The following is a 115,343-nucleotide window of genomic DNA, read 5'->3' as shown; positions in this document are numbered from 1 at the left end:
CGTCGCTGAAAGTGGGAGATCGTGCAAGTGTTGCCTGGTTCTTCCGTGGATGCGGCAATTGTGAATATTGTAATACCGGTAACGAAACACTGTGTCGTAGCGTAACGAATGCGGGATATACCGCTGACGGCGGTATGGCTGAAGAGTGTATTGTGGTTGCCGATTACGCAGTAAAAGTCCCTGACGGCCTCGAATCCGCCGCAGCCAGTAGCGTCACCTGCGCGGGCGTCACCACTTACAAAGCGGTGAAAGTTTCCCATATTCAACCTGGTCAGTGGATTGCGATTTACGGCCTGGGTGGCCTTGGCAACCTCGCGCTGCAATATGCGAAGAACGTCTTTAATGCCAAAGTTATCGCAATCGACGTCAACGATGCACAACTGGATTTCGCGAAAGAGTGTGGAGCAGATTTAGTCATCAACTCGCGCAACGAAGATGCGGCCAAAGTTATTCAGGAGAAAGTAGGTGGTGCTCATGCGGCGGTCGTCACGGCTGTGGCAAAAGCGGCATTCAACTCGGCGGTCGATGCGGTTCGTGCTGGTGCACGTATCGTTGCGGTCGGCCTGCCTTCAGAGTCTATGAGTCTAAACATTCCGCGACTGGTGCTTGATGGTATCGAAGTCGTCGGTTCTCTGGTGGGAACCCGCATGGATTTGACTGAAGCCTTCCAGTTTGCCGCCGAAGGTAAAGTTGTGCCAAAAGTGACGATGCGTCCGCTTGAAGATATCAATGCTATTTTCAAGGAAATGGAAGAGGGCAAAATCAAAGGCCGTATGGTTATTGATTTTAAAACTAAGAAATAAGCGTTGTCCAGGTTGGCCGGGATTTCCCCGGCCATTTGATTTTAAAGCGACTGAATTACCCGCTTAAGCAGACGAATTCTCGGCTCAATGCTGTCTATCTCCAGGTATTCTGACGCGCTGTGGAACCCCGCGCCAATCGGGCCGAAACCGTCCAGTGAAGGGATGCCCAGCGCTGCTGTGTGGTTAGCATCAGAACCGCCGCCAACAGATTTCCAACGTACGTCGATCCCTTCGGCAACACCCGCTTGCTCGACAATTCGCATCAACTCTTCGGTATCAGCCGTCGGTGCCATCGCAGGTTTGTGCGCTTGTTGGTGAACGCTCGTTTTCACATCACGCTCAAATTCACGCTGGCCATAAGCCTGGATTGCAGCGTGGACTCGCGCATATTCATCGTTGTCCTGGAAGCGGACATCAACAATCATCTCCGCATGCTCCGGCACGATGTTTGCCCCCACACCACCTGAAATCACACCGGGATTGATGGTCGTGCCTTTAGCCATATCTGCCAGATCGCTGATTTCCAGCACCGCGCGTGCCAGCGCTTTGATAGCGGAGCGACCCGCTTCCGGGTCGTTACCCGCATGCGCCGCCACACCTTTAAACGTTAACTTATAACCCGCAATGCCTTTACGCGCTTTAACCAGCGAACCGTCTGCCCTTGCGGCTTCGCACACCAACACGCAGCGGCTGCGCTTTGCCAGCTCGCCAATCCAGTGATGCGAATGTGCCGAACCTGTTTCTTCATCCGGGTTCATTGCCACGCCAATAGACAAACGCTGAAGCGTCGTTTTATCCATCTCACGTAATGCCCAGAGAATGTTCAGCAGGCCGCTTTTCATATCTGAAACGCCTGGGCCGTAAGCGCGATTGCCTTCGATGCTGAACGGCCGCTCAGCCACGGTTCCAACCGGGAAGACGGTGTCCATATGCCCGACCAGCAGCACATCATAATGGTCAGCGTCTGGTTTGTTGGTGGCAAATAAACCCGGGCCAACTTTTTCGCCGAGAGCGATTCGGTCGCAATGCCAGCTTTCGTTTTGATACCACTGTTGAATGATGCGGCTGACTTCCTCAACGCCATCAATCGTTGCCGTGCCACAGTCGATATTGACCAGTTTTTTGAGTTCTTGAAGGTACTGTTTCAAATCCATGTCTTACTCCAGAATCATCAGTCGCATAATTAACATGGCACCAAATGCGTTCAGCACCGAAATTGCGATCATTAAGGGGATACGTTTCGCCGGAATACCGACCACGCCAAGGATGCGGCCAGCATATTGCACTTGAGAGCCCATCAGATAAATGGCAGGGGCGAGGATGGCAAGATGCGCACCGGTGAGAATGCCTTTTTCAAACAATGTGATAGCAACACCGATTGCGCCGCCCATCGACATCCAGCCACCGATGAGAACCGCAGCTGCTTCACCGGGCAGGCCAAAAACTTTCATCAACGGGCCAAATATCCAGGCCAGGCCGTTCAGTGCGCCAGTGATTTGTAGAGCATAAATAATAATGAATGCCATCAGCACGTTAGGAAGGGTGCTGGTGGTCGCGATATTCCAGCCTTTGCGGGCACCCGCGACGAACACATCGGTGATCATCGGTTTAGCGGTATCAGCCATGTTGCACCTCCACACTGTGCTTACGTTCTGTGACATTAAGAATCAGGCGCATCACATTCGCCCCGACGATTTTCATGATGAACATCACCGCGACGCACAGGCCGATGGATGCTGGAACAGCACTCGTTCCGTCAATGGCAATCAGCGTAAACAGCACGGCACCGGAGGAGAAAAAGTTGGTTATCATGGCGCCCGCAGAAAACTGGAACATCGTGAAGATCGTTTTTTCTTTGTCGGTTATCTGCCCTTCATCGGCTAACACGCGAGTGAGAGAGGCGCCTACATCGGTACTTTGCAGACTGCCAATCAGCGCAAGTCCGGTGGAGCCTGGAATACCGAGAAGTGGGCGTAATAGAGGTGTCAGCAGTTTACGGGCCGCATTCAGTGCACCGTAATGCTCAAGTACGTTTATCATCCCCAGCGCAAACATCACCGCTGGGATCAGGCCAAAGGCGAACAGGAAACCGTCCATTGCGCCATGCCCACCCTTACCGCGAAAAGCACTTTTGGCCGCGTCGACGGCATCGCCCGAAAGATTGACATCAGTGACGACTTTGCCAAACGCACCGTTTAATGTGGTGAAGTCGAAGACTCCATACCACTCCTTGCCACCCAACAGCCCAGAAAAGAACACCATTGCGAACAGCAACGCAATATAGGCGCCAGGCCCCACACGTTGGTCACCTGAATGAACCGAACTTTCCATATATCATTTCCTTATGTCATTGATGGGGTCAATACGCAGGCGATGCTAAGTGTGTTGCGGGCAGCGGAATATGACAGGGATCAAGCCGTCAGGCATAGAGAGAAGAGAAGGGTAATTGTTGTGATGATAAGCACAATAACCTTATTACTTGAGTGGCTATTGGGTCGGCTTAGGGACTTATTTCAGAACAAATGCCACAGCAGCCGCGTTGCGCATGACCTCAACCGTGACTTCTGCGATAATTACTCTTTACACTTATTTCTGAGAAGACTATGCAGTATCCGATTAACGAGATGTTCCAGACCCTGCAAGGGGAGGGCTATTTTACTGGTGTGCCCGCCATTTTTATTCGCCTGCAAGGCTGCCCGGTGGGCTGCGCGTGGTGCGATACCAAACACACCTGGGATAAACTCGCGGATCGTGAAGTCTCTCTGTTCAGCATTTTGGCTAAAACCAAAGAAACCGATAAATGGGGCAGCGCAACTGCGGAAGATCTGTTGGCTATTTTCCAGCGTCAGGATTACACCGCTCGTCACGTGGTGATTACCGGTGGCGAACCGTGCATTCACGATCTCACGCCGCTGACCTCACTGTTTGAACACCATGGTTATAGTTGCCAGATAGAAACCAGCGGCACGCACGAAGTACGTTGTACTGCGGGAACCTGGGTTACGGTCTCTCCGAAAGTGAATATGCGTGGCGGTTACGATGTGCTTTCTCAGGCGCTAGAACGCGCGGACGAAATCAAGCATCCGGTTGGGCGCATGCGCGATATTGAAGCGCTGGATGAATTGCTGGCAACGCTGGTGGATGACAAAAAACGCGTGATTGCGCTCCAGCCTATCAGCCAGAAAGAAGACGCCACGCGTCTGTGCATTGAAACATGTATCGCCCGCAATTGGCGGCTTTCAATGCAGACGCACAAATATTTGAATATTGCGTAGAAATTGGTGGATGACGCTTGCGCTTATCCACCCTACAAATACTAAAAAGGCACCCTTCGGTGCCTTTCTTTTTAACCTTTATACACGCACCCGGCGGTACAGGTTTCTTTCACCATCACCGCGCTTAACAGCGGCACGATTGGCTTCATCTCATCCCAAATCCATTTTGCCAGCACTTCACTGGTCGGATTCTCAAGACCTGGAATATCATTCAGATAGTAATGATCCAGACGATCATAAGTCGGTTTGAACGCCGCTTTCAGTTCTGAAAAATCCATAATCCAGCCGGTGTAAGGATCAACCTCGCCGGTGATTTCCAGACGCACCATAAAAGAATGGCCATGCAGGCGACCGCATTTGTGGCCTTCCGGCACATGCGGCAGGTGGTGAGCGGCTTCGAAGGTAAAATCTTTAAACAGGGTGGTGGTCATTATTACTTTCTCTGTAGGGCGAAAAACCGCCGCATAGTACCGGAATCCACTATTTTGCGCATTAACTTAAATCATGCCCCAGGCGTAAATCCCTGTACCCTTGCTTCTTTTCTATTTTATCTTTTGTTTTTCATAGGCTTAGGTAACCACTTTTAACGTTATGAATTACCCATAAAAGCGGTTAGTCATTTTGGTTATTTGTTATTTCTATCCCTTCTTTAATTGTTACTATCGCTCTGGTTAACCTTACCTTATTGCCGTTTATTCTTGAAAACGGACCTTTGCTACTGGAACCCAATACGCATGACGACTCAGGCCCCACCGACCGCTTTGCTGCCGCTGACACCGGAGCAACTGGCACGCCTCCAGGCGGCGACAACTGATTTCTCGCAGACTCAACTGGCCTGGTTATCGGGCTATTTCTGGGGGATGATTAATCAACAACCGGGTGCTGTTACCACAGCTCAGGCACCTGCGGCAGAAGTTCCGGTGATTACGTTGATTTCTGCATCCCAAACCGGTAACGCACGTCGCGTGAGCGAACAATTACGCGACGATTTGCTGGCAGCAAAACTGAACGTCAATCTGGTTAACGCGGGCGACTACAAATTCAAACAAATTGCCCAGGAAAAACTTCTGATTGTTGTGACCTCAACCCAGGGTGAAGGTGAGCCGCCTGAAGAAGCGGTGGCGTTGCATAAATTCCTGTTCTCGAAAAAAGCACCAAAACTCCCGGATACGGCATTTGCCGTCTTTAGTCTGGGTGACACCTCTTACGAATTCTTCTGCCAGTCCGGTAAAGACTTTGATACCAAACTGGCGGAATTGGGCGGCGAACGCCTGCTTGATCGTGTCGATACCGATGTCGAATTCCAGCCAGCAGCCGAGCAGTGGCGGGCAAAAATTGTTGAAGTGCTGAAATCCCGAGTCCCGGCGGAAACTCCGGCACAAGCAGCAGTGACAGCAACGGGCGTGGTCAACGAAGTTTTCTCAAGCCCTTACACTAAAGAAGCGCCACTGGCTGCATCGCTTGCGGTTAACCAGAAAATCACCGGCCGCGATTCTGAAAAAGACGTGCGCCATTTCGAGATTGATTTGGGTGATTCCGGTCTGCGTTACCAGCCGGGCGATGCGCTGGGTGTCTGGTATCAAAACGATCCAGCCCTGGTGAAAGAGCTGGTCGAACTGTTATGGCTCAAAGGTGATGAAAGCGTCACCGTCAATGGCAAAACGCTGCCGCTGAGTGAAGCGCTGGAATGGCATTTCGAGTTGACGATTAACACCGTCAATATCGTTGAGAAATACGCGCAGGTGACTCGCAATGCCGCATTGCTGGATTTGGTTGGCGATAAAACCAAGCTGCAACACTTTGCGCAGAACACGCCAATCGTGGATATGGTGCGTTACGCCCCGGCTGAATTAACCGCCGAACAACTGATTGATTTATTGCGCCCGCTGACACCGCGTCTGTACTCCATTGCTTCTTCTCAGGCTGAAGCGGAAAGCGAAGTGCACATTACGGTCGGCGTGGTGCGTTATGACATCGAAGGCCGCGCGCGCACTGGCGGTGCATCTGGCTTCCTGGCTGACCGACTGGAAGAAGACGGCGAAGTGCGTGTGTTCATCGAACATAACGACAACTTCCGCCTGCCAGCCAACCCGGAAACCCCGGTGATTATGATTGGCCCAGGCACAGGTATCGCGCCTTTCCGCGCCTTCATGCAACAGCGTGAAAACGACGGGGCAAGCGGTAAGAACTGGCTGTTCTTCGGCAACCCGCACTTTACTGATGATTTCCTTTATCAGGTTGAATGGCAGCGCTACGTCAAAGACGGCCTGCTAACCAATATCAGTCTCGCCTGGTCACGCGACCAGGAACATAAAATATACGTACAAGACAAACTGCGCGAAAAAGGCGAGGAACTGTGGAGCTGGATTAACGAAGGCGCCCACATTTACGTCTGCGGCGATGCAAATCGCATGGCAAAAGACGTAGAGCTTGCATTACTGGAAGTGGTAGCCGAGTTCGGTGGCATGGACCTCGAAACGGCAGATGAATTTTTAAGTGAGCTGCGCGTTGAGCGCCGTTATCAGCGAGATGTCTACTAATGAGCGAAAAACACCCAGGACCATTAGTGGTCGAAGGCAAATTGAGTGATGCCGAGCGCCTGAAACGTGAAAGCAATTATCTGCGCGGTACCATCAAAGAAGATTTGCAGGACGGGCTGACCGGCGGCTTCAGAGGCGACAACTTCCTGCTCATTCGTTTCCACGGTATGTATCAGCAAGATGACCGCGATATTCGTGCAGAACGTGCGGAGCAAAAGCTTGAGCCACGCCACGCCATGATGCTGCGCTGCCGTCTGCCGGGCGGGATTATTACCACCGAACAGTGGCGTGCGATTGATAAATTTGCCGAAGATAAAACCATTTACGGCAGCATTCGTCTGACCAACCGTCAGACTTTCCAGTTTCACGGCATTCTGAAAAAGAACGTGAAACCGGCTCACGAAATGCTGCATGAAGTCGGGCTGGACGCGCTGGCAACCGCCAACGACGTCAACCGTAACGTGCTTTGTACGTCTAACCCGGTGGAGTCTGAACTGCATCAGGAAGCGTACGAATGGGCGAAAAAACTCTCTGAGCATTTGCTGCCACGCACTCGTGCTTACGCTGAGATCTGGTGGGATCAAGAGAAAGTCGCGACCACCGACGAAGAGCCGATCCTCGGTGAAACGTATCTGCCGCGTAAGTTTAAAACCACGGTCGTTGTGCCGCCGCAGAACGATGTCGATCTTCATGCCAACGACATGAACTTCATCGCGATCGCTAAAGACGGTAAATTGGTGGGCTTCAACCTGCTGGTGGGCGGCGGCTTGTCTATAGAACACGGTAATAAAGCGACTTACGCACGTACCGCGAGCGAGTTTGGTTACATTCCGCTTGAGCACACGCTGGCCGTAGCCGAAGCAGTTGTCACCACGCAACGCGACTGGGGCAACCGTACCGACCGTAAAAATGCCAAAACCAAATACACCCTTGAACGCGTCGGCGTTGACGTGTTTAAAGCCGAAGTTGAACGTCGCGCAGGCATTACGTTCGAGCCGATTCGCCCGTATGAATTTACCGGGCGTGGCGATCGTATTGGCTGGGTAAAAGGCATCGACGACAAATGGCACCTGACGCTGTTTATCGAAAATGGCCGCATCCTGGATTATCCGGGTCGCCCACTGAAAACTGGCCTGATGGAGATCGCAAAGATCCACAAAGGCGATTTCCGCCTGACCGCCAACCAGAACCTGATCGTGGCGGGCGTTCCGGCAAGCGAGAAAGCGGTAATCGAGAAAATTGCCAAAGAAAGTGGCCTGATGAACGCGGTGAAACCACAGCGTGAAAACTCGATGGCCTGTGTTGCCTTCCCGACTTGCCCGCTGGCGATGGCAGAAGCTGAACGCTTCCTGCCGCAGTTTGTGACTAAAGTTGAAGAAGTGCTGGAGAAACACAACGTGCCGGACGAACACATCGTCACGCGTGTTACCGGCTGCCCGAACGGCTGTGGCCGCGCGTTGCTGGCTGAAATTGGCCTGGTGGGCAAAGCGCCAGGGCGTTACAACCTGCACATCGGCGGCAACCGTATCGGCACGCGTATCCCGCGCATGTACCGCGAAAATATCACCGAACCGGAAATTCTGGCCTCTATTGATGAACTGGTGGGACGCTGGTCGAAAGAGCGTGAAGCTGACGAAGGCTTTGGCGATTTCACCATCCGTGCGGGGATCATTCGCCCGGTATTGGACCCGGCTCGGGACTTGTGGGACTAACACTATTCTTCTCCTTCTCCTGGGGGAGAAGGCCGGGATGAGGGCGTCTGGGCGCTTACTACGTGCGTCAGCATTCGACATGGGTCGCCCTCTCCCCTGGGAGAGGGAATACTATTTAGCGAGGTATCTATGCCTGTACTCGATTTAAAAGCGCTGAATGAATTGCCAAAAGTTGAGCGTGTGATGGCGCTGGCCGAGGTCAACAGCCAGCTCGAAAAACTCACGGCGCAGCAGCGTGTCACCTGGTCGCTGGAGAATCTGCCGGGCGAGTTTGTGCTCTCCTCTAGTTTTGGTATTCAGGCGGCGGTGAGTTTGCATCTGGTCACTCAGCAGTTTCCGGATATTCCGGTTATCCTCACCGATACCGGCTATCTGTTCCCGGAAACTTACCAGTTTATTGATGAGCTGACCGACAAGCTGAAGCTGAACCTGAAAGTCTACAGCGCGAAGGAAAGTGCGGCGTGGCAAGAAGCGCGTTACGGCAAATTGTGGGAGCAGGGCGTTGAAGGCATTGAGAAATACAATGACATCAACAAAGTGGAGCCGATGAATCGTGCTCTGCGTGAGCTAAACGGGCAAACCTGGTTTGCTGGCCTGCGCCGCGAGCAATCGGGCAGCCGTGCAAACTTGCCGGTGCTGGCGATTCAACGCGAAGTATTTAAAATTCTGCCGATTATCGACTGGGACAACCGCCAGGTTTACCAGTACCTCACCGCCAACGGTTTGAAATATCACCCGTTGTGGGATCAAGGCTATCTTTCAGTAGGCGACACTCACACTACGCGGAAATGGGAAGAAGGTATGGCAGAAGAGGAAACTCGCTTCTTCGGTCTGAAACGTGAGTGCGGTTTGCACGAGTAATAATTATACCATTCAGTTCGATCTTCTATCCTAAATGGGAGAGGGTCGAGCTGTTCCATTTTTGTGAGCGCTATTTATCCAGCTTTCTGTAATTTTCCTGTCTTGATAATTATGCTGTTATTAATCAATAACTGAATAATTAATTTTATGTAATGCTTTATTAGGCATGACAATTTTTAATCCTGTAATTACCATTTGGGATGGCTTTAGTAATATTAGGAAATGTATTATCGTGTCTCAAATGATAAAATTTTAGCCTTGCTTCATACTCGACTTATGTTTATCTTGTATAGACTAGTATTTAACAATATGAAAAAATAATAATTCGAGTGAGCAATTTGCTCACTCGGTCACTCTCAAATAGACTTATTGCAAGTTAAAAATGATTGAGTCAAATGAATACGTCTCACGTAACCCATTATCCTCCATATAAGCTCTTGCACCACTCATTAGTATTTGGCCCTTCTCATCTCGTGAGCCGGTCCAGTAATCAGAAAAAACGTAATCCCAATGTCCTGAAGGCCGCAAAGCTATTGAAAAACCAACCATGCATGGGTATCTGTTTGAACCAGAGAAAGTATATTGCCCCTGGATATCATATGTCATTTCTCCTAGCGGAGAATCTTTTGTGTAAAACGTCCCTTTATAGATACCCGTATGATAATCACATTCTGATATTTTCAGAATGAAATCTTTTTCTTCACTTATATAAGTGCCTACAATTTCTTTTGTGTTTGTTCCACTCATATTGTTTCTCCAGTTTTAAATATTAATTTGAGAGGGAACAATATTAGAAGGTCAGTTTATAAAGTTCTCAAAAAGTGCCTATTTTCATATAGACAGTTACTAAGTATGAAAACAGACCATAGCTTATCGCGATTTTTTAGAATAGCTGTTAGGACTGTAACATTATACTTGCATATCCGTATTCCTGATTAGAACGGATGTCGTGGGCCTAAGCATTAGAAATGGGGAGACGATGAATGATGTCTCCCCATTTCCGCAAGAAGCGGGGATAAATATTGAACTTGCAGAAAGAAACTCTAAATTCAATTTTTCTTTTATTTCCCTGCTTTCGCCAGCTCTTTTACCAGCGGCAACATCACGCGTACCACATCATGACTGCGTTTTTCGATACGATGCGGGAGCCATTTATCCAGATACTGTTGGTTATCAATCAAAGCGTTATGCCAACTGGTTCCATCGGGGAAGGCTTTGCTCTTCGCGCGCTGCTGATATCCATCTTTTTTGCCCAGCGACCAGTTTGTTGCTTCAACATAAAGCACCGGAATTCCAGCCTCGTCAAAGACGTTGGTATCGCTGCAACAGCCAGTGCCTTTTGGATAGGCAGCATTCAGTCCTGGATTTGTGGTGGCCTGAACGCCAAACTTATGTGCCAGTTTTAACGCCCGATCGCGCGTTAATTTACTGACCGCAGTCGGCGTTGCTTTCCCGCTATTGAAGTAGAGTTTGTCGCCGACAATTAAGTTATCGAGATTGATCACCAGCAGCGTGTTTTTCTTCTCACGAGCCGTCATGCGTTTGAGTATATCTTCCGCGCCCAGCGTGCCAATTTCTTCACCACTGGTAGCGATAAAACGAATGCCATAACGTGTTGGGATCTCTTGCATGCGCGCAGCAAGTTCGAGCATCACGCCCAAACCAGACGCGTTGTCATCCACACCTTGCAGTGTTAATCCGCCAAGATTGTTATTCACATCGTTATCACTGAGCGGAGAATAGGTATCGAGATGCGCCATGATGATAATTTGCTGCGGATCAATGCCCTCGCGGGCAGCAATGACCGAACTGGCGCTCACATTATGCCAATTCTGATGACCGTCTTTGGTGGTGTAAAGATAGCGGGTATTAAAGCGGCGAATATCGCTTTGGTAGCCAAGCTGGCTAAATTGTTGCTTGAGGTAATCCGCCGCTAACATTTCCGAAGGGCTGCCCGTCATGCGCCCTGGGAATACCGTCGCAATGTGGCGAGTTTGTTGACTGGCTATTTCGCCAATTGGCGAGTGACTTGCTAATGCTGGCAAAGTACAGCAAATGCTTAGCGCCAGGCTGGTCAGCGTGTGGCGCAATGCGGAAAACATAGTGGGTCCCTTTCAAAGAGGAAAAATTTTTGCCCGGATAGTATGAAACTGTGATGGGCGTTACACAATTTCAATTGCTCTGAAAGCCGCATTATCTCGTGGGTAAAGCACATTTTGTGATTTGCATTTCCACGGCGTTATTCCTTTGTGGAACTACTCATTCCAATTCGTAATTTCATAACAAATAAACCTCAGCCGTATAGTCCCCTAATGAATTTTAAACGGTGGGCTAAGAACCTCCGTACTAAACCTCGGTTAAGGGAAGGTTATGGACCAGAAACGACTTACTCACTTACGGCAACTGGAGGCAGAAAGCATCCATATCATCCGTGAGGTCGCAGCCGAATTTGCTAATCCGGTGATGATGTATTCCATTGGCAAAGACTCCTCGGTGATGTTGCATTTGGCCCGTAAAGCCTTCTACCCAGGCACGCTTCCTTTCCCACTGCTGCATGTTGATACCGGCTGGAAATTCCGCGAGATGTACGATTTCCGTGACCGCACCGCGAAGAACTACGGTTTTGAGCTGCTGGTGCATAAAAACCCGGAAGGCGTGGCGATGGGAATTAACCCGTTCGTGCACGGTAGCGCCAAACATACCGACATCATGAAAACCGAAGGGCTGAAACAGGCGCTGAGTAAGTACGGGTTTGATGCCGCTTTTGGTGGCGCGCGGCGTGATGAAGAAAAATCTCGTGCGAAAGAACGTATCTATTCTTTCCGTGACCGTTTCCACCGTTGGGATCCTAAAAACCAGCGCCCGGAGCTGTGGCACAACTACAACGGCCAGATTAACAAAGGCGAGAGCATTCGCGTGTTCCCACTTTCTAACTGGACCGAGCTGGATATCTGGCAGTACATCTTCCTGGAAAATATCGAAATCGTGCCGTTGTATTTGGCCGCACCACGCCCTGTGCTGGAGCGTGATGGCATGCTGTTGATGGTCGATGATGACCGCATCGATTTACAACCTGGCGAAGTGATTGAGCAGAAAATGGTGCGCTTCCGTACCCTGGGCTGCTGGCCGCTGACCGGTGCCGTTGAGTCCGAAGCGCAGACGCTGCCGGAAATCATCGAAGAGATGCTGGTTTCGACCACCAGTGAACGTCAAGGGCGGGCAATTGACCGCGACCAGGCAGGCTCCATGGAGCTTAAAAAACGCCAGGGTTATTTCTAAGGAGCCGCCAGATGAACACCACTATTGCACAACAAATTGCGGATGAAGGCGGCGTTGAAGCCTATCTGCACGCGCAGCAACATAAAAGCCTGCTGCGTTTCCTGACCTGCGGCAGTGTCGATGACGGCAAAAGTACCCTGATTGGTCGCCTGCTGCATGACACTCGCCAGATTTATGAAGATCAGCTTTCTTCCCTGCATACCGATAGCAAACGCCACGGTACGCAGGGTGAAAAACTGGATCTGGCCTTGCTGGTGGATGGTCTGCAAGCCGAGCGCGAGCAAGGCATTACTATCGACGTGGCGTACCGTTATTTCTCGACGGAAAAACGTAAGTTTATTATTGCCGACACGCCGGGGCATGAGCAGTACACCCGTAATATGGCGACCGGTGCGTCCACCTGCGAGCTTGCGATCCTGTTGATCGATGCGCGCAAAAGCGTGCTGGATCAAACGCGTCGCCACAGTTTTATCTCCACGCTGCTGGGGATCAAACATCTGGTGGTCGCGGTCAACAAAATGGATCTGGTGGATTACAGCGAAGAAAGATTTGAGCAGATCAAACAGGATTACCTGACTTTTGCTGAGCAGCTTCCGGCGGATCTGGATATTCGATTTGTGCCACTTTCGGCCCTCGAAGGCGACAACGTGGCGACCCAAAGTGCCAGCATGCCGTGGTATAGCGGTCCTACTCTGCTTGAGCTACTCGAAACGGTAGAGGTGAAACGCACCGTTGAGCAACAGCCGATGCGTTTCCCTGTTCAGTATGTGAACCGCCCGAATCTCGATTTCCGTGGTTATGCCGGGACGCTGGCTTCAGGCATTGTGAACGTCGGGCAGCGGGTAAAAGTTCTGCCATCGGGCGTTGAGTCAACCATTGCGCGAATCGTCACTTTTGATGGAGATTTGCAACAAGCCGCTGCGGGCGAAGCGATTACGCTGGTGCTGAAAGATGAAATCGACATCAGCCGCGGAGATTTGCTGGTGGATGCTGCCGACGCACAGCCTGCGGTACAGACAGCGAAAGTCGATGTGGTGTGGATGGCGGAGCAACCGCTGGTGCCGGGCCAAAGCTACGACATCAAAGTGGCAGGCAAGAAAACCCGTGCGCGCGTGGATAACATTCATTATCAGGTTGAAATTAACAGCCTGACCCAGCGCGTGGTGGAAACCCTGCCGCTCAACGGTATCGGTCTGGTGGATTTGACCTTTGACGAACCGTTGGTGCTGGATAAATACCAGGAAAACCCGGTGACTGGCGGGCTGATTTTCATCGACCGACTGACCAACGTGACGGTGGGTGCCGGAATGGTGCGTGAGCCGCAAGAAGAGGTGTATCAGGAACCTTCTGCGTTTAGCGCGTTTGAGCTGGAACTGAATGCGCTGGTGCGCAGACACTTCCCACACTGGGGCGCACGTGATTTGCTGGGAGGAAAATAATGGCTGATCACGACGAAAACGTCGTCTGGCATGCGCATCCAGTAACGGTTGAGCAGCGTGAGAAACTTCATCAGCACCGGGGTGCGGTGCTGTGGTTTACCGGGCTTTCCGGTTCCGGTAAATCGACCATTGCAGGTGCGCTGGAAGAGGCGTTACACAAACTTGGCGTCAGCACTTATTTGCTGGATGGCGATAATGTGCGCCACGGTTTGTGCAGCGATCTTGGCTTTAGTGATGCAGATCGTAAAGAAAACATCCGCCGCGTCGGTGAAGTTGCCAGGCTAATGGCCGATGCGGGGCTGGTGGTGCTGACCGCATTTATTTCTCCTCATCGAGCAGAACGCCAGATGGTGCGCGAGCTTGTCGGGGAAGGGCGGTTTATTGAAGTGTTTGTTGATACACCACTTTCTATCTGCGAAGCGCGTGATCCGAAAGGTTTGTACAAAAAAGCCCGTGCCGGTGAGTTGCGTAATTTCACTGGAATTGACTCGGTTTACGAGGCTCCAGAGAACCCGGAAATACACTTAGGCGGCGAACAATTAGTAACAAATTTGATTGCGCAATTATTAGACCTGTTGCGGCGTGACGTTATTATCAAAACCTAAGACATTGCCAGGATTGTTTCGTGCCTGGCTTGCAGGGTTTATGGATTCGTTATGCGCAATAGTACCAATATCGCTATTACATCGGCTGAAGCAAGCCCTGGCACCGAAGAGACGACCTGGTCATTGGCCGGGGCGTTTATCGGTTTTTTGTCGTGGCTATTGGCACTGGGCATTCCGTTCCTGGTTTACGGCCCTAACACCCTGTTTTTCTTCCTCTATACCTGGCCATTCTTCCTTGCGCTCCTCCCTGTTGCGGTGGTGGTAGGGATTGCCTTGCACTCTTTGTTGCGCGGACGCGTGGTATATAGCTGCGCGGCGACGGTGCTGGCCGTGGCACTCATGTTCGGCATTCTATTCTTGTGGCTGATGGGTTAGCCGTAAATATTTACCAAACCGTAACAGACTATTTATGACCGCAAGTTCGCTAACTCGCCTCCAAACGCGCATGTTGCCGCTATCTGTGATAAATTCTGCCGCAAATACGAGGGGCCATTTTGGGCCCAGAGCGAAGCTCGATAAAATTTTGTGCGATGATTGTGCCGTTTTTCAGGGGGCAGGATGGGTAAACTAACGTTGCTGTTACTGGCTTTGTTGGTCTGGTTGCAGTATTCGCTGTGGTTTGGAAAAAACGGCGTACATGATTACACGCGTGTGAACGACGATGTTACCGCTCAGCAGGCGACGAACGCCAAGCTCAAGGCGCGTAACGATCAGCTGTTCGCTGAAATTGACGATCTTAATGGCGGCCAGGAAGCCATTGAAGAGCGTGCGCGTAACGAACTCAGCATGACCAAACCGGGTGAAACTTTCTACCGCCTGGTACCCGATAGCTCTAAGCGCTTAGGCAACACTGCCGGGCAGAACAATCGATAATCAAGCGTAAGTGAATCTACATGGCAGACTCCTCCCCGGACGTAATTGCCGTGGTGCCGGCAGCAGGTATCGGCAGCCGCATGCAAACGGAATGTCCTAAGCAATATCTAAAAATCGGCAATAAAACTATTCTTGAACACGCGGTGGCAAGCCTGATGGCCCATCCACGCGTGGCTCATGTCATTATCGCCATTAGCCCAACCGATAACTGGTTTGCCTCTTTGCCTCTTGCTTCACACCCAGATGTGACGGTCATTGAGGGTGGAGCGCAACGTGCTGATTCCGTGCTTGCCGGGCTAAATGTGGTGCAAGGCGCTCAATGGGTACTGGTACATGATGCAGCGCGCCCATGCTTGCATCAGGATGATTTAGCGCGTTTATTAGCGATAACTGAAACCAGCAAAATTGGCGGCATTCTGGCTGCACCCGTGCGCGACACCATGAAACGTGGCGAGCCGGGAAAAAACCTGATAGCCCACACCGTCGATCGCGAAGACCTCTGGCATGCTTTAACGCCACAACTGTTCCCGCTGGAATTGCTGCGAACCTGCTTGCAGCGCGCACTCGATGAACACGCCTCGATTACAGATGAAGCCTCAGCGCTTGAGTATTGTGGCTTCCATCCCGAATTAATTAGCGCCCGCGCCGATAATATAAAAGTGACTCGTCCTGAAGACCTGGCGTTGGCGGAGTTTTACCTCACGCGGTTAACCCAAACGGAGACTGAATAATGCGTATTGGACATGGTTTTGATGTACACGCCTTTGGTGGAGAAGGCCCGATTATCATTGGTGGCGTACGTGTACCGTTCGAAAAGGGGCTGCTCGCTCACTCTGATGGTGATGTCGCGCTGCACGCATTAACAGATGCTTTGTTGGGGGCGGCGGCTTTAGGGGATATCGGTAAATTATTCCCGGATACTGACCCGGCGTTTAAAGGCGCTGATAGCCGCGAGTTGCTGCGTGAAGCGTGGCGTCGCATTCAGGCTAAAGGTTTCACCCTGGGTAACGTCGATGTGACTATTATTGCGCAGGCGCCAAAAATGGCACCGCACATCCCGCAGATGCGCGTGTTTATTGCCGAAGATCTTGGCTGCCATATGGATGATGTTAACGTGAAAGCCACCACCACCGAAAAGCTCGGCTTTACCGGTCGTGGCGAAGGTATTGCGTGTGAAGCGGTCGCTCTGCTGCATAAGGCGCGTAAATAATGGATATGCAGAATCTGACCTGGCTGCACGGCAAGCCACAAGGCACCGGGTTAATCAAAGCCAGTCCAGAGGACTTCGTGGTTATCGAAGACCTGGGTTTTGGGCCTGATGGCGACGGCGAACAACTCCTGTTACGCATCCTGAAAAATGGCTGCAACACACGCTTTGTTGCTGATGCGCTGGCGAAATATCTGAAGGTTCCCGCCCGTGAAGTGAGCTTTGCCGGGCAGAAAGACAAGCATGCAGTAACCGAGCAGTGGTTCTGCGTACGTCTGCCGGGCAAAGAAATGCCGAGTATGAGCGCTTTTCAACTCGAAGGGTGCCAGGTGCTGGAATATGCCCGTCACCGCCGTAAACTGCGCCTCGGTGCTTTGAAAGGTAACAACTTCACGCTGGTGCTGCGCGACGTGAGTGACCGCGCAGAGCTTGAACAGCGCCTGAATAAAATTCTGCACCAAGGCGTGCCGAACTACTTTGGCAGCCAGCGTTTTGGTATTGCAGGTAATAACCTGCATCAGGCGGTGCGTTGGGCGCAAAGCAATGCGCCAATCCGTGACCGCAATAAACGCAGTTTTTATCTGTCAGCTGCTCGTAGCGCCATGTTTAACCAGATTGTCAGCGAAAGGCTGAAAAAGCCGGACTTTAACCAGGTTATCGATGGCGACGCTTTGCAGCTCGCCGGGCGCGGGAGCTGGTTTGTCGCAACGCCTGAAGAGATGCCCGAGCTGCAAAACCGTGTTGATGCGGGTGAATTGCTGATTACCGCGCCATTGCCAGGTGATGGAGCCTGGGGTTCGCAAAACGCAGCACTTGCGTTTGAGCAAGAGTGTGTGGCGCAGGAAACTGATTTACAGTCACTGTTGGTACGTGAGCGTGTAGAAGCGGCGCGTCGCGCCATGTTGGTCATGCCGAAAGAGTTAAGCTGGGCCTGGTGGGATGATATCACCGTTGAGCTGAAATTCTGGCTGCCAGCCGGGAGTTTCGCGACAAGCGTAGTGCGTGAACTAATGAACGCGCCGGGCGGTTATGCTGATATTGCCGAATAGTAATCCTGGACAGTTCTTGGTTGTGAATGTTACAAAAACAGCAACAATTTCATGACGGCTGCACTAAAATCAGCTAACTGGGATAAAACAATAAGAAGCTTTGTAAATTCAATATGAGAATACTTTTGAGTAACGATGACGGGGTCAACGCGCCGGGCATTCAAGTTCTGGCTGCCCGACTAAGGGAATTTGCTCAAGTGCAGGTTGTTGCCCCTGACCGTAATCGCAGTGGGGCTTCAAACTCACTGACGCTCGAATCTTCATTACGAACTTTCACGCTGGCAAACGGCGATATTTCTGTGCAAATGGGCACGCCGACGGACTGTGTCTATCTCGGCGTGAATGCTTTGATGCGTCCCGCCCCTGAAGTGGTGGTTTCCGGTATCAACGCGGGGCCAAACCTGGGCGATGACGTCATCTATTCCGGTACCGTTGCGGCGGCGATGGAAGGACGGCATTTGGGCATTCCGGCGCTGGCTGTTTCGCTTAATGGTCATGAGCACTATGAAACGGCCGCTGCCGTGACATGCACAATTTTGCGTGCGCTAATGCGTGAGCCGCTGCGTACCGGGCGCATTTTAAATATTAATGTGCCGGACTTGCCGCTTGATCAAATCAAGGGCATCCGGGTGACTCGCTGTGGCAGCCGTCACCCATCAGATAAAGTCATTCCGCAAGAAGATCCTCGTGGAAATACACTGTATTGGATTGGGCCTCCGGGCGATAAATTCGATGCAGGTCCGGATACCGATTTTGCCGCCGTTGATGAAGGCTATGTTTCGGTAACGCCATTGCATGTTGACCTGACTGCCCACAGCGCTCGCGAGGTCGTCAGCCACTGGTTGAACAAATCAGGAGTGGATGAGCAATGGTAAGCAAACGCGTACAAGCCCTTCTCACACAGTTGCGTAATCAAGGCATAACGGACGAAAAAGTTCTGAATGCGATTGCGTCGGTGCCGCGAGAAAAATTTGTCGATGAAGCGTTTGAACACAAAGCCTGGGAGAATACGGCATTACCGATTGGCTCAGGCCAAACCATCTCACAACCCTACATGGTTGCAAGAATGACCGAATTGCTGGAGTTAACGCCTGAGTCACGTGTGCTGGAAATCGGCACCGGCTCCGGGTATCAAACGGCTATTTTGGCGCATCTGGTGCATCATGTTTGTTCAGTTGAACGCATCAAAGGCCTGCAATGGCACGCAAGGCGACGTTTAAAGCAGCTCGATCTGCACAATATCTCGACCCGTCATGGTGATGGCTGGCAGGGCTGGCATGCGCGAAGCCCATTTGACGCTATTATTGTTACGGCTGCACCGCCAGAGATCCCCGCCGAGCTATTGTCTCAGCTGGACGAAGGTGGTGTTTTAGTTCTCCCGGTTGGCGAAGAAAGACAGTATCTGAAGCGCGTTCGCCGACTTGGTGGGGAATTTGTCATTGATACGGTAGAAGCCGTTCGTTTTGTACCCTTAGTGAAGGGTGAACTGGCATAACCCGGAAATATCTTGCTTTTTTTCTAAGGTTTTTGGCGTAACGTTACGCGCAGCGAGATTTTGATAACTGGCCGTAAGCGCCGGTTCTGCCGTATTTTCATACATAAGCATATGATTGTTTTTGGGGGATTAATGAGCGCGGGAAGCCCAACTTTTACTATACGCCGTATTGCAGCGTTATCGCTGGTGAGCCTGTGGTTAGCTGGATGTACCAGCAATAACAGCCAGGCGCCTATCAGTTCTGTAGGCGGCAACAGCAATGCCAGCAGCAGTTCTTCCGGTGGCATGCTGGTAACCCAGCCACCGAAAATGTCCACCCAAAGCCAGACTCCACAAATTCAGCCGGTGCAGCAGCAACCGACGATCCAGCCTATGCAAACGCAGCCGGTGGTTTCAACGCCAGTGCAAACTCAAAACGGCCACATCGTTTATAACCGCAAATATGGCGATATCCCTAAAGGTAGCTATACCGGCGGCAGCACTTATACCGTTAAACGTGGCGACACACTTTTCTATATCGCGTGGATTACCGGGAACGATTTCCGTGATTTAGCCCAGCGCAACAGTATACCGGCACCGTATGGCCTGAACGTGGGTCAAACGCTACAAATCGGTAATGCTTCGGGTACGCCAATCACCGGTGGTAATGCCGTGACTACCGCAGATGCCAGCGCACAAGGCGTTGCGCCTACGCCTGTGCAAAATAGCACCACGGTGGTTGCTTCTAAACCTGTAATTACGTATTCTGAGGATTCAGGTGAACAGAGTGCTAACAAAATGTTGCCGAATAATAAAGGGACTGCGACAACTGTCACAGCACCGGTTACGGCACCTGTGGTTAGCTCTACGACTACTGTACCAACTGCCAGCAGCACGTCCGATAGCGCGCCAATTTCGACCTGGCGTTGGCCGACTGAAGGCAAGGTTATTGAGAACTTCTCTGCTACCGAAGGTGGCAATAAAGGGATCGATATCGCAGGCAGCAAAGGCCAGGCTGTTGTTGCTACCGCCTCCGGGCGTGTGGTTTATGCCGGTAACGCGCTGCGTGGTTACGGTAACCTAATCATCATTAAACATAACGATGATTACCTGAGTGCCTACGCCCATAACGATACAATGCTGGTCCGGGAACAACAAGAAATCACGGCGGGGCAGAAGATAGCTACCATGGGTAGCACCGGAACCAGTTCAACACGTTTACATTTTGAAATTCGTTACAAGGGGAAATCCGTCAACCCGCTGCGTTACTTGCCGCAGCGATAAGCCGGCGAAGTACTTAACTGCAGATCTGTATTTATGCACATAAGTATTTTGCCCAGGGATCACGGGTAGGAGCCACCTTATGAGTCAGAATACGCTGAAAGTTAACGAGTTAAATGAAGACGCGGAATATGATGAGAATGGAGTTGAGGTCTTTGACGAAAAAGCCCTCGTAGAAGAGGAACCCAGTGATAACGACATAGCCGAAGAGGAGTTGTTGTCACAGGGGGCCACTCAGCGTGTGCTTGACGCGACTCAGCTTTATCTTGGGGAGATTGGTTATTCCCCATTATTGACAGCCGAAGAAGAGGTGTATTTTGCCCGCCGCGCTCTGCGTGGTGATATCGCTTCCCGCCGTCGCATGATTGAAAGTAACTTGCGTCTGGTGGTTAAGATTGCCCGTCGTTATAGCAATCGCGGTCTGGCTCTGCTGGACTTGATTGAAGAGGGTAATCTGGGGCTGATTCGTGCCGTTGAGAAATTTGACCCAGAACGTGGGTTCCGTTTTTCAACGTATGCAACATGGTGGATTCGTCAGACCATCGAACGGGCAATCATGAACCAAACCCGTACGATTCGCTTGCCGATTCATATCGTGAAAGAGCTGAACGTTTATCTGCGTACCGCTCGCGAACTCTCTCACAAGCTTGACCATGAGCCGAGTGCAGAAGAGATTGCCGAGCAACTGGATAAACCGGTTGATGATGTTAGCCGTATGCTGCGTCTCAACGAGCGCATTACTTCAGTAGACACCCCGTTGGGTGGCGATTCTGAAAAAGCGCTGCTGGATATTCTGGCTGACGAAAAAGACAACGGCCCGGAAGACACCACGCAAGACGACGATATGAAACAAAGTATCGTTAAGTGGTTGTTTGAACTGAACGCCAAACAGCGTGAAGTGCTCGCTCGTCGTTTTGGACTGCTAGGCTATGAAGCTGCAACACTGGAAGATGTGGGTCGTGAAATCGGCCTGACTCGTGAACGTGTTCGTCAGATTCAGGTTGAAGGTCTGCGTCGTCTGCGTGAAATTTTGCAGACGCAAGGTCTGAATATCGAAGCATTGTTCCGCGAGTAAATGTTCCGCGAATAATCGACTGTTCAAATAAAAAAGCGGTGACTCAGGTCACCGCTTTTTTTATGTTTTTTGTAGGCCGGATAAGCGCAGCGCCATCCGGTGTTTTCTACACCAGACTTTTCAGGCGATAAATCCACTCCAGCGCCTGACGGGGTGACAGCGAGTCCGGATCTAACGCTTCCAGCGCCTCAACCGCAGGCGAGGTTTCCTCCGCCACTGACAACAGCGACATCTGTGTACCATCTACTTGCGTGGCTGCCGTGTTGTTAGAAAGCGTTTCCAGCTCGCGCAGTTTTTGACGCGCACGTTTAATCACTTCTTTTGGCACGCCCGCCAGCGCGGCAACGGCCAGGCCATAACTTTTGCTCGCTGCACCGTCTTGCACGCTGTGCATAAACGCAATGGTATCGCCATGTTCAATCGCATCAAGGTGAACGTTCGCTACACCTTCCATTTTTTCAGGCAGCGTTGTCAGCTCAAAATAGTGCGTGGCGAACAGCGTCATGGCTTTGATGCGATTTGCCAGGCTTTCGGCACACGCCCAGGCGAGCGACAAACCATCATACGTGGACGTTCCACGGCCAATTTCATCCATCAACACCAGGCTGTGTTCGGTAGCGTTATGCAGAATATTGGCGGTTTCGGTCATCTCCACCATAAAGGTTGAGCGCCCGGATGCCAGGTCATCTGCGGCACCGACACGGGTGAAGATACGGTCAATTGGGCCGATTTCCGCCTGTTGTGCGGGAACAAAACTGCCGATATAGGCAAGCAAGACAATCAGCGCAGACTGGCGCATATAGGTACTTTTACCGCCCATGTTCGGGCCAGTAATAATCAGCATTCGGCGTTGCGGAGCCAGGCTCAGCGGGTTGGCGATAAACGGCTCGCTAAGCACTTGTTCAACTACCGGATGGCGGCCTCCAATCACTTTTATACCTGGCTTATCGCTTAATTGCGGACAGGTGTAATTTAGGCTGTAAGCACGCTCCGCGAGGTTCACCAGCACATCGAGTTCCGCGAGAGCGGTCGCACTTTGTTGCAACGCTTCAAGGTGCGGTAACAACGCGTCGAACAGCTGATCGTAGAGCTGTTTTTCCAGCGCCAGCGCTTTGCCTTTCGAGGTGAGCACTTTGTCTTCGTACTCTTTCAGTTCAGGAATGATATAGCGTTCAGCATTTTTCAGCGTCTGGCGGCGGACGTAGTGAATTGGAGCGTGGTGACTCTGGCTGCGGCTGATCTGAATGTAATACCCGTGCACGCCGTTGAAACCGACCTTCAACGTATCCAGACCGAGTTTTTCACGCTCGCGGATTTCCAGTTTATCGAGATAATCTGTCGCGCCATCTGCCAGCGCGCGCCATTCGTCTAACTCTTCGTTATAGCCCGGCGCAATCACACCGCCATCGCGCACCAGCACGGGCGGCGCTTCAACCACAGCGTGCTCGAGCAATTCACGCAGTTCGGTGAATTCGCCCATGTTCTCACGCAGTGTTTGCACATAGTCAGTCGGGACGTCGGCCAGTAACTCACGCAGTTCTGGCAACTGTTGGAATGCGTGGCGCATACGCGCTAAATCACGCGGGCGCGCGGTGCGTAAGGCCAGACGCGCCAGAATACGTTCGAGATCGCCGACCTGACGCAATACCGGCTGAATTTCAGCGCTACGATCCTGCAGAGCGGCAATGGTCTGCTGGCGTTTTTGCAGAATATCAACATTACGAATCGGCATATGTAGCCAGCGTTTGAGCATACGGCTACCCATCGGCGTGACGGTGCAATCCAGCACTGACGCGAGCGTGTTTTCAAAGCCGCCAGACAGGTTCTGGGTAATCTCCAGATTACGGCGCGTTGCGGCGTCCATAATAATGCTGTCTTGCTGGCGATCCATGGTGACTGAACGGATGTGCGGCAGTGAAGTACGCTGCGTGTCTTTAACGTATTGCAACAGGCAACCAGCAGCACATAACGCGTGATGGGCATTTTCGACGCCAAAACCGGTGAGGTCGCGAGTGCCGAATTGCATATTCATCTGCTGGCGCGCGGTGGAGATTTCAAATTCCCACAGCGGGCGGCGACGTAAACCACGGCGGCCTTCAATTAAACGCGTCTCGGCAAAATCCTCTGCGTACAGCAGTTCAGCAGGATTTGTGCGCTGAAGTTCGGCAGCCATAGTTTCGATATCTTCCGGCTCGGACAGGCGAAAACGCCCGGAGCTGATATCGAGCGTGGCATATCCAAAGCCTTTGCCGTCTTGCCAGATGGCGGCCAGCAGGTTGTCCTGGCGCTCTTGCAGCAGGGCTTCATCACTGATGGTGCCTGGCGTAACGATGCGCACGACTTTGCGCTCGACAGGCCCTTTGCTGGTAGCCGGATCGCCAATTTGTTCGCAAATGGCGGCAGATTCACCCAGATTCACGAGCTTGGCTAAATAGTTTTCGATAGCGTGATGCGGCACGCCAGCCATGGGAATGGGCTCGCCAGCGGATGCGCCGCGTTTAGTCAGGGAAATATCGAGCAGCTGCGACGCACGTTTTGCATCGTCATAAAACAACTCGTAAAAGTCACCCATGCGATAGAACAACAAGATGTCGCGATGTTCTGCTTTGAGGCGCAGATACTGCTGCATCATTGGGGTATGGGCGTCGAAATTTTCCGTTGTACTCATAATGTTTTTCTTTTTAATCCATTGAATTAAAAGTTAATTGCGATTTTTTATTATTGTTAGTGGTCACATTATCGCATGAAGCTGATTCACCGTGAAAAGCTTCGCTATTACACCATAGAACCACTCGATGACATATCGCCAAACAGCAGGAAAACTTCGCGTCGGCTCGCAGAGTCTGTTACTCCCGCTGTGATTTTGATTTACCATAAGGAATACACATTCGTCGTTAGTCATATGGATATCTCAACACATGCGTTACTCCGTCGCGTTACTTCCGCTTATTGTTTTGCTGGCCGCATGTAGCAGCAAACCGAAAACTGAAACTCCGCAGCAGCAAGCCGGCACGCCTTCGGGTGGTTTCCTGTTGCAGCCGCAGCATGATGTCTTTATGCAGACGGGGGATTTTGCCAATAATCCTGAAGCCGAGAAGTTCATCAATAAAATGGTGAGCGAACACGGCTTTGACCGCCAGCAATTGCATGAAGTGCTTTCTCAGGCGAAAAGATTAGATTACGTGCTGCGTTTGATGGATCAACAAGCGCCAACCACCGCGCCACCTCCGGGTCCAAATGGCGCATGGTTACGTTATCGCGCTAAGTTCATTACGCCAGATAACGTGCAAAATGGCGTTGTGTTCTGGAATCAATATGATGACGCGCTGAAACGTGCTTTCCAGGTTTACGGCGTACCACCGGAAATTATCGTCGGGATTATCGGGGTGGAAACCCGCTGGGGCCGCGTGATGGGTAAAACGCGCATCATTGATGCACTGGCGACGTTGTCATTTGCTTATCCGCGTCGTGCGCAATACTTCTCGGGCGAACTGGAAACCTTCCTGTTGATGGCGCGAAATGAAGGCGATGATCCGCTGGCATTGAAAGGTTCGTTTGCCGGGGCGATGGGCTACGGCCAGTTTATGCCATCTTCCTTTAAAGAATACGCTGTTGATTTCAACGGTGACGGCCATGTGAATCTATGGGATCCGGAAGACGCCATTGGTAGCGTCGCGAATTACTTTAAGGGTCACGGTTGGGTGAAGGGTGATTTGGTCGCGGTTCCGGCCAACGGCCAGGTCCCTGGGCTGGCGAACGGTTTCAAAACCAAATATTCGGTTTCTGCGTTGCAGCAGTCCGGACTTACCCCACAAAGTTCCCTGGGGAATCATCAGGAAGCCAGTTTGTTGCGTCTGGATATGGGTGACAGATACCAGTACTGGTACGGCATGCCGAACTTCTACACCATCACGCGCTACAACCACAGCACGCATTATGCGATGGCGGTCTGGCAGCTAGGTCAGGCGGTTGCGCTGGCTCGCGTTCAGTAACAGCATGCTCGCCCCTCACGGGGCGGGCATCGTAATTTTAAAGAATTCCCGCTTGATGGAAATCGTGCAGGTTGATTGCACCCACTAATTTGCCGCCTCCATCCACTACGGGCGCGGCACTGATGCGTTTTTTCATCAGTATCTCCTTGGCATCAATAGCGCGAGCATCAGCATTGAGTACGATGCCGGAACGGGTCATTGCAGTATTAATGGATGCTTCAAGTTTTCCACCGCCAACCAGCCAACGGCGAAGGTCTCCATCGGTAAATACACCTGTTACCAGGTTGTCTTGACTGCACACCGCGACCAGGCCAAGACCGGTGCGGCTTAACTCCAGCATGGCATCCATCACCGTGGCTTTATCTGTAACGACCGGAAGTTGATCTTCGGTGCGCATCAGATGGTGAACGCGATTCAACAAGCGAGCACCCAGAGCCCCAGCAGGATGGGAGCGCGCAAAATCTTCTTCATTAAAGCCACGTTCTTGCATCACGGCCATCGCCAAAGCGTCACCCATCATCAATGTATTTACTGCGCTTGATGTTGGAGCAAGGCGCATTGGGCAAGCTTCACGCTCCACGGAAATATCCAGCGTGGCGAGCGCGGCTTTCGCCAAAGGTGACTCAGATTTCCCGGTAATCGCAATCAGTGAAATGGCTTTCTCCTGTAAGCGTGGGATGATCAGATCAAGCTCTTTGGCGGTGCCAGAATAGGATATAAACAGCAGAATATCGCGGCTTTCAATCATGCCCAGATCGCCATGCAATGCTTCCGCAGGGTGGACAAAGAAAGCGGGGGTTCCTGTGCTGGCAAGTGATGCAGCAATTTTCTTACCGATATGCCCGGATTTCCCCATGCCGGAAACGACCACTTTTCCCTGGCAGGCCAGTACCGCGTTTGCGGCGGCAACAAAATCTTTGCCCAAACGATCCGGCAGACGGCTGGCTTCTTGTAATTCAAGGAGCAATGTTTCCCGCGCGGCATTGATCATCCGTTCACTCATGGTCACCTCCAGTCACTATGACGTTCACACCTTTTTCCCGTAGCGCAGTTAAAAATTCCGCGCTGATACCGCTGTCGGTAATGATGGTATCGACACTCTCCAGCCCGCAGACGATATTCGGACTTTTACGGCCAAATTTTGAAGAGTCGGCCATCAGGATCACCTGGCGCGCAGCATTGCACATTGCCTTGCTGACGGTGTAGACCTCGTTAAAAGTCGTCACTCCCGCATTCAGATCTATGCCATCGGTACCCATAAACAGTTTGTCGAAGCTGAAATGTTCGAAGGCAGTTTCGGCCAGTTGACCATGGAACGATGCCGATTTTTTACGGAAGGTTCCGCCAGGCATCAGAATGGTTTGTTCGTTATCCAGCTCTGAAAGTGCATTCACGATATGCAGGCTATTGGTCATCACGGTGATGTTGTTGAAACGCTGGAGTAGGGGAACCATCTGTAACACGGTGCTGCCCGCGTCTAGAATGATGGAGTCGCCATCATGGATGTACTGGACTGCGGCATCGGCAATTTTCTGTTTTTGCTCAGTATTAATGAGCGTTTTATGGTCAATTGGCGGGTCTGGCTCATCTTTACTGAGCACGACGCCGCCATAGGTACGTATTACCGAACCGGCAGTTTCCAGTAAGACCAAATCTTTACGAATCGTCGTGCCCGTTGTTTGAAAATGATGAGCGAGATCTTCTACAGAACACTTTCCCTGTTTTTGCAGGTGTTCCAGAATCGCCGCCTGCCGCTGACGTGGTTTCATAGGTTCTTATTACCTTGCAATAATTTTCGATTCGCTAATTTCGCAAGCAATAAGCATTCGAAACGAAATTAACCTTGTTTCAATTTGAGCGCTAATGATAGTGCATTCTGACAGTTCTGATCATGGGGGAAGATCACATCAGGCTTTAATTGCTGACGGTTATGTCCATGTAACTGTGACACGGGTCGTGGGCGGGCGAAAATAGTCAGACCTTTCATCATTAAACTGTCGCGAACGTTTTGCTGTTCGTCAAAAGCCAGAGCAATGACAACACGAGGTTTGAAACGGCCGGACGAGCGGCCAATCCCAACGCTGCCCTGTTTACACAACTGGTCGAAAGCACGATTGAAGTTGCGAATTTGCCAGCCACCCAAAATGAGTTGGCTTAGCCAGGCGATGACGGCGAGAGCGATAAGTGAATTAACCATGGATTCTCCTGAAAGTATGGGTGGATGTCGCTTACGCTAATCCACCCTATAACTGCTGTTCTCGGGGGGAATTGGGAGAGTTAGAACATCACCTGCCCGCCGGTCACATTGATAGATTGCCCGGTGCAGTACGATGCTTTTTCGCTGGCATAAAACAGCAGCGTATTAAGCACATCCTGGTAGTCGCAACCGCGTTTGAGGGGCACCTTGTCGACGTAATACTGTTCGACCTCGTCGGCGGCAATGCCAAGCTTTTGCGCATATTGCGGCAATAACGATTGAAACATTGGGGATTTCAAAAGGTTGCCGAGCATCAATGAGTGAACGGTAATCCCGTACTCCGCCAGATCCAGCGCCAGAGATTGTGTCAGCCCCACACCGCCAAACTTGGCCGCGCTGTAGCCGGAGTTATGTTTGCTGCCCACTTTGCCCGATTTAGAATTGATCTGGATGATGCGGCCTTTGATGTTGTCGCGGATCATTAAGCGTGAGAACTCTCTGGCGCACAGGAAGTAGCCCACCAAATTCACCTGTAGCGAACGGTCGAAATCGCCTAGCGCAAAATCACCAATAAATGCGGCTTTGGCAATGCCTGCGCTATACACCAGCAAATCGACCTGGCCAAAAATCTCATCGACTCCCTGCGCAAGGACCGTCACACTTTGTTCGCTCGTCGCATCTGAACCGAATCCCCAGGCTATTCCTGCACCGTATTGTTCGTTAATCTCCTGTGCCACGCGGGCCGCTTTTTCACTCTGAATGTCTACTACGGCTACTTTGTAACCTTCCTGAGCCAGCCCATGGCAGAGAAACGCCCCGAGCGTTTGCCCTCCACCGATGACAACGGCAACTTGATTCATGTTTAACTCCTTCAATGTCTTATGCTAAAAATGTTAACCGGCAACCGGGTTCAATTCCCTCTGGTAGCGGGCCTTTTACGTGAACGGTGCCGGGGTATTCCGGCAAAACGCCGCCATCAAAACGCAGGGTGATATGCCCTAATTCCTGTAAATTTTGCTGGGCAACATCACCCACTGCGGTGACGTCGTAATGCTGCCCGTTGAGTTCAAAGCTAATGCCGGGGCGCAAGGTGCCAGTCAGAGGTCCGGGATTATGGATAAAGCAGAAATCCTGAATATCCGCAGGCGCACCTTCCCGGAAGGTAATCAGCATGTTGTCTTCCAGCGCTTCACGGGCGTGTTGGCCAATATGAGTGATGGTGGTCATATAAATAGTCTGCATTGTGGCTCCTATTGATAGATAAAACCGGATACCAGCCAGGCAATCAGTACCGTTGGTGCACCCGTTAAAAAACGGCCAACCAGCACAGACGGCACGCCGACACGAACGGTATCCTGGCGGGCTTCAGCCAAAGAAAGCCCAACGGGAATAAAATCGCAGGCGGCCTGGGCGTTAATGGCAAACAGCGCTGGCAGGGCCAAATGTGGCGGAATATGCCCCTGACCAATTTGTACGCCGATAAGCACACCAATGACCTGAGCGATAACTGCGCCAGGTCCCAGGAAAGGGGAGAGCAGCGGGAATGAACATATAAGAGCCAGAGTGATTAGCCCTATTGGGTTATTCGCTAATGGAGCCAGGCCGTGAGCGATCCAGTCGCCAAGCCCTGAAGCTATGATGATGCCAATCAGGGCGGAAACGAATGCCATAAATGGCAGAATAGTTTTCAGCACTGTGTCGATGGTGTCGCGCCCGGCCTGGAATAAAACGGCCACTGCGGAACCCATTCCCATGCCTACTTTTGCCAACAAGCCATCACTCTGTTCGGTGATTTTTTTGCTGGTGTCGTAATCACGTATAGGGGCCTTTTCTGCCGCCTGTGACTCACTGTTTTCCCAACGGATGTTTTCTTCCCGGACCGCCGAGACATAAATATCTTCAACGATGTACTGCGCCATCGGGCCTGATTTACCGGTGGCATGAATATTAATGGTGGGAATATGGCGTTTTGGGTACAGCCCGCAGCGTAAAGTGCCGCCGCAGTCGATCACCGCCACGGCAATTTCCGCTTCCGGTGGCTCACCTTCTTTAAAGGCATCCACGGCTTCCCAACCCGTCATTTCACTGAGTTTGTCGATAATTGCCGGACGCGTGCCAGCGGTGATATAGACGATCTTTTTCCCCGGTTCGACCGGCAGAATCAACGGGCCACCCCAACCACCATGGCCTTTTTCAATACGAATGCTTTGAGTCATGATTTTTCCTTAGAGTCGTACCTGACGTTCAAGCTCAATACCCATTTTCTTCTCGAAAACCGACGTAGTGAGATCCGTTATCCAGCCGCGGAAAAAGTTAGTCACCAGGCCGACCAGGAGGTAGCTCACCGCAAGTGGGCCAAGCGGCAGACCCAGCGTGGTTAACCCGCTGGCAATACCCAGATAAACAAAGAGTTCGCCAGGATTAATGTGTGGAAACAGGCCGTTCATGGAATGGCAACTGTAGGAAGCTGCGGCGTAGTAGCTGGGTTTATATTTCTCAGGCATAAAACGCCCGAGGCTGAGTGTCATTGGGTTGCAGAACACGAAAGTGCCGATGAAGGGTAATAGCAGGTAGCGGGAAACGGGGTTGCCAGCGCAACGTTGCGCCATCCGTTCTATACGATGCTGGCCGATAAAATTAATCAGCGCGTTCATTACAACCAGCAGGCTTATTAGCAGTGGAAGAATACCGGTCACCATACTGGTAAAGACTTCTCCCCCTTTCTGAAACAGGCCAATAAACCATTCTGCCCCGTGGGTAATCATGTCGATCATTGTTCTCTCCTGTAGGGTAAATGCTCACTGTTATGCTCAGTGGCAATTAATAATAATCACTTTGAAACATCAAAAGATGTTATTTAGATCTCATTGTGAAATATAAAATGATCAATTTGAAAGGTTTTGAGGTGAAAGGGGTTTGGTTATTTACAAAGTGGTGAGGGTGGTTTATGTTATGTTATAACAAATCAAATTAAGTGGTTTATCCCGCAATGCTTCCTTCACGGACACTCTTTACCATGGCTGCGCCGGTACGATTTTGCGCCGTCTTAATTTTGCTGGCTGGGCTATGGCTGGCAATTTTATGGGCGATTGCACTGCCATGATCTCGCTAAATCATTTAGTGCTGGGCTACCAGGGAAAGGCCGTAACAGCGCCATTAACCGGCCATATTACGCAAGGCAGCATGACGGCCATCATCGGTGCGAACGGCACAGGGAAATCGACCTTACTCAAAACGCTGCTGAAGCTTCAGCCGCCGGTATCCGGGCAATTATCCTTTACCGATGGATGCGCCCCTCGTATTGCGTGGTTGCCGCAGCTCGCCGAGATGGAACGGCAGTTCCCTACCACCGTTTACGATGTGGTTTGCATGGGAGCATGGCCTGCGCGTGGCCTGTTTTCTGCGTTGAATCGCCAAAATCGCCTGCAAGTAACCGATGCAATTGAGCGCGTTGGTTTAGGCGCTTACAGCAAAAAACCTATCGAAATGTTGTCCGGTGGTCAGTTTCAAAGAATGTTATTCGCGCGGCTGCTGGTACAAAACGCGCCGCTGGTATTGCTGGATGAACCCTTTACCGGCGTTGATTCCCAAACCAGTGATTTTTTGATGACGTTAATCTGCCAGATGCACCAGGCAGGGCAAACGGTCATGGCGGTACTGCACGACAACGAACGCGTCAGCAGGCATTTCCCGCAAGTTTTACTGCTTGAGCAAGACAATTTCCATTGGGGGGATGCTGCTCAAGTGTTGCCTCGTTACTCGCAAACAGGCACACCTCTGGCGTTATCCGCATGATTTATCACTTTTTAATCGAACCCTTTATCGACTATGGCTTTATGCGCCGGGCGCTGGTGGCGTGTCTGGCGTTATCGATTAGTACCGCTCCGTTGGGGATTTTCCTTTTACTGCGACGCATGAGCCTGGTGGGCGATGCGCTTTCGCACGCGATTTTACCCGGTGTTGCCGTAGGGTATTTATTGGCAGGTATGTCATTGATCGCCATGGGCATTGGTGGTTTTGTTGCGGGCGTGATGGTGGCGTTAATCTCAGGCCTGGTGAGTTCACGAACCAATCTGAAAGAAGATGCCAGTTTTGCCGGGTTCTATCTCGGCTCATTGGCATTGGGCGTGACGCTGATATCGTTACGGGGTTCCAGTGTCGATTTGCTGCATCTATTGTTCGGTTCCATTCTGGCGGTGGATAGCCAGGCCACTCTCTTTGTTGGCGTGATTGCGAGCGTGACGTTGCTTATTCTGGCCGGATTGTATCGAGGGCTGGTGATGGAAACCTTTGACCGCAGCTTTTTGCAGGTTAATAACCGCTTTGCTCCCCATTTTATACACGGTGTTTTTCTCGCGTTGCTGGTGCTTAATCTGGTCGCGGGATTTCAAATTCTCGGCACGCTGATGTCTGTCGGATTGATGATGCTACCCGCTGTTTCTGCGCGTTGCTGGGCGAAAACGTTACCAGGCGCGATGCTGATTGCCGTGATTTGCGGCCTGTTATCTGCCTGGCTTGGGTTGGCGTGGTCTTTTGCCGCAGCACTCCCCGCAGGCCCGGCCATCGTATTAACGGCAAGCGTAGGCTTTTTTATCTCAATACTTTTTGGTTCGCGTAGCGGGCTGGTTCGGAGCCTTTGTAGAGGCTGGATAACAACAAGCAAGGGGATTAAATGAAACGTTTTGGGATGATGATGGCATTGGTGCTGGCTTGCTCCAGCCAGGCGGCACTCGCTAAAAACCTCAATGTGGTTGCCAGTTTTACGGTGCTGGCTGATATGGCAAAACAGGTTGGCGGTGAGCATGTGACGGTGAAAAGTCTGGTGGGGCCAGATGGTGATCCCCATAGCTTTGAACCTTCACCACAAGACAGCGTCGCGTTAAGCAAAGCTGACGTGGTTATTGTGAGCGGGCTGGGAATGGAAGGGTGGATGGACCGCCTGGTGAGTGCGTCAGGATATAAAGGCAAAGTGATTGTCGCTTCCGAAGGCGTTTCCACGCGTAAAATGGAGGAGGAGGGTAAGCAAATTACCGACCCGCACGCCTGGAACAGTGCTGAAAACGGAGCTATCTACGCGCAGAATATTACTAAAGCGCTGATGGCTGCCGACCCTGAAGATGCGGCAGCGATTAGTGAAAGCGGCACCGAGTATGTCACGCGCTTGAAACTGTTGGATAGCTGGGCGAAAACGCGCTTTGAGTCTATTCCAAAATCGCACCGCAAAGTGCTCACCAGTCACGATGCATTCGGATATTTTGGCCAGGAATATGGTGTCACTTTCCTTGCACCAGTGGGTTTTTCAACAGAAGCTGAAGCGAGCGCCAGCGATGTTGCGACACTCATTAAACAGCTTAAAAATCAGCACATCAAAACTTACTTTATTGAGAACCAGACCGACCCTCGATTGGTAAAACAAATTGCAGCGGCCAGTGGCGCACAGCCGGGGGGCGAGCTTTATCCTGAAGCACTTTCACCTGCAGGTGGCCCAGCCAGTACCTATGAAATGGCGTTTAAACACAATGTGGACGCCATTGCTAACAGCATGAAGTGATTTAATCGGCCAGCATTCGCTGGCCGTTCTGTTTTTTCTGGAACATCCTCGCGTTATCTAATGTAATCCTCTGAAAGCGTCGTTAAGTGCTATCGTGTAGGCCTGCGATATGTCTACAATCGGGGCCAACATGACAGAGAAAACATTGCGTCAATTAAGTCACCAGGTCGGTGAAGCGCTGGGTCAGCTCGGTGCCATTCTTACCACTGCTGAATCTTGTACTGGTGGCTGGATTGCGAAAGTGATTACCGATGTTTCGGGCAGTTCCGCCTGGTTTGAACGCGGCTTTGTTACCTACAGTAATGAAGCAAAACATCAGATGATTGGTGTTGACAGCGGCACCCTGGAAACCCACGGCGCAGTGAGTGAAGCCGTAGTGCGCGAAATGGCGCAAGGGGCGTTATACGCGGCCGCAGCAGACTTCGCGGTTGCTGTCAGCGGAATTGCCGGGCCAAATGGCGGCAGTGCTGAAAAACCCGTCGGTACGGTGTGGTTTGGTTTTGCTTCAAAGAAAGATGGAACGGTTGCACACCATCAATGTTTTGACGGCGACCGTGACTCAGTTCGCCGCCAGGCCACGGAATACGCACTGCAAACTCTGTGGGAAGAATTTCTCAAAAATAAGCTTGATACTGTATGACTATACAGTATAATTGGCTCAACAAAACAGCATAGTAAGCAGTGTGGCACATCCGTGTATCACCCTGCATGACAGGAGTAAAAATGGCTATCGACGAAAACAAACAGAAGGCGTTAGCGGCAGCACTTGGCCAAATTGAAAAACAATTTGGTAAAGGCTCCATCATGCGTCTGGGTGAAGACCGTACCATGGACGTGGAAACGATCTCTACCGGTTCACTTTCACTGGATATCGCTCTGGGGGCCGGTGGCCTGCCAATGGGTCGTATCGTTGAAATCTACGGGCCAGAGTCTTCTGGTAAAACGACGCTGACTTTGCAAGTTATCGCCGCCGCTCAACGTGAAGGTAAAACGTGTGCGTTTATCGATGCCGAGCACGCTCTGGACCCGATTTATGCTAAGAAACTGGGCGTAGATATCGACAACCTGCTGTGTTCACAGCCGGACACTGGCGAGCAAGCGCTGGAAATTTGTGATGCGTTGGCACGTTCTGGTGCGGTAGACGTTCTGGTTGTTGACTCCGTTGCCGCTCTGACGCCAAAAGCTGAAATTGAAGGCGAAATCGGTGACTCTCACATGGGCCTTGCGGCACGTATGATGAGCCAGGCCATGCGTAAACTGGCGGGTAACCTTAAGCAATCCAATACTCTGCTTATCTTCATCAACCAGATTCGTATGAAAATTGGTGTGATGTTTGGTAACCCAGAAACCACTACCGGTGGTAACGCGCTGAAGTTCTACGCTTCTGTTCGTCTGGATATCCGTCGTATTGGCGCGGTGAAAGATGGTGATAACGTGGTGGGGAGTGAAACTCGCGTTAAAGTCGTTAAAAACAAAATTGCTGCACCGTTTAAACAGGCTGAATTCCAGATCATGTACGGCGAAGGTATTAACTTCTACGGCGAGCTGGTTGATTTAGGCGTGAAGCACAAGCTGATTGAAAAAGCGGGCGCCTGGTATAGCTACAACGGTGAGAAGATTGGCCAGGGCAAATCAAACTCCAGTAACTTCCTGAAAGAAAACAAGCCAATGGCTGCTGAAATCGAGAAGAAACTGCGTGATATGCTGCTGAATAATCCAGATGGCACACCAGACTTTGTTGCTGATGACCACGACAAAGACGTTGCCGAAACGAAAGAAGACTTCTAAATCCCATGAGGGCTGCTACGGCAGCCCTTGTTTGTTTCTGCGTAACTACATTTTCTTTTAAACAGGTTATCCGCTATGCCTGCTGAATCTACTTCCCGCCGCAGCCCTTATTCTCGCTTGTTAGACAAAGCCACTCGTATTTTGGCGATGCGCGATCACAGCGAACAAGAACTGCGCCGCAAACTTTCGGCCCAGCCGACTTTTCCCGGAAAACCAAAAACAGAAGAAGATCCCGTTACGCCAGAAGATATCGAAAAGGTGATTGCCTGGTGTTATGAACATCGCTGGCTGGATGACGAACTTTTCGCCACACGCTTTATCGCCAGTCGTGGCCGCAAAGGTTATGGTCCGCAGCGTATTCGCCAGGAATTACAAAGCAAAGGTATTTCGCGAGAGACGAGTGAAGTTGCAATGCTGAATTGCGAAATAGACTGGCAGGTGATGGCACAAGAAATTGCTGAGCGAAAATTTGGTGAGCCGCTTCCAACAGAATGGAAAGAACGAGCTAAGGTGCAGCGTTTTCTTCTATACCGCGGATTCTTCATGGAAGATGTCCAGGGCGTTTATTCACGGTAAATATCTAAATTTTGCCGATTAGGGCCACGCGGGATTTTACTTCCCCGATAAGAAAACTTATCTTATTCCCACTTTTTCCAGGCAAACAGGTCAAGACCAAAGCATCAAAATTGGCTATGACCGGTTTGCTAACTCCTCGTTAGCTTGATTTCAGGATAATTATGAGCAAGAGCACCGCTGAGATCCGTCAGGCGTTTCTCGATTTTTTCCATAGTAAAGGTCACCAGGTTGTAGCGAGTAGCTCCCTGGTTCCGAATAACGATCCTACTTTGCTGTTTACCAATGCCGGGATGAACCAGTTCAAGGATGTATTCCTTGGTCTCGACAAACGTAATTATTCCCGTGCAACAACGTCCCAACGTTGTGTCCGCGCAGGTGGTAAACACAACGATCTGGAAAACGTCGGTTACACTGCCCGTCACCACACTTTCTTTGAGATGCTGGGTAACTTCAGCTTCGGCGATTATTTCAAGCATGATGCCATCAATTTCGCATGGGAATTATTGACCGGCGAGCAGTGGTTTAACCTGCCAAAAGACCGTTTGTGGGTCACGGTATACGAGACTGACGACGAAGCGTTTGAAATCTGGGAAAAAGAAGTTGGTGTTCCGCGCGAGCGCATTATCCGCATTGGCGATAATAAAGGCGGCGCTTACGCATCTGACAACTTCTGGCAGATGGGTGACACCGGTCCTTGCGGCCCATGTACAGAAATCTTCTTTGACCATGGCGATCACATCTGGGGCGGGCCTCCGGGCAGTCCTGAAGAAGATGGTGACCGCTATATCGAAATCTGGAACCTCGTATTCATGCAGTTCAACCGTCAGCAGGATGGCACGATGTTGCCACTGCCGAAGCCGTCGGTTGATACCGGTATGGGGCTGGAGCGTATTGCCGCTGTACTGCAACACGTTAATTCCAACTACGAGATCGACTTGTTCAGCAAGCTGATTCAGTCTGTTGCCAAAGTCACTGGCGCAACCGATCTGACCAGCAAGTCGCTGCGTGTTATCGCTGACCATATTCGTTCTTGCGCATTCCTGGTTGCTGATGGCGTTACTCCGTCGAACGAAGGTCGTGGCTATGTGCTGCGTCGCATCATTCGTCGCGCGATTCGTCATGGCAACATGTTGGGCGCGAAAGAAACCTTCTTCTACAAACTGGTTGGCCCATTGGTTGAAGTGATGGGTTCGGCGGGCGAAGAACTGCAACGCCAGCAAGCGCTGGTTGAGCAAGTTCTGAAAACTGAAGAAGAGCAATTTGCTCGTACACTTGAGCGTGGCCTGGCGCTGCTGGATGAAGAACTGGCGAAACTGACCGGCGACACTCTGGATGGCGAAACTGCTTTCCGTCTGTACGACACCTACGGTTTCCCGGTTGACCTGACAGCCGATGTTTGCCGTGAACGTAACCTCAAGGTTGACGAGGCAGGCTTTGAAGCTGCGATGGAAGAGCAACGCCGTCGTGCACGTGAGTCCAGCGGTTTTGGCGCTGACTACAACAGCATGATTCGCGTGGATTCTGCTTCTGAGTTCAAAGGTTACGATCACACCGATTTGACCGCGAAAGTCACCGCGCTGTTTGTTGATGGTAAAGCGGTAGAACAAATTACTGCCGGACAAGAAGCAGTTGTTGTACTCAACGAGACGCCATTCTATGCAGAATCTGGCGGCCAGGTTGGCGACAAAGGTGCGATTAAAGCAAACGGCGTAGATTTTGCTGTCAGCGATACGCAGAAGTATGGCCAGGCTATCGGTCATCTGGGTAAGTTAATTGCAGGCGTTGTGAAAGTCGGCGATAGCGTAAAAGCAGAAGTTGATGAAGAGCGTCGTTCTCGCATTCGTCTGAATCACTCTGCGACACACTTGCTGCATGCGGCTTTGCGCCAGGTTCTGGGCACTCACGTTGCGCAGAAAGGTTCTCTGGTAAACGACAAAGGCCTGCGTTTTGACTTCTCTCATTTTGAAGGGATGAAACCGGCTGAAGTGCGTGCTGTAGAAGATATCGTGAACGCCCAGATTCGCCGCAACTTGCCAATCGAAACCAACGTCATGGACCTGGAATCGGCTAAAGCGAAAGGTGCTATGGCTCTGTTTGGTGAGAAATATGATGATCACGTGCGTGTTCTGAGCATGGGTGATTTCTCAACTGAACTCTGCGGTGGTATTCACGCCAGACGTACTGGCGATATTGGCCTGTTCCGTATTGTTGCTGAATCAGGTACTGCTGCGGGCGTTCGTCGTATTGAAGCTGTTACCGGTGAAGGCGCGCTGGCAAATCTGCATGCGCAGAGCGAACAGTTGCAGGATATTGCACAGTTGCTTAAGGGCGACAGCCAGAATCTGAATGAGAAAGTGCGTTCAGTACTGGAGCGTACCCGTCAGCTAGAAAAAGAATTGCAGCAGTTGAAAGAACAGCAGGCGGTGCAGGAGAGTGCAAACCTTTCCAGCAAAGCTGTCGATGTGAAAGGCGTTAAACTCCTTGTGAGCGAGCTTGCCAACGTTGAACCGAAGATGTTGCGTACCATGGTTGATGACCTGAAAAATCAGCTTGGCTCCGCAATTATTGTTCTGGCGACGGTATCCGAAGGTAAAGTTTCTTTGATTGCTGGTGTATCTAAAGATGTGACCGACCGCGTCAAGGCGGGGGAACTGATTGGGGTCATTGCCCAGCAAGTTGGAGGCAAAGGGGGCGGTCGTCCAGATATGGCTCAAGCGGGTGGTACAGACGCGGCAGCATTGCCAGGCGCTCTGGCCGGTGTGGAAGCCTGGGTCCTGGCGAAGCTCTAAGTAAAAAAATAAAGTGCAGACAGACGCCATAGCTCATTCAGGTTATGGCGTCTTACTAATTTGCACACACTCAATAATGATAAAGTCAGGTTAAAGTCCCGTATATCGGCTAGACTTAGTCATAACAGAATGTAGTGTCGTGGCCGTTCACACTTTATGTGTTTGTCACTACTTACTTTTTGGCGTATATGATGGAGAATGCCGGGATACAGAGAGACCCGACTCTTTTAATCTTTCAAGGAGCAAAGAATGCTGATTCTAACTCGTCGAGTTGGTGAGACCCTCATGATTGGGGATGAGGTGACCGTGACAGTACTTGGGGTAAAAGGTAACCAGGTTCGTATTGGTGTTAATGCCCCTAAGGAAGTTTCTGTTCACCGTGAAGAGATCTACCAACGTATCCAGGCTGAAAAATCGCAACAAACGAGTTACTAAAGTTACTGCGTCTCGCTAACCACTAGCGAGACGCTTCGTTTTACAGGCTTATTTTCTTCGCATTACCTCGCAATACCTCCCATATTTCCTGTCATCGTCTCAAATTCTCACTTGTCCCGATCGCTTTCTTTACCGCATTTCCCCTATCTTGTTTGTTGATAAAACACTCTTTTTGCCGTGAATTCGCCCGAATTGTGTGTGAATTGTGCAATTAAAAATTAGTTGGGAAAAATTGTTTGACTTATAAGTGCGGGAAAGTAATATGTGCGCCACGCAGTGCCGATGAGCAGAAACAAGTTCAACGGTACACCTCGAAAGAGGCGTGTGGTGAGGTGGCCGAGAGGCTGAAGGCGCTCCCCTGCTAAGGGAGTATGCGGTCAAAAGCTGCATCCGGGGTTCGAATCCCCGCCTCACCGCCATTTTGCACCCATAGCTCAGCTGGATAGAGTACTCGGCTACGAACCGAGCGGTCGGAAGTTCGAATCTTCCTGGGTGCACCATTCTTCCTCCTACCACGTAGCACCGGTAGTGTTCCAAAGAAAGTTAATTTCTTAATGAACAGCAGGGAGAAAAACGTTGCTAACGCAACGGCTCGTCAGGGCAAGCACCGCGAGTAACGCTCCGGATGCACCATCTTGTTGATGTTGTTTAGAACAACAAACAGCATTAAGTCAGCAGTAAAAGAAGTAATCCTGTGCACCCATAGCTCAGCTGGATAGAGTACTCGGCTACGAACCGAGCGGTCGGAAGTTCGAATCTTCCTGGGTGCACCATCTTCTTCGATGTTACGGCAAGTTCAGTGACATTGATTCAGAAGTCAAAGCAGTATCCCGATGCACCCATAGCTCAGCTGGATAGAGTACTCGGCTACGAACCGAGCGGTCGGAAGTTCGAATCTTCCTGGGTGCACCATTCTTTTTCGATGTTATGGCAAGTTCAGTGACATTGATTCAGAAGTCAAAGCAGTAACCCGATGCACCCATAGCTCAGCTGGATAGAGTACTCGGCTACGAACCGAGCGGTCGGAAGTTCGAATCTTCCTGGGTGCACCATATTCCCCCCAAATACCAGCAATGGTAGCGCTTCAGAGAAATTCAATTTCTCAGCAAGCACAAGGGAAGATAACGTTGCTTCAGCAACGGCCCGAAGGGCGAGCCTTCGCGAGTAATCTTCCTGGGTGCATCATATTCCCCCAAGTTTTACCTCCTGAATTTCAAAAACAAAAAACCCAGTAACACCACACAAACCCATTAGTTACCTTCTGAACTATCTCAATTACAAATAAGCGACAATATTATTGGTTTACGCTAAAGTAACGCCTCAATATTGTGTGATGTGAGGGATGAGATGTACGAACGTTACGACGGTCTGATTTTCGATATGGACGGAACCATCCTCGATACTGAGCCAACACATCGTAAGGCGTGGCGTGAAACGCTAGCGGGTTATGGTATGCAGTTCGACGAACAGGCAATGGTTGCGTTGAATGGCTCCCCAACCTGGCGCATCGCGCAGGCGATTATCGAACTCAATCGTGCAGATCTTGATCCCCATCGTCTTGCGCAGGAAAAAACGCAGGCCGTAAGAACTATGCTTCTTGATACGGTGCGCCCGCTTCCCCTCATTGATGTTGTTAAATCCTGGCATGGTCGTCGACCAATGGCCGTGGGAACAGGCAGCGAAAGCGATATTGCCGAGGCGCTGCTGAAGCACTTAGGTTTACGCCAGTATTTCTCTGCAGTGGTCGCGGCCGATCATGTTAAAAATCACAAACCCGCTCCTGATACTTTTTTGCTATGCGCTGAATTAATGGGCGTTGCACCGCAAAAATGTGTGGTGTTTGAAGATGCCGATTTCGGCCTCGAAGCGGCGCGAGCGGCTGGAATGGATGGTGTGGACGTCCGTTTGCTGTGAGTGAGGCGCTTTCGCTTTTTTCGTTATTTACCAGCAGTTTTCTTAGCGCAACTTTATTGCCAGGAAGTTCAGAGGCGGTGCTGATTGCGCTATTAGTTGCAGGCACAGGGCCGACCTGGTTACTCATTGTGATAGCAACAATGGGTAATAGCCTTGGAGGCCTGACTAACGTTATTCTGGGGCGGTTTTTCCCGTTACGGGAAACGTCGCGCTGGCATGGAAAGGCAAGTGCGTGGCTGGAGCGTTTTGGCCCGGTAACATTATTACTCAGTTGGATGCCTGTAATCGGCGATCTGCTGTGCCTGTTAGCTGGCTTATTAAGAATGAGCTGGGGACCGGTAATCTTTTTTTTATGCCTTGGTAAAGCGCTTCGCTATATCGTTGTAGCGGCTGCAACGGTTCAAGGCATGGCGTGGTGGCACTAATTGAGTGGAATGATAATTATCACCCCCACCTAAAACAATTATGCTTAATAAAAATGAATTCGACAGGCGGGAGGTCAATTTGATCCCGAACGTATCACAGGCGCTGGCCTGGCTGGAAAAGCATCCTCAGGCAGTAAAAGGTATTCATCGTGGTCTTGAGCGTGAAACGCTGCGAGTCACGCCAGATGGCCAGTTGGCGACAACAGGCCACCCGGAAAGCCTTGGTTCAGCGCTGACACACAAATGGATAACCACCGATTTCGCAGAAGCACTGCTGGAGTTTATCACTCCGGTTGATGGCGACATCGACCATATGCTGACGTTTATGCGCGATCTCCATCGCCATACGGCCCGTGAACTGGGTGACGAGCGCATGTGGCCGCTGAGCATGCCATGCTACATCAACGATGGTCAGAACATTGAGCTGGCACAGTACGGCTCATCCAACAACGGTCGTTTAAAGACGTTATATCGTGAAGGTTTGAAAAACCGTTACGGTGCGTTGATGCAGACCATCTCTGGCGTTCACTACAACTTCTCGTTGCCGCTGGAGTTCTGGCAGGCACGTCTGGGCGTAGAAGATGCGCAGAGCGGTAAAGAAGCGATTTCCGCCGGATACTTCCGCCTGATTCGTAACTACTACCGTTTTGGTTGGGTCATTCCATATTTATTCGGTGCATCGCCTGCAATCTGTTCATCCTTCCTGCAAGGGAAAGAAAGCGCATTGCCGTTTGAAAAAACCGAATGCGGCATGAATTACTTACCGTATGCGACTTCATTGCGCCTGAGCGATTTGGGTTATACCAATAAATCCCAGAGCAATCTTGGTATCACGTTTAACGATTTGGAAACTTATGTCGCCGGATTGAAACGCGCCATTAAGACGCCATCGGAAGAATACGAGCAGATGGGGTTAGAGAAGGACGGCAAGCGTCTTCAAATCAACACCAACGTGCTGCAAATCGAAAATGAACTCTATGCACCGATTCGCCCGAAACGCGTCACAGGGCCGGGTGAGTCGCCTTCTGATGCGCTGATGCGTGGCGGGATTGAATATATCGAAGTGCGTTCCCTCGATATCAACCCATTCTCGCCAATTGGCGTTGACGAGCAGCAGGTTCGTTTCCTTGATCTGTTTATGATTTGGTGTGTGTTGGCTGACGCGCCGGAAATGAGCAGCGACGAATTGTTATGTACCCGCAAAAACTGGAATCGTGTGATTCTTGAAGGCCGCAAACCGGGCCTGACGCTGGGTATGGGCTGTGAAACCGCGCAACATCCGCTGCCAAAAGTGGGCAAAGATCTGTTTGCAGATTTACGCCGCGTTGCCGAAACGCTCGATGGCATTGCCGGAAATACAGAATATCAGGATGTGTGCGACCAACTGGTTGCGTGCTTTGACGATCCAGAATTAACGTACTCAGCACGTATTCTGCGGTCTATGATTGATAATGGTATTGGCGGTACAGGGCTTGCGTTGGCAGAGCAATACCGTCAGGTTCTGGTACAAGAGCCGCTGGAGATTTTGACTGAAGAAGTATTGCAGAAAGAGTGTGATGCTTCATGGCAGCGCCAGCGTGATATCGAGGCCAGTGATACTGAGCCGTTTGATGTCTGGCTTGAAAGTCACTCTTGATACAAAAGAAAAAGGCCACAATGAGTGTGGCCAAAATATTCATCTCTGAATCAGGGATGATGATAACAAATGCGCGTCTTTCATATACTCAGAGTAGCGTAGGAAAGATTGGTTCATTTTATTTTTAAAAAAATCACTTATCGGAGGTTGTCAGATGCCGTTGTTGGATAGCTTCACCGTTGACCATACCCGAATGGGCGCACCAGCAGTGCGTGTGGCCAAAACGATGCATACGCCTCATGGCGATACTATCACTGTATTTGATCTGCGCTTTTGTATCCCGAACAAGGAAGTGATGCCAGAAAAAGGGATTCATACTCTTGAGCACCTGTTTGCTGGATTTATGCGTGACCACCTGAACGGGAATGGCGTAGAGATTATTGATATTTCACCAATGGGCTGCCGTACGGGCTTCTATATGAGCCTGATTGGTGTACCGGAAGAGACTCGCGTTGCTGATGCATGGAAAGCGGCAATGGAAGACGTACTGAAGGTGAAAGAGCAAAACCAGATCCCTGAGCTGAACGTTTACCAATGTGGCACTTACCACATGCACTCGCTGCAAGAAGCGCAGGATATCGCGCGTCATATCCTTGAGCATGGCGTGAGCGTAAACAGCAACGAAGAGCTGGCTTTGCCGAAAGAGACACTTAAAGAGCTGCACCTGTAGGTCGGATAAGCAACGTCATCCGACAATAATGAGTAAAAGCAAAAAGGGGCCAATCGGCCCCTTTTGTATTTCTGACATTCTGTCTGACTTAGTGCGCTCCACCGCCGCCACCACCGGCACCAAACGGTGGTTTGGCAAACCACACCAACCCCAACAACAGAATAAAGACTCCCGCTGAGAACCAGAAAATCTCATTGGCCGAAATAATCAGCCCCTGGTTGGTAATCTGCTGCGCAATATAGCCAGAGGCTTGTTGCGGCGACATACCGAGATTTTCGAGCTGCGAATACATCTGCTGCGCATTCGGGTTAAATGGCGTGACCGACTCCGTTAACTGCGAATGGTGCAACGCTTCGCGGTTAGTCCAAAGCGTCGTGGTTATCGACGTGCCAATCGAACCGGCAAGGGTTCGGGTAAAGTTCGACAAACTCGATGCTGCGGCCATGCGCTCAGGCGGTAAACCGGAAAGGGTAATCGTCGTCAATGGCATAAAGAAACAGGCCACAGCGAAGCCCTGAATGAATTGCGGCCACGCTGACCCGCCAAAATCCATTCCCGGTTCAAAGGTATAAGCACGCCAGTAGAAACAGACGGCGTACATAATAAAGCTGAACGTCACCAGACGCCGCATATCGAGCTTGTGAGCAAAGCGCCCGATAATCGGCGATAGCAGAACCGGAATGATCCCGACCGGTGCCGACGCCAGACCCGCCCAGGTTGCCGTGTAGCCATATACCTCCTGCAATAGCTGCGGCAGCAAAACAATTGCGCCGAAGTAGAGCATGTAGGCGAGACTGATACACAGACACCCGATGGTAAAGTTTCGCGATTTAAACAGCGACAAATCAACGATCGGATTGTCGTCCGTTAGCTCCCAGACAATCAAGAAGCTTATCGCCACCACCGCGACGACAGTCAGAACCACCACTTCGGTTGAGTTAAACCAATCCAATTCTTTACCGCGGTCGAGCATGATTTGCAGGCTACCAATGCCTACAACCAACAGCGCAAGGCCGATGGCATCAATGCGACGATGCTCGGTTTTAGTTTCGCGCCCACGTAGCGTTTGCAGCGTCAGCAGAACCACCACCGCACCGATCGGCACGTTGATAAAGAAGATCCATCCCCAGTGGTAGTTATCACTGATATAACCACCGAGAATTGGCCCACAAATTGGCGCTACGATAACCGTCATCGACCACAGCGCCAGAGCGATACTTCGCTTAGCAGGTGGATAATTGTTCAGCAGCAGACTTTGTGAGAGCGGAATCAACGGCCCGGCAACAATCCCCTGGATAACGCGGAAGAAAATCAGCATCTCCAGGCTTTTGGACACGCCACATGCCCATGATGCCAACACGAACAGAATCGTTGACCACATGAACAGCTTCACTTCACCAAGGCGCTTGGCAAGCCACCCGGTTATCGGAATGGAGATGGCGTTTGCCACCCCAAACGAGGTAATAACCCAGGTTCCCTGGCTCAATGATGAGCCAAGGTTCCCGGCGATAGTCGGAATTGCCACGTTGGCGATGGTAGAGTCCAGCACCTGCATAAAGGTCGCCAATGACAAGGCGATGGTCATAATGACCAGTGGAGCACCTTCCAGCGGTTTCTGCTGTTTCATACAAGCTCCGCTTTGTTAACCCGCATTGGCCTGGATGATGTTATTGATAAGCTCGTTGGCAGGCGCAAGATTCAGCTCACGCGCATTGCTTTCATACACCGGAGAGTGACGAGTCGTATTTGCCAGCATACTGCCTTCGCGGTTACTGGTATCCACAGTCACCAGTGTCGACAAACCGATTCGCAGCGGATGTTGCTCAAGCTGCTTTGCATCCAGTTCAATACGCACAGGCAAACGCTGAACGACTTTGATCCAGTTACCCGTCGCATTTTGTGCCGGGAGCAAAGAGAACGCGCTGCCGGTGCCCATATCCAGGCCGACAACTTTACCGGTGTACTCAACTTTATCGCCGTAAATATCACTGACAACAGTCGCCGGTTGGCCGATGCGCATATGCGCAAGTTGGGTCTCTTTGAAGTTTGCATCCACCCACAAACCGCTTGCAGGCACGATGGCCATCAGCGGAGTCGTTGGGCTAATTTGCGCGCCAACTTGCACAACACGGCGTGAAACATAGCCGGTCATTGGGCTGACGATTTTGGTACGTTGCAGCGCCATCCAGGCATTACGCAACTCGGCTGCGGCCTGCTTAACGCTTGGCTGCTCTTCGAGTTTAGTGCCCAGGATCATCGCCTGATTGGCATTATATTGCTGAACGGCAACATCCAGTTGCGCTTGAGCCGATGCAACGGCATCACGGGCGTGTTGCAATTCCTCACGACCAATCAGGTTGGCATTCCCCAACGGTACGCGGCGATTCAGGTCGCTTTGAGCTTGTGCAAGAGAAGTCTTTTGCAGCTCAATATTGGCCTGATATTGCTTGCTGTTAATCATTAACTGACGCGTTTGACGAACACTTGAAGCCAACACGGTTTGTGCTTGCTCAAAGGCTTGCTCTGCATCAGCCTGGTCCAGCGTCACCAGCACATCGCCTTGTTTAACGAAGTCGGTATTATCAGCCCAAACCTTGGTTACGCTTCCGGAAACCTGGGACATTATCTGTACCTGATTACCGGCCACATACGCATCATCCGTATTTTCGTAGTGACGTAATACTAAAAACCAGTAAATCCCATATGCCACAGCAATAATGACAAACAGCAGGGTCAACAGGAGTAAGGCACCTTTACGTTTGCCTTTCTTGTTACCCGGCTGCTGCGGGGTTTGAGTCTCCGCATGTGCGCTCATGCTTATCTCCACACTTTTTTATTATAGTGATCGGCTGAGCCGACCTGTTAGACCCAACAGGCCAGCAAGGTGAGTTGCTGGCCTGTTGGTATTCATCTTTTTTGGGGCACTACGATTTCACGCGATGACGGCACTTAGCGCACGGCTTCAAGTACGGTCTGGTTCTCATCCATTTCATCCAGGCGGGTCAGCAGTTTGCGGGTAATATTTTCCAACTGCTCTTTCTCCGTTCCGCTCAGTGAAGACCACAGCTCATGCAAGCAGCGGTGTTGCGGCGGTAGCACCTGACGTAAGAACTCGTGACCTTTTTCGGTCAAATGCAGATGCAGGCAGCGGCGATCGTTATCGCTTTCACGGCGTTCAATCCAACCACGCTTTTCCAGTTCATCAGCAATACGGGTCGCATTGGTACGGGAAGAACCCAGAGCACAGCTCAATTCTGAAGGCTGAATGCTATGGCTTTCCTGCGATTCAAGAGTGATCAACGCCATAAATAGCGTCTCGTTAATCCCTTGAGCTTTCAGCATTTTATTGCGGTTTTCCAAAAGCTTTCCCTGCATGTGCATGCACAGGCGGGTCAGAAGAACTTCCTGGTATGGGAATTCCTCGTAGCGTTTGGCGCGAAATTTTAGCATTTGTTCAATGGGCGTAAACGAACTATCCATTTTGGCATAACCTCATTAGTTGCGGTCGATATAATAACGATGGTGACAAATAAAGTAAATGTATTGTTTATACGTTTTTCATCGTCAGACGGTGATCACCATCATGAGTTTCCAGGTTAATCCATAACCCAGAGCACTTAATAACGTCGGGATAATAATGCTGCGAGTTTTGTAAAAGCTCAGCCCGAGAATGATAAATCCCATTAACGTCGGGATCAGACGCTGCGCGTCATGCATGATTTCAGGCACGCTGGAAACCACCAGCAAAGCGCAAATTGACGCAATGCCAATACTGTCGAGCAGAACACCTGTCGCCCCACGTTTTGCCGGACGCGTCGAATTTGCCCGGATGCGCAGAGGCAAATAGCGAAACATATAGTTAGCAAAGCCGACCAGCAGACCCAGCAAAAGCACTTGTGTACTCATTCTGGTTCTCCCTGATAAAACGTCTGTACTAATGCCGCCATGCATCCACACGCAATGCCCGCAAAAATCGCCGCAGGAATAGAAATCAGCGTGACGCCCAGTAATGCGCCCGCAAGCGAAGCGGTCACCGTCCATGACTGCTTACGCTGGAACGACGCCAGTAAGAAGCTCATAAAAAGGGCGGGTAACATAAAGGTTAACGCCGCTTCCACAGCAGGGAAGTTATCCAGCAAACCATTCCCGGACCATGATCCTAGCGCGGTGCCCAGTATCCACGAGAACCAGGAGCTGAATGCGATGCCGATCATCCAGTTTTCGCTCCAGCGGCGGTTATCGCGCACCAGTTTCGCAGTGGCTGCGGCAAAAACTTCGTCGGTCAGCCCAAAAGCCCAAATCGCGGTTTTAGGTTTGCTCAACTGACGGGTAATTCGTTGGCGCAGGGAAGGGCCGTATAAGACGTGGCGCACATCCATTGCCATGACTGTTAATGCGGCTACCCACAAAGAACTGCCAGCAGCTAATAAAGCGGTAATTACAAACTGGCTGGCACCAGCATAAATAATGCAGGAGAAAAACAGGCTCTCAAGTGGCGTGAATCCCAGCTTGGTCGCATTCAATCCAAATGCGAATGCTACCGGAATATAGCTGATGACAATCGGTAAACTGTCTTTCAGCCCTTCAACCCAGGTAGCATCGTTTTGTTTGTTATTTAGTGGAACTGTTGCAGGACTATCCATATTAACTATTTATCTATTGCTGACGTTAATGTCACTCGAATGAACAAACAGGGATAACCTTAACAGACTGGTACGACCCTTAATACCCCAAATTATCCGCAGGGTCTGTAAAGGATTAGTGGTATCACGGCTGACGGTGATAACCGCGCCACCACACTACCAAATTTAGTAGGGCAATGATGGCACCCGCCGCGCACACGCCATTCCATCCAGCATGTTGATAAGCGCTGGCAGAAATAATCGAACCTGCGGCCCCGCCAATAAAGTAGCTGGTCATATAACCGGCGGTCAGGCGATTTCGCGCATCCGGCATCATGCGGTAGATAACGGTTTGGTTGGTGATATGCACGCCCTGTACCGTTAAGTCCAGAACCAGAATACCAATGATAAGTGCGATGATTGAATACTGCCCCATCGCGATAGCAATCCACGACAGCAACAACAGCACAAGCCCAATGGTCGTCGTAAGATGCGCTTTGCCTTTATCGGCAAAACCGCCCGCCGGACGCGCACCCAATGCCCCCGCCGCACCTGCCAGGCCAAACAGGCCAATCATCCCATCCGAGAAGTTAAACGGCGGTGATGCCAGCAGAAATGCCATTGATGTCCAGAGAATGCTGAAGTTCGCAAACGTCAGGCAGCCCAACAATGCACGGGTACGCAATAGTGGGTTTTTGATAAACAGGCCGAATACCGAAGAGAGCAATTGCGGGTAATTAAGGTGCGTTTCGGACTTCACTTTCGGCAGCCCGCGCCACAGCGCTATAGCCATAAAGATCATGAGTACACTCGCCACCCAGTACACCGTCCGCCAGCCGCCGAGACTTGCCAGTAATCCGGCAACAGTTCGTGCCAGTAAGATGCCGAGCAACAGCCCGCTCATAATCGTGCCGACGACCTTGCCACGCTTTTCAGGCTCGGCAAGCGTTGCCGCCAGGGGCACGAGGATTTGCGCCACCACCGAGAACAACCCGGTCAGTGCAGTGCCGAGGATCATCACCCACAGCGTTTGGCTTAGTGCCGTGATGACCATGCCGCCCGCTGCCAGCAACGTCATAAACACTATTAACCCACGGCGCTCAAACATATCACCCAGCGGCACCAGCAGCAGCAAACCTGCGGCATAGCCAAGCTGTGCGGCGGTCACAATAAATCCGGCCTGATTGATGGAGAGCGAAAACGCATTCGCGATGGTGTCGAGCAGGGGTTGTGCGTAGTAGTTGCTTGCAACGGCCAGACCCGTGGCAATAGACATCAGGACGATGAGAGCTGGGCTAAGTCCCTGGGAGGTTTTATTCATTCTTATTCTTCGGTTGGAAATGACAGGACGGGAATAATAGCGAAAATTAAGGCAAGCGGGAGTCGGATTGTGCGGTTTGATTTTATTGGGACGCCTCACCCTAACCTTCTCCTGGGGGAGAAGGCCGGGATGAGGGCGTCCTCAGCTAGATATGAACTATTACTTAACTGCCAGCGCCTCATTCACCCAGCCATCGAACTCGGCCTGGTGAGCTTTAATCCAGCCATCAACGTGACCCTGAATATCAGCTTCTGAAGCATGACCGCTGTGCATCATTGCATTCTGAGCATTAATATCTGCCAGCGGTAATTTCATCAGGCTGAACAGTTTCGCGGCCTGCGGGTTTTTCGCAGCCCAGGCTTTGTTTGCCACAATGTGCATGGTATTCACAGGGAAACCGTAGTTCGCGCCATTCGGCAGTTTGGTATCAATGTCTTTCTGCTCACCCGGCAAAGAAGAGAACGGTACTTGCAACCACACCACATCTTTACCCGGTTTGAGCACATCGCTTACCCAGTAAGGCGTCCAGGTGTAATACAGTACCGGCTTGCCTTCTTTAAAGCGCGCAATTGTGTCAGCCATCATGGCGGAATAGTTACCGTGATTCACCGTGACGGTATCAGCCAGCTTAAACGCTTCATTCTGGTGATTAATGACCGCTTCACAACCCCAACCCGGTGTGCAGCCCATCATGTCGGCTTTGCCGTCGCCGTTGCTGTCGAACAGTTTGGCGATTTTGGGATCTTTTAGCTGCTCAACATTGGTAATGTGATACTGGTCAGCAGTTTTTTTATCAATCAAATAACCCTGTGCAGCGCCGGTAACATACACACCTTCACGATAGAATTTCTTATCGCCACCCGCTGCGGCATACATATCGTCATGCAAAGGCTGCCAGTTCACTGCGGTAAACGTGGCGTCGCCAGAGGCAATTGAGGTGTAACCGACGTTGTAATCGACTTCACTTGGCTTATTGACGGTGTAACCCATTTTTTCCAGCGCCCGGCTGACCAGTTCAGTCTGGAATGTTTCTTCAGAAATGGTGCTTTGAATGGGCTGAACGGTAATGCCTTTACTCGGCAAATCAGCAGCAAAAGTGGTGGTAGTAACGAGTGTGGCAAGAGCTGTAGCTAATAGAGTTGTGTGTCGCATCGTCGTTATTCCTGATTGTGGTGATGGGGCGAGGGGCGGCACGAATGCCGCCGCCAGGCTTATTTAATGAAGGGACGGGTCACTAAACCAATTGGACCTGAGTTGTACCAACGGCGGTTGCCACGGCTGCGTGAATCGCGGCCAATGGACTGAGTTAAGCGGTCGAGAATAATGGCAAGTATTACAATACCGACGCCGCCTACGGTCGCAAGACCCATATCGAGACGGCCAATCCCGCGCAGTACCATCTGGCCAAGACCGCCAACGGCAATCATCGAGGCGATAACCACCATCGAAAGTGCGAGCATTAGCGTCTGGTTAACACCGGCCATAATGGTCGGCATTGCCAGCGGAAGCTGAACTTTGAACAGCATCTGGCGCGGGCTTGCGCCAAACGAGCGTGAGGCTTCAATCAAATCTTCCGGCACCTGCTTAATGCCCAGGATCGTCAGACGTACGATTGGCGGCAGGGCAAAGATAATTGTCACCACCACGCCCGGCACATTACCGATACCGAACAACATCACAATCGGTACCAGATAAACAAACGCCGGAGTGGTTTGCATCGCGTCAAGCAATGGGCGAATTATCTTCGCGGCACGTTCGCTGCGTGCCAGCCAAATCCCAAGCGGCAGGCCGATTATCATGCAGAACAGCAGGGCGGTGAGCACCAGCGCCAGCGTCACCATGGCTTGCGACCAGGCACCAATCGCCCCAATCGCCACCAGCGAAACCAGTGTTGCGATACCCATCCCGAGGCTCGACATCTGCCACGCAATCAGCGCGAACAAAATGATGGCGACGGGGGCCGGCATGCCCAGCAAAAAGTGCTGGAAACCGCTCAGGATGTAATCCACCGGAACGCGGATCCCCTGGAACACCGGGCGGAAATGCATTACCACCCAATCGATGCCGCTTGTCACCCAGCTATCGAGCGGAATAAGCGTCTTATGAAAGGGATCGAGAATATTAAAATGCTCGGCTTGCGGAGCAGGCGCTGAGTTCAGCCAGTCTGCGCTGCTGCTTGCTGCGGGTGTTGAAGCGGCCTGGCTTCCCCACGCATCGGCAGTTGAAGCCGCTTGTTGTGTTGTTGCGTCGGCAGCCGCTGCGCTGCCGGTATCCCACGGATTTGATGCACTCATTGACTTACCCCTTCACGATCTAACGCCTGTAGCAGCACCCCTTTTGAGATGATGCCCACGTACTGACTCTCTTCCCCAATAACCGGAACCGCGCACGGAGCCTGGCCGACATGGGTAAGTAAGTCACTCAGTGACGTTTCTGCGGAAACCGCCGCAGGAGATTCGAGGTAAGCCCCATCCAGACCTTCACCCTTAGCGAGTGCGGCTTTCAGAGAATCGGTTGAGACAATGCCGAGGAATTTTTGCCCGCGCTCAATGACATAACCATATTCACGGTCTTCATCCTGGAGCAGTTTAAGTGCAGAACGAGGGCCAAAACCGGCGGTTTTACGCAACAGACCTGCCGGGCTACGACGGGCAATATCTTTGGCACTAAATACCTGGCTAATATCCACACCACGGAAGAAGGTGCGCACATAATCGTTCGCCGGGTTATTCAGAATTTCATCCGGTGTCCCGACCTGCACCACTTCGCCGCCCTGCATAATGGCAATTCGGTCGCCAATACGCATTGCTTCATCCAGATCGTGAGAAATAAATACAATGGTACGCTGATGTTTCGCCTGCAATTTAATTAACTCGTCCTGCATTTCAGTACGAATTAAAGGATCGAGTGCGGAGAAGGCTTCATCCATCAATAATATATCCGGATTAATAGCCAAAGCGCGGGCCAAACCCACACGTTGACGCATACCACCAGAAAGCTCATCAGGATAAGCATGGGAATAATTTTCCAGCCCTACCTGACGTAACGCATCCAGCGCTTTTTCCTGACGTTCTTTAACCGGGATGCCAGCTAATTCCATGCCGAATGCGGCGTTATTTAACACCGTCATATGGGGCATCAGAGCAAATGACTGGAATACCATAGAGATTTTATTTTTGCGGACTTCACGAAGTTCTGCGTCGGATATTTTGGCAATATCAACGCCGTCAATGAGTACCTGCCCACGGGTTGGTTCAATCAGGCGATTGAGAAGGCGAACCATGGTGGATTTACCGGAACCCGATAACCCCATGATGACAAAAATCTCGCCTTCTTCAATGGCCAGACTGGCGTCTTTTACGCCAAGCGACAGCCCTGTTTTCTCCAATAATTCAGACTTTGAAATACCTTTCTCTATATATTTGAATGCACGCTGTGGATGCTCGCCAAATACCTTATATAAATTCTTTACTTCAAGTTTAATTGCCATGCAATAAAGTTATTCCTGTATTTATATATTTATACACAATTCCTGATGGAAATATTCACTGCATATACCCTAACATACTCAGAATCTGAGACAACCCTCGATTTCCGATATATCCAATATCCACGCGGCTTGAGTGGGCAGAATTTCCCATGAGTAAAGGGCTGAGGGCAAATCAGAGAAAGATGATATTTTTTGTAAGCGGATGGGAAATTCGGTTGAATGAGAGGCGATCATCAATAATATGTAGGGTGGATAAGCGACAGCGTCATCCACCAATTTTTACATTTATTAATGTCGGATGACGCGATGCTTATTCGACCTACATTAAGGTGAAATGCTTATTTAAAAATCCCAATCCTCATCAGCGGTTTCCACCGCTTTTCCCATCACATACGACGAACCTGAACCTGAGAAATAGTCATGGTTTTCATCTGCATTAGGCGAAAGAGCGGCCAGTATCGCCGGGTTGACCTCTGCCATTTCAGGTGGGAACAGCGCGTGATAACCCAGATTCATCAATGCTTTATTGGCGTTGTAGCACAGAAATGCTTTCACCTCTTCTTGCCAGCCCACGCCACCATATAGCGCATCGGTATACGCCACTTCGTTATCGTAAAGATCCATCAGCAAATCGAGGGCGAAATTCTGTAACTCGGCCTGGCGTTCAGCGCTTTGTTGGGCCAGCACTTTCTGGAATTTATAGCCGATATAATAACCATGGACCGCTTCGTCGCGAATAATTAAGCGAATCAGGTCAGCCGTGTTAGTCAGCTTGCCGCGACTCGACCAATACATCGGCAAATAAAAGCCTGAATAAAAGAGGAATGATTCCAGAAACACACTGGCGATTTTCTTCTTCAATGGGTCATCAGCATGATAGTGAGCGAGAATAATTTGTGCTTTGCGCTGCAATGGCTCGTTTTCTACACTCCAGGCATAAGCCGCATCCACATCTTTGCTCTGACAAAGCGTCGAGAAAATCGAACTATAAGAACGCGCGTGCACCGCTTCCATAAAGCTGATGTTCGACAATACCGCTTCTTCATGTGGCGTAATCGCATCACTCATCAGTATCGGCGCGCCAACCGTATTCTGAATCGTGTCGAGTAAAGTCAGGCCGGTAAACACGCGAATAGTGAGCTGCTGCTCATCGTGACTTAATGATTGCCAGGCCGGAATGTCATTCGACAGCGGGACTTTCTCGGGCAGCCAAAAATTACTGGTCAGGCGGTTCCAGACTTCGAGGTCTTTTTCATCCTCAATAATGTTCCAGTTGATGGCGCGCACGCGGGTTAACTGAGTCATCTTCTCTCCTTATAAAGCGCAGGACACGCAGCCCTGGACTTCTGTTCCTTCCAGCGCCATCTGGCGTAAGCGAATGTAATACAGAGTTTTTATGCCTTTTTTCCAGGCGTATATCTGCGCCTTATTAATATCGCGAGTGGTGGCGGTATCACGGAAAAACAGCGTCAGCGACAAGCCCTGATCGACATGGCGCGTGGCCTCGGCGTAGGTATCGATGATCTTTTCCGGGCCAATGTCGTAGGCATCTTCGTAATATTGCAGATTGTCGTTGGTCATAAACGGAGCGGGATAATAAACGCGCCCGGTTTTGCCTTCTTTGCGGATCTCAATACGCGAGACAATCGGGTGAATACTCGACGTCGCGTGGTTGATATAAGAGATAGAACCGGTCGGCGGAATAGCCTGCAAATTCTGGTTATACAGCCCGAATTCCATCACATCATCGCGCAACTTCTGCCACTGCTCGCGGGTGGGAATGGCGACTCCGGCCCTGGCAAATAAAGCGCGCACTTTCTCAGTTTTTGGCTGCCAGTTTTCTTGCAGATACTGTTGGAAATATTCGCCACTGGCATAACGCGATTGCTCGAAACCGGCGAAGCGCTGTTTACGTTCGCGAGCCAGCAAATTCGAGGCGCGGACGGCGTGCCAGGTGACGGTGTAGAAATAGAAGTTAGTGAAATCCAGCCCTTCCGGCGAGCCATAAGCAATACCTTCCCGGGCCAGATAACCATGCAAATTCATCTGCCCAAGGCCGATGGCGTGGGACGCGGCATTTCCGGCTTCAATCGACGGCACTGAGCGAATATGGCTCATATCAGAAACCGCCGTCAGGCCGCGAATCGCGGTTTCGATGGTCCTGGAAAAATCAGGCGAGTCCATGGTATGCGCGATATTCAGCGAGCCGAGGTTACAGGAAATATCCTTCCCAACTTGCGCATAATCGAGATTTTCGTCGTACGTCGATGCGCTATTAACCTGGAGAATTTCCGAGCATAAATTGCTCATATTGATACGGCCAGCAATCGGGTTTGCACGGTTTACCGTATCTTCAAACATGATGTACGGATAGCCAGATTCAAACTGAATTTCCGCCAGGCGCTGGAAGAACTCACGGGCAGTAATAAAGGTTTTGCGGATGCGCTCATCAGCCAGCATTTCTTCATAGCATTCGCTAATTGAAATATCGCTATACGGCTTGCCGTAAATCCGCTCGACATCGTAAGGCGAAAACAGCGCCATCGGCTGATTATCTTTCGCTAACTGGAAAGTGATATCCGGGATCACAACACCTAGCGAAAGCGATTTAATACGGATTTTTTCGTCAGCGTTTTCACGCTTGGTATCGAGGAAACGCAAAATATCCGGGTGATGGGCGTGGAGATAAACCGCCCCCGCGCCCTGGCGCGCACCCAGTTGATTCGCATAAGAAAATGCATCTTCGAGCATTTTCATCACCGGGATTACGCCGGATGACTGGTTTTCGATGCGTTTAATCGGCGCGCCCACTTCGCGTAAATTTGAGAGTAAAAACGCCACGCCTCCGCCGCGTTTTGAAAGCTGCAACGCAGAATTTACCGCGCGCCCAATGGACTCCATATTGTCTTCAATACGCAGCAAGAAACAGGAAACCAGCTCACCACGCTGCATCTTTCCGCAGTTAAGAAATGTGGGTGTCGCAGGCTGAAAGCGTCCGCTGAGCATTTCATTCATTAATTGCAGTGCCAGCTTTTCGTCACCCTGAGCCAGTGTTAACGCCACCATGCACACACGGTCGGGGAAGTGTTCCAGATACTCTTTGCCATCGTAAGATTTCAGCGTGTAGCTGGTGTAATACTTCCACGCACCGAGGAAAGTCTGGAACTGGAACCCACTGTGGTGTGCTTTCTCAAACAGGCCGACCACAAAACTTCTCGGGTAACGTTGCAGCACCGCATTATCGTAATAACCTTCAGCCACCAGACACTCCAGGCGCGCCTGCGGATTGGCAAACTGGCGCGAGCGGGGCAGCACATATTGCTGATGGAATTGCTCCACCGCCAGGTGGTCTTTCTCAAACTGAATGCGCCCCTGGGAATCATAAAGATTCAGCATGGCGTTGAGCGCGTGATAATCCGCGCTTTCGTTCGCCGTCAGGCGGATAGCTTCTGTCGTTGCCAAAATTCGTTGACTCCCTTACGCACGTTTTCAATGTCCTGGTCGGTGCCGAGTAACTCAAAACGATAGAGATACGGCACCTGGCATTTTTGGGCTATCACATCGCCCGCCCGGCAAAACCCTTCGCCGAAGTTTCGATTACCGCTGGCAATCACGCCGCGCAGTAATGCCCGATTGTTGGGGTTATTTAAAAATCGGATCACTTGCGCGGGAACGGCACCGGCAATTCCGCCGCCGCCATAACTCGGCACAATCAGGATGTAAGGCTCCGTCACTTCCAACCGTTGTTTGAAATCCAACGGAATGCGCAGCGCGGGCAAACCCAGGCGTTCGATAAAACGCAGAGTATTTTCCGAGGTGCTGGAGAAGTAGACGAGATTGCTCATGCTGTGGCTCGGGTTTGCAGGCGGTTAATCATATCCGGGCGAAACCCGCTCCAGCTTTCCTGCTCGGTGATCACAACCGGCAACTGGCGGTAACCCAAAGCACGCAAATCGTCGGCCGCCTCCGGGTTTACATCGAGATTAATCATCTCAAACGTGAACCCACGGCTTTCGATAGCACGCCTGGTAGCATGGCACTGAACACAGTCATTTCGAGTGTATATGGTAATGCGCATGATTCTTATTCTCTCTGTGGTTGAGAATATGAATACTAGATGTGGGTGGTAAAATTATCAACCATACAAGATATAGTATTTTTAGATAAGAATAGAAAAGGGGATGAGCGTGGCGGGATGTAAACAACCCTCACCCTGGCCCTCTCCCTGAGGGAGAGGGGATCTTCATTTCTCCCTCTCCAGGGGGAGAGGGTTGGGGTGAGGGGAAAGGCGCAGATACTACATACGCATACTGATCGCTAAACGGTTAAAGGCGTTCATCAGGCTCGCGGTAAAGGTCAAATCACTGATCTCTTGTGCCGTAAAGAATTGCAGCAGCGGCTGATACACCGCATCTTCGGCCCCTTCGGTAATCAGCGTCACCGCTTCTGCCCAGGCCAGCGCGGCACGCTCTTTGTCGCTGAAGTGATTACTCACCTTCCAGCCTGCCAGGGCATCCAGTTTGGTCTGCTCGACACCATCTTTGCGCAAGGCTTTAGAATGCATCTCCAGGCAATAGGCGCAGCCGTTAATTTGCGAGACGCGCAGGAAAACCAGTTCAATCAGAGTTGATCCAAGCGAGCTGGATTCCAGACCTTTCAGTGCCTGAAGCATTGGCTTAAACACGGCAGGAGAAAGGTCGTAGTAAGGTTGGCGTAATTCAATCATGGTTTTATTCCTCGTGTTGGTATGCCGACAATTTAGCACTATGATGGACTACTAAAGAGAGCCATAAATTAACTAATAAAGCAGGCCATAATGGCAAAATCGATCGAACCGATAGTAAGCGCTCACCACGCAATCCCGCGTTACCAGCAAATAGCACGGCAACTAAAACAAGCCATTAGTGATGGGGAACTCGCCGCCGGTAGCCGCCTGCCTTCCAGCCGGACAATGGCGCTTGAACTTGGCGTCGCGCGAGCCACCGTCGAAAATGCTTATGGTGAGTTAGTCGCGCAAGGTTGGCTGGAAAGACGTGGCCAGGCGGGAACATTCGTTAGCCCGTCCGCCACCAGTGGTGCCAATAATCTCGCGACGCCAACCAGTCAACCACAAGGCGCACCGCGCCCATTCCAGATGGGATTACCGGCTCTGGACGCTTTTCCTCGCGCACTCTGGTCGCGCGTTATGGGGCGACGACTGCGCCTGCAAACTCGTTTCGATTTGCTGTTGCCGGAAGCGAATGGCGAATCGACACTGCGCCAGGCGATTGCCGATTACCTGCGTTTTTCGCGCAGTATCGACTGCCAGCCAGAACAGGTTTTCATCACTTCAGGATTTCAGGCCGCTATGCGTCTGGTGGCCCATACGCTGGCAAAACCCGGAGATGGCATCTGGCTGGAAGATCCCGGCTACCGCTATGTGCGCCCGGTTTTTGCCGAAGCGGGGATGTCGTTGCATCCGGTTCCGGTCGATAGCGAAGGGATGCAAATTGACTACGGCGTTAACCATTTTCCGGATGCCCGTTTTGCATTGCTGACGCCCGCGCATCAAAGCCCATTGGGGGTTGCGCTGTCGCTTAACCGCCGTCACCAGTTGCTCGACTGGGCAGCGGAAAAACAAAGTTGGGTGATTGAAGATGATTACGACAGTGAGTTTCGCTACCACGGCAAACCGTTACCACCGATAAAAAGTCTGGATGGCCCGCAGCGCGTTATCTATGCAGGAACATTCAGCAAATCGCTCTTTCCCGCGCTGCGCGTTGCCTGGCTGGTGGTGCCGCAGCAACAGGTCGAGGCATTCTCGCAACACACGCATTTCTTACCTTGCACCGCGCCGTTGCTTGTTCAGCAGACCATTGCCGATTTCCTTCGCGAAGGCCACTTCTGGCGGCACCTGAAAAAGATGCGTTCGTGTTACAGCGAGCGAAGGCTATGGCTCGAACACGCACTGCAACAGCAGGGGTTTGATGTCGTTCCCCAGGCGGGAGGCATTCAGATGGTGATGCGTGTAAACGGTGACGATCGTGCGTTAGTCGCAAAAGCGCGTGCATCGGGGCTTGCGGTGCAGGCGTTAAGTGACTGGCGCATGGTTTCAAACGGGGAAGGGGGAATATTGATGAGTTTTACTAATCTGACGTCGCAGGCCATGGCGCTGAAAGCCGCGAAACAACTGCGCGAAGCCATTTCCTGAAAACGCTTATCCGCCCTTTAAAACAAAAAACCCCGGAATAATTCCGGGGTCAGACGCATATTTATTATCACTACACTTTATGAAAGCTGAAGTGACTCTGTAACAGTCAAACTGACTATCGACGCGACGCTAACAGAGCGCCGATGAAAATCCCGACAGCGGCGCTAATACCCACGCTCTGCCACGGTTTATCGCGTACATATGTGTCGGCGCAACCGACCGCGTCGCAGGCGGCCTGTTTGACTCGAGTGCGACCCTGAAGGCGAGCACGTGTCTCTTTCAACAGAGACTCCGCTTTTTTGCGGGCGGCTTCCCCTTCCTCTTTAACATCGCTACCGAATGATTTAAGAACCTCTTCCAGCGTATCGGCCAGTTGGTTCACATCATGGTTAATATCGTCAACACCTTCATCTACATCATTTCGATTTACTCGGTTAAACATTGTTTTCTCCTTTTTGCGATGTACTTTTCAGTGTAGACCATAATTTTTAGTAATGATTGAGTTCACGCTCTTACCGGGTCTTTATGGACTAATCTGAAAGCGTTGCTAATGCTGGTTATTGTAAGGTTGCGCTGCAATAGAAGATGACGAGGAAAAATTATGTATTTACGACCTGATGAGGTGGCCCGCGTTCTTGAAAAAGCCGGTTTTACCATGGATATCGTGACACCCAAAACCTACGGCTATCGCCGTGGCGAAAACTATGTTTACGTCAATCGCGAAGCGCGCATGGGGCGCACTGCTCTGATTATTCATCCAACATTAAAAGAACGAAGCCAGACCCTGGCAGATCCTGCGACAGACGTGAAAACCTGCGACCATTACCAGCAATTTCCGCTCTATCTGGCGGGTGAAACGCACCAACATTACGGCATTCCACATGGTTTTAGCTCACGCATTGCGCTGGAGCGTTATCTTTCAGGCTTGTTTGGCGAGCACTAATTGGAAGAGGCGTTGTGGTGAGCCACGCCTCCATACTGCTAAATATCAAACTCCCGCTTTTGCATTCCGATAACCACTGATGCGGAATAAGCGGCGGCAATAATCGAGAAAATAGCCGTAAGCCGCACCCATCAGCATTGAAACCACAATATTCGAGCTGACCGCTGCGACGATTTGGTTCCAGTCCGCACCCACCGACCACAGAATGACGACATAAACGGGTGACTGAAACGTAATGTAAGCCAACACATCGGCGAGATTCTTCGCCCAGCTTGCATTGCTGTAGCGTTTGGTGAAACGCATAAATGCATCGCGATAAAAGCCATACGGCCAGGCAATCAAAATATTGACCGGAATCGCGACCAGACGCGAAGAGAGTGACTGTTCAAAGCTCATGCCTGAGAGAAATATCTCAATCACCATGTTCACAACCGAGCAATACACTACCATCGCGAAAGTATCAGCGACGGCATGGCGCAAGCGTGACTCAGGAGAAAACATTATTCTGGCTCCGAACGGAAAGTAGCGATAAACACTGAATTAACATGTTAATCACAGTGTGAATGGTCAGGTTGTTGATCGTGAGTAGGTTATATCTCTGCAAGTAAACAGGCAATTAGCGATAAATTTTTATTTAATCGCATTTGGTCGATAAAATGCGCTAAATGAGACATAACAGGCAGTGTTTCCTGATTTTGTCGTTTGGCTTATTTTTTATTGTTGAAATTCAGATGGTTATTTTTCTTGAAGAACGAGGAAGGGGGAAATGATTTTGTAGGTCGGAAAAGTGTAGCGTCATCCGACAAAATGGCGGATAGCGTTGTTGCATATCCAGCCAGGATTTCAGGCGGGAAACCTGGCCCGCCTGTATCACTCATGGCTAGCAGACACCGAAATCACCGTCTTCTTTATACAGCGCAACGTCTTCAGCTTTTAGTGTGACGGTTTCACCGGTCAAAATACTTCTGGGTGTGCAGAACAACATATCTCCCTGAACATCCAGAACTTCGTATTTCGGGCCGCCCTTTTTCGGTTGCACCAAATCGCCTGCTTTAAACACGCTTGTTTTAGACATAGCCAACCTCGTTTTGATGAACATCTATATGGTTAACCATAGTCCAAAGCAGTCGAATTAACGCTGATTCCAGGGCATTTTTTCCAGTAAGCGAGCCATACCGCAAAAGCCACTGATCCCTGCAAACAGCAAGCCCGCACCAACAAAACCGGACAGTAAAAAGAACCCCTGATGAATACTAAAACCGAGTATCACACCCGCCAGCACCAGTGACCCTGCGGCGATTTGCACCTGGCGCATTAACGGCAGGGGTTGTGATTTATCCGCATGTATTTCCTGCCCGTCTTTCTTCCAGGCATTAAGACCGCCCTCGAGCAGAAAGACTTTTGCCGGTGCAACGGCATCAACCAGCTTCTGCGCGTTCTGCGCAGTTCGCGCACCAGACTGGCAATGAAAAATCACGGTATCGAAGGGATCGAACGGGCCGAGGCGGTCGCCATTTTCAATCGCGGAAAGCGACAGTAAATGGGCCTGCTCAATATTCTCGCGGGCATATTCATCACGTTCACGGATATCAATCAGCGCGGCACCTTGCGCGACCAGAATCCTGGCTTGTGCCGGGGAAATACTCTCAATAGTCATGCTGCTCCTTGCTGCCACTCAGTAACCTTACACGCGCAGATAATCCCCCGATTTTGACGTGGCAGCAAATAAACTAGCGAAAATTCTGATCGTATAGCGCTGGAATATTCAAAGAAAACGGCACAGCAGGTCCGCTTTATCGGTCTGTTCCCAGCTAAAAATATCGCGTCCAAAATGGCCGTAGGCCGCGGTTTGCTGATATATCGGTTGCAGCAAATTCAACGAGCGAATTAACCCATGTGGGCGAAGATCGAAAAACTCGCGAATAAGCATAATGAGTTTTTCATTATCCAGTTTCCCGGTACCGAAGGTTTCCACCATGATAGAAGTCGGCTCTGCAACACCAATGGCATAAGAAATCTGAATTTCACAGCGGTCAGCTAAGCCTGCGGCAACAATATTTTTGGCGACGTAGCGGGCAACATACGCGGCTGAACGATCCACTTTTGAAGGATCTTTACCGGAAAATGCACCGCCGCCGTGGCGCGCCATACCACCGTAAGTATCAACAATAATTTTGCGACCCGTCAGCCCGCAGTCACCCATTGGCCCACCAATGACAAATCGACCGGTTGGATTGATAAAATATTTGGTATTACGCGTTAGCCACTCAGGCGGCAAAACAGGCTTGATGATCTCTTCCATCACGCCTTCACGCAGAATTTGCTGAGTGACCGCTTCGCTGTGTTGCGTGGAAATAACCACGGTATCAATACCGATTATTTTGCCGTTCTCATAAGCAAAGGTGACCTGGCTTTTCGCATCAGGGCGTAACCATGGCAATAAACCGTTTTTGCGCACTTGCGCCTGACGTGCCATTAAACGGTGAGCAAAGGTGATAGGTGCGGGCATTAACGCATCGGTTTCGTTGGACGCATATCCAAACATAAGTCCTTGATCACCCGCGCCTTGATTCGCTTCATTGTCACGATCTACGCCACGATTAATATCAGGAGACTGTTTGCCAATCGCACTTAAAACCGCACACGTGTTGGCATCAAAACCCATTTCTGAGCTGTTATAGCCGATGTCGTGAATCGTGCGACGCACAATCTCTTCTATATCCACCCACGTGTCGGTGGTAATTTCCCCACCAACTAAAACCATGCCCGTTTTTACCAGCGTTTCGCAGGCCACGCGTGCTTTGGGGTCTTGTTCAATAATCGCATCGAGAATGGCATCAGAAATTTGGTCGGCTATTTTGTCGGGATGCCCTTCAGAAACAGATTCTGAAGTGAATAATTGTTGTGACATACGAAGATCCTTAAATTAATAACGTAGTGATTCAGTCTGGATAATGAAAATTTCAGCGATAAACGTACATGCCGCCTTCGACGCCGCGGCTAAATAAGACTTGCCAGAGCTGAATATCACGCGCACGGAAAGCACCTGCGCATGTCATCAGGTAATAATTGAACATGCGTTTAAAGGACTCGGAATAATTATCCTGAATCTCTGGCCAGAAACTATTAAAACGCTGGTGCCACGCCATTAATGTCAGGTCGTAATCTGAGCCGATATTGTGCCAGTCTTCGACGACAAAATATGGCTCAGATGCACTGGCGATTTGTTTTACCGAAGGCAGACATCCGTTAGGGAAAATATATTTGTTAATCCACGGATCGACATTGGTATTTGATTTATTTGCTCCGATGGTGTGCAGTAGGAACATTCCGTCCGGTTTAAGGCAACGGTTCACCACTTCAAAATAGGTATCGTAATTTTTTGGCCCGACATGCTCGAACATGCCGACGGAAACGATGCGGTCAAAATGACTGTCGAGGTCGCGATAATCCATCAGCTTGATGGAGACATCCAGCCAGGTGCAACGGTTCTGGGCCATTTTCTGCTGTTCTTCCGAGATGGTCACGCCAGTCACATGGACGTTGTAATGTTCGGCGGCGTACTCCGCCAGACCGCCCCAACCGCAGCCTATATCCAGCAGTTTCATACCGGGTTGAAGTTGCAATTTTTCGCATAACATTTTTAATTTGGCTTCTTGAGCCTGGCGTAAGTTAGTGGCTTCTTTCCAGTAACCGCAGGAATACTGCATATACGGATCGAGCATTTTAGCGAACAGATCATTACCGATATCGTAATGCTCTTTGCCGACAATCCAGGCACGTTTACGCGTCTGTAAATTAAACAAACGCATCCCGGCGATGCGAGCTAAATCCCTGAAGTTTTTTGGTGCTTTCTCATCGAGTTTTGCACGAAGGATTTTCTCGAATAACACATCCAGCGCAGCGCAGTCCCACCAACCTTCCATGTAGGATTCACCCAGGCCGATAGAACCTTCCTGCAAAACTCGTTTATAAAAGTCAGGATTGTTGACTTGAATATCCCAGCGGCGATTGCCGTTAAAACGGACATCAGCCTGATTTACAAGATCTTCTGCAATCCGATACCAGTTGTCTTTGTGTACAACAGGTGCATTTTCAACTTCAACACTCATATCTCATCCTCAGTAAAAGCCTAAGTCAGTTTTCTACTCGACTATCAGAACTCGTTTATATTTTGTTAAAAGGGCGGCCAGGCGTTCCACGTTTTCCACAATTTCGGTGGCGACGCCATGGACATAAAGTTTGTCGCGATAAATACAAATATCCTTTTTCAGGCGCTCGATATGCAGGCGCCGCCCCGGTTCATCTTCCGTCTTCAATATGAGCTGCGCGGCTTCACGCAGGCGCTCATGAATCAGAGATAAATCTTCGTCCTGGGGTAATTCGCACTCAAGACTTCTGAGACGCGGAACCATGCCAGAATTGCCCCCATTTCCGGGCGCAGATAAATAGCGCTGACAATGGTTAGTGCGGTGATGCCTGCAAGCCCCAACGCGTAAGAGTTTTCGATGCGTATTACGGTGGCGGCATAACAGCAAACTCCAGTCCATACCGCGCCTATTATTAACATTGTGAGCGGAGACCAGATAAACACCCAGACGATAATCAGCGCGGATGAGCAGCCGATTATTGTTCCTGCAAAACGTAATAATCCACGATGGCGCAGCGCTCCAGTGAAGGGTTCGCCGCCTGCAATAAACGCCGGAGCGGTGGTAATAATAATTGCAGTCACTACCGCCCAGCGCGGCATATCCAAATCAAATCCAAAACCAATAACCAAAGAAAGCGCAATGGCAAAAGTCAGTTTGAAAGCGAAACGCAAATGATGTAGTGATATGCGATAAAAAGGACGGCTCATTAACGGGTGTCCCGGGTTGTTATTAATCCACAATTCATTGTTAAGAAAATATTGATAACTCAAGTTGTTCTTTTATTTTGAAAATATCTATCCCGCTCGATTTAAATATATCCGAGTGTTGATTGGGTTAATCGTTATTTAAATAGGGTCATTAATCTTCTGGGCTTATGAATTAATTATCGCAGCAAACACGGTTTGTGTATCATGAAGGGATGCCAAGTTGTGTCGATCAAGCGTCAATTTAGGTGGGATAGATGGTTAAAGCAAAAAAGATACTGCACTCGTTCCGCTACGAAGGCGATGCTGAAGGGGCTAAACTCGCTCGGCCCGTTTTCTTCCGTTCATTTATGCTAGCTGAGAATGTGCAATCCGAGCTTCATTCTCACCCTTTCATTCAGTTCCACTATGCGCGTGAAGGCTCCTTATACATTTCCGTGGAGAATAATTCGTACATCATTCCGGCCTGCTACGGGTTGTGGATACCGGCTTTTATGCCTCATAGGGTGCAAACCGCCAGTGAAGTGATGCTGGAAAACCTGGATATTGACCCTGACTATTACGCATCCACGGGATTTAAAGCCGAACTGAAGTTAGTGACAGTCTCTGATTTTGCCCGCAGCTTCATCCACCATGCTACGCATACTATCCCTGAATTTTATGATGCCGATGGCAAAGAAGGGCGGCTGGTTTCCACATTGATCGATGTGCTAAACGATCTCCCGGCCGCAGGCTTTGCCATGACTTGGCCTACGGCACCGGCACTGCTGGAAATGTGCCAGATAATCAGTGAATCACCAGATTTACCGCATTTAATGGAAGACTGGGCTGAGAAAGTGGGGATGTCGCCACGCACCTTTTCACGACATTTCATCAAAGAAACGGGCACAACGTTCAGCAACTGGAAACAACGGCATCGTTTGCTGCATTCAATCATTTTATTACGCCAGTCGCGCAGCGTGACCGAAATTGCATTAATGCTGGGATATGGCAGTACATCGGCTTATACCTTCGCATTCCGCCAGTTATTTGGTGTTCCACCTTCACGCTATGAAGCCGCACCTCCACCACCGGTTGCGATTTTATATGATTAAAACTACGGATAATAAAAAACCGGAAATCAGAGAACATTTCCGGTTTTAGTTTTTTCTAATCTATCAGAACGAAATACGTCTGTAATTCTGATATTCGGGTTTCCAGAACATATCCTCTAGCTTATCTTCTAATTCAGATTCCATCATTCTTGTTGCCACACCATCTTCTGCCCCGGCAAGTGCAACGGCAATGGCAATTTTCTTAGATATTTCATGGATATTGGTCAGTTCAGGTAACAGCGCGCCATGTGGGTCTTTGAGTAAAGGTGATGAGAGCGCAAGGACTTTACTGGCGGCCAGGAACATATTTTCGGTCACACGTTTAGCATTTGACAGCAAAACTCCCAATCCAAGGCCAGGGAAGATATAAGAGTTATTGCACTGGGAAATAATGTGACGATGGCCTTTGTACATGACCGGCGCGAATGGGCTTCCCGTAGCAATGATTACATTACCTTCGGTCCACTCAATAATATCCTCAGGTAACGCTTCCACGCGGGATGTTGGGTTCGATAGGGGGAAAATAATCGGCGTGGAAGCGCAAGAATGCATCGATTTAACCACTTCCTCCGTAAACAGACCAGGTACACCGGATACCCCAATTAATATCGATGGTTGAATGCAATTAATCAGCGCCGCGATATTTTTGCCATCTGGCGAAAACGGCAAGGTTTCTCTTGCATGAGCGAGTCGATACTGGAAATCAGTTAATGCAGGTGTGTCTTTTAATACCAGGCCATCTTTGTCGACAAGGAATATATGGCTTCTGGCAACGTCCTCATCGACTCCATCAGCTTTAAGCGCAGAAACAATGAGTTCGGCAATACCACAACCTGCGGATCCTGCTCCCACGAACATAATACGTTGATCAGAAAGTGATGTCTTATTATGCAGGCAAGCCGCGAGAATAGAGCCTAATGCGACGGCCGCTGTTCCCTGGATATCATCATTAAAACAACATAATTTATCCTGATATTCTTTGAGCAATGGTGTGGCGTGTTGCAGTGCAAAATCTTCAAACTGCAACAAAACGCCAGGCCAACGACGTTCAATTGCAGAAACCACAATATCAATAAACTCAAAATATTCTGCTTCTGAAACGCGTGAGTGACGAGCCCCCATATACAATGGATTGTTTAATAACTCTTTATTATTGGTGCCCACATCTAACATGATAGGGAGACACTGGTGTGGCGCGATGCCGCCGCATGCGGTGTACAGAGACAATTTTCCGATAGGAATGCCCATCCCGCCGATTCCCTGGTCACCCAGCCCAAGAATGCGCTCACCATCGGTCACGACAATGATCTTAATATCATCGCTCAGGACATTTCGCAGGATGCTCTCAATATTGTTGCGGTCCTCCCAGGCGATAAAGACACCCCGGTTTTTACGCCATATCTCTGAAAAGTGTTGGCAGGCATAGCCCACCGTCGGGGTATAAATTAACGGCAGCGAAGCCTCAATGTTAGATGTGATGTAATGATAAAAAAGAACCTCATTTGTATCTTGCAGGTTACGCAAAAAAACATGTTTGTCTTCATCAGTAATGAAGTTATTTAGCTGGAAACGTATCCGATCGCTTTGCTCGCCTATAGTTTCTACAATGGTCGGGATAAGCCCATGTAAATTAAATTCATTACGTTCACTATCACTAAATGCGCTTCCCTTATTAAAGGTCGTGTTACTTAGCAGGGATTGCCCGGAAAGATGGGTGTATCGCATTTTACTCTCACTTGGTTTAATGGCTGACTGGTGAACATTGCCGGGAGGTATATTCCTAATTATTTTTTGATGCAAGTGAGCTAAATGACTCCTCGAATAGCTTATTCAAATAGGTTATATGCTTTTCGCAATACTGAAATGGTTGAGAATAATAAAAACAAAAAACTAACAACTATAATTCTCAAAGAATTTATCTGAAACAATGTGCTGCACAAAAGAAACAACATTAAGACAGGTGTATTATTTTAAGGCGAAGTGCAACAAAATATAACTGGAAGGTGAGCATTTATTTAATCAACAGCAGTAACGCACCTTTCATTATGTGGAGTATTAATTTGCACTGGCCAGTCTGCACGCATAGCCAATGCTTTACTGACGACAACATTGTGCACTTTTTTGTCTATTGCGCTTTTAACGCTATGTCCATTTTTGTCTATTTCAGGGAATGTATTTAATATTTTAGTGGGCGTATGATTAATATTCAGGATAAATCCCTAAGTTGATGCATTTTTATTTTATAAATGTATCCCGTGGTTACTTTAACGGCTATCTAACTGTATTGCGAGGATGTCATCAATATGTTTAAAAAAATCTCTTTTCACATTATCCCGATACAAATTTTTCTTGGTATCTTTTGGTTTAAAAACGGATTCATTGATAAGGTTTGCGGTATTTTCAATGGACTGATGTCGCCAGAAACGGCTTACCATGGGGATACCTGGGCAGGCTGGAAGGAGTATATCGTTGGAACCTGGGACAAGAGCCAGGTGGGTCATGTTGTATTAAGTCCGCTGTTTGACGCACTTTTTCCGGTCTTAATTATTCTTCAGTGCCTTCCTTTCATCTTCATTATTGTTTCTATTTTGAAACTAGAGTTTTTGACGGATGCCAAAGCCCGTCCATGGTTGATGAAGAGTGCTGTAGCTTCATTATTTGTTACCAGCGTGATGTTGTTTAGCCAGACACTGTCCGGCGCAAGCGATGGTGAATATCTCTGGCATCTTCTGGCTGCGGGAATGGTTCTGATCATGTATATCAAAAATATTAATACGATCACCGGCAAAGCATAAGCACTGCGCTGTAAATTAAGCGCCTATCAGACACAAAAAAGCCCACCTGATTTTCACCAGGCGGGCTTTCAATTTCATTATTCGTATTGCTGATCGCGCTCTTTGGCTGCTCGCTGACGGTCGTAATATTCATCTTCTGCTGTGATGATTTCATCCATCAGAGAATCCATATCCACGTCATGCTGTTCTTCAACGAATAGACCGGTTAACACCGTTTCTGGCGTTAATTTTCCATCTTCATACAACGCCCAAATTTCTTTCGCATATCGCGTTTTCAATAATTGCGGGGCGAACTGGCCATAGTATTCGGTGATGTTATTCACATCCCGTTCAAACATGGACTCGGCGTGGTTATTGGCGGCGGCGTCAACGGCTTGTGGCAAGTCGATAATGACCGGGCCGTGGGCATCGAGCAGCACGTTAAATTCCGATAAATCACCATGCACCAGACCTGCGCACAACATGCGTACGATATTGCCGATCATGGTGTTGAAATCCGCAATCGCGCTTTCTTCGTCGAGGGTGACATCGCTCAGACGTGGTGCGACTGCGCCGTCAGCATCGGTGACCAACTCCATCAACAACACACCGTCGATACACAGGTAGGGCTGCGGCACGCGAACCCCCGCGTTTGCCAGACGGAACAGCGCCTCAACCTCTGCCGTTTGCCAGGTTTCTTCCTGTTGCTTGCGGCCGAACTTCGAGCCTTTTTGCATAGCACGAGCATTACGGGTATTCCGGACTTTACGCCCTTCCTGGTATTGCACCGCCTGCTTAAAGCTACGTTGCGTCGCTTCTTTGTATACTTTGGCGCATTGGATTTTGTCACCGCATAAAACAGTGTAAACGTCAGCTTCTTTACCGCTTTTCAGGCGCTGAAGAACATCGTCTATCAGCCCGTCATCAACCAGCGGTTGGATTCTATTTGGGATTTTCATGCCGCTTTATACCTTATTTCTGACGCTTTTCGTACCAATAGCACCGTTGAGGATACGAGAAAATGTGGATGATTTTCTGACCGCATCGGTAGGAATACCGTAACTATATGTATTTTATTGCTTGTCTGCAGGTGAGCATTTAACGGAACAGGTGCCATGCAATGAACCTAGCCGATAATTGTGATCCCCAGGCGATCCATTATCTGTATTACCTGATAATTATCCAGCTTAACGCCCTGTAAATCGGTGCCTCGCACGTCCAGGTCGCCCAGTTCTGAATTGGTCAAATCGCAATGGGTAAAATTGGCTGCGCGCCAGTCAAATGAAGAAAATTCACCGCCGGAGAGATCGGAACCGCTAAATGTCGCACCGAGTATCTGAGCGCCATTCCAGCGGTTTTCCCATAGCTCACACTTCTCAAGCACCACCTTTGAAAAGTTGGCGTAGCTCAAGTTGGTTTTGGTGATATAGGCACTGCAAAACCAGCTGCGAGTTGTGATCATATTCATAAAACTTGCGCCGCGAAAGTCCGCGCCCTGCGCCCGACACTCGCGGATTTCAATACCCAGTGCGCTGGCGTTTCTGAAATCTGCCATCGATAAATCACAGCTTTTGAAGGCCGCATCTTTCAGGATTGCCCGGCTAAAATTGCCACCTTGCTGGCTTTCTCTGTCATAAAACTGGCAGCCAATAAACTCGGTACCGGTCAGGTCCGTGCCTGAAAAGTCACAATTAAAGAAAGTGCTGTTCTCAATTTTCGCGCCGGTAAACTGATTACGACCGATCTTTTCGCCATTCAAAGCCAGATTCATTGCAATTAACCTGTTTATTTATACAGTCAATGATTGATTGTAACTGAATTGAGAGAGGGGGAAAACGGTTTGGGGGACGTTTTTTGTGTGGAGCGTTGCGCCACCCGCTCGCAATAGTCTGGCGGATGGCGCTAATGGTTTATTTCGGATGACGTGTGCGCATTACCCTTGCGACAGGCGCGTGGGTCTGCGGGTCAAAATAGCGGCTCGGCCAGATGGTTTCGGCGGGTACGCCAATCGCTTTGCTTATTAGCAGTTCCCCTTTTGCCCATGGGCGTGTCAGGGCGTTGGCGAGCGTTGATGAACTTAAACCCGCGGCGCGGGATTCGGCTGCCAGTGAGGTGCCTTTTTTACGCAGCGCGGCGATGATGTCGGCTGGGTGCCAGTCCTGGAAGGGCAGGAAAGTGGGGCTGTGTGAAAGTGTCATTTACATCTCCTTGTAGTGATAACGACTACCACCGGAGCTGCGAAACTCTTTTGGTGGTAGCTCAGACAAGGTTCGCAGTACCGGCCTACAAGGACACCGGCCAGCCCGAAGGCTGCCCTGCCTGAGCCACCATTGAAGTTGTGAGTACAGTTTTTGAACTGTGCATCCAACAGGTGTGCGGAGACATTCACACTCAATGTAGAACATTAAGTGATCCTTGTAGATTTGACCGGGCTGCGAAACCCGGCTGCGGATTTTGCCGCAGCGGTGGCGACTATATCGTAAATCAAAGATGTTAACCAACCCGCTAATAGGCGGAATGCGAGTTGTTTTCCAAAGAATTTTTGTGAGTTGCAGGAATTGCAAAGAAGCAGCGCCAGTCGCAGTCTGCAAGACGCAAACATATAACAAAAAGTTTAATTTTATTATGTGTATAGGTTCATATAATCCGTTAACAAATTCACAACAGGTTAACTCGATGAAAATTTTAGCGGCTTCTATTCTCTCCTTGATCAGCTTTAGCGTACTTGCAGCACCCGAAGGAACGCTTAGTGTTCATATTCTCAACCAACAGACTGGTTTGCCTTCGCAGGGCGTTGTCGTCGAGTTGGACAAACAAGAGAGTTCTTCCTGGAAGCATCTTGCGACTTCGAAAACGGATACCGGCGGCAGAATCACATCACTTTTCCCCGACTCCGGTGATATGGAACCTGGCATCTATAAAGTGACCTTTAAGGTGGGGGATTATTTCAAAGCAAATAATCAGGAAACATTCTTCCCGTCAGTTCCTGTGATTTTTAACGTCATAAAGACGAATCAAAAGCTCCATATCCCTTTGTTGTTGAGTCAATACGGTTACTCAACTTACCGGGGGAGTTAAGTTAAATTATCGTTAATTGAGCCTGAGTTTATTGATAGCCACTGGAATTTGCTGGTGGCTTTCTTATGGGGCCGGTACAAATCACAGACACAAAAAAGCCTGCGTAACTTTCGATAAGCGGGCTTTCGACTTGATATCAGGTTCTGGTGAGCATTGAAGATTTTATTTTAGCTTCTCAATGATTGAATTTACAACTTTCAATCCAGCTTGATTTACTATTTCCGATGGAATAACTTTATCGAAGTAATTCCGAATGTGATGAGCAAAAAGGAAAGCTGCGCTTGAGGGGGTTTTGTTACTATTTGCTGCAAATCTCAGTACTAAATGTGGCGGTGTTTTTTCATGTCTACAGGATTCAATTAAGTACTCAAATTCTTCAAATGCTAGACAGAATATATTTTCAGGAGGGATGTGGTAACCATTGTTAAATTTATTATATATTTTTATGATTTCATCTTTTGCATATGTTTTAGCGAGAAAGCTTCCATTCCCTAGAAATAGATTTTTATATGTAATGCAGATGATATAAGATTCACTTCTGAACTGTGTTATCAAGGCGCTGTCTTTTTTTATTTCTCTGTTAACTTCATGGGATTGTTCGATAGCTTTTAATACAGAAGTTTTAATCTTTCCAGCAATATCCTCTGGTCGAAGAGTTACCATGCCCTTTTGGTGGATTTCAACACCTTTAGCATCAATAAATATATTTGCTTCCTCGTGAGGTATTAAGAAATCTACTATTTTATTATTTTTTGGAAGCTTTTCTTTTAGATAATCTTCGTTGTAATATGTTATGTCACATTCATTGATGATTTTCTTTAGTGCATTCTCAAAGACATTTCCAAAAGTGGTCATGAATGTTTCCGCATCATTCCTTCTCAAAAGGTCATAAATAAATGTTTGTATGCTTGTTGAAGTTATTTGTGTATGGATCTGATAATAGTCCATATTTATTTTTATTAAGGGGCTTTCAAGATATGGTGATGATGAGTAGTATTCAAGTAAAGGTTTGTCATGTGTTTTTGCTTTAGAGAATGCAGCTAGTTTATTGTAATTAATTGAAATTGCATCAAGAAAGTTATTAATGATTTCTCTAGGTATTATGGGGTATAAAATTTCAAATGTCGTTGCATTCAATTTCCTAACAGGTTCTGAAGTTGTAATGTGTGAAATTAATATATAGGAAAGCTTAAGGAAGTCATCAATTGAAACTTGGGTGATTTCAAAAAATTTTCTTTTTATTCTATGGTTGTCTTCCAACGCTGAGAATATAAAAACCTGTCTACTAATCGTATTTAAAGCATCTAGTCTCTGATAAATTCCTTGTTGATAGATATTGTTTCTGAGAAAGAAGTCTATTCCGTTCTTTCTTTCAAGTCCTAGAGGGATAATAGATAAGGTATTATAAGCTTTCTGGAAAAGGATAATTGCCTGTTGTTTGCTCAATGCTTTAAAATTCTTTCTTTTTCCGATTACAGATGCTGACCATTTTAAACATAAGTTAACAACCCACGGCATATGCTTAAGCATATCTAATTGATCATCAAATTTTCGGAGGTTGTATTGCATACAATATTCAATAAATAACTCAGGCTGAAAACCTTGAATTTCTGCACGAACTGCATCCATTCTTAGCTTTGCGACTGCATCAGATTGAATATTTAAGTATTTATTCATAAATTTGCCCTTGCTAAAATCTGAAAGGAGACCATATGACTACTATTTTATTAAGTGATTAACATTGTGCTTCACTATTATTTTAATTGATTATTGCGTAAAATCAATCCATAAAGTTACTGTGTTACCCCACTATTTAATACACGAAGCATGGCTGACGCCGTAAATATAATTACCCGTAAAGTTTCAATAATTGTTATTTATATTGCTCACTCAAAAATTTTCAACGACTTGTCAAGCACATTTTGTGTTATAAAATAATTTCGGGGAGAGCAGAATGTTATTAAAAGTCACAATGCGGGTAAGCATAGCCCACTACCCGAATACCGAGTTGCTGTGCGTTACATTTGATGCAAAGTAGTTCAGGAATATTCCGCAAACTAGTGTGAAAGCACCGGGCTGCATAATTCGTGTGCCAACCACTTATAATCCGGTTCCATTCACCTAGTAGTAGCACTTGGGTGCGAACTTGTAAAGACTAGTAGGTTCTGGATTAAAGGGTAAATTTTACTTCAATACTTCAATACTTCAATACTTCAATACTTCAATACTTCAATACTTCAATACTTCAATGAGAAATGCCAAATAATCATAATGAGATTGTATTTGAGTGAAGTGCCCGCACATGATCACCTCTAGTAATTCCCCAATGTTTCTACCGATCAAATAACAAGCAATAAAAAAGCAGCCATAACAGGCTGCTTTGTAAAGGATTTGTTGTCGGAACGAGAGGATTTGAACCTCCGGCCCCATGACAGCTAATCAAGGTTATAATATTTTTTCAAGGCAGATGAGAGAAGCTCAGTAATTGTTGCAACGCCAATTCCTGCTGAACTGTTCGCTGCTTTTGAAATCATACCGGAAAACCACTGACCAACTGCAGGACCATAATTTTTGCTTCGTGGCGCAATCGGGCCATCAGAATTTATCGCAACTTCTAATTCGGTTACGTCATTGCTTGAAACACCTTCAGATTCTAGATGTCGTTTCAAAGCAACAATATCATTTTTGATGACATTGTTAGTGATGTTGAAAGAACTGCTATCGCCTAAATTAATAACAGTGTTATCACCAAATATTGCACTTTTAAAAAGGGTTGCAGCATCTACGTTCTTAAGTTTTTCTGTCATTGTTTTTGCTCCAGGTGTTCCGGATGCATATTCAGTTAACTCTAAAACAAAATCTAGCAGTCTCGATCTTACTTGGGTCAAGATATTAGTAAAATTATGTAGAGCTATCTCTTTGTAACATCTGGTTATTTCATAATCATCGTCTATATGTTTACGATATTTTAAATATGCATAGTCCAAAGGTATAGGCTGCTGAAGGCTATCATCATCACCTGCATTGACTACAAGCTGTTCAATTTGACTGATTGAAAGCCTGACTCTAGAGGTAGTAGCGTGCTCATAAGCAACGTCATCTAGGTACAAGATCGGAAGCTGGTAAGCTGTATATGAGCGCATACCATTGTTTATATTTGCCAGTATACGAGCAGCTAGGGTGCGATAGTCAGGGAGAGGCACATCATCAGGGTAGCCAGTGAGTTCGTGATTCACCCATGCGGCAAGCTCTTTTTTCCCGATAGCATACATTAACACTTTTGTTTTAAGGAGCGCGTTGGTGGTTCCCTCATCTCCTGAACTGAGTATCGCAATAATCTCTTCCAACTGGTTCACAAGATTACTCCTCATAAAAAAACCCGCACTAGGCGGGTCTTTGCTGGGACAGGGAGCCGCGTATCTTTTGCGTATCCTTTTTAGTCCCGCTTGTGTCTCGACAGTGTCCGGTCTGGAGCCGTAACATCATGTTTATCAAGGTGTTGTCCTTGCACTGTCCTATCCTAAGTGGTGGAGCTGGGGGGAGTTGAACCCCCGTCCGAAATTACTACGCCGTCGGTACTACATGCTTAGTCTATCTTTACATTCGCCGGGCAACTGCGGGTAGACACGCCATTACCAAACTATCCTGATTAGTTTTAATGCTTCAACCCCAGGCAAGGTTTCCACACGATCTCTTTTGGGTTTGACTTCTCTTTGATCCCCGTCTTAAGAGCGGAAGCTAGGGAGAGAAGGCTCTTAGCAGGTTATTAAGCTGCTAGGGCGTAGTTTTCGTCGTTTGCGACTATTTTTTTGCGGCTTTTTACGAGGCAAACCGCCCCTCGGCATGCACCTTGGGTTTCGCGAATCCCGTCGAATCCAGAATCAGCCCCACAAGTGTTTTGTAAGTATAACAGAGTTGTAGCGCCACTTACCACCCTTCATCTGCGCTAACGTTCACGCAGCGCTTCGCGGGCGCGGTTAAACGGTTTTATCAGGTAATCGACGATGGTTTTTTGCCCGGTTTTAATGTCCACGGTGGCGACCATCCCCGGCGAGATTGAAAAATGATGCCCGGCTTTGTTCACCAGGTAGTCCTGGTGGGTGCGGATAAATACCCGGTAATAAACGATTTCTGGCTTAACTTTGTCCTGAATGGTGTCCGGCGAAATGGTTTCAACTTCGCCTTCCAGCCCACCGTAAATGGCGTAATCGTAGGCGGTGACTTTCACCAGTGCACGCTGGCCGGGGTGGATAAACGCAATGTCGCGCGGGGAGAGACGAGCTTCAATCAGCAAATGGTCATCTACAGGCACGATCTCCATCATTTCACCGTTGGGCGGGATCACGCCGCCGATGGTCGTCACCTGGATATTTTTCACGATGCCGCGCATCGGCGAGCGCACGGTCATGCGGCTCACGGAGTCTTCACGGCCTTTGATAATGGCCGATAGCATATCCACTTCAGCGTTCGCTTTGGAAAGCGCCTCGCGCGCCTGGACGTAATATTGCGAGCGCAGGTCGGTGATTTTGAGTTGTAGATCGCTTTTTTGCCGCTGTAAACGCAGCACTTCGACGTTACTCGCCGCACCGCTTTTCGCCAGCCGTTGCGTTATCGCCAGTTCCTTGTTCACCGAAACCAGCGCATCTTGTATGTCGGATGCGGAGTCGTTGAGCTGTGCACGGCGGCTTTTATACAGGCGCGTTTCGGAGGCGATAAGTTCCGGCCAGGCTTTGAGCGAATCGGGGAACACCAGCGGCAAATCGTTCACTTCCGCGTTAAGCCGCACGCTGGAGGCCAGGGAAGCACGGTAACGCGCAGCGCTTTCGCCCACGTTTGATTCCGAACGGGTTGGGTCGAGGCGCGCCACGATTTGCCCGGCTTCAACTTTGTCGCCTTCGTGGACCAACACTTCGGTGACGATGCCGCCATCCATCGACTGAAGTACCTGTTCACGCGAACTCGGCACCACTTTCCCGGTGCCGGTCGAAACTTCATCGAGTGTGCCAAACCACGCCCACACGCCGAGCAAAATAAACAGCAGCACGCTGATGATGATGATGCGGCTGGCACCGGAAAACTCGCGCTCGCGCTGAATGTCCGGGTCGTCCATGGCGACGTCACGCTGATTGGTTTTCATTTTTCCACTCCCGCCCATTTGGCTGTACGGTGGCGCGGCTGTTGTTACTGTTACTCAGCGCCTGAGCTTTCGGTGCGTCCATCACCAGTTGGCCTTCCTTGAGAACCAGCACGCGCTCGACCAGTTCAAGCATCGGCACGCGGTGAGTGGCGACAATCAATGTGCGATGCCCAAGCCAAAGACCCAGGCGCTGAATGAACTCGCGTTCGGTGTGGTCGTCGAGCGAGGCCGTCGGTTCATCGAGCAGCACAATATTGGGTGAGCGTAACAGCATTCGGGCGAGCAAAATCGATTGGCGTTGCCCGCCGGATAAACCGGTTCCGCCTTCCATAATGGCGTGGTCGAGTCCTTTTGGCAGGCTCTTAACAAAGTTGCCCGCACCGCTGATTTCCAGCACCTCGAAGATATTCTCGTCGCTGGCATTCGGTGCGCCAAGCGTGAGGTTTTCGCGCAGCGTGCCGTAAAACAGACGGGCGTTCTGGCTCATAAAGCCGATGTTGCGGCGCAAATCCGCCATATCAATTTGCGTCATGCTCAGGTTGTCGAGCCGCGCATCACCGCTGATTAAATCGACGCCGCCCGCTAACGCCTGCAATAGCGTGGATTTCCCCGCGCCGTTGCGCCCTAAAACTGCCACGCGCTCGCCTTGCTGGATCTCGAGGCGAGTAATGCGTAAAGGGATGCGCTGGTCTTCGTTGTGGTAACGAAACTGCGCGTTTTCAAACAGATAGTGGCCGTGGAAAATATCCTGATGCACCAGGCTTTCGTCGCGCTGGGTTTCCACTGGTAATTGCATAATGCTGTCCAGCCCCTGTTTTGCGGCTTTGACCTGCTGCCAGCGAGCCAGCACGCCGCACAGGTTTGCCATCGGGGCAATCATTCTGGAGGCTAACATTGAGGCGGCAACCATCGCACCGGTGGTCATATCGCCTTCAATGACCAGCGGTGCGCCAAAGAGGATCACCGCCGCATACACCAGGCTTTGCACCGTCATTCCCCAGCTAATCAGCCCTTGCGAAAGCTGGCGGGTGCGCAGGCCAGACTCCGCCGTAATGCGGATATAGCTGTTCCATTGTTGCAGGAAACGATTCTCCGCCTGCATCAATTTGATGTCCTCCAGCCCTTGAACACTCTCCACTAATACCGCATTACGCAGCGTCGCTTCATGGGCTGACTGGTTGGCGAGCATCGCCAGTTTTTTCTGTAGCAGGATGCCCGGCAGCACCATCAGCACGGCTGCGACCGGCGCAATCCACGCCAGCTGCGGGGCAATAATCGCCAGCACGATGATGAACATGAAGAAGAACGGCAAATCGACGATCGTCGAGATCGTTGATGAGGTGATCATTTCGCGGATCTGTTCGAGTTCGCGAAGCTGGGAAATAAAGCTGCCGGTGGAGCGGGGGATGGCGCTGTTGCGCAGACGCAGCGCGTGACTGAATACGCGATCGGAAACACGCATATCCGCCCGTTTACCGAGCACATCCATAATATGGCCACGCGCCACGCGCAGCACAAAACCAAATATCACCGCCAGCAACACGCCGGAAGCCAGCACATACAGCGTGGGATACGACTGCGCGGGGATCACGCGGTCATATACCTGCATTGAGAAAAGGATGCCGGAAAGCGACAGCACATTGATGAGGAAAGCCGCTAGCATCACCGGGCCGTATGGGCGCAGATCCTGCATCACCAGCTCTTTTAGCCAGTCCGGGCTAAAGCGTGAAATATACGCATCAACGCGGCTGTCTTTGAGCGCCGACAGCGGGCGAAGGGCGGCTACAAAACGGATTTCCGGCAGCAGCGTATTGAGCGATACCCGGTTTGTCTGGCGTTCGCCGTCAATAACGCAAATTTCAACCGTATCCTCGCCGTCGAAATGTTCGATGACCGCCAGTTGCCCGTTGTTCAGGCTCGCCGCAAGAGGCAACCGCCATTTGCCAATCGCCAGTTCCGGGGCGCTCATCATATGAAATGAAAGCCCCGCCTGGCGCGATAACTGTGTGAGTGCCGAGAGCATATTTTTGTCTTTAAACCACGGCGCGTTTGCCTGGAGGGTGCCGGGCGAGCAGGCGACGCGATAATGCGCGGCGACGTGGCTAATCAACTGCGCCCAGTGACTCAGCGCATGTTCAGTCAGGTGTTCATCAACAGGAGGCGGTGTTTGGCTCATGGCTGGATCTCCAGTGACTGGATGGTGCGGTGCTCCAGGCCAAATGCGTTGCGTAAGCGGCCAGAGTTATACAAACAGTTGAGCTGCAATTGATGAAGTTGGCTGAGAATTTGTAGCTGCGCGAAACGGGCCTGAAAAACTTCCTGTTCCGCGTTGAGTACGTCGAGCAACGGGCGTGAACCTAAATCCAGATATTGCTGTTGATAGAGTTCGCGGGTGCGTTCGCTCAATTGTTCCTGGCGTTGCAGCACCTGAACCGCGCCCATCAGCCCGAGCGCCTGGCTGCGCGATTCCATCAGTTTCTGGCGAATGTCGAGGCGGGTGCGTTGTACTCCAGATTGTGCGGCTTCCACCGCGTGGCTTGCCGCATTGCGACGCGCCGTTAAGCCGCCGCCCTGGTAAAGCGGCATTTCGACTTTGATAAACGCGGAATATTGGGTGCGATCCAGCACTTCGTGGCTGGCGTATTTGTCGTTCAGATAGTGCTGAACCTGCGGCTCCAGCGAGATGGTTGGCGTCATCTGCGCGTTGGCGTAATCAAGATTGGCCTGGGCGACACTGGCCTGCGCCCACGATGCGAGAACCGCAGGGACTAATCGGTCATCCGGTTTGGCGATGTCACAGCTTTTTGCCAGCTTATTGGGGAACTCGTTGCTGATACCGTTGAGGTTGTTCCAGCCCAGCCAGCTCGTTAATGTGGCCTGGGCGCTGTCGAGATTGGACTGATATTGAATGAGTTGTGAACGAGCAGATTCAATACGCGCGTTGGTTTGCACCACGTCCGACATTGACGTGGCCCCTTCATCGTTGCGCTTCTCGGTTAATTTCCCAATCGCGCTCAGGGCATCTAATTGATCTTTGGCGATATCAACCATTTGCTGCCACATCTGCACCTGAATCATGGCATTAGCGGTGTCGTGGCCGACATTGTCGATGCTCACCAGCACGTTTGCTTGCTCTTGTGCCACGCCTGCGCTTTCGGCCCGTACCTGGCTTGAGACTTTGCCGAAGTCATACAGCATCTGCGAAACGGACAGCACCAGCGATGGGCTAAAACCGCTGTCGGTGTAACCGTTGCTGTAGCCGTTATTCATGCCCGCCGTGACTTGCGGATAGTATTTTGATTTTGCGACGTTGACCTGTTCAGATTGCCCGGCCAGTTTGCCGATGGCTTCGTGAATGCTCGGATGCCAGGTAACGGCGCGGTTGACCGCATCATTGAGAGTCAGCGTTCCCGGAGCAGGGGCGTCCAACGGCAAGCTGGAGGAGCCATCAAGTGCAGGCAGTTGTTGCTCAGAGAGTTCCTGAGTGCTGATAAATTGTGGCGTGTCATCGGCATGCGCCTGGGCTACACACAGGCTGCATGCCAGCCACAGTGCAAACGGCTGTAATTTTCCCATAGTTAGTCCCTTTTAAAAGTCACTACGTTCTAATTGGTATTGCTTGCCTGCTTTTGTCGGATGACGCTGCGCTTATCCGACCTACATTTTTGTTTTTGTAGGGGGGGATAAGCGTTAGCGTCATCCACCATTTACGTCGTTCAGGTAATAATATGGTGTTGCTGTACCAGCTCATCGAGCGTGGTCTGAACATTCTCCAGAGTGACGAGTGGGGTTACGTTGTGAGTCGTGCCGGTGCCGTCGCGGTCGATGGAAATCACCGTGTTATTGCCGCTGGTGGTGACGTTCAGGTAGTTGGCGATGTTGGAGCTTGCCGGGTTCCAGCCCACTAACAAATCGTGGATATCAATTTTATCGCCCTGAGCCAGCGAGAAGTTTTTCCAGGTATCTGCGCCATTGCCGCCCGTGGCGTTGGCGTTATTGAGCAGGTCATAAACCAGCGTGTCGCCATAAGCCGAGCCGGTTATCACATCGCTTAACGCGGTGCTGACGAATTGCGGGTTCATATTGATGGTTAATGTCGCGCTGTCGGAATGACCGTTCTGGTCGTTCAGCGTGTAGGTGAATGTCTCCCTGGTGGTGATCGACGCCGGGTTAATCCCGTTATTGAGCGTGTAGGTATACGCCCCGTCGATGCCAATTTGCAGCGTGCCGTAATGCCCCTGAATGGTGGCGGAGGCGCTGCTGTTAGTGAGCGGATCAAGCGTTGCGGTGCTGCCGTTAAAGCCGGTAATGCTCAGTAGCGTGTGCACGGTGCCTAACTGATCAATCGCGCCTGAGGAGTCCGTTCCATCGTACAAGTTGCCGTGAACGGTGCTGCCGCCTTGCGTTAAATAATTATCCAGATCAATGGTGGTGCCGGTGACGGTTGGGGTGATGCTTACCTGGCCTAATGCCAGCGGCCCCATGCTCCCGGTGTAGTTCAGGGTGTAGGTGCCAGCCTGAAGATCCAGCCCGGTTAAGTTAATATCTGCTACGCCACCGAGCAAAATACCGCCGCTAAACGAACCGTTTCTGACCACCACCCCCGAGCCATCAGTGATATTCCAGGTCACGTTTAATCCGCCCAGAGACAGCAACGACGCTACGTTGAAATGCAGAACCGGATTGTGCAAAACGTCATTCGCGCCGACGACAAATGTCCCACTGCCGCTTTTGCTGGTTGACGAAAGCAGTGCTGCGTTCCAGACCGCCGAACCCACCGTGGTATCGGAGTAATTCGCGGTGGTTTGCGCGGTGCTAACCGCCATTGCCGTGCTGACGTCGTCAATTGCATTCACCGGGGTCGGTGTGGCAGTGACATTCAACGACGCGGTATCGGTGTCGCCATTTGGCGCGGTCACGGTATAGATGAAGCTATCCGGCGTTTTGATGCTGTCAGCGCCCACACCTGCGTTCAGTTTGTAGGTGTAGTTGCCGTTGGCATCAATCGTCAGCGTGCCGTATTCGCCAACAATAGTGGTGGTTCCGCTGGCCGCAACAGCAACGCCGTTGACCTGCGTGATGTGGCTATTCACCGGAGCTACATCGTCTGCCAGCACATTACCCGTCGTCGAAGCGGTAACGCTTTCCACCGCATAAGTATGATCCTGCAAAATGTTCAGCGTGTAGCCCGTCAGCACGGTGACACCACTGGCATTATTGAGCAGGAACAGGTACTCGCCTCCCGGCAGCGTCAACGTTAATTGCCCCGAAGTTCCGCCCAGCAAAGGCGCGGTCAGCCAGGTATTCACCACTTTATATTGCTCAAACTGCTGGGTGACATCGTTGAACTTGTAGATGTACAGGTCGAAGGTTGACAGCAATGCCACGCCGCCAACGCTTGCCTGCAACGTCATGGTGCGCGTCGAACCGTCATCAACATCAAAGATTATCGGGTTCGTCATGTTCGCCAGCACGTTGAGATTCAACACTTGCCCAAGACCGACGCCGACTACCGAGAAGCCACCTTGCGACGATGCCCCGTGGTTGACCGCTTCAACGTCGGTGTTGTAGGTCAGTGACGCGGTGTTATCCGTTGCGGTAACGGTGTTCGCCGGAGCGCCATTACCCAGCGTCACGACCAGCTGCGCCGAATTGCTCACGCCGTTGAAGGTGATGGTGTAGGTGAAGTTTTCTGTATGCCCAAGAACAGTGGCGGACGTGTTGGTCAGCGTATAGGTGTAGCTGCCGTCCTGGTTGATATGCAGCACGCCATACTGGCCCTGAATATCAGCCCCGCCCGCACCAATCTGGGTGGTGACGCCCTGCGCATTGGTGACGGAACTCACCACCGTTCCTGCCGGAGCGGTGTCTGAACTGCCAGTCGGGCCTGCGTCGGTAATCACGTTACCCGGATGCGTTGTGCCGCTGGTGATCGTTCCCGCACTGGTTTGCACCACGGAAACGTCGAGGTTGGTCAGCGAACCCGTCGCCAGCAGGCTGGTGTTGTAACTCAGAACACGGTACGAGCCTTCCGGCAGCCCGGTGATATTCATCGTCACGCCGCTGGCACCCAACGTGAGCAGGTTGGCAAACTGCGGCATCGATGAGTCGATAATGGTGCTCCATGTCCCGGTCACTGAGTCGTATTTCTGAACCGCCACTTCCAGGGTATTGAGCAAGGAGAGCACCACTCCTGTGGCGGAGGCATCAATGGTGATATTGCCACTGCCACCCGCGGCGATATTAAAGCCAACCTGTGCGGTGTCATTGCCGAGAACTGACGCCACATTACCCAGTGCGCCGACCAGCAATACGCCGTAGTCGCTGGCATGCGAAGTTGTCACTTGCGCGTCGGTGGTTAACGCCAGGTTCACCACGTTGTCGTCTGCCGCCAGTGGCAGAATTGGTGCAGTAGCCGTTATGGACGGCGAGGTGTTCCCCGCCGCATCGGTGGCTTTGACGGAAAGCACTTCACCGCCAATTTCACGCGTCGGTAGCGTCAGACTATAACTGCCCCCGGCGTTGGCGGTGGTGGTGACGGTTGTGCCGCCAGGCAATGTGATGGTCACGGTGCTGTTGGCTTCGGCGGTGCCGCTGATGGTTGTGCCATCGGCGCTGATCGCCGCTGTTGGTGCCAGCGGTGCGATGGTATCCACAACGACCGTTGCCGGAGTGGAGAAGCCGCCGGTGCCGTTGACGTTGGTGGCCGTCGCGGTAAAGGCATGGGAGCCTTCACTCAACGCACCCGTTGGCGTATAGCTCCAGACCCCGCCGACTCCCGCAACAGTGGTGCCCATCAGGACGCCATTGTTGTAGACGTTGACGGTCGCCCCGACATCCGCGATGCCGTTGATGGTTGGCGTGGCATCGTTAGTGCTTTGCCCGTTGGCGACATTCCCGGTCACTGCGGCGAAGTCATCCACCACGCTGGTGATGACCGGCACGCCAGGCAATGCCGTTGAAGGTGCGGTCACGCTGGCGGCGTTACCTGTGTTGCCCGCCGCATCCTGAGCATAGGCTTGTAAGACTTGCGAGTTGGTTTGCGCCGGAGAAATGGCGATGGTGAACGCGCCTGTGCCATCCGCCGTTGCGGTCCCGAGCACCGTTCCGCCGCTGGTGGTAATCGTCACGGTGCTGCCCGCTTCGGCTGTTCCCGTGACGCTCGTCCCGGTGGCGTTAACCGCCAGCCCGGTTGGCAACGCTGGCGGTGTGACATCGACCACAATCGCCGCAGGCTGCGAAAGGGCGCTGATGTTACCCGCTAAATCGGTAGCGGTGACGGTGAAGGAATGGCTACCTTCAGGCAAATCTACTGTCGGCGTATACGTCCAGATGCCGCTGGCATTGGCGGTAACGGTGGTGTACAGCACGCCGTTGTCATAAATGTTCACCGTGGCATTGGCTTCCGCCGTACCGTTAAGCGTTGGCAATCTGTCGTTGGTCACCTGGTTATTCGCGATCGAACCGTTAAATACGCCACCCGCAACATCATCGACAATCGAGGTGATAATCGGGGCAGTCGGCGCGGTGGTATCAACCACAATGGCAAAGCCCGCGCTGGTGGGGCTGACGTTACCCGCCGCATCCGTTGAGGTGAGCGTAAAGGTATGCAGACCTGCTGTCAGAGGTGTGGTCGGTGTGAATGTCCAGTTACCGCCAGCAGGAACCGTCACGGTGCCAATTTGTGTCGCGCCATCAAAGATGGCAATTGTGCTGCCGACTTCTCCGGTGCCATTCAGCGTAGGCCGCGCATCGTTGGTGACTTGCCCGTTGCCCAGCGAACCTACTGCGCCGCCAGCCACATCGTCTACTACCGTGGTGAGAGTTGGCGTGGTCGGTGCAAAGCTGTCGATATTCAGCGTAAAGGTGCCTGATACCGCCCCCAGGTTGCCTGCCGCATCGGTAGAGGTGGCGGTGAATACATGCGTCCCTTCGCTCAAATCGCCAGAAGGAGTGAAGCTCCAGGTGCCGTTCGGCAAGGCGGTGACGGTGCCGATAGGTGTGGTTCCGCCGTTGTCGTAAATATTCACCGTGGAGTTGGCTTCAGCCGTACCACTGAGCAACGGCTGTTTGTCGTTGGTGGTTTGCCCGCTGACTAACGGCCCCGTAACCGGGCCGACATCATCGAATGCCTGAATCACGATAGGTGACGTTGGCGCTGCGGTATCGATAACAATATTAAACGCGGCTGATGGTGGGCTGACGTTGCCCGCCGTATCGGTAGCAGTAACCGTAAACGCATGGTTACCGTTGCCTAACGTGGCGTTTACCGGCGGTGTGAAGTTCCACACGCCACCCACTGCCGTAGTGGTGCCAATCAAGGTGCCGTTATCGTAGATATTTACGGTTGAGCCCGCTTCCGCCGTGCCGCTCACCGTCGGGCGAGTGTCGTCCGTGACCTGGTTGTTAGCCAAATCACCAGTGGCTGAACCGAAATCGTCAGCAATATTGGTAATTGATGGCGCGGTGGGAGCCGCGACATCCACCACTACGTTAAAGCCTGCTGATGGCGCACTGACGTTTCCGGTGGCATCCGTGGCGGTGACGGTCAAATTATGCGACCCGCTGGTGAACGGCGTTCCTGGCGTAAAGCTCCAGGTTCCGCCTGCGCCCACGGTGGTGGTGCCCAGCACCTGGTTGCCGTCAGATACCGTAATGGTCGCGCCCACTTCCCCGGAGCCAGTTATCACCGGACGCGTTTCATTGGTTGGCACACCGCTGGTGATTGGCCCAAGGTTTGGCGCGGTATTGTCGGTTACGGTCACAATCAGCGGTGCGGTTGGTGCAACCGAGTCAACGACCACTGCAAATATGCCGGAAGGATTGCTGACGTTTCCGGCAGCGTCCGTGGCGGTGACGGTCAGGTTGTGGTTGCCCTGGCCGAGTGCAGTGGTCGGCTCCAGAGACCACTCGCCATTTCCATTAGCCGTCGTCGTACCAATAATCGTATTGCCATCTTTGAGCGTGATAATGGCGTTGGCTTCGCTGGTGCCGCTTAACGTTGGCAGGGTGTCTTTTGTCGATTGCCCGCTTGTCAGCGTGACATTGCCCACTTGAGTCTGATCATCGACCACCAGGGTGATAGCCGGAAGTATCGGTGCCGTTGTATCTATGACTGCGTTAAAGGTAGTCGCCGGGCTAACGTTCCCCGCCGCGTCGGTGGTGGTGAGCGTGAGCGGGTGGCTGCCTTCGGTCAGCGCTGGATTTGGTGTCCATGCCCAATTCCCCGTTGCATCAACAGGAATCGTCGCAACCACCGTACCGTTATCGCTAATAATCAGCGTGGTATTGGGTTCAACGGTTCCGCTAAAGGTTGGCGTGTTGTCGTTGGTTGGTTGACCAGAAACCACCGCTCCTGGCGTGGTGGTGTCATCCGTCACGCTGCTAATCACTGGTGCAAGGGGCGCAGCGGTATCCACGTTTAATGAGAAACCTGCAGACGGTACGCTGACGTTCCCGGCGGCATCGGTTGAGGTGACGGTTATTGGATGCGAACCGTTACCCAAATCCACCGTCGGCGTAAAGGTCCAGGTGCCCCCAGCGCCTACTACGGCGGTGCCGATTGACGTGCCGTTATCAAGGATGGTGATTGTCGAGCCTGCTTCCCCGCTGCCGGTGAGGGTTGGGCGCGGATCGTTGGTGGCTTGCCCGCTACTGACATTGCCTGTTATCGGTGCCACATCGTCAGTAACAGATGTGATAACTGGAATCGTCGGTGCGGCTGTATCTACGATGACAGTAAAGGCCGGCGACTGGCCGCTGGTCTCAAGGAGTGTGTTCTGGCTGACGGCAAAGGTATGCGAGCCTTGGGCCAGCGCTGCTGGGATTTGGTAGCTCCATGAGCCTGAAAGAGTGGCAGTCACAGTGGCAACTTCTGCCCCATCCACAAAGATATGAACAGTTGCGAGAGATGCAGCGTTTGAGCCATTCAGTGTCGGCGTGGTGTCGTTGGTTGTTTTTCCATTGGCAATATCACCGGTAACTGTTCCTGCGTCATCCACAACATGGTCAATGGTTGGTGGTTGAAGAGTGAGTGAGAGCGTTGTATCAAAGCCTGCTGATGGGCTTTGGTTTCCTGCAATATCCTGCGCTATCGCTATCAGCGATGTGCCTGGTAACTGGGCAGGCGACAGAGTGATAGCCCATTTCCCATCGGCATCAGCGATGCCACGGCCCAGCTCCGTTGTACTGTTTCTGATGATGACAGTACTGCCAACTTCGGCAGTGCCGCTGACAACTGTGCCATCAGGGACTAAAACAGTCGGCGCGGCTGGCGGAGCTGTATCCACCGTAATCAAAATTGGTGCGGATGGCCCAACCGAGTTACCCGCCGGATCGGTTGCGCCAATCGTCAGCGAGTGCCCGTTTTCTGCCAGCTCAGGCAACGTCACGCTCCAGGTACCATTCGCGCCAACGGTTGTTGTCGCAATGGGCGTGGCTCCGCCGTTGTCATAAATATTAATCGTGCTGCCAACGGTGCCAGTGCCGTTGAAGGTCGGGGTTTTGTCGTCGGTAACGCTGCCACTCGTCAGCGGAGTTTGAATGACGCCTTCGTTATCAACAATTTCTGTCACCACCGGAGCGGTGAGCGGCGTGTTATCAACGGTCAACGTAAAGTTTGCCGACGGGCTGCCGACGTTCCCCGCCGGATCGGTTGCGGTGGCGGTCAGATTCAGCGTGCCGTTCGGCAACGCGGTAGCTGGCGTAATCGTCCACACACCACCTGTGACGAGAGCGGTGCCAAGCACGGTGCTGCCGTTGTACAGCGTGATGGTATCGCCATTGATTCCAGTGCCGTGGAAGGTCGGCGTATTGTCATCGGTGACGCCATTGGTCAGCAATGTTTGTTGCAACGCACCGACGTTATCGTCCGCGGAATCAATGGTTGGCGCAGCAGGCGGCTCGGTATCGAGGGTGAAGTTAATGGTGCCTGAAGCCGGGCTTTTGTTACCCGCCGCATCGCTTTCGGTCACGCTGATTGAATGGTCTGGCGTGGTGAATGGCGTATCCGGGGTAAAACTCCAGGTGCCATCTGCCCGGACGGTCGTGGTGCCAATAGGATCGCCATTATCGAGGATCGTGATGGTATCGCCCGCCGTTCCCGTGCCGGAGAATGTCGGTGTGGTGTCGTTGGTGCTGCCGTTATTGGCGATGGTTCCAAGCCCTGGCGACACATCGTCAGTCACGGTTGGAATGCCCGGTGTGGCTGGGATCGAGGAGTCCACCGTTAACGTAAAGCCAGCCGATGGCAGGCCGACGTTACCTACCGGATCGGTTGCCACGGCGGTGAGCGTATGAGCGCCTTCAGTTAATGCTGTGGTTGGGGTAAATGTCCAGTTTCCGCCATCCGGAACGGTAATCGTGCCAATAGGCGTGGTGCCGCCATTATCGTAAATCCTGATGGTGGCCCCCACTTCCCCGGTTCCTGAAAGCGTTGGAGTCCCGTTTTGTATGCTGCCGCCGCTGACCAGTGTGGCGCTGGCACCGCCGACTTCACCCACGGCGTTCACAATCAACGGTGCAGCCGGAGGCGTGGTGTCTATCGTCAGATTAAAGTTGGCCGCAGGGCTGGCGTTGCCCGCCGCATCGGTAGCCACCGCGGTAAGTGCGTGCGCTCCCTCCGTCAGAGGTTGCGCTGGCGTGATATTCCATTGGCCATCGCTTCCGATGGTGAATGAGCCGATGGCTGTTGCGCCATCGTAAAGCGTGATGGTTGAGCCTGGCGCCCCAGTACCGTTGAATTGCGGACGGGTATCATCGGTGGAAGAATTGTTGCCAAGCGGGGCGGTTACGCTGCCGATATCATCCACCGCGCCAGTAATGACCGGGGTTGCTGGCGGCGTGGTATCTACCGTAATCACAAACTCGGTCGACGGAGCAATGACGTTACCCGCAGAGTCTGAAGCCGTGACCGTAAAGCGGTGCTCGCTTTCGGTAAGTGCGGTGGTCAGCGTGTAACTCCAGGTGCCGGAGGCATCGACAGTAAATGTCGTCAGCGTCGTTGTGCCGTCGAGCGTCAGAGTCACCGTCGAGCCAGGTTCACCGGTGCCCTGGAGGGTTGGAGTCGTGTCGTTAGTGACGCCATTATTCGGCACGGAACCGGTAATCGTTCCAACATCATCACTCACCAACGTGATTGCCGGAGCGAGCGGGGCGATGGAGTCGACAGTCAGGCTAAACGATGCGGCTGGGCTTATGTTGTTATCGGCATCGGTCGCGGTGACAGTCAGGTTATGCAGCCCTTGCCCCAGCGCAGTCGTCGGCGTGAAACTCCAGATGCCGCCAGGGTCAGCGGTAACAGTGCCGATTGGCGTGGTCCCGCCGTTGTCATAGATGTTGATTGTTGCACCTGGTTCGGCGGTGCCTTGCAACGTCGGTTTATTGTCGTTGGTGGTATCGCCGTTGTTCAGATTGCCCGTGATATTGGCAACATCGTCAATCACCGCGCCAATCACCGGAACCGCTGGTGGCGTGGAGTCGGGGGCATCAACCGGCGCTTCTGGCCCGGTGTTCCCGGCTTTATCCGTGGCGGTGACTTCCAGCGTTTCGCCGTTGGTTTGTGCAGGCGTTATGGTGACGCTAAAGCTGCCGTCATCCCCGGCTTTTCCATCACCCAGCGGGTTGCCGTTACTGTCGCTAACCGTCACGGTACTGCCGGGTTCGGCGTTACCGGTGACCACAGTTCCTTCGTCGTTAACCGCCAGATTGGTCGGGGCGCCAGGGTCAGTGGTGTCCTGGGCCAGTACGCCGGTATTCGGGCCTTTGTTACCTGCCGCATCTGTGGCGCTGACCAACAGCGCTTCGCCGTTAGTTTGCGCGGTTGTTAGCGGGGTGACATCGAATGCGCCATTGATATCCGCCGTTCCGGTTCCCAGTACCACACCATTCCCGTCGGTGACGGTAATAAGGCTGCCGGCTTCCGCCGTGCCGGTGACATGCAGACCATCGACTGAAACTTGCAGGCCGGTTGGGGCGGTGGGGGGAGTGGTGTCAATCGTAAAGGCGAAACCTGCGGAAGGTTGGCTGACGTTGCCCGCTTCATCCGTTGCGGTTAGGGTTAAATTATGGCTGCCATTTCCCAGCGGCGCAGTTGGGGTATAACTCCAGTTGCCACTTCCATCTACGGCGATAGTTCCAATCTCAATGCCATTATCTTTAAGAGTCAGCGTGGTGTTGGGTTCCGCTAAACCTTTGAGAGAAGGAAGGTCTTGGTTCGTTTCGCGGTTGGCCAGGATAGGAGTCTGCTGTGTACCGTTATCGCTAAAGACGCTTGTGATGGACGGAAGTGCAGGTGCCGTGGCGTCTATCTGAATTTCAAAACTTGCCGACGGTGACACACTGGAATTACCCGTCGCATCAGTGGCGATGACGGTGAAAATATGGTTTCCATCGCTCAGATTTGAACCCGGTGTGAAACTCCATTCCCCGTTGTTATTGACAAGCGCCGTGCCAATCGAAACGCCATTATCGAAAATTGTTACCGTATTGCCGTTTTCAGCGCTGCCGTTCAGCGTTGGGCGAGGATCGTTGCTAAGCTGACCATTCGTCAGGTTGCCGGTTGTTGGTGCGGCGTCGTCTACGACGCTAGAAATCAGGGGAGTGGAGGGCGGGGGGGAGTCAAAATAGGTGAACTCGGCCTCGTCACCCATATTCCCCAACGGGTCGATGGCAACCGCGACCAGCGTTTCACCTGCGGTTTGTGCCGGAGAAATGTTGACGGAGAATGCTCCAGTGATGGCATCCGCGGTCCCTTCGCCAATTTTGTTACCGTCGGCGTCCCTGATAATCACCGTGCAGCCCGCTTCGGCGATGCCTGTGACTCTTGCTCCATCATCAGACACATCGAGATTTTCGGGGGCGGCTGGCCCCTGGCTATCAATAGTGACGGTATAGCTGCCGGATGGGTCACTTTCACCTTTTTCATTGGTGGCGGTGGCGGTGAAATTATGCGCTCCATCATCGAGGGGAGTGTCTGGTGTAAAGCTCCAGTTGCCGCTGGCATCAGCGACTACGGTGCCAATTTGCTGACCGTTGTCGAAAATACGCACAGTGGAGTTTGCGAGTGCGACGCCTTCTATTGTCGGAGTATTATCGTTCGTCGATTGTCCGTCTAAAACCAGGCCGGTTGTTGGTTCAGCGTCATCATTTACAGCGGTTACAACGGGTTCGACAGGATCGGGAATTAGCGGGGCGGTGACTGTGGCATCAGGGCCAGTGTTTCCTGCGGGATCGGTGGCGTGAGCCGTGAGATCTTCGCCGTTAATTTGTGGGGTGGTAAGTGGAATGGTGAAACTTCCGTCGCTGCCCGCTGTGCCGGTGCCGATAACCTGACCGTTGCTATCGGTAATGGTCACGGTACTGCCAGGTTCTGCGCTGCCGGTAATAGTTTTACCGTCAGCCGAGACGTTCAGATTTGTCGGTGCTGCGGGTGGGGTGGTATCAGCCGCTGGCGGCGGAGGGTTTGGTGAACCAGGGCCGCCGTTGCCGTTAGAGTTGTCGCTCCCGCCACCACCGCCGCCTCCGCCAGCAGCAAGGGCAATCCCCCCTGCAACCGCGACTCCGCCCAGCACCCAGGGCCAAATCGCTCCGCCGCCATGGGATTCGGCACCCGTGGCGGCCATCAGCTCATCAATATTGGCGATGTTTTCGAAGTGAAAAGCGGAGTCGGTATCCTGCACCCACCACAGCGCGCCTTTGCTGTCTTCAAGAACTAATTGGTTGCCGCCTTGATCGGCAAACGCATAGAAATTTTTAACGGTAATCACTTCACCATCTCGCAGCGTGATAACCATATCCTGATTAGTGCGAGCAATACTGGCGATATCAGCACGCTCGGCCCTGAGTTCTACAATTGAGGGAGCATTCAGCGTGATTTCTGAGCTTTCAACATTATTCGTTACGCCAGTCAGTTTTGAGATGATTGATATTGAACGCATTATTATCACTCCATTCAATGTGAACGTAGGGGCTTTGACACAGCTGATGCACGCAAATAATTTCCCCTGAACAAAGTGTTAAATTGATTCCACTGATCTATAAATTTGAAGCGAGCGAATCCGGACATCAGAATGATGACGACTAGCATTATTGATAAATTAGGTTTTCTACCGGGTCACATATTTATATAAATGGAAACTTCATACTTTCTTATCATTTTATTTCAGGGTTATTGAAGATATAGACAGGAAAGCATGAAAGCGCAAATTAAGGATTGCTAAAGAAAATCTTTAGTATCGATGAACTATCATTTTGCCGAAACATGAGTTACCGGGACTAGATTTTCGGGATTTACCTGAAGGGTGGCTATACAGTTAGTGGTGGTTAAATTTGTATTTATTCAATGTATTACAGGGTTTGTTTGTGCTGAGGATATGATGACTCGATCAATCGAAGGCGCTGTTTTTATAAGGGTATTTTCCCGGTTGGAAAGTTGATCATTTATCTGTTTGAGTTGAAATTGAGGTGAGAAATTTTGCTTTTATTAAGCAGGATTTATCCAACGAAGCGGGTTGTTGCGGATAATACTGAATGTGTTTATGAGGGGTAGCACACAACTAATAAACGTGCGGGATATATTTCCCATAAATAACTTACCGAAACTAATTGTTCAGAATGATAATTTTATATTTAACTTATTTATAAAACAGGAATATAAAATACATTACCGATTCTTAGTAATAAGAACCGGTAATGATATCTGGAGGTTATAGAATAAGGGTTATCGACCGGCGTGCTTCATGATACGAGCTTTATCCAGCGCCCATTCTTTGTCTTTCAAATCTGTACGCTTGTCGTGTTGTTTCTTACCTTTTGCAACGCCGATTTTGACTTTACACCAGGCATTTTTCCAGTACATCGACAGAGCCACGACGGTATAACCATCACGGTTGATACGGCCGTAAAGATTGTCCAGTTCGCGCTGATTAAGCAGGAGCTTACGCGTGCGTGTAGGGTCGCAGACCACATGGCTTGAAGCCACATTTAATGGGGTAAAGTTGGCACCGAACAAGTATGCTTCGCCGTCTTTCAAAATGACGTAGCTATCACCTATGTTGGCCTTCCCGGCACGTAGAGATTTTACTTCCCAGCCTTGTAGCACTAGCCCCGCTTCATACTCATCTTCGATAAAGTATTCATGGCGGGCGCGTTTGTTTTGCGCAATGGTGGCTGAACCTGGTTTGAATGCTTTTTTCTTTGTCATAGTGCTGCTCAGTATATGTAATCCAGGAGTTCAAATACACCCCGCTTCGCTGCGAGGATGAAGGCATATCTTAGCACGGCTCCAGGCTAAGAGTTTTTCTTTGCGTGATGATAAATGTTATTATTTGCCCGTTTTGTGACTCTCAGGAAATGCTATGCCTCAGATTACCCGTACTGCGCTAGTGCCTTACAGCGCGGAGCAGATGTATCAATTAGTGAACGACGTGAAATCCTATCCAGATTTTTTACCGGGTTGCACAGGCAGCCGGGTGCTTAACGCGTCGGCCGAACAGATGACGGCGGCGGTCGATGTTTCCAAAGCTGGGATCAGCAAAACTTTCACGACGCGTAACACCTTGACCAGCAATCAAAGTATTTTGATGCATCTTGTCGATGGGCCGTTTAAGTCATTAATGGGAGGCTGGAAGTTCACGCCATTAAGCGCTGAAGCATGCCGGATTGAGTTCCAACTTGATTTTGAATTTACCAACAAACTTATTGAGTTGGCGTTTGGGCGTATCTTCAAAGAGCTTGCGGGTAACATGGTTCAGGCGTTTACCGTGCGTGCGAAAGAGGTCTACAGTGTCGCGTGAAATTAAGGTCGAAGTGGTTTATGCGCTGCCTGAAAAGCAGTACTTGCTTAAAGTCCGGCTGGCGCAGGGGAGTACCGTTGAGCAGGCGATTGCCGCATCGGGCATTCTCGAATTGCGTACCGATATTGATTTGACGAAGAATAAGGTTGGGATTTTTAGCCGACCGGTAAAACTGACCGACACGCTTAACGACGGAGATCGGGTGGAGATTTATCGGCCGCTCATTGCTGACCCGAAAGAGTTAAGACGCCAGCGCGCTGAAAAGGCCGCTCAGAAGTAGACAAATAAGTAGTCAAAACAGTAGCCAAAAAAAAAGGTGCCCATCGGCACCTTTTTTGTTGGTTATTCTTTTTCCAGCTTCGGTTTGTTGTCGATGTTGGTCAACACACCGCTGCTGTTGAAACTCAGAGTCAGTGTTTGCTGAGTTACGCCTTCATGCCCTGGTTGCTGGCGGAAGACATAGAACCAGGTACTTGTACCGAATGGATCGGTCATCATTGGCGTACCCAGAGCATACGCAACTTGTTGTTGAGTCATGCCAGTACGAATCTTTGACACATCGTTCTGTGTCAGGTAGTTCCCCTGGTTAATGTCGGGGCGGTAAACCACTCGCTCCAGAGTGGAACAGCCTGCGGTCAGCATAAGAAGAACCGCTGCGGCAGCAGTCAGCGTTTTACAGCGCATAGTGATTTGATTCCTTTTCGGGCCCGAGCAGCACATGGCTCATTCATAATATGCCGATGATAATAAACCTTTACGCAGTTTAAAACATTAAGGCGCTTAACTCTGACCCTGGTACGGCAAAAAAGTTGGCTTAAAACCTGCTCAATTAACAATATGCTAGCTGATTGGTGTTTTTTTGAACGATGAGGTTATGCCGCCAACAACTCTTTTGCGTTAGCCAGTGTATTACGGGTGACTTCGCTGCCACCAAGTAAACGAGCCAATTCTTGCAAGCGTGAGCGCTTATCGAGCGGCTGCATGTGAGTTTCGGTCATTTCACCGTCGGTTTCTTTACTGACAAAGAAGTGATGATGGCCACAGCCTGCAACTTGCGGCAGATGCGTGACGCACATAACCTGGGTTGACTCGCCGAGCTGGCGCAATAATTTACCCACCACTGCCGCTGTTGGGCCGCTGATACCGACATCCACTTCATCGAAAATCAGCGCTGGTGTTTCCATTTTACGTGCGGTGATCACCTGAATTGCCAGCGCAATACGTGAAAGCTCGCCACCCGAGGCCACTTTCGCCAGCGGTTGCAACGGCTGGCCAGGGTTGGTGCTGACGCGGAAATCAATGCGGTCCGTACCTTCTGCTGTCAGGTGATTTTCATTGAATTCAACGTCAATGGCGAGTTTGCCGTGAGGCATAGACAAAGAATGCATGCTTTCAGTGATCAGCTCGCAAAGTTCCGCCGCGTAGTGTGCGCGACGCTGGTGTAATTCGCGTGCGGTGCTAAGCGCTTGCTGATGATGGATGGCTACCGCTTGCATCAGTTCATCCTGAGAGCTGGCCTGATCGTCCAACTGTTGAAGTTCTTCGAGCAATTGCTGATGAAAAGCGGGTAGCTCTTCTGGAGAAATATGGTGTTTGCGTGCCAGCGAGATTTGCCGCGAGATACGCTGTTCCAGTTCGTACAAACGATTTGGGTCGAGATCGAGGCGATCGCAGTAATGGCGTAGCTCGTCACTGGCTTCCGAAATCTGAATGTTAGCTTCTTCAAGCATATTTAATACGCCAGAGAGTTTGCCATCCATTCCAGCCAGCTCTTCCATCAAATGACGAACGGTATACAGTTGGCTTTGCAGGTTATTGTCTTCGCCATCAGCAAGGATCGCCAGCGCTTGCTGGCTGACGGAGATCAATTGCCCGCTGTTTGCCAGACGTTTGTACTCTTCATCGATTTGCTCAAATTCACCTGCAATCGGTGAGAATTCATTGAGTTCTTTCAATTGATAATTCAGTAACTCGCTGCGGGATGCGCGTTCCTGAGCAAGTTGTTGGTGTTGTGCCAGAGTGCGGCAGCTTTGATGCCAGTCGCGATAGTTCTCTGCCATTTTTAAAAGCAGTGCGGATTCACCCGCATAACCATCCAGCAGGTTTTTTTGATGTTCTGGTTTTAACAAAAGCTGGTGCGCATGTTGACCATGAATTTGAATCAGCATCTGGCCGAGGTCGCGCAATTGCGAAAGAGGAACCGCCGTGCCGTTAATAAAGCCACGTGAGCGGCCATCGCTGCTGATAACGCGGCGCAGCAAGCATTCACGACCATCATCAAGTTGATTTTCTTCTAGCCAACGCAGGGCGGCAGGAGTGTCTTTCAAAGAGAAGCGGGCGCAAAGATCAGCTCGGCTGGCACCCTGACGCACCATATCAGCTTCAGCGCGGCCGCCAAGACACAACCCTAAGGCATCAATAGCAATAGATTTACCGGCACCCGTTTCACCGGTAATGGCGGTCATGCCGTGATGAAAATCGATTTCCAGTTCACGAACGATTGCGAAGTTACTGATGGTGAGTTGTGCCAGCATAATAGCTTTCCTGTATGAAAAGACATGACTGTGTTTTCATACAGTATAAACTGGTTTTATATACAGTAAAGAGCTAGTGGCACTTTTTAGAATAATTTTTTCGACCAGCCAAGCTTTGAACTTAATGTGTTGAAATAACTGTAATCTTTAGGATGAATGAGATTGAGGTGATAGTCGCAGCGGCGAATCAAAACATTTTCCCCTTCCTGAATGGGCAGGGCAATCTGGCTATCGCAACTGATTTCAAGGTCACTGCGCATATGCGAGAAACGCAGGCGGATGGTACTGCTGCTGTTAATGACCAACGGGCGAGCAGAAAGCGTGTGCGGGAACATCGGCACCAGTGTAATGGCATCCAGTGACGGGGTAAGAATAGGTCCGCCTGCCGAGAGCGAGTAGGCCGTTGAGCCAGTGGGCGTCGAAATTATTAGCCCATCGGAACGTTGTGAGAATGCGAAGACTTCATCGATATAGACCTCGAATTCAATCATATGAGCGACTTTGCCCGGATGCAGAACCACTTCGTTGATAGCGGTGCTCAGGCGCGTCGGCGTGTCCTGCTGGCACACCTGTGCTTCGAGTAAGAAGCGGCGCTCGGCGATGTAATGCCCTTCGAGCACATCGGCCAGTTGTTGTTGTGCGTTGTCTGGGTCAAGGTCGGTCAGAAAACCGAGATTGCCACGGTTGATGCCGATGACTTTGATATCGTAACGGGCAAGTACACGCGCGGCACCTAGCATATTGCCGTCGCCGCCGACCACGACCGCAAGATCAGCCTGTTGCCCGATTTCCGCCAGCGTGCCAGTTTTCACATTCTGGAGGTTAAGTTCCTGGGCGATTTGCTGCTCGACAATCACGTCGTAGCCTTTTTTGCATAGCCAGCGATACAGCATTTCATGCGTGGTGAGGGCTGTAGGGTGACGTGGATGCCCGACAATACCAATGCAGTTGAAATGTTTGTTCATTATGCTGAAGGTCCTTATGCGCAGATATGCCGTCTTATTATGACAATATGTCACGTTCCCTTGAATCCCGGAAACTGATCCCCATAATAAGCGAACCAGCGAGATGAATGCTAAAAACGCGGAGAAATTCATGAGTAGTAAAGATCAGAAAACACCAGACGAGCAAGTCTCGGACGAAATTGCAATGGAAAGCCACGAAGAAGTCGAGGCCGTAGAGGGTGCCGAAGTGGTTGATCCGCGCGATGAACAAATTGCCGATTTAACAGCGCAACTGGAAGAAGTTCAGCAGCGCGAGCGTGACAGCGTGTTACGCAACAAAGCGGAAATGGAAAACCTCCGTCGCCGTACCGAACTCGATATTGAGAAGGCGCACAAGTTCGCTCTGGACAAATTTGTCAATGAGCTGCTGCCGGTTATCGACAGCCTGGACCGCGCTCTGGAAGTGGCAGACAAGTCCAATACCGATTTAGCCGCTATGATTGAAGGCATTGAATTAACTCAGAAATCAATGCTGGATGTGGTGCGTAAATTTGGTGTGGAAGTGGTTGGCGAGACCAATGTTCCGTTCAATCCGGATGTCCATCAGGCGATTGCAATGGTTGAGTCCGAAGATGTTGCACCAAACCATGTGCTGATGGTGATGCAAAAGGGTTACACCCTGAATGGCCGCACACTGCGCGCAGCAATGGTTTCTGTGGCTAAAGCCAAAGCGTAATTCGCACCATTGCTTTAAATAAAAAGCCAGCCTTCGCGGCTGGCTTTTTTGTGTCTGCTACAAAAGCGATTTACTCTTGGACACTCTCTCGAAGCGGCGTAACTGGGGTCACGCGGACTTGCTTAATCATGTTGTCCTGCACGTCGAGAATATCAATATCGTAGTGGCTTAAGCGCACACGCGTTTCAACAGCCGGAATCTCTTGCAGCTCTTCGAGCAACATACCGTTGATGGTGCGTGCTTCATCTTCCGGTAACGTCCAGTTGAACGCTTTGTTGATTTCACGCACGTTCGCACTGCCTTCGATAATCACGGAACCATCGTTTTGCGGCATCACTTCTTCGGCGAGTGTTGGGGACATTGACGTGGTGAAGTCGCCGACAATCTCTTCAAGAATATCTTCGACCGTGACTAATCCCTGAATGTCGCCATATTCATCAACGACCAGGCCGACTTTTTTCTTATTGCGCTGGAATTTTACCAGTTGCACGCTGAGCGGAGTGCCTTCCGGGACAAAGTAAATTTCATCGGATGCACGCAGCAAGGTTTCCTTGGTGAACTCCTGCTTTTCCGTCATCAAACGGTAGGCTTCACGCACTCGCAGCATGCTGATGGCGTCATCCAGCGTGTCGCGATACAGCACAATGCGCCCGTGAGGAGAGTGCGTCAGTTGGCGAACGATAGATTTCCAGTCGTCGTTGATATTGATACCGACGATTTCATTTCGCGGCACCATGATGTCGTCGACGCTCATTTTTTCGAGATCCAGAACAGAGAGCAGCATATCCTGGTTGCGACGGGAGATTTTTGTGTGTGACTCATGCACCAGGGTACGTAATTCGTCTTTGTTTAGCGCGCTACTGACGGTGCTGACGTTTTTGATACCCATCAGGCGCATCAACATACGCGTGATGATGTTTAGCAACCATACCAGGGGCATCATCAGGATTTGCAGCGGGCCGAGCAGGAAGCTACTCGGGAAGGCGACTTTTTCTGGGTACAGCGCGGCGATAGTTTTTGGCAGCACCTCAGCAAAGACCAGAACCACGAAGGTGAGGATACCGGTTGCGATAGCAACGCCAGCATCACCGTATAAACGCATGCCGACGATTGTGCCAATGGCTGAGGCCAGAATGTTGACCAGGTTATTACCGATGAGCACTAGGCTAATCAGGCGGTCTGGCTTGCGAAGCAGTTTTTCGACCCGTTTAGCGGCGCGGTTGCCCTGTTTGGCTAGGTGGCGCAGCTTGTAACGGTTAAGCGTCATCATGCCGGTTTCAGAGCCGGAGAAGTACGCTGAAACGACTACCATGATGATCAGTGTGACAATCAACGTAGTCGTTGAGATCTGTTCCAAAAGGATTTCCTTTATAAAGACAACATTAGCCGACGAATTGTTGCAGGACGCGGCTACCAAAATAGGCGAGAGTCAGAATCGCTGCACCCGCGACGTTAAACCACACCACACGGCGGCCACGCCAACCTTCATGATAGTGTCCCCAAAGTAAAACGATGTAGACAAACCATGCGAGAATCGACAACACCGCTTTATCGACGTTTTCGAGGCTGAAAAGATTTTTCAGATAAAACAGGCCGGTGCATAGAGTTAACGTCAGCAGGACCACACCGACTTGGGTGATATGAAACATTTTGCGCTCAATGCTCATCAACGGCGGCATTTCAGCACGGAAGGCGAGTTTTTTATTTTTGAGCTGGTAGTCAATCCATGCCAGCTGTAGCGCGTAAAGTGCAGCAATAATCAGCGTGGCGTAGGCAAAGAGTGACAGACCAATATGCACCATCATACCTGGTGTTGTTTCCAGATGGGTGATGAATTCATTGGGCATAAAGGTGGCAAGCGCCAGGTTGATGAGCGCAAATGCGTAAACAATTGGCAACAGTAGCCAACCGCGATTGCGTGACGCAACGATGGTCATCACCGTGCAAATCATCAAACTGACGAGTGAGCCGACGTTAAGCAAGCTGAGGTTCTGCCCCCCGTCAGCGTTAAAAATACGAGCTTCAAGCGCCAGGCCGTGACTTACCAGAGCGATAACAGCAGAGATGATAGCGAAACGACGCCATCCGCTGTTTTTTGTCAGCAGACTTGGGATAATCAGCGCGAGGCTGCTGGAATAGGCTACAAGCGCAAGGATTGCGAAAACAGGCATATAAAGTGTCGGTCAATTAGCCAGAGAAGAAAAAAACCAGTATAACGTTACCTGCCGCCTGCTCCAACTCTAACCGTTGCATCACACCAAAGGCGGCTTCATGTTATAATCCGCCAAATTCTGTTTTGTGTCGCAAGCTGCGGCCCTAAGTTACCACGTTAGGCAAAAGACAATGTTTGATAATTTAACTGACCGTCTGTCGCGCACACTGCGCAATATCAGCGGCCGCGGGCGGCTGACTGAAGAGAATGTAAAAGAAACACTGCGCGAAGTGCGCATGGCATTGCTGGAAGCGGACGTTGCGCTGCCGGTGGTGCGTGACTTTATCAGCCGCGTAAAAGAAAAAGCGGTTGGCCATGAAGTTAACAAAAGCCTGACTCCGGGTCAGGAGTTCGTCAAAATTGTGCGCGCCGAACTGGTTGCGGCGATGGGCGAAGAGAATGCCAGCCTGAATCTTGCAGCACAGCCGCCAGCCGTTGTGCTGATGGCGGGTCTGCAAGGTGCGGGTAAAACCACAAGCGTAGGTAAGTTAGGTAAATTCCTGCGTGAGAAGCACAAGAAAAAAGTGCTGGTGGTGTCTGCTGACGTTTATCGCCCTGCGGCGATCAAACAGCTGGAAACGCTGGCTGAACAAGTCGGTGTCGATTTCTTCCCGTCTGATGTCGGTCAAAAACCGGTCGATATCGTTAATGCGGCGCTGAAAGAAGCGAAGCTGAAATTCTTTGACGTGCTGCTGGTGGATACCGCCGGTCGTTTGCACGTTGATGAAGCGATGATGGATGAAATCAAACAGGTTCACGCTGCGATTAACCCAGTTGAAACTCTGTTTGTTGTCGACGCCATGACCGGCCAGGATGCGGCAAATACCGCAAAAGCTTTCAACGAAGCGTTGCCATTGACGGGTGTTGTACTGACCAAAGTCGACGGTGATGCACGTGGTGGTGCGGCTCTTTCCATTCGTCATATCACCGGCAAGCCGATTAAATTCCTCGGCGTAGGCGAAAAGACCGAAGCGCTGGAGCCTTTCCACCCGGATCGTATCGCTTCTCGTATTCTGGGGATGGGCGATGTTCTGTCGCTTATCGAAGATATTGAGAGCAAAGTTGACCGTGCTCAGGCGGAAAAACTTGCCACCAAACTCAAGAAGGGCGATGGGTTTGATCTCAACGACTTCCTTGACCAGCTCAAGCAAATGAAAAACATGGGCGGCATGGCGAGTATGATGAGCAAACTGCCAGGTATGGGGCAGTTGCCGGATAACGTTAAGTCGCAAATGGATGACAAAGTTCTGGTGCGTATGGAAGCGATTATTAATTCCATGACGCTCAAAGAGCGTGCGCAGCCAGAGATTATCAAAGGTTCACGTAAACGTCGTATCGCGATGGGTGCGGGTATGCAGGTGCAAGACGTCAACCGTCTGCTTAAGCAGTTCGACGACATGCAACGCATGATGAAAAAGATGAAGAAAGGCGGAATGGCGAAAATGATGCGCGGCATGAAAGGTATGATGCCGCCAGGTTTCCCAGGCCGTTAATTTCTGTAATTTTTGTTTTGCTTGTAAAACAAAAATTGATTTCCGCTCAGGAATGAGTACAATTTTCGGGCTTTTAATATGACACCAGGCTCCATCCCTCGATGGGGCCTGGTGTTTTATTCACTAAAGAGGATGTTATGGTAACTATTCGTTTAGCACGTCACGGCGCTAAAAAGCGTCCGTTCTACCAGGTTGTTGTTACTGACAGCCGTAATGCACGTAACGGTCGCTTCATTGAGCGCGTTGGTTTCTTCAACCCTATCGCTGGCGAAAAAGACGAGGCAACTCGCCTGGATCTGGATCGCATCGAGCATTGGGTTGGCCAGGGCGCAACCGTTTCTGATCGCGTATCTGCGCTGATCAAAGCAGCAAAAAAAGCAGCTTAATCTGTCACGGTGGTCATGATGAGCAATCAAATCTCCGCAAAGGCACCTGTTAACCCAATCGTATTGGGTAAGATGGGATCCTGCTACGGTATTCGAGGTTGGCTCAGAGTGTTTTCCTCCACCGAAGACGCCGATAGCATTTTTGACTATCAGCCCTGGTTTATCCAGAAGGCGGGTCAGTGGCAGCAAGTACAGCTGGAAAGCTGGAAGCACCACAATCAGGATCTGATCATCAAGCTGAAAGGCGTTGACGATCGGGATGCGGCGAATCTACTCACTAATTGCGAAATTGTGATTGATTCAGCGCAATTGCCAGGTCTCGAAGAGGGCGATTACTACTGGAAAGACCTTATGGGTTGCCAGGTGGTAACGACTCAGGGATATCAGCTCGGTAAAGTCATCGACATGATGGAAACCGGCTCAAATGACGTTCTCGTCATTAAGGCAAACCTGAAAGATGCGTTCGGTATCAAGGAGCGGCTGGTTCCGTTCCTCGATGGGCAGGTTATCAAGAAAGTCGATCTCGCTACTCAAACCATTGAAGTAGATTGGGATCCTGGTTTTTAAAACCTCCGGATAAACGGTAAAAGACGGCGTTATGGGGATTGGCTTGTGTTTATTGGTGTAGTTAGCCTGTTTCCAGAGATGTTTCGTGCAATTACCGATTTCGGGGTAACTGGCCGGGCAGTAAAAAATGGCCTGCTGAGCATCCAGAGCTGGAGTCCACGTGACTTCACTTATGACCGACACCGTACCGTGGACGATCGTCCTTACGGCGGCGGACCGGGTATGCTCATGATGGTAAATCCTTTGCGGGAAGCCATCCACGCAGCGAAAGCAGCGGCGGGAGAAGGTGCTAAGGTTATCTATCTGTCACCTCAGGGACGCAAGCTTGATCAAGAAGGCGTCTGTGAACTGGCAACAAATGAGAAGTTAATTCTGGTTTGTGGCCGTTACGAAGGGATAGATGAGCGCGTAATCCAAACCGAAATTGATGAAGAATGGTCAATTGGCGATTACGTTCTCAGCGGTGGTGAGTTACCAGCAATGGTATTGATTGACTCAGTTTCACGGTTTATTCCGGGAGTTTTGGGTCATCAGGCATCAGCAATCGAAGATTCGTTTGCCGATGGATTGCTGGACTGCCCACACTATACTCGTCCTGAAGTGTTAGAAGGCATGGAGGTTCCGCCAGTTTTGCTGTCGGGAAACCATGCAGATATTCGCCGTTGGCGCCTGAAACAGTCGCTGGGCCGTACCTGGCTTAGAAGACCTGAACTTCTGGAAAACCTGGCTCTGACTGAAGAGCAAGCAAGGTTGCTGGCGGAGTTCCAACGTGAACACGCAAATACAGCAACATAAACATGATGGGATGGCGTAAGCCCCCGATTATCAGTTTACCCAGGATAAGAGACAAAATTATGAGCAACATTATTAAGCAAATTGAACAAGAACAGATGAAACAGGATGTACCTTCATTCCGTCCGGGTGATTCCGTGGAAGTGAAAGTATGGGTCGTTGAAGGTTCTAAAAAACGTCTGCAGGCATTTGAGGGCGTGGTTATTGCAATCCGTAACCGCGGTCTGCACTCTGCATTCACTGTTCGTAAAATTTCCAACGGCGAAGGTGTTGAGCGTGTATTCCAGACTCACTCCCCAGTAATCGATAGCATTACTGTTAAACGTCGTGGTGCCGTTCGTAAAGCTAAACTGTACTACCTGCGTGAGCGCACTGGTAAGTCTGCTCGTATTAAAGAGCGTCTGACTAAGTAAGATTCGCTAACGCGACATCCATATAAAGGGCTGCCATTTGGCAGCCCTTTTTTTGCTTAATGCATGAAGGAGTCCTGAAAGCCTTTACGACTCGCTTTTTCCCATTGCGCTTGCCGCTCGGCTACATCCGGAAGTGTTTCGCAGCTGGCTGGGAACGACTTTCCGCTTTCTCCCAGGATCTCTAAAAATTTAGGATCACAAATCCGCTCCTGGCCACCGGCATAACCTTTTAACCATTCTTCACGGTCAACATTTTCATCGTTATGCAAATGCGCAATGACAGGGTTGCTTCTTATGGGTTGTCCCGACATCGCATCATCCCAGCCAGCCTGATACCAGTCGGTGGGGGCGGGCGTTGGGGCATGGGTATAGGGGTCGACATAACAGCCAGTCAATAACAAGGCAGGAATCAGAGCTAGGTAACGCATTCCGGGATATCCATTTCAAAGGGTATTCTCTGAGCATAGAGTGGTTATGGTTCCCATGACGTTATTTTTTAAAGAATGCATGAATGCGCAGCAAACGGGCTTGTTTATGCAGGGTGTATATTTTTATTTACGTTTATAATGTTTTAATGTGCCTTAAACGGCAATTATTTTGTTAGTGTAACGTATTGTTTACGTAAAATGGATTGCAATCTTTACTAAAGATGATAAGGTAGCTCCATCCTCACTGAGGAAACGACTATCGCAAACGAGCTAACAGGATCGCCATCATGCAAAAAGACGCGCTGAACAACGTTCATATTTCTGACGAACAGGTACTTATCACTCCGGACCAATTGAAAGCGGAATTCCCGCTGACTGCCGCTCAGGAAGCGCAGATTGAACAGTCCCGTCAGACGATTTCCAACATTATCGCTGGCCGCGATCCTCGTCTGTTGGTGGTGTGTGGACCTTGCTCAATCCACGATCCTGAAACCGCGATTGAATATGCTCGTCGTTTTAAAACACTGTCTGAACAAGTTAGCGATAGTCTGTACCTCGTGATGCGCGTCTATTTTGAAAAACCACGTACTACTGTGGGCTGGAAAGGATTGATTAACGATCCTCATATGGACGGCTCGTTTGATGTTGAAGGTGGTTTGAAAATCGCACGTAACTTGCTGGTAGAGCTGGTCAGCATGGGCCTGCCGTTGGCGACCGAAGCGCTTGATCCAAACAGCCCGCAATACTTAGGGGATCTGTTCAGTTGGTCTGCAATCGGTGCGCGTACTACTGAATCTCAGACTCACCGTGAAATGGCGTCCGGCCTTTCTATGCCAGTTGGTTTCAAAAATGGTACTGATGGCAGCCTCGGTACTGCGATCAATGCGATGCGTGCCGCATCTATGCCGCACCGTTTCGTCGGCATCAACCAAGCGGGCCAGGTTTGCTTGCTCCAAACTCAGGGAAATCCTGATGGCCACGTGATTTTACGCGGCGGCAAAGCGCCAAACTACAGCCCGGCAGATGTCGCGCAGTGTGAAAAAGAGATGGAGCAGGCGGGACTCCGCCCGGCCTTGATGATAGATTGCAGCCATGGCAACTCAAACAAAGACTACCGCCGCCAGCCGGGCGTCGCTGAATCAGCTGTCGCTCAAATCAAAGATGGCAATCGTTCTATTATTGGCCTGATGATTGAAAGTAACATCCACGAGGGAAATCAATCTTCAGAGCAACCTCGCAGTGAAATGAAATACGGTGTTTCCGTAACAGATGCATGCATCGATTGGGAAACGACAGAGACTTTACTGCGTGAGATTCATAAAGATCTGAACGGTACGCTTGCGGCGCGTCAGGCATAAGAGGTTTTACTATGGTGGCTGAATTGACCGCGCTACGCGATCAAATTGACGAAGTGGATAAGGCGTTGCTGGGGCTACTGGCACGCCGCCTGGAACTGGTAGCAGAAGTTGGCGAAGTCAAAAGCCAGTATGGTTTACCGATTTATGTCCCGGAACGTGAAGCTGCAATGTTGGCTTCACGCCGCAAAGAAGCTGAGGCTTTGGGAGTTCCACCGGATCTGATTGAAGATGTTCTGCGCCGCGTGATGCGAGAGTCTTACTCAAGTGAGAACGACAAAGGTTTCAAAACACTGTTTCCTGCGTTACGCCCGGTGGTTATCGTCGGTGGTGGTGGTCAGATGGGGCGCATGTTTGAAAAGATGCTCACTTTGTCAGGCTATCAGGTTCGTATTCTTGAAAAAGAAGACTGGGCTAAAGCGCCAGAGTTAATGGCTGATGCTGGAATGGTGATTGTGAGTGTTCCGATTCACATCACAGAACAGGTTATCGCTCAATTACCCCGGCTGCCTGATGACTGTATTCTGGTCGATCTCGCATCCGTGAAGAATGGCCCATTGCAAGCTATGTTGGCTGCACATCAGGGACCTGTGCTCGGTCTGCACCCTATGTTTGGCCCTGATAGCGGAAGCCTTGCGAAGCAAGTCGTGGTTTATTGTGACGGTCGTCAGCCTGAAGCGTATCAGTGGTTCCTTGAACAAATTCAAGTTTGGGGTGCGCGTTTACACCGTTCCACAGCAGTTGAACACGATCAGAACATGGCGTTTATTCAGGCGCTGCGCCACTTCGCAACTTTTGCCTATGGTTTGCATCTTGCTGAAGAGAATGTTCAGTTAGAGCAGTTGCTTGCGCTTTCATCGCCGATTTATCGCCTGGAACTGGCAATGGTAGGGCGCTTATTTGCACAAGATCCGCAGCTTTACGCAGACATTATTATGTCTTCAGAAAGCAATCTGGAGCTGATTAAGCGCTATTACAAACGTTTTGGTGAGGCCATTAGTTTACTGGAGCATGGCGATAAGCAAGCGTTTATCGACAGTTTCCGTAAGGTTGAGCACTGGTTTGGTGATTACGCACAGCGCTTCCAGAGTGAAAGCCGCACTTTATTACGCCAGGCTAATGATAGCCGCCCGTAATTGTGAAATAGTTTTATAATTGAAAGCCATCGGGGAAACTCGTTGGCTTTTTTTATTGGCAAAAGGATAGAGAAATGGCACAGCCGCAGGTTCTGTTCGATTACACCGGCCACTTACCTGAATGCCCGACATGGAGTGCAGAAGAAAATTGCCTCTACTGGACAGACATTCTCGAAAATGAAATTCATCGCTATAACGTCGAAAGCAAAAAACACGATGTAATCCAATTTTCAGAGGAAGTCGGCTGTTTTGCTTTATGCGAAACGGGCGGTTTTATTGTTGCGCTGCGAAGTGGAATTTATCTCACCAATCGCACTGGGCTTATCACTCGTAAAGTTTGTGATAATCCCAATAATCCGGCTTTGGCTCGTTTCAATGATGGTGGAACTGACAGAGAGGGGCGTTTTTACGCCGGAACATTTTGGGGGCCGGGCGATTACAACGGTGCGTTACTGTGCCGCGTGGACAATGATCTGACGCCGCATGTCATCCAACATGATATTCACGGTGCTAACGGTTTAGCGTTTAGTGAAGATAAAAAATGGATGTTTACCTCCGATACGCCAAATCGAGTGATTTACCGAACCCCTTTAAATGAGCAAGGTGAACCGGGCAAACGCGAAGTGTTTAAGCGTTTCGAGCCAGGGCAAGGCATTCCTGACGGCGCCGCAATTGACGTGGAAGGCTGCTACTGGACAGCATTGTTTGATGGCTATCGGATTGCCCGTTTATCGCAAACGGGTGAAATACTTGAAGAATACCGGTTACCGGTGCGATGCCCGACAATGGTGTGCTTTGGCGGCGATGATATGAAAACGTTGTTTATCACAACGACGCGAGAAAACATGGATGATGCAGAAGTTGCTGCGAAGCCATTATCTGGGGCGATTTTTATGCTCGGCGTCGCGGTTGCGGGAATGCCCAAACTGAAGTTTAAACAGACACAGTAAGCCAGCATGGCGCTGGCTTACTGCCAGTGTTATGCCGGATCGACTGGAACTACGTTTTCGCTTGGGTAGCAGCCGAGCACTTTCATGGAGCGAGTGATTTCACCCAGTTCGCGCAGAGCTTTACGCATCGTTTCATCGTTCAGGTTTGCCTGAACATCCAGATAAAACATCTCTTCCCACGGATTGCCGTTAATCGGGCGAGATTCCAGTTTCGTCATAATCAGATTGTGATTACGCAGAACCAGCAGCGCTTCTACAAGAGCACCGGCTTGTTGACCGGTAGCGATCAGCAAGGTCGTTTTGGCAGGGACCTGGTCGGTCACTTCTACTGCTTTGCGTGCCAACACAATGAAACGGGTAATGTTCTGTGTCTGGTTTGCCAGGTTGCGTTCAAGAACTTGTAAGCCATAAAGCGCACCGCCGGCTTCGCTGCCTAGCGCTGCAACATGTGGTGAGTCTGCCTGCGCGACTTTTTCCATTGCAGCGGAGGTGCTTTCGCAATACTCAATTTTCCAGTTTGGATAACGGTTGATGAACTGGCTACATTGCTGGAAAGGTTGCGGATGGCTGTATACCGTCTGAATAGTGTCTAAATCGGTAGTACCTTTGACTAACACGCAGTGGTCGATTGGCACGGTCATTTCAGCAACGATAGACAAACTGGTGTGCTGTAATAAATCGTACACATCATTGATGGCACCTGAACTGGTGTTTTCTAGCGGTACGACGGCGTAATCGGCCTGGCCCGTTTCAACCTGGTTGAAGATGTCATGGAACTTAGCGCAGCCACTTTCAATAAACTGTTCAAAGTGACGAGCGGCATACTGACGAGCGGCAAGGTGCGAGTAAGAACCTTTTGGGCCGAGGAACGCGATTCGAGCTGATTGCGGATTAGTTTTATTAAGATGCTGCTGCAATAGCGTTTGCTGTGTCAGGACTGAGTCTTCAATGATGAGCTGAAACAGACGAGTGATGTAATGGGCGTCCAGATTATGCGTTTTACCCAGAGTAATCAGGCGCTCCAGCAAATCTCGCTCACGATCGATATCACGCACTGGGCGATGAGTTGCAAGTTTGGCCTTTCCGACTTCTACAGCCAACAAGCGACGTTCTGCCAGCAAAGCCAGCAGTTTTACATCCAGTGCACTGATTTTATCGCGTAGTCCCAGCAATGGGCTTGTCTCACTCATAACGCTACCTTTTTAAATTCCATAAAAAAGGCCTCCCCGCTGGGGGAGGCCTGTTTGTTCGTCTTCGCATTCTTTATCACACGACGAATTGCCTCCCATTCAGGGGAAGGTAAAAAAGAATGCGAAGAAAAACGGAAATAATTTCATGGGCGGTTCCTGATAAGTCGTACAAGTAAGGTACCCGGTCTGTTTTCGCTCTGTCAATAAAAAACGCGCCCGGAGGCGCGTTGGTATGATTGATAAAGCTAAAATTTACTCTTCTTCAATTTCCGCGATAGCAACGTCTTTCACTGAGCCTGCTGTGCGACGCGCTTCACCTTTGTGTTGCACTTTATTCAACTGCCGCTCCAGTTTGTTAATCAAATCGTTGATAGCCGTATACATATCATCGTGTTTAGCGCTCGCTACGAGCTGGCCGTTTGGCGTATTAATGGTGGCATCAGCCACAAATCCTTTCGGTTCTTTGGACAAAACAATGTGTGGATTAATTAGATGAGTTTGCCACTTGTCCAGTTTAGTGAGACGGTCTGCGACGTGCTGACGAATAGCTGGGGTGATTTCCATTTGCTTGCTGGTAATGTTCATTGTCATAAAGTTACCTCTTGTCTTTCCCGTCTTGGTAACTCCAGCATACCTTTCTGAATGTCAAAATGTGTGATGTGAATCACACTATTTTGTCACTTTTTGTCAGCAAACCCTTTTTGTGAGGCAGGACAGGATCTCTGTTTTTTAAAGCTTGTGGAACGAAGAAATAGCGTCCATATTTGATGGGATGACCTGACGCTAAACCGTTTCAGTTTGGTGTTTCAGGCAATAAAAATGGCAGCCACCAGGGCTGCCATTTTGTTTTTATAAATCAGCTAATCAGGCTTTGCTGCTATTAGCCGCGATAATTTTAGCAACTTTATCGGCCTGAGCCGGCATTTGCATTTCGCGGTAAGCATTTTCCATCAACTTCATACCATCACGAGTGGCCTGAGTATCAGGGAAATCGCGCAACATTCCCTCGACACGGTTAACTACTGCAACCCACGCGCCGCGTTTAGTGTAGTATTGCGCCACCGAAAGCTCATATTTCGCTAAACGATCTTTCAGGAACACCAGACGCTTGGTGGCATCGGTGACATACTGGCTGTTCGGATAACCACGAACCAGTTTAGAGAAATCGTTGAAAGCATCACGAGCATGAGCAGGATCTCGGTCTGAACGATCTACACCGAAGAAACCTTGTAATGCGCTATCATCCAACGCCATGTCCGTCAGACCACGCATGTAAAGTACGTAGTCGATGTTTGGATGGGTAGGATTCAGACGCATAAAGCGATCGATCGCAGCCTGAGCCAGCGGCAAATCAGCGTTCTTATAGTAAGCGTAAATAAGATCTAACTGCACTTGCTGTGAGTAAGGCCCGAACGGATAACGGTTATCCAGCGCTTCCAGTTGCGTTATCGCCGCTTTAAAGTTACCGTCCTGCAACTTTTGCTGGGCAGTCGCATAGATCTCAGAAGGTGGATTATCAGGAACCTCATCCTTGGAACTGGAGCAACCAGCCAAAGCCAGGCTCAACGTGGCTGCTGCCACCAGATATTTCATACGCGTCATGACGTTTTGACTTTCCTCAGAATGTTATCCGGGAGGCTCACAGTACCAGCTCCCGATAAAGACCAGCTACAATAGCACACTATATTAAACGGCATTGCCGTAAAACCCAACGTTAACGAAGAAGCTGTCTATGGCACAACTAGTACAACTCACCGCAACAGTGTCCGAATCTCAACTCGGTCAACGCTTAGATCAAGCTTTGGCCGAATTGTTCCCTGATTATTCACGATCGCGCATAAAAGAATGGATTCTTGAACAACGCGTGCTGGTCAACGGCACGATCAGCGACAAGCCAAAAGAAAAAGTATTGGGTGGCGAGAGCGTCACAATCAATGCAGAAATCGAAGAGGATGTGCGCTGGGAACCACAAGATATCCCGCTTAATATTGTCTATGAAGATGACGATATTCTGGTGATTAACAAGCCGCGTGATTTCGTTGTGCATCCTGGTGCGGGTAATCCTGACGGAACCGTACTAAATGCACTGCTGCATTATTATCCACCGATTGCCGATGTGCCGCGTGCGGGCATTGTGCATCGTCTGGATAAAGACACCACCGGTTTGATGGTGGTGGCGAAAACAGTACCGGCGCAAACTCACCTGGTTGAGGCTTTGCAATTACGCGAAATCACGCGTGAGTATGAAGCGGTCGCAATTGGTCATATGACGGCAGGTGGCACAGTAGATGAGCCAATCAGTCGCCATTCGACCAAACGTACACATATGGCTGTGCATCCAATGGGTAAACCTGCGGTTACACACTATCGAATCATGGAGCATTTCCGTGTTCATACGCGTCTGCGCCTGCGTCTGGAAACCGGCCGTACTCACCAGATTCGTGTACACATGTCGCATATCACTCATCCGTTGGTTGGCGATCAGCTTTATGGTGGTCGTCCGCGCCCACCAAAAGGTGCATCGGAAGAGTTTGTCAGCGTGCTGCGTAAGTTTGACAGGCAGGCTTTACACGCAACAATGCTGCGCCTTCATCACCCGATCAGCGGTATGTTGATGGAATGGCATGCGCCAATTCCTCAGGATATGGTCGAGTTAATTGAAGCGTTGCGCGTTGATACAGAACTCCACAAGGACCAACTGGACTGGCTATGAGTAAATTGATCGTCCCGCATTGGCCGCTTCCTCAAGGAGTGGCGGCGTGCAGTTCGACACGTATTGGCGGCGTGAGTCAGCCGCCTTACGACTCGCTTAATCTGGGGGCTCACTGCGGTGATAATCTGGATGATGTCGAAGAAAACCGTCGCCTTTTCTTTGCCGCAGCAATGTTGCCCTCTAAGCCTGTTTGGTTAGAGCAGGTTCACGGCAAAGATGTCTTAAAACTGACTGGCGAACCTTATCTGTCCAAACGTGCTGATGCTTCATACAGCTCAACGCCAGATACTGTTTGTGCGGTAATGACTGCTGATTGCCTGCCGGTGCTATTCTGTAATAAGGCCGGAACGGAAGTTGCGGCTGCTCATGCTGGATGGCGCGGCCTGTGCGAAGGCGTTCTTGAAGAAACCGTAGCTTGTTTTAAAGACGTGCCAGAAAATATTATGGCGTGGCTTGGCCCGGCTATCGGACCTGAAGCATTTGAAGTTGGCCCTGAAGTGCGTGAAGCGTTTATGGCCAAAGATATTCAGGCCGACAGCGCATTTCGCCCGTCTGGGGATAAATACATCGCAGACATCTACACGTTGGCCCGCCAACGTTTGTCAGCTGTAGGTATTACCCAAATTTATGGTGGCGACCGCTGTACCTACAGCGAAGCGGGTGATTTTTTCTCATATCGACGCGACAGAACCACAGGCCGTATGGCAAGTTTCATTTGGCTGTTATAACTTATTGAATCAAGACGATCCAGCGCAGGTAACAAACGCTTCAAATATTTCAGGTCATTAACCTTGAATAATTGAGGGATGACCTCATTTAATCTCCAGTAGCAAATTTGACCTGTTTATGGGAGGAGTTATGCGTCTGGATCGTCTTACTAATAAATTCCAGCTTGCTCTCGCCGATGCCCAATCTCTGGCTCTCGGGCACGACAACCAATTTATCGAACCCCTTCACTTGATGAGCGCGTTGCTCAATCAGGAAGGCGGATCTGTACGCCCTTTACTGACATCTGCTGGTGTAAATGCCGGAAAGCTGCGTACTGAGATCGAGCAAGCATTAAGCCGTTTGCCACAAGTTGAAGGGACGGGCGGTGACGTTCAGCCTTCGCAGGATTTAGTCCGTGCATTAAACCTGTGTGACAAACTGGCGCAAAAACGAAATGACAACTTCATTTCGTCAGAGTTATTTGTTCTGGCAGCACTTGAATCACGCGGAACATTAACTGATTTACTGAAATCAGCGGGTGCTACCACGGCAAATGTGACAGCAGCAATTGAGCAAATGCGTGGAGGCGAGAACGTGAATGATCAAGGTGCCGAAGACCAACGTCAGGCATTGAAAAAATATACCGTCGATCTGACCGAGCGTGCAGAACAAGGCAAGCTCGATCCGGTGATTGGCCGTGATGAAGAAATTCGCCGTACTATTCAGGTATTGCAACGTCGTACCAAAAACAACCCAGTATTAATCGGTGAACCAGGTGTGGGTAAAACCGCCATCGTTGAAGGCCTGGCGCAGCGCATTATTAATGGTGAAGTGCCGGAAGGTTTGAAAGGGCGCCGTGTATTGGCTCTGGATATGGGCTCGCTGGTGGCTGGTGCGAAATATCGTGGCGAATTTGAAGAACGTCTTAAAGGTGTGTTGAACGACCTTTCTAAACAGGAAGGTAATGTCATCCTGTTTATTGACGAATTGCACACTATGGTTGGTGCAGGCAAAGCTGACGGTGCAATGGATGCGGGCAATATGCTCAAACCAGCACTGGCTCGCGGTGAACTTCATTGCGTCGGTGCGACTACACTTGATGAATATCGTCAGTATATAGAGAAGGATGCGGCACTTGAGCGTCGCTTCCAGAAAGTATTTGTTGCCGAGCCTTCTGTAGAAGACACCATCGCGATTTTGCGTGGGCTGAAAGAACGCTACGAATTGCACCACCACGTGCAAATTACGGACCCGGCGATTGTTGCGGCTGCGACGCTATCGCACCGTTACATCGCTGACCGTCAGTTGCCGGATAAAGCCATCGACCTGATTGATGAAGCGGCTTCCAGCATTCGTATGCAGATTGACTCGAAGCCAGAAGAGCTCGACCGTCTGGATCGTCGAATTATCCAGCTCAAACTGGAACAGCAGGCACTGAAGAAAGAGTCTGACGAAGCCAGCCAGAAACGTTTAAGTATGCTTGAAGAAGAATTAGGGCAAAAAGAGCGTGAGTATTCCGTGCTGGAAGAAGAGTGGAAAGCTGAGAAAGCATCCCTTTCTGGTGAACAGACTATTAAAGCGGAGCTGGAGCAGGCGAAAATTGCCATTGAACAGGCTCGCCGCGTCGGCGACCTGGCCAGAATGTCTGAATTGCAATACGGGAAAATTCCTGAGCTTGAGAAACAGCTTGCAGCTGCCACTCAGAATGAAGGGAAAACCATGCGTCTTTTGCGTAATAAAGTCACTGATGCAGAAATTGCGGAAGTGCTGGCACGCTGGACGGGGATCCCTGTGGCGCGAATGCTTGAAGGTGAGCGCGAGAAACTGCTGCGTATGGAACAACAACTTCATACTCGTGTTATTGGGCAGAATGAAGCGGTTGAAGCCGTATCGAATGCAATTCGCCGTAGCCGTGCGGGCTTGTCTGACCCGAACCGCCCAATTGGTTCGTTCCTGTTCCTTGGGCCAACGGGTGTAGGTAAAACCGAACTGTGCAAAGCGCTGGCGAACTTTATGTTTGATAGCGATGACGCAATGGTGCGTATCGATATGTCCGAGTTTATGGAAAAACACTCGGTCTCTCGTTTGGTCGGTGCGCCTCCGGGGTATGTTGGTTACGAAGAGGGCGGTTATCTGACAGAAGCGGTTCGTCGTCGTCCTTACTCTGTCATTCTGTTGGATGAAGTTGAGAAGGCGCACCCGGATGTGTTCAACATCTTATTACAGGTTTTGGACGACGGACGCCTGACTGATGGGCAGGGGAGAACGGTCGACTTCCGTAATACTGTTGTGATTATGACCTCTAACCTCGGTTCCGATTTGATTCAGGAACGTTTCGGCGAGTTGGATTATGGTCATATGAAGGACATTGTACTTGGCGTTGTTAGCCAGAACTTCCGTCCTGAATTTGTTAACCGTATAGATGAAGTCGTGGTGTTCCATCCTCTGGGTGAAAAACACATCGCTTCTATCGCGCAGATTCAGTTACAGCGTTTGTATAAACGTCTCGAAGACCGTGGCTATGAAGTCACTATCTCTGAAGAGGCTCTGAAGCTGCTTAGCGAGAATGGTTATGACCCGGTGTATGGTGCAAGACCGTTGAAACGTGCCATCCAGCAGCAAATTGAGAACCCACTTGCTCAGCAAATCCTTTCTGGAGAGCTGATTCCTGGGAAATCTGTGCATCTGGAAGTAAAAGACAATCATATTGTGGCAGTGCAGTAAGTCACAAAAAAGATAAAACGAGCCCTTTGGGGCTCGTTTTTGTTTAAAAACTAGGCGATATGAGGGTTTTTAAAGGTGTGTTGCCTGGAAAGTGAGCGGTCGATGAGTATTTTGTATTTTAGTACTTGTCAGCCTCCGGAAAATCCCTATACTGCGCCTCCACTGACACGGCACAACGGCTTACAAACCGGCCCGTCAGCCAGATGAAAAGCGAAAATAAACGCTTGACTCTGAAAGAGGAAAGCGTAATATACGCCACCTCGAGTTAGCAAGCGAAAGCGCGTAACTCACTGCTCTTTAACAATTTATCAGACAATCT

The 115,343-nt window shown here is 50.5% G+C and carries 106 protein-coding genes, 5 tRNA genes, 1 other RNA gene, 1 pseudogene and 1 other annotated feature (1 of these 114 running past the window's edge); of the genes and pseudogenes, 54 read left to right on the top strand and 59 right to left on the bottom strand.

Annotated elements, in window-relative coordinates; all coding sequences use genetic code 11:
- Nucleotides 1-803: the 3' portion of an alcohol dehydrogenase AdhP gene (adhP, locus tag M2371_RS11370; RefSeq protein WP_034497982.1), read on the top strand. 214 nt of this gene lie to the left of the window's left edge; the window shows 803 of its 1,017 coding nt (coding positions 215-1,017); its start codon lies beyond the left edge, outside the window; its stop codon occupies nucleotides 801-803.
- Nucleotides 804-844: 41 nt separating this feature from the next.
- On the opposite strand, the gene M2371_RS11365 is transcribed toward adhP, so the two are convergent.
- From M2371_RS11365 to M2371_RS11355, 3 genes are read right to left on the bottom strand one after another with little or no spacing between them, the layout of a single operon-like run.
- The gene (locus M2371_RS11365) at nucleotides 845-1,957 is read right to left on the bottom strand and encodes a M20 family metallopeptidase (RefSeq protein WP_172893389.1); all 1,113 of its coding nucleotides are present in this window, start codon (nucleotides 1,955-1,957) and stop codon (nucleotides 845-847) included.
- Nucleotides 1,958-1,960: 3 nt separating this feature from the next.
- The gene (locus tag M2371_RS11360) at nucleotides 1,961-2,428 is read right to left on the bottom strand and encodes a YjiG family protein (RefSeq protein WP_259267749.1); all 468 of its coding nucleotides are present in this window, start codon (nucleotides 2,426-2,428) and stop codon (nucleotides 1,961-1,963) included.
- The gene (locus M2371_RS11355) at nucleotides 2,421-3,134 is read right to left on the bottom strand and encodes a nucleoside recognition domain-containing protein (protein ID WP_172893391.1); all 714 of its coding nucleotides are present in this window, start codon (nucleotides 3,132-3,134) and stop codon (nucleotides 2,421-2,423) included. Before M2371_RS11355 ends, M2371_RS11360 begins: the two co-directional genes overlap by 8 nt.
- A 272-nt stretch (nucleotides 3,135-3,406) precedes the next feature.
- On the opposite strand from M2371_RS11355, the gene queE reads away from it, so the two are divergent.
- Nucleotides 3,407-4,078, top strand: coding sequence for a 7-carboxy-7-deazaguanine synthase QueE (queE, locus tag M2371_RS11350; protein ID WP_034497975.1), 672 nt, complete (start codon nucleotides 3,407-3,409; stop codon nucleotides 4,076-4,078).
- A gap of 71 nt (nucleotides 4,079-4,149) precedes the next feature.
- On the opposite strand, the gene queD is transcribed toward queE, so the two are convergent.
- A complete protein-coding gene (gene queD, locus M2371_RS11345; RefSeq protein ID WP_172588727.1) occupies nucleotides 4,150-4,512 on the bottom strand; it encodes a 6-carboxytetrahydropterin synthase QueD in 363 nt (120 codons plus the stop codon).
- Between the two features lie 300 nt (nucleotides 4,513-4,812).
- Between queD and cysJ the strand changes: the two genes are divergently transcribed.
- From cysJ to cysH, 3 genes are all read left to right on the top strand, one after another.
- Nucleotides 4,813-6,618, top strand: a complete 1,806-nt coding sequence (gene cysJ, locus M2371_RS11340; RefSeq protein WP_259267748.1) for an NADPH-dependent assimilatory sulfite reductase flavoprotein subunit — start codon at nucleotides 4,813-4,815, stop codon at nucleotides 6,616-6,618.
- On the top strand, nucleotides 6,618-8,330 hold the full coding sequence (gene cysI, locus M2371_RS11335) for an assimilatory sulfite reductase (NADPH) hemoprotein subunit (protein ID WP_259267747.1): 1,713 nt from the start codon (nucleotides 6,618-6,620) through the stop codon (nucleotides 8,328-8,330). Before cysJ ends, cysI begins: the two co-directional genes overlap by 1 nt.
- 129 nt (nucleotides 8,331-8,459) lie before the next feature.
- Nucleotides 8,460-9,191 carry a phosphoadenosine phosphosulfate reductase gene (gene cysH / locus M2371_RS11330; RefSeq protein ID WP_172893395.1) on the top strand — a complete coding sequence of 244 codons (732 nt, stop codon included), beginning with the start codon at nucleotides 8,460-8,462 and terminating at the stop codon, nucleotides 9,189-9,191.
- A gap of 366 nt (nucleotides 9,192-9,557) precedes the next feature.
- Here the strand turns inward: cysH and M2371_RS11325 are convergent, their stop codons facing one another.
- Nucleotides 9,558-9,938 carry a hypothetical protein gene (locus M2371_RS11325; RefSeq protein WP_259267746.1) on the bottom strand — a complete coding sequence of 127 codons (381 nt, stop codon included), beginning with the start codon at nucleotides 9,936-9,938 and terminating at the stop codon, nucleotides 9,558-9,560.
- A 314-nt stretch (nucleotides 9,939-10,252) separates the two neighbouring features.
- A complete protein-coding gene (locus tag M2371_RS11320) occupies nucleotides 10,253-11,293 on the bottom strand; it encodes an aminopeptidase (RefSeq protein WP_259267745.1) in 1,041 nt (346 codons plus the stop codon).
- Between the two features lie 268 nt (nucleotides 11,294-11,561).
- Between M2371_RS11320 and cysD the strand changes: the two genes are divergently transcribed.
- The 12 genes from cysD (at nucleotide 11,562) to rpoS (ending at nucleotide 21,473) form a co-directional block, all read left to right on the top strand.
- Nucleotides 11,562-12,470, top strand: a complete 909-nt coding sequence (gene cysD, locus M2371_RS11315) for a sulfate adenylyltransferase subunit CysD (protein WP_034497961.1) — start codon at nucleotides 11,562-11,564, stop codon at nucleotides 12,468-12,470.
- Nucleotides 12,471-12,481: 11 nt separating this feature from the next.
- Entirely contained in the window at nucleotides 12,482-13,909 is a 1,428-nt protein-coding gene (gene cysN / locus M2371_RS11310) for a sulfate adenylyltransferase subunit CysN (RefSeq protein ID WP_172893397.1), read from the top strand.
- Entirely contained in the window at nucleotides 13,909-14,514 is a 606-nt protein-coding gene (cysC, locus tag M2371_RS11305; RefSeq protein WP_259267744.1) for an adenylyl-sulfate kinase, read from the top strand. Before cysN ends, cysC begins: the two co-directional genes overlap by 1 nt.
- Nucleotides 14,515-14,565: 51 nt before the next feature.
- Complete coding sequence (locus tag M2371_RS11300; RefSeq protein ID WP_034497955.1) at nucleotides 14,566-14,889, top strand: DUF3561 family protein; 324 nt, start codon at nucleotides 14,566-14,568, stop codon at nucleotides 14,887-14,889.
- A 183-nt stretch (nucleotides 14,890-15,072) separates the two neighbouring features.
- On the top strand, nucleotides 15,073-15,387 hold the full coding sequence (ftsB, locus tag M2371_RS11295; protein WP_034497953.1) for a cell division protein FtsB: 315 nt from the start codon (nucleotides 15,073-15,075) through the stop codon (nucleotides 15,385-15,387).
- A gap of 20 nt (nucleotides 15,388-15,407) precedes the next feature.
- Nucleotides 15,408-16,118 (top strand): 2-C-methyl-D-erythritol 4-phosphate cytidylyltransferase, encoded by a 711-nt coding sequence (gene ispD, locus M2371_RS11290; RefSeq protein WP_115627490.1) that lies wholly within the window; start codon nucleotides 15,408-15,410, stop codon nucleotides 16,116-16,118.
- Nucleotides 16,118-16,597, top strand: coding sequence for a 2-C-methyl-D-erythritol 2,4-cyclodiphosphate synthase (gene ispF, locus M2371_RS11285; protein ID WP_034497950.1), 480 nt, complete (start codon nucleotides 16,118-16,120; stop codon nucleotides 16,595-16,597). Before ispD ends, ispF begins: the two co-directional genes overlap by 1 nt.
- Nucleotides 16,597-17,643, top strand: a complete 1,047-nt coding sequence (gene truD, locus M2371_RS11280; protein WP_404979390.1) for a tRNA pseudouridine(13) synthase TruD — start codon at nucleotides 16,597-16,599, stop codon at nucleotides 17,641-17,643. The genes ispF and truD overlap by 1 nt, the downstream gene beginning before the upstream one ends.
- A gap of 113 nt (nucleotides 17,644-17,756) precedes the next feature.
- Entirely contained in the window at nucleotides 17,757-18,518 is a 762-nt protein-coding gene (gene surE / locus M2371_RS11275; RefSeq protein ID WP_034497946.1) for a 5'/3'-nucleotidase SurE, read from the top strand.
- Nucleotides 18,512-19,138, top strand: a complete 627-nt coding sequence (locus tag M2371_RS11270) for a protein-L-isoaspartate(D-aspartate) O-methyltransferase (RefSeq protein ID WP_034497944.1) — start codon at nucleotides 18,512-18,514, stop codon at nucleotides 19,136-19,138. Before surE ends, M2371_RS11270 begins: the two co-directional genes overlap by 7 nt.
- A gap of 132 nt (nucleotides 19,139-19,270) precedes the next feature.
- Nucleotides 19,271-20,401, top strand: a complete 1,131-nt coding sequence (gene nlpD, locus M2371_RS11265; RefSeq protein ID WP_259267743.1) for a murein hydrolase activator NlpD — start codon at nucleotides 19,271-19,273, stop codon at nucleotides 20,399-20,401.
- Between the two features lie 79 nt (nucleotides 20,402-20,480).
- Entirely contained in the window at nucleotides 20,481-21,473 is a 993-nt protein-coding gene (gene rpoS, locus M2371_RS11260) for an RNA polymerase sigma factor RpoS (protein WP_034497934.1), read from the top strand.
- Nucleotides 21,474-21,579: 106 nt separating this feature from the next.
- Here rpoS and mutS read toward each other — a convergent pair whose 3' ends face one another.
- A complete protein-coding gene (gene mutS / locus M2371_RS11255; RefSeq protein WP_259267742.1) occupies nucleotides 21,580-24,141 on the bottom strand; it encodes a DNA mismatch repair protein MutS in 2,562 nt (853 codons plus the stop codon).
- A 250-nt stretch (nucleotides 24,142-24,391) separates the two neighbouring features.
- On the opposite strand from mutS, the gene mltB reads away from it, so the two are divergent.
- Complete coding sequence (gene mltB / locus M2371_RS11250; protein ID WP_259267741.1) at nucleotides 24,392-25,465, top strand: lytic murein transglycosylase B; 1,074 nt, start codon at nucleotides 24,392-24,394, stop codon at nucleotides 25,463-25,465.
- A gap of 37 nt (nucleotides 25,466-25,502) precedes the next feature.
- Here the strand turns inward: mltB and gutQ are convergent, their stop codons facing one another.
- The 7 genes from gutQ to M2371_RS11215 all read right to left on the bottom strand — a co-directional run bounded on the left by gutQ (nucleotide 25,503) and on the right by M2371_RS11215 (nucleotide 30,436).
- Nucleotides 25,503-26,468 (bottom strand): arabinose-5-phosphate isomerase GutQ, encoded by a 966-nt coding sequence (gene gutQ / locus M2371_RS11245; RefSeq protein ID WP_172893401.1) that lies wholly within the window; start codon nucleotides 26,466-26,468, stop codon nucleotides 25,503-25,505.
- The gene (locus M2371_RS11240) at nucleotides 26,461-27,234 is read right to left on the bottom strand and encodes a DNA-binding transcriptional repressor (RefSeq protein WP_172893402.1); all 774 of its coding nucleotides are present in this window, start codon (nucleotides 27,232-27,234) and stop codon (nucleotides 26,461-26,463) included. Before M2371_RS11240 ends, gutQ begins: the two co-directional genes overlap by 8 nt.
- Nucleotides 27,235-27,302: 68 nt before the next feature.
- A complete protein-coding gene (gene gutM, locus M2371_RS11235) occupies nucleotides 27,303-27,662 on the bottom strand; it encodes a transcriptional regulator GutM (RefSeq protein ID WP_172893403.1) in 360 nt (119 codons plus the stop codon).
- Between the two features lie 80 nt (nucleotides 27,663-27,742).
- A complete protein-coding gene (gene srlD, locus M2371_RS11230) occupies nucleotides 27,743-28,522 on the bottom strand; it encodes a sorbitol-6-phosphate dehydrogenase (protein WP_172893404.1) in 780 nt (259 codons plus the stop codon).
- A gap of 19 nt (nucleotides 28,523-28,541) precedes the next feature.
- A complete protein-coding gene (gene srlB, locus M2371_RS11225) occupies nucleotides 28,542-28,904 on the bottom strand; it encodes a PTS glucitol/sorbitol transporter subunit IIA (RefSeq protein ID WP_172893405.1) in 363 nt (120 codons plus the stop codon).
- A gap of 8 nt (nucleotides 28,905-28,912) precedes the next feature.
- A complete protein-coding gene (locus M2371_RS11220; RefSeq protein WP_172893406.1) occupies nucleotides 28,913-29,878 on the bottom strand; it encodes a PTS glucitol/sorbitol transporter subunit IIB in 966 nt (321 codons plus the stop codon).
- A gap of 9 nt (nucleotides 29,879-29,887) precedes the next feature.
- Nucleotides 29,888-30,436: a PTS glucitol/sorbitol transporter subunit IIC gene (locus M2371_RS11215; RefSeq protein WP_172893407.1), complete on the bottom strand. Its 549-nt coding sequence runs from the start codon at nucleotides 30,434-30,436 to the stop codon at nucleotides 29,888-29,890.
- 292 nt (nucleotides 30,437-30,728) lie between these two features.
- Between M2371_RS11215 and M2371_RS11210 the strand changes: the two genes are divergently transcribed.
- The 17 genes from M2371_RS11210 to luxS all read left to right on the top strand — a co-directional run bounded on the left by M2371_RS11210 (nucleotide 30,729) and on the right by luxS (nucleotide 43,446).
- Nucleotides 30,729-31,457: a metal ABC transporter ATP-binding protein gene (locus tag M2371_RS11210; RefSeq protein ID WP_259267740.1), complete on the top strand. Its 729-nt coding sequence runs from the start codon at nucleotides 30,729-30,731 to the stop codon at nucleotides 31,455-31,457.
- Nucleotides 31,454-32,338 (top strand): metal ABC transporter permease, encoded by an 885-nt coding sequence (locus M2371_RS11205; protein WP_172893409.1) that lies wholly within the window; start codon nucleotides 31,454-31,456, stop codon nucleotides 32,336-32,338. The genes M2371_RS11210 and M2371_RS11205 overlap by 4 nt, the downstream gene beginning before the upstream one ends.
- Entirely contained in the window at nucleotides 32,335-33,213 is an 879-nt protein-coding gene (locus M2371_RS11200; protein ID WP_259267739.1) for a metal ABC transporter substrate-binding protein, read from the top strand. The genes M2371_RS11205 and M2371_RS11200 overlap by 4 nt, the downstream gene beginning before the upstream one ends.
- 130 nt (nucleotides 33,214-33,343) lie before the next feature.
- On the top strand, nucleotides 33,344-33,853 hold the full coding sequence (pncC, locus tag M2371_RS11195) for a nicotinamide-nucleotide amidase (protein WP_259267738.1): 510 nt from the start codon (nucleotides 33,344-33,346) through the stop codon (nucleotides 33,851-33,853).
- An 83-nt stretch (nucleotides 33,854-33,936) separates the two neighbouring features.
- Complete coding sequence (gene recA / locus M2371_RS11190; RefSeq protein WP_064560504.1) at nucleotides 33,937-35,001, top strand: recombinase RecA; 1,065 nt, start codon at nucleotides 33,937-33,939, stop codon at nucleotides 34,999-35,001.
- A 75-nt stretch (nucleotides 35,002-35,076) separates the two neighbouring features.
- Nucleotides 35,077-35,577, top strand: a complete 501-nt coding sequence (locus tag M2371_RS11185; protein ID WP_172893412.1) for a regulatory protein RecX — start codon at nucleotides 35,077-35,079, stop codon at nucleotides 35,575-35,577.
- A 161-nt stretch (nucleotides 35,578-35,738) separates the two neighbouring features.
- Entirely contained in the window at nucleotides 35,739-38,366 is a 2,628-nt protein-coding gene (gene alaS, locus M2371_RS11180) for an alanine--tRNA ligase (RefSeq protein ID WP_172893413.1), read from the top strand.
- Nucleotides 38,367-38,615: 249 nt separating this feature from the next.
- Nucleotides 38,616-38,801 carry a carbon storage regulator CsrA gene (gene csrA / locus M2371_RS11175; RefSeq protein ID WP_013574027.1) on the top strand — a complete coding sequence of 62 codons (186 nt, stop codon included), beginning with the start codon at nucleotides 38,616-38,618 and terminating at the stop codon, nucleotides 38,799-38,801.
- Nucleotides 38,802-39,127: 326 nt separating this feature from the next.
- Nucleotides 39,128-39,220 (top strand) — tRNA-Ser (locus tag M2371_RS11170).
- A 4-nt stretch (nucleotides 39,221-39,224) separates the two neighbouring features.
- Nucleotides 39,225-39,301: transfer RNA gene (locus M2371_RS11165), tRNA-Arg, on the top strand.
- A 196-nt stretch (nucleotides 39,302-39,497) separates the two neighbouring features.
- Nucleotides 39,498-39,574: transfer RNA gene (locus M2371_RS11160), tRNA-Arg, on the top strand.
- A 62-nt stretch (nucleotides 39,575-39,636) separates the two neighbouring features.
- A tRNA-Arg gene (locus M2371_RS11155) sits at nucleotides 39,637-39,713 on the top strand.
- Nucleotides 39,714-39,776: 63 nt separating this feature from the next.
- Nucleotides 39,777-39,853 (top strand) — tRNA-Arg (locus M2371_RS11150).
- A gap of 295 nt (nucleotides 39,854-40,148) precedes the next feature.
- Nucleotides 40,149-40,715 (top strand): fructose-1-phosphate/6-phosphogluconate phosphatase, encoded by a 567-nt coding sequence (gene yqaB, locus M2371_RS11145; protein ID WP_172893414.1) that lies wholly within the window; start codon nucleotides 40,149-40,151, stop codon nucleotides 40,713-40,715.
- A complete protein-coding gene (locus M2371_RS11140) occupies nucleotides 40,712-41,140 on the top strand; it encodes a YqaA family protein (protein WP_172893415.1) in 429 nt (142 codons plus the stop codon). Before yqaB ends, M2371_RS11140 begins: the two co-directional genes overlap by 4 nt.
- A gap of 79 nt (nucleotides 41,141-41,219) precedes the next feature.
- Nucleotides 41,220-42,776 (top strand): glutamate--cysteine ligase, encoded by a 1,557-nt coding sequence (gshA, locus tag M2371_RS11135; RefSeq protein ID WP_115631768.1) that lies wholly within the window; start codon nucleotides 41,220-41,222, stop codon nucleotides 42,774-42,776.
- A 154-nt stretch (nucleotides 42,777-42,930) separates the two neighbouring features.
- Nucleotides 42,931-43,446, top strand: coding sequence for an S-ribosylhomocysteine lyase (luxS, locus tag M2371_RS11130; RefSeq protein WP_115627502.1), 516 nt, complete (start codon nucleotides 42,931-42,933; stop codon nucleotides 43,444-43,446).
- Between the two features lie 88 nt (nucleotides 43,447-43,534).
- Here luxS and emrB read toward each other — a convergent pair whose 3' ends face one another.
- The 14 genes from emrB to M2371_RS11060 form a co-directional block, all read right to left on the bottom strand.
- Nucleotides 43,535-45,073 carry a multidrug efflux MFS transporter permease subunit EmrB gene (gene emrB, locus M2371_RS11125; RefSeq protein WP_172893416.1) on the bottom strand — a complete coding sequence of 513 codons (1,539 nt, stop codon included), beginning with the start codon at nucleotides 45,071-45,073 and terminating at the stop codon, nucleotides 43,535-43,537.
- 15 nt (nucleotides 45,074-45,088) lie between these two features.
- Entirely contained in the window at nucleotides 45,089-46,261 is a 1,173-nt protein-coding gene (gene emrA, locus M2371_RS11120) for a multidrug efflux MFS transporter periplasmic adaptor subunit EmrA (protein ID WP_034497911.1), read from the bottom strand.
- A gap of 134 nt (nucleotides 46,262-46,395) precedes the next feature.
- Nucleotides 46,396-46,926, bottom strand: a complete 531-nt coding sequence (gene mprA / locus M2371_RS11115; RefSeq protein ID WP_034497909.1) for a transcriptional repressor MprA — start codon at nucleotides 46,924-46,926, stop codon at nucleotides 46,396-46,398.
- Nucleotides 46,927-47,010: 84 nt separating this feature from the next.
- Complete coding sequence (gene ygaH / locus M2371_RS11110) at nucleotides 47,011-47,352, bottom strand: L-valine transporter subunit YgaH (RefSeq protein WP_259267737.1); 342 nt, start codon at nucleotides 47,350-47,352, stop codon at nucleotides 47,011-47,013.
- Entirely contained in the window at nucleotides 47,349-48,089 is a 741-nt protein-coding gene (locus tag M2371_RS11105) for an AzlC family ABC transporter permease (RefSeq protein WP_259267736.1), read from the bottom strand. The genes ygaH and M2371_RS11105 overlap by 4 nt, the downstream gene beginning before the upstream one ends.
- 124 nt (nucleotides 48,090-48,213) lie before the next feature.
- A complete protein-coding gene (locus M2371_RS11100; RefSeq protein ID WP_115627506.1) occupies nucleotides 48,214-49,389 on the bottom strand; it encodes an MFS transporter in 1,176 nt (391 codons plus the stop codon).
- A 159-nt stretch (nucleotides 49,390-49,548) separates the two neighbouring features.
- Nucleotides 49,549-50,541 (bottom strand): glycine betaine/L-proline ABC transporter substrate-binding protein ProX, encoded by a 993-nt coding sequence (gene proX, locus M2371_RS11095; protein WP_259267735.1) that lies wholly within the window; start codon nucleotides 50,539-50,541, stop codon nucleotides 49,549-49,551.
- Nucleotides 50,542-50,600: 59 nt separating this feature from the next.
- Complete coding sequence (proW, locus tag M2371_RS11090; protein WP_115627508.1) at nucleotides 50,601-51,683, bottom strand: glycine betaine/L-proline ABC transporter permease ProW; 1,083 nt, start codon at nucleotides 51,681-51,683, stop codon at nucleotides 50,601-50,603.
- Nucleotides 51,680-52,879 carry a glycine betaine/L-proline ABC transporter ATP-binding protein ProV gene (gene proV / locus M2371_RS11085; RefSeq protein WP_034497895.1) on the bottom strand — a complete coding sequence of 400 codons (1,200 nt, stop codon included), beginning with the start codon at nucleotides 52,877-52,879 and terminating at the stop codon, nucleotides 51,680-51,682. The genes proW and proV overlap by 4 nt, the downstream gene beginning before the upstream one ends.
- Before the next feature lie 342 nt (nucleotides 52,880-53,221).
- A complete protein-coding gene (gene nrdF / locus M2371_RS11080) occupies nucleotides 53,222-54,184 on the bottom strand; it encodes a class 1b ribonucleoside-diphosphate reductase subunit beta (protein ID WP_259267734.1) in 963 nt (320 codons plus the stop codon).
- A gap of 9 nt (nucleotides 54,185-54,193) precedes the next feature.
- On the bottom strand, nucleotides 54,194-56,341 hold the full coding sequence (gene nrdE / locus M2371_RS11075) for a class 1b ribonucleoside-diphosphate reductase subunit alpha (RefSeq protein ID WP_259267733.1): 2,148 nt from the start codon (nucleotides 56,339-56,341) through the stop codon (nucleotides 54,194-54,196).
- Nucleotides 56,314-56,724, bottom strand: a complete 411-nt coding sequence (nrdI, locus tag M2371_RS11070; protein WP_034497888.1) for a class Ib ribonucleoside-diphosphate reductase assembly flavoprotein NrdI — start codon at nucleotides 56,722-56,724, stop codon at nucleotides 56,314-56,316. Before nrdI ends, nrdE begins: the two co-directional genes overlap by 28 nt.
- Nucleotides 56,721-56,957 (bottom strand): glutaredoxin-like protein NrdH, encoded by a 237-nt coding sequence (nrdH, locus tag M2371_RS11065; RefSeq protein ID WP_034497886.1) that lies wholly within the window; start codon nucleotides 56,955-56,957, stop codon nucleotides 56,721-56,723. The genes nrdI and nrdH overlap by 4 nt, the downstream gene beginning before the upstream one ends.
- Nucleotides 56,958-57,176: 219 nt before the next feature.
- The gene (locus M2371_RS11060; RefSeq protein WP_034497884.1) at nucleotides 57,177-57,605 is read right to left on the bottom strand and encodes a carboxymuconolactone decarboxylase family protein; all 429 of its coding nucleotides are present in this window, start codon (nucleotides 57,603-57,605) and stop codon (nucleotides 57,177-57,179) included.
- A 132-nt stretch (nucleotides 57,606-57,737) separates the two neighbouring features.
- Between M2371_RS11060 and M2371_RS11055 the strand changes: the two genes are divergently transcribed.
- Nucleotides 57,738-59,069 carry a PLP-dependent aminotransferase family protein gene (locus M2371_RS11055; RefSeq protein WP_259267957.1) on the top strand — a complete coding sequence of 444 codons (1,332 nt, stop codon included), beginning with the start codon at nucleotides 57,738-57,740 and terminating at the stop codon, nucleotides 59,067-59,069.
- A 115-nt stretch (nucleotides 59,070-59,184) separates the two neighbouring features.
- Here M2371_RS11055 and M2371_RS11050 read toward each other — a convergent pair whose 3' ends face one another.
- A complete protein-coding gene (locus M2371_RS11050) occupies nucleotides 59,185-59,511 on the bottom strand; it encodes a DUF883 domain-containing protein (RefSeq protein WP_034497868.1) in 327 nt (108 codons plus the stop codon).
- A gap of 159 nt (nucleotides 59,512-59,670) precedes the next feature.
- Between M2371_RS11050 and M2371_RS11045 the strand changes: the two genes are divergently transcribed.
- A complete protein-coding gene (locus M2371_RS11045; RefSeq protein WP_034497867.1) occupies nucleotides 59,671-60,012 on the top strand; it encodes a DUF2002 family protein in 342 nt (113 codons plus the stop codon).
- Nucleotides 60,013-60,057: 45 nt separating this feature from the next.
- Here M2371_RS11045 and alaE read toward each other — a convergent pair whose 3' ends face one another.
- The 7 genes from alaE to M2371_RS11010 form a co-directional block, all read right to left on the bottom strand.
- A complete protein-coding gene (gene alaE, locus M2371_RS11040; RefSeq protein ID WP_115627513.1) occupies nucleotides 60,058-60,513 on the bottom strand; it encodes an L-alanine exporter AlaE in 456 nt (151 codons plus the stop codon).
- Nucleotides 60,514-60,892: 379 nt separating this feature from the next.
- Nucleotides 60,893-61,072, bottom strand: a complete 180-nt coding sequence (locus M2371_RS11035) for a hypothetical protein (RefSeq protein ID WP_034497878.1) — start codon at nucleotides 61,070-61,072, stop codon at nucleotides 60,893-60,895.
- 72 nt (nucleotides 61,073-61,144) lie between these two features.
- Nucleotides 61,145-61,669, bottom strand: a complete 525-nt coding sequence (locus M2371_RS11030) for a rhodanese family protein (RefSeq protein ID WP_034497863.1) — start codon at nucleotides 61,667-61,669, stop codon at nucleotides 61,145-61,147.
- Nucleotides 61,670-61,777: 108 nt separating this feature from the next.
- Complete coding sequence (gene metK / locus M2371_RS11025) at nucleotides 61,778-62,923, bottom strand: methionine adenosyltransferase (RefSeq protein WP_115627516.1); 1,146 nt, start codon at nucleotides 62,921-62,923, stop codon at nucleotides 61,778-61,780.
- 52 nt (nucleotides 62,924-62,975) lie between these two features.
- Nucleotides 62,976-64,124 carry a cyclopropane fatty acyl phospholipid synthase gene (gene cfa, locus M2371_RS11020; protein ID WP_172893424.1) on the bottom strand — a complete coding sequence of 383 codons (1,149 nt, stop codon included), beginning with the start codon at nucleotides 64,122-64,124 and terminating at the stop codon, nucleotides 62,976-62,978.
- 33 nt (nucleotides 64,125-64,157) lie between these two features.
- The gene (locus M2371_RS11015) at nucleotides 64,158-64,331 is read right to left on the bottom strand and encodes a hypothetical protein (protein ID WP_259267732.1); all 174 of its coding nucleotides are present in this window, start codon (nucleotides 64,329-64,331) and stop codon (nucleotides 64,158-64,160) included.
- Between the two features lie 35 nt (nucleotides 64,332-64,366).
- Nucleotides 64,367-64,870, bottom strand: a complete 504-nt coding sequence (locus M2371_RS11010) for an FUSC family protein (protein WP_172893425.1) — start codon at nucleotides 64,868-64,870, stop codon at nucleotides 64,367-64,369.
- 254 nt (nucleotides 64,871-65,124) lie between these two features.
- Here M2371_RS11010 and M2371_RS11005 point away from each other — a divergent pair, with 254 nt between their 5' ends.
- On the top strand, nucleotides 65,125-65,961 hold the full coding sequence (locus tag M2371_RS11005; protein WP_172893426.1) for an AraC family transcriptional regulator: 837 nt from the start codon (nucleotides 65,125-65,127) through the stop codon (nucleotides 65,959-65,961).
- A gap of 63 nt (nucleotides 65,962-66,024) precedes the next feature.
- Here the strand turns inward: M2371_RS11005 and M2371_RS11000 are convergent, their stop codons facing one another.
- A complete protein-coding gene (locus tag M2371_RS11000; RefSeq protein WP_172893427.1) occupies nucleotides 66,025-67,686 on the bottom strand; it encodes an NAD-dependent malic enzyme in 1,662 nt (553 codons plus the stop codon).
- 578 nt (nucleotides 67,687-68,264) lie between these two features.
- On the opposite strand from M2371_RS11000, the gene M2371_RS10995 reads away from it, so the two are divergent.
- Entirely contained in the window at nucleotides 68,265-68,756 is a 492-nt protein-coding gene (locus M2371_RS10995; RefSeq protein ID WP_172893428.1) for a hypothetical protein, read from the top strand.
- Between the two features lie 77 nt (nucleotides 68,757-68,833).
- Here M2371_RS10995 and M2371_RS10990 read toward each other — a convergent pair whose 3' ends face one another.
- The 4 genes from M2371_RS10990 to M2371_RS21630 all read right to left on the bottom strand — a co-directional run bounded on the left by M2371_RS10990 (nucleotide 68,834) and on the right by M2371_RS21630 (nucleotide 71,066).
- A complete protein-coding gene (locus tag M2371_RS10990) occupies nucleotides 68,834-69,694 on the bottom strand; it encodes a PA4780 family RIO1-like protein kinase (protein WP_259267731.1) in 861 nt (286 codons plus the stop codon).
- A 167-nt stretch (nucleotides 69,695-69,861) separates the two neighbouring features.
- Nucleotides 69,862-70,506: a Qnr family pentapeptide repeat protein gene (locus M2371_RS10985; protein ID WP_034497850.1), complete on the bottom strand. Its 645-nt coding sequence runs from the start codon at nucleotides 70,504-70,506 to the stop codon at nucleotides 69,862-69,864.
- 139 nt (nucleotides 70,507-70,645) lie between these two features.
- Nucleotides 70,646-70,933 carry a helix-turn-helix domain-containing protein gene (locus M2371_RS10980; protein WP_259267730.1) on the bottom strand — a complete coding sequence of 96 codons (288 nt, stop codon included), beginning with the start codon at nucleotides 70,931-70,933 and terminating at the stop codon, nucleotides 70,646-70,648.
- A gap of 85 nt (nucleotides 70,934-71,018) precedes the next feature.
- Nucleotides 71,019-71,066, bottom strand: a complete 48-nt coding sequence (locus M2371_RS21630) for an ash family protein (RefSeq protein ID WP_095925836.1) — start codon at nucleotides 71,064-71,066, stop codon at nucleotides 71,019-71,021.
- A gap of 345 nt (nucleotides 71,067-71,411) precedes the next feature.
- On the opposite strand from M2371_RS21630, the gene uraH reads away from it, so the two are divergent.
- Complete coding sequence (uraH, locus tag M2371_RS10975) at nucleotides 71,412-71,813, top strand: hydroxyisourate hydrolase (protein ID WP_259267729.1); 402 nt, start codon at nucleotides 71,412-71,414, stop codon at nucleotides 71,811-71,813.
- A gap of 162 nt (nucleotides 71,814-71,975) precedes the next feature.
- On the opposite strand, the gene M2371_RS10970 is transcribed toward uraH, so the two are convergent.
- From M2371_RS10970 to smpB, 8 genes are all read right to left on the bottom strand, one after another.
- On the bottom strand, nucleotides 71,976-73,490 hold the full coding sequence (locus M2371_RS10970; RefSeq protein WP_259267728.1) for a hypothetical protein: 1,515 nt from the start codon (nucleotides 73,488-73,490) through the stop codon (nucleotides 71,976-71,978).
- A gap of 758 nt (nucleotides 73,491-74,248) precedes the next feature.
- The gene (locus M2371_RS10965; RefSeq protein WP_259267727.1) at nucleotides 74,249-75,169 is read right to left on the bottom strand and encodes a hypothetical protein; all 921 of its coding nucleotides are present in this window, start codon (nucleotides 75,167-75,169) and stop codon (nucleotides 74,249-74,251) included.
- 169 nt (nucleotides 75,170-75,338) lie between these two features.
- Nucleotides 75,339-75,702, bottom strand: a transfer-messenger RNA (tmRNA) gene (ssrA, locus tag M2371_RS10960).
- Nucleotides 75,703-75,759: 57 nt separating this feature from the next.
- Nucleotides 75,760-76,923, bottom strand: coding sequence for an HlyD family type I secretion periplasmic adaptor subunit (locus tag M2371_RS10955; RefSeq protein WP_115631772.1), 1,164 nt, complete (start codon nucleotides 76,921-76,923; stop codon nucleotides 75,760-75,762).
- A 7-nt stretch (nucleotides 76,924-76,930) separates the two neighbouring features.
- On the bottom strand, nucleotides 76,931-79,126 hold the full coding sequence (locus tag M2371_RS10950; protein ID WP_259267726.1) for a type I secretion system permease/ATPase: 2,196 nt from the start codon (nucleotides 79,124-79,126) through the stop codon (nucleotides 76,931-76,933).
- On the bottom strand, nucleotides 79,123-80,526 hold the full coding sequence (locus tag M2371_RS10945; protein WP_172893433.1) for a TolC family outer membrane protein: 1,404 nt from the start codon (nucleotides 80,524-80,526) through the stop codon (nucleotides 79,123-79,125). The genes M2371_RS10950 and M2371_RS10945 overlap by 4 nt, the downstream gene beginning before the upstream one ends.
- A gap of 140 nt (nucleotides 80,527-80,666) precedes the next feature.
- Nucleotides 80,667-91,886 (bottom strand): BapA/Bap/LapF family large adhesin, encoded by an 11,220-nt coding sequence (locus M2371_RS10940; protein ID WP_259267725.1) that lies wholly within the window; start codon nucleotides 91,884-91,886, stop codon nucleotides 80,667-80,669.
- A gap of 782 nt (nucleotides 91,887-92,668) precedes the next feature.
- The gene (smpB, locus tag M2371_RS10935) at nucleotides 92,669-93,151 is read right to left on the bottom strand and encodes an SsrA-binding protein SmpB (protein ID WP_259267724.1); all 483 of its coding nucleotides are present in this window, start codon (nucleotides 93,149-93,151) and stop codon (nucleotides 92,669-92,671) included.
- Nucleotides 93,152-93,305: 154 nt separating this feature from the next.
- On the opposite strand from smpB, the gene M2371_RS10930 reads away from it, so the two are divergent.
- Both M2371_RS10930 and M2371_RS10925 read left to right on the top strand, forming a co-directional pair.
- Nucleotides 93,306-93,743 (top strand): type II toxin-antitoxin system RatA family toxin, encoded by a 438-nt coding sequence (locus M2371_RS10930; RefSeq protein ID WP_034497807.1) that lies wholly within the window; start codon nucleotides 93,306-93,308, stop codon nucleotides 93,741-93,743.
- A complete protein-coding gene (locus M2371_RS10925) occupies nucleotides 93,733-94,023 on the top strand; it encodes an RnfH family protein (RefSeq protein ID WP_259267723.1) in 291 nt (96 codons plus the stop codon). The genes M2371_RS10930 and M2371_RS10925 overlap by 11 nt, the downstream gene beginning before the upstream one ends.
- 62 nt (nucleotides 94,024-94,085) lie before the next feature.
- Here the strand turns inward: M2371_RS10925 and bamE are convergent, their stop codons facing one another.
- From bamE to nadK, 3 genes are all read right to left on the bottom strand, one after another.
- A complete protein-coding gene (gene bamE, locus M2371_RS10920) occupies nucleotides 94,086-94,427 on the bottom strand; it encodes an outer membrane protein assembly factor BamE (protein ID WP_034497803.1) in 342 nt (113 codons plus the stop codon).
- A 188-nt stretch (nucleotides 94,428-94,615) separates the two neighbouring features.
- Nucleotides 94,616-96,277 (bottom strand): DNA repair protein RecN, encoded by a 1,662-nt coding sequence (gene recN / locus M2371_RS10915; protein ID WP_259267722.1) that lies wholly within the window; start codon nucleotides 96,275-96,277, stop codon nucleotides 94,616-94,618.
- A gap of 86 nt (nucleotides 96,278-96,363) precedes the next feature.
- Complete coding sequence (gene nadK / locus M2371_RS10910) at nucleotides 96,364-97,242, bottom strand: NAD(+) kinase (RefSeq protein ID WP_259267721.1); 879 nt, start codon at nucleotides 97,240-97,242, stop codon at nucleotides 96,364-96,366.
- Nucleotides 97,243-97,372: 130 nt separating this feature from the next.
- On the opposite strand from nadK, the gene grpE reads away from it, so the two are divergent.
- Nucleotides 97,373-97,957, top strand: a complete 585-nt coding sequence (grpE, locus tag M2371_RS10905; protein ID WP_034497825.1) for a nucleotide exchange factor GrpE — start codon at nucleotides 97,373-97,375, stop codon at nucleotides 97,955-97,957.
- Nucleotides 97,958-98,027: 70 nt separating this feature from the next.
- Here grpE and M2371_RS10900 read toward each other — a convergent pair whose 3' ends face one another.
- Nucleotides 98,028-99,314 (bottom strand): HlyC/CorC family transporter, encoded by a 1,287-nt coding sequence (locus M2371_RS10900; RefSeq protein ID WP_034497798.1) that lies wholly within the window; start codon nucleotides 99,312-99,314, stop codon nucleotides 98,028-98,030.
- A 25-nt stretch (nucleotides 99,315-99,339) separates the two neighbouring features.
- On the bottom strand, nucleotides 99,340-100,128 hold the full coding sequence (locus M2371_RS10895) for an inner membrane protein YpjD (RefSeq protein ID WP_034497796.1): 789 nt from the start codon (nucleotides 100,126-100,128) through the stop codon (nucleotides 99,340-99,342).
- A gap of 172 nt (nucleotides 100,129-100,300) precedes the next feature.
- Between M2371_RS10895 and ffh the strand changes: the two genes are divergently transcribed.
- The 5 genes and pseudogenes from ffh to rplS all read left to right on the top strand — a co-directional run bounded on the left by ffh (nucleotide 100,301) and on the right by rplS (nucleotide 103,820).
- Nucleotides 100,301-101,662, top strand: coding sequence for a signal recognition particle protein (ffh, locus tag M2371_RS10890; RefSeq protein WP_115627547.1), 1,362 nt, complete (start codon nucleotides 100,301-100,303; stop codon nucleotides 101,660-101,662).
- A 137-nt stretch (nucleotides 101,663-101,799) separates the two neighbouring features.
- Nucleotides 101,800-102,048, top strand: coding sequence for a 30S ribosomal protein S16 (gene rpsP, locus M2371_RS10885; protein WP_034457320.1), 249 nt, complete (start codon nucleotides 101,800-101,802; stop codon nucleotides 102,046-102,048).
- An 18-nt stretch (nucleotides 102,049-102,066) separates the two neighbouring features.
- Nucleotides 102,067-102,615 (top strand): ribosome maturation factor RimM, encoded by a 549-nt coding sequence (gene rimM / locus M2371_RS10880; RefSeq protein ID WP_034497792.1) that lies wholly within the window; start codon nucleotides 102,067-102,069, stop codon nucleotides 102,613-102,615.
- A 45-nt stretch (nucleotides 102,616-102,660) separates the two neighbouring features.
- A pseudogene (trmD, locus tag M2371_RS10875) lies at nucleotides 102,661-103,429 on the top strand (tRNA (guanosine(37)-N1)-methyltransferase TrmD).
- 40 nt (nucleotides 103,430-103,469) lie between these two features.
- Nucleotides 103,470-103,820: a 50S ribosomal protein L19 gene (rplS, locus tag M2371_RS10870; RefSeq protein WP_034457314.1), complete on the top strand. Its 351-nt coding sequence runs from the start codon at nucleotides 103,470-103,472 to the stop codon at nucleotides 103,818-103,820.
- A 56-nt stretch (nucleotides 103,821-103,876) separates the two neighbouring features.
- Here the strand turns inward: rplS and M2371_RS10865 are convergent, their stop codons facing one another.
- Nucleotides 103,877-104,248 (bottom strand): DUF2799 domain-containing protein, encoded by a 372-nt coding sequence (locus tag M2371_RS10865; protein WP_172893441.1) that lies wholly within the window; start codon nucleotides 104,246-104,248, stop codon nucleotides 103,877-103,879.
- 287 nt (nucleotides 104,249-104,535) lie between these two features.
- On the opposite strand from M2371_RS10865, the gene aroF reads away from it, so the two are divergent.
- The 3 genes from aroF (at nucleotide 104,536) to M2371_RS10850 (ending at nucleotide 107,689) form a co-directional block, all read left to right on the top strand.
- Nucleotides 104,536-105,606, top strand: a complete 1,071-nt coding sequence (gene aroF, locus M2371_RS10860; protein ID WP_034497787.1) for a 3-deoxy-7-phosphoheptulonate synthase AroF — start codon at nucleotides 104,536-104,538, stop codon at nucleotides 105,604-105,606.
- An 11-nt stretch (nucleotides 105,607-105,617) separates the two neighbouring features.
- Complete coding sequence (tyrA, locus tag M2371_RS10855; RefSeq protein ID WP_259267720.1) at nucleotides 105,618-106,739, top strand: bifunctional chorismate mutase/prephenate dehydrogenase; 1,122 nt, start codon at nucleotides 105,618-105,620, stop codon at nucleotides 106,737-106,739.
- A 74-nt stretch (nucleotides 106,740-106,813) separates the two neighbouring features.
- Nucleotides 106,814-107,689 (top strand): SMP-30/gluconolactonase/LRE family protein, encoded by an 876-nt coding sequence (locus tag M2371_RS10850; RefSeq protein WP_172893443.1) that lies wholly within the window; start codon nucleotides 106,814-106,816, stop codon nucleotides 107,687-107,689.
- 29 nt (nucleotides 107,690-107,718) lie between these two features.
- Here M2371_RS10850 and pheA read toward each other — a convergent pair whose 3' ends face one another.
- The 4 genes from pheA to bamD form a co-directional block, all read right to left on the bottom strand.
- Complete coding sequence (gene pheA / locus M2371_RS10845; RefSeq protein ID WP_172893444.1) at nucleotides 107,719-108,879, bottom strand: bifunctional chorismate mutase/prephenate dehydratase; 1,161 nt, start codon at nucleotides 108,877-108,879, stop codon at nucleotides 107,719-107,721.
- Between the two features lie 21 nt (nucleotides 108,880-108,900).
- Nucleotides 108,901-109,027 (bottom strand) — a sequence feature (Phe leader region).
- Nucleotides 108,979-109,026 carry a pheA operon leader peptide PheL gene (gene pheL, locus M2371_RS10840; RefSeq protein WP_193216298.1) on the bottom strand — a complete coding sequence of 16 codons (48 nt, stop codon included), beginning with the start codon at nucleotides 109,024-109,026 and terminating at the stop codon, nucleotides 108,979-108,981. It overlaps the preceding feature by 48 nt.
- A gap of 104 nt (nucleotides 109,028-109,131) precedes the next feature.
- On the bottom strand, nucleotides 109,132-109,470 hold the full coding sequence (gene raiA / locus M2371_RS10835) for a ribosome-associated translation inhibitor RaiA (RefSeq protein ID WP_034457302.1): 339 nt from the start codon (nucleotides 109,468-109,470) through the stop codon (nucleotides 109,132-109,134).
- A gap of 273 nt (nucleotides 109,471-109,743) precedes the next feature.
- Complete coding sequence (bamD, locus tag M2371_RS10830; protein WP_259267719.1) at nucleotides 109,744-110,481, bottom strand: outer membrane protein assembly factor BamD; 738 nt, start codon at nucleotides 110,479-110,481, stop codon at nucleotides 109,744-109,746.
- A gap of 130 nt (nucleotides 110,482-110,611) precedes the next feature.
- Here bamD and rluD point away from each other — a divergent pair, with 130 nt between their 5' ends.
- From rluD to clpB, 3 genes are all read left to right on the top strand, one after another.
- Nucleotides 110,612-111,592 (top strand): 23S rRNA pseudouridine(1911/1915/1917) synthase RluD, encoded by a 981-nt coding sequence (rluD, locus tag M2371_RS10825; RefSeq protein WP_034497779.1) that lies wholly within the window; start codon nucleotides 110,612-110,614, stop codon nucleotides 111,590-111,592.
- Entirely contained in the window at nucleotides 111,589-112,320 is a 732-nt protein-coding gene (gene yfiH / locus M2371_RS10820) for a purine nucleoside phosphorylase YfiH (protein ID WP_259267718.1), read from the top strand. Before rluD ends, yfiH begins: the two co-directional genes overlap by 4 nt.
- Nucleotides 112,321-112,450: 130 nt before the next feature.
- Complete coding sequence (clpB, locus tag M2371_RS10815; protein WP_172893446.1) at nucleotides 112,451-115,024, top strand: ATP-dependent chaperone ClpB; 2,574 nt, start codon at nucleotides 112,451-112,453, stop codon at nucleotides 115,022-115,024.
- Nucleotides 115,025-115,343: the final 319 nt, after the last annotated feature.

Origin of the sequence: Buttiauxella sp. BIGb0471 (assembly GCF_024807715.1) — a bacterium.
Lineage (GTDB): Bacteria > Pseudomonadota > Gammaproteobacteria > Enterobacterales > Enterobacteriaceae > Buttiauxella > Buttiauxella agrestis.
The sequence above is the reverse complement of the archived record's forward strand: the minus strand, read 5'-3'. Positions and strand labels throughout refer to the sequence as shown.

Excerpts from the sequence above, each read along its gene's own strand:
- luxS (WP_115627502.1), top strand. The coding sequence starts at position 42,931 with ATGCCGTTGTTGGATAGCTTCACCGTTGACCATACCCGAATGGGCGCA.
- M2371_RS11365 (WP_172893389.1), bottom strand. The coding sequence starts at position 1,957 with ATGGATTTGAAACAGTACCTTCAAGAACTCAAAAAACTGGTCAATATC.
- surE (WP_034497946.1), top strand. The coding sequence starts at position 17,757 with ATGAGAATACTTTTGAGTAACGATGACGGGGTCAACGCGCCGGGCATT.
- M2371_RS10970 (WP_259267728.1), bottom strand. The coding sequence starts at position 73,490 with ATGAATAAATACTTAAATATTCAATCTGATGCAGTCGCAAAGCTAAGA.
- M2371_RS11205 (WP_172893409.1), top strand. The coding sequence starts at position 31,454 with ATGATTTATCACTTTTTAATCGAACCCTTTATCGACTATGGCTTTATG.
- ffh (WP_115627547.1), top strand. The coding sequence starts at position 100,301 with ATGTTTGATAATTTAACTGACCGTCTGTCGCGCACACTGCGCAATATC.
- rimM (WP_034497792.1), top strand. The coding sequence starts at position 102,067 with ATGAGCAATCAAATCTCCGCAAAGGCACCTGTTAACCCAATCGTATTG.
- ygaH (WP_259267737.1), bottom strand. The coding sequence starts at position 47,352 with ATGAGTACACAAGTGCTTTTGCTGGGTCTGCTGGTCGGCTTTGCTAAC.
- proV (WP_034497895.1), bottom strand. The coding sequence starts at position 52,879 with ATGGCAATTAAACTTGAAGTAAAGAATTTATATAAGGTATTTGGCGAG.
- metK (WP_115627516.1), bottom strand. The coding sequence starts at position 62,923 with ATGTCACAACAATTATTCACTTCAGAATCTGTTTCTGAAGGGCATCCC.
- M2371_RS11100 (WP_115627506.1), bottom strand. The coding sequence starts at position 49,389 with ATGAATAAAACCTCCCAGGGACTTAGCCCAGCTCTCATCGTCCTGATG.
- cysN (WP_172893397.1), top strand. The coding sequence starts at position 12,482 with ATGAACACCACTATTGCACAACAAATTGCGGATGAAGGCGGCGTTGAA.
- M2371_RS11325 (WP_259267746.1), bottom strand. The coding sequence starts at position 9,938 with ATGAGTGGAACAAACACAAAAGAAATTGTAGGCACTTATATAAGTGAA.
- nadK (WP_259267721.1), bottom strand. The coding sequence starts at position 97,242 with ATGAACAAACATTTCAACTGCATTGGTATTGTCGGGCATCCACGTCAC.
- M2371_RS11270 (WP_034497944.1), top strand. The coding sequence starts at position 18,512 with ATGGTAAGCAAACGCGTACAAGCCCTTCTCACACAGTTGCGTAATCAA.
- rpsP (WP_034457320.1), top strand. The coding sequence starts at position 101,800 with ATGGTAACTATTCGTTTAGCACGTCACGGCGCTAAAAAGCGTCCGTTC.
- M2371_RS11000 (WP_172893427.1), bottom strand. The coding sequence starts at position 67,686 with ATGCGATACACCCATCTTTCCGGGCAATCCCTGCTAAGTAACACGACC.
- alaE (WP_115627513.1), bottom strand. The coding sequence starts at position 60,513 with ATGTTTTCTCCTGAGTCACGCTTGCGCCATGCCGTCGCTGATACTTTC.
- truD (WP_404979390.1), top strand. The coding sequence starts at position 16,597 with ATGGATATGCAGAATCTGACCTGGCTGCACGGCAAGCCACAAGGCACC.
- M2371_RS11210 (WP_259267740.1), top strand. The coding sequence starts at position 30,729 with ATGGCTGGCAATTTTATGGGCGATTGCACTGCCATGATCTCGCTAAAT.
- M2371_RS11060 (WP_034497884.1), bottom strand. The coding sequence starts at position 57,605 with ATGATTGAATTACGCCAACCTTACTACGACCTTTCTCCTGCCGTGTTT.
- srlD (WP_172893404.1), bottom strand. The coding sequence starts at position 28,522 with ATGAATCAAGTTGCCGTTGTCATCGGTGGAGGGCAAACGCTCGGGGCG.
- tyrA (WP_259267720.1), top strand. The coding sequence starts at position 105,618 with ATGGTGGCTGAATTGACCGCGCTACGCGATCAAATTGACGAAGTGGAT.
- M2371_RS10945 (WP_172893433.1), bottom strand. The coding sequence starts at position 80,526 with ATGGGAAAATTACAGCCGTTTGCACTGTGGCTGGCATGCAGCCTGTGT.
- raiA (WP_034457302.1), bottom strand. The coding sequence starts at position 109,470 with ATGACAATGAACATTACCAGCAAGCAAATGGAAATCACCCCAGCTATT.
- mprA (WP_034497909.1), bottom strand. The coding sequence starts at position 46,926 with ATGGATAGTTCGTTTACGCCCATTGAACAAATGCTAAAATTTCGCGCC.
- pheA (WP_172893444.1), bottom strand. The coding sequence starts at position 108,879 with ATGAGTGAGACAAGCCCATTGCTGGGACTACGCGATAAAATCAGTGCA.
- M2371_RS11200 (WP_259267739.1), top strand. The coding sequence starts at position 32,335 with ATGAAACGTTTTGGGATGATGATGGCATTGGTGCTGGCTTGCTCCAGC.
- proX (WP_259267735.1), bottom strand. The coding sequence starts at position 50,541 with ATGCGACACACAACTCTATTAGCTACAGCTCTTGCCACACTCGTTACT.
- M2371_RS10995 (WP_172893428.1), top strand. The coding sequence starts at position 68,265 with ATGTTTAAAAAAATCTCTTTTCACATTATCCCGATACAAATTTTTCTT.
- cysD (WP_034497961.1), top strand. The coding sequence starts at position 11,562 with ATGGACCAGAAACGACTTACTCACTTACGGCAACTGGAGGCAGAAAGC.
- M2371_RS10930 (WP_034497807.1), top strand. The coding sequence starts at position 93,306 with ATGCCTCAGATTACCCGTACTGCGCTAGTGCCTTACAGCGCGGAGCAG.
- M2371_RS10990 (WP_259267731.1), bottom strand. The coding sequence starts at position 69,694 with ATGAAAATCCCAAATAGAATCCAACCGCTGGTTGATGACGGGCTGATA.
- M2371_RS11215 (WP_172893407.1), bottom strand. The coding sequence starts at position 30,436 with ATGATCGACATGATTACCCACGGGGCAGAATGGTTTATTGGCCTGTTT.
- M2371_RS11105 (WP_259267736.1), bottom strand. The coding sequence starts at position 48,089 with ATGGATAGTCCTGCAACAGTTCCACTAAATAACAAACAAAACGATGCT.
- emrB (WP_172893416.1), bottom strand. The coding sequence starts at position 45,073 with ATGAAACAGCAGAAACCGCTGGAAGGTGCTCCACTGGTCATTATGACC.
- ispD (WP_115627490.1), top strand. The coding sequence starts at position 15,408 with ATGGCAGACTCCTCCCCGGACGTAATTGCCGTGGTGCCGGCAGCAGGT.
- cfa (WP_172893424.1), bottom strand. The coding sequence starts at position 64,124 with ATGAGTGTTGAAGTTGAAAATGCACCTGTTGTACACAAAGACAACTGG.
- queE (WP_034497975.1), top strand. The coding sequence starts at position 3,407 with ATGCAGTATCCGATTAACGAGATGTTCCAGACCCTGCAAGGGGAGGGC.
- nlpD (WP_259267743.1), top strand. The coding sequence starts at position 19,271 with ATGAGCGCGGGAAGCCCAACTTTTACTATACGCCGTATTGCAGCGTTA.
- cysI (WP_259267747.1), top strand. The coding sequence starts at position 6,618 with ATGAGCGAAAAACACCCAGGACCATTAGTGGTCGAAGGCAAATTGAGT.
- M2371_RS11360 (WP_259267749.1), bottom strand. The coding sequence starts at position 2,428 with ATGGCTGATACCGCTAAACCGATGATCACCGATGTGTTCGTCGCGGGT.
- nrdF (WP_259267734.1), bottom strand. The coding sequence starts at position 54,184 with ATGACTCAGTTAACCCGCGTGCGCGCCATCAACTGGAACATTATTGAG.
- M2371_RS11045 (WP_034497867.1), top strand. The coding sequence starts at position 59,671 with ATGTATTTACGACCTGATGAGGTGGCCCGCGTTCTTGAAAAAGCCGGT.
- alaS (WP_172893413.1), top strand. The coding sequence starts at position 35,739 with ATGAGCAAGAGCACCGCTGAGATCCGTCAGGCGTTTCTCGATTTTTTC.
- M2371_RS11300 (WP_034497955.1), top strand. The coding sequence starts at position 14,566 with ATGCGCAATAGTACCAATATCGCTATTACATCGGCTGAAGCAAGCCCT.
- gutQ (WP_172893401.1), bottom strand. The coding sequence starts at position 26,468 with ATGAGTGAACGGATGATCAATGCCGCGCGGGAAACATTGCTCCTTGAA.
- M2371_RS11355 (WP_172893391.1), bottom strand. The coding sequence starts at position 3,134 with ATGGAAAGTTCGGTTCATTCAGGTGACCAACGTGTGGGGCCTGGCGCC.
- bamE (WP_034497803.1), bottom strand. The coding sequence starts at position 94,427 with ATGCGCTGTAAAACGCTGACTGCTGCCGCAGCGGTTCTTCTTATGCTG.
- M2371_RS10940 (WP_259267725.1), bottom strand. The coding sequence starts at position 91,886 with ATGCGTTCAATATCAATCATCTCAAAACTGACTGGCGTAACGAATAAT.
- gutM (WP_172893403.1), bottom strand. The coding sequence starts at position 27,662 with ATGGTTAATTCACTTATCGCTCTCGCCGTCATCGCCTGGCTAAGCCAA.
- ftsB (WP_034497953.1), top strand. The coding sequence starts at position 15,073 with ATGGGTAAACTAACGTTGCTGTTACTGGCTTTGTTGGTCTGGTTGCAG.
- M2371_RS11220 (WP_172893406.1), bottom strand. The coding sequence starts at position 29,878 with ATGACTCAAAGCATTCGTATTGAAAAAGGCCATGGTGGTTGGGGTGGC.
- bamD (WP_259267719.1), bottom strand. The coding sequence starts at position 110,481 with ATGACGCGTATGAAATATCTGGTGGCAGCAGCCACGTTGAGCCTGGCT.
- M2371_RS10955 (WP_115631772.1), bottom strand. The coding sequence starts at position 76,923 with ATGGACGACCCGGACATTCAGCGCGAGCGCGAGTTTTCCGGTGCCAGC.
- M2371_RS11050 (WP_034497868.1), bottom strand. The coding sequence starts at position 59,511 with ATGTTTAACCGAGTAAATCGAAATGATGTAGATGAAGGTGTTGACGAT.
- aroF (WP_034497787.1), top strand. The coding sequence starts at position 104,536 with ATGCAAAAAGACGCGCTGAACAACGTTCATATTTCTGACGAACAGGTA.
- cysC (WP_259267744.1), top strand. The coding sequence starts at position 13,909 with ATGGCTGATCACGACGAAAACGTCGTCTGGCATGCGCATCCAGTAACG.
- pncC (WP_259267738.1), top strand. The coding sequence starts at position 33,344 with ATGACAGAGAAAACATTGCGTCAATTAAGTCACCAGGTCGGTGAAGCG.
- proW (WP_115627508.1), bottom strand. The coding sequence starts at position 51,683 with ATGAGTGCATCAAATCCGTGGGATACCGGCAGCGCAGCGGCTGCCGAC.
- uraH (WP_259267729.1), top strand. The coding sequence starts at position 71,412 with ATGAAAATTTTAGCGGCTTCTATTCTCTCCTTGATCAGCTTTAGCGTA.
- emrA (WP_034497911.1), bottom strand. The coding sequence starts at position 46,261 with ATGAGCGCACATGCGGAGACTCAAACCCCGCAGCAGCCGGGTAACAAG.
- M2371_RS11240 (WP_172893402.1), bottom strand. The coding sequence starts at position 27,234 with ATGAAACCACGTCAGCGGCAGGCGGCGATTCTGGAACACCTGCAAAAA.
- rluD (WP_034497779.1), top strand. The coding sequence starts at position 110,612 with ATGGCACAACTAGTACAACTCACCGCAACAGTGTCCGAATCTCAACTC.
- nrdH (WP_034497886.1), bottom strand. The coding sequence starts at position 56,957 with ATGCGCATTACCATATACACTCGAAATGACTGTGTTCAGTGCCATGCT.
- srlB (WP_172893405.1), bottom strand. The coding sequence starts at position 28,904 with ATGCAGACTATTTATATGACCACCATCACTCATATTGGCCAACACGCC.
- mutS (WP_259267742.1), bottom strand. The coding sequence starts at position 24,141 with ATGAGTACAACGGAAAATTTCGACGCCCATACCCCAATGATGCAGCAG.
- mltB (WP_259267741.1), top strand. The coding sequence starts at position 24,392 with ATGCGTTACTCCGTCGCGTTACTTCCGCTTATTGTTTTGCTGGCCGCA.
- cysH (WP_172893395.1), top strand. The coding sequence starts at position 8,460 with ATGCCTGTACTCGATTTAAAAGCGCTGAATGAATTGCCAAAAGTTGAG.
- csrA (WP_013574027.1), top strand. The coding sequence starts at position 38,616 with ATGCTGATTCTAACTCGTCGAGTTGGTGAGACCCTCATGATTGGGGAT.
- yfiH (WP_259267718.1), top strand. The coding sequence starts at position 111,589 with ATGAGTAAATTGATCGTCCCGCATTGGCCGCTTCCTCAAGGAGTGGCG.
- ispF (WP_034497950.1), top strand. The coding sequence starts at position 16,118 with ATGCGTATTGGACATGGTTTTGATGTACACGCCTTTGGTGGAGAAGGC.
- recA (WP_064560504.1), top strand. The coding sequence starts at position 33,937 with ATGGCTATCGACGAAAACAAACAGAAGGCGTTAGCGGCAGCACTTGGC.
- clpB (WP_172893446.1), top strand. The coding sequence starts at position 112,451 with ATGCGTCTGGATCGTCTTACTAATAAATTCCAGCTTGCTCTCGCCGAT.
- M2371_RS11005 (WP_172893426.1), top strand. The coding sequence starts at position 65,125 with ATGGTTAAAGCAAAAAAGATACTGCACTCGTTCCGCTACGAAGGCGAT.
- M2371_RS10865 (WP_172893441.1), bottom strand. The coding sequence starts at position 104,248 with ATGCGTTACCTAGCTCTGATTCCTGCCTTGTTATTGACTGGCTGTTAT.
- M2371_RS10980 (WP_259267730.1), bottom strand. The coding sequence starts at position 70,933 with ATGACACTTTCACACAGCCCCACTTTCCTGCCCTTCCAGGACTGGCAC.
- smpB (WP_259267724.1), bottom strand. The coding sequence starts at position 93,151 with ATGACAAAGAAAAAAGCATTCAAACCAGGTTCAGCCACCATTGCGCAA.
- rpoS (WP_034497934.1), top strand. The coding sequence starts at position 20,481 with ATGAGTCAGAATACGCTGAAAGTTAACGAGTTAAATGAAGACGCGGAA.
- M2371_RS10985 (WP_034497850.1), bottom strand. The coding sequence starts at position 70,506 with ATGAATCTGGCTTTGAATGGCGAAAAGATCGGTCGTAATCAGTTTACC.
- nrdI (WP_034497888.1), bottom strand. The coding sequence starts at position 56,724 with ATGAGCAATCTCGTCTACTTCTCCAGCACCTCGGAAAATACTCTGCGT.
- cysJ (WP_259267748.1), top strand. The coding sequence starts at position 4,813 with ATGACGACTCAGGCCCCACCGACCGCTTTGCTGCCGCTGACACCGGAG.
- rplS (WP_034457314.1), top strand. The coding sequence starts at position 103,470 with ATGAGCAACATTATTAAGCAAATTGAACAAGAACAGATGAAACAGGAT.
- M2371_RS10895 (WP_034497796.1), bottom strand. The coding sequence starts at position 100,128 with ATGCCTGTTTTCGCAATCCTTGCGCTTGTAGCCTATTCCAGCAGCCTC.
- recN (WP_259267722.1), bottom strand. The coding sequence starts at position 96,277 with ATGCTGGCACAACTCACCATCAGTAACTTCGCAATCGTTCGTGAACTG.
- grpE (WP_034497825.1), top strand. The coding sequence starts at position 97,373 with ATGAGTAGTAAAGATCAGAAAACACCAGACGAGCAAGTCTCGGACGAA.
- yqaB (WP_172893414.1), top strand. The coding sequence starts at position 40,149 with ATGTACGAACGTTACGACGGTCTGATTTTCGATATGGACGGAACCATC.
- M2371_RS11185 (WP_172893412.1), top strand. The coding sequence starts at position 35,077 with ATGCCTGCTGAATCTACTTCCCGCCGCAGCCCTTATTCTCGCTTGTTA.
- M2371_RS10850 (WP_172893443.1), top strand. The coding sequence starts at position 106,814 with ATGGCACAGCCGCAGGTTCTGTTCGATTACACCGGCCACTTACCTGAA.
- M2371_RS11320 (WP_259267745.1), bottom strand. The coding sequence starts at position 11,293 with ATGTTTTCCGCATTGCGCCACACGCTGACCAGCCTGGCGCTAAGCATT.
- M2371_RS11030 (WP_034497863.1), bottom strand. The coding sequence starts at position 61,669 with ATGACTATTGAGAGTATTTCCCCGGCACAAGCCAGGATTCTGGTCGCG.
- M2371_RS11010 (WP_172893425.1), bottom strand. The coding sequence starts at position 64,870 with ATGAGCCGTCCTTTTTATCGCATATCACTACATCATTTGCGTTTCGCT.
- M2371_RS10950 (WP_259267726.1), bottom strand. The coding sequence starts at position 79,126 with ATGAGCCAAACACCGCCTCCTGTTGATGAACACCTGACTGAACATGCG.